The 115,343-nt window shown below is 38.1% G+C and carries 96 protein-coding genes and 2 pseudogenes (1 of these 98 running past the window's edge); 8 read left to right on the forward strand and 90 right to left on the reverse strand.

Annotated elements, in window-relative coordinates:
- Nucleotides 1-229 precede the first annotated feature (229 nt).
- The 9 genes from ACVBAX_RS15730 to ACVBAX_RS15770 all read right to left on the reverse strand — a co-directional run bounded on the left by ACVBAX_RS15730 (nt 230) and on the right by ACVBAX_RS15770 (nt 11,618).
- A complete protein-coding gene (locus tag ACVBAX_RS15730; RefSeq protein WP_447117849.1) occupies nt 230-2,425 on the reverse strand; it encodes an alpha-galactosidase in 2,196 nt (731 codons plus the stop codon).
- 27 nt (nt 2,426-2,452) lie between these two features.
- Nucleotides 2,453-3,271: a carbohydrate ABC transporter permease gene (locus ACVBAX_RS15735; RefSeq protein WP_447117850.1), complete on the reverse strand. Its 819-nt coding sequence runs from the start codon at nt 3,269-3,271 to the stop codon at nt 2,453-2,455.
- A complete protein-coding gene (locus tag ACVBAX_RS15740) occupies nt 3,271-4,107 on the reverse strand; it encodes a carbohydrate ABC transporter permease (RefSeq protein ID WP_447117978.1) in 837 nt (278 codons plus the stop codon). Before ACVBAX_RS15740 ends, ACVBAX_RS15735 begins: the two co-directional genes overlap by 1 nt.
- Before the next feature lie 165 nt (nt 4,108-4,272).
- Nucleotides 4,273-5,505, reverse strand: coding sequence for an ABC transporter substrate-binding protein (locus ACVBAX_RS15745; protein ID WP_447117851.1), 1,233 nt, complete (start codon nt 5,503-5,505; stop codon nt 4,273-4,275).
- A gap of 47 nt (nt 5,506-5,552) precedes the next feature.
- Nucleotides 5,553-6,587 (reverse strand): LacI family DNA-binding transcriptional regulator, encoded by a 1,035-nt coding sequence (locus ACVBAX_RS15750; RefSeq protein ID WP_447117852.1) that lies wholly within the window; start codon nt 6,585-6,587, stop codon nt 5,553-5,555.
- A 213-nt stretch (nt 6,588-6,800) separates the two neighbouring features.
- Nucleotides 6,801-8,111, reverse strand: coding sequence for an MFS transporter (locus tag ACVBAX_RS15755; RefSeq protein WP_447117853.1), 1,311 nt, complete (start codon nt 8,109-8,111; stop codon nt 6,801-6,803).
- A gap of 217 nt (nt 8,112-8,328) precedes the next feature.
- A complete protein-coding gene (locus ACVBAX_RS15760; protein WP_447117979.1) occupies nt 8,329-8,574 on the reverse strand; it encodes a spore coat protein in 246 nt (81 codons plus the stop codon).
- A gap of 396 nt (nt 8,575-8,970) precedes the next feature.
- The gene (locus tag ACVBAX_RS15765; protein ID WP_447117854.1) at nt 8,971-9,633 is read right to left on the reverse strand and encodes a DNA-binding response regulator; all 663 of its coding nucleotides are present in this window, start codon (nt 9,631-9,633) and stop codon (nt 8,971-8,973) included.
- A 722-nt stretch (nt 9,634-10,355) separates the two neighbouring features.
- A complete protein-coding gene (locus ACVBAX_RS15770) occupies nt 10,356-11,618 on the reverse strand; it encodes a dicarboxylate/amino acid:cation symporter (RefSeq protein ID WP_447117855.1) in 1,263 nt (420 codons plus the stop codon).
- A gap of 240 nt (nt 11,619-11,858) precedes the next feature.
- Between ACVBAX_RS15770 and dcuS the strand changes: the two genes are divergently transcribed.
- The 4 genes from dcuS to ACVBAX_RS15790 all read left to right on the forward strand — a co-directional run bounded on the left by dcuS (nt 11,859) and on the right by ACVBAX_RS15790 (nt 16,246).
- Nucleotides 11,859-13,466, forward strand: a complete 1,608-nt coding sequence (gene dcuS, locus ACVBAX_RS15775; RefSeq protein WP_447117856.1) for a DcuS/MalK family sensor histidine kinase — start codon at nt 11,859-11,861, stop codon at nt 13,464-13,466.
- A complete protein-coding gene (locus ACVBAX_RS15780) occupies nt 13,463-14,176 on the forward strand; it encodes a response regulator (protein WP_447117857.1) in 714 nt (237 codons plus the stop codon). Before dcuS ends, ACVBAX_RS15780 begins: the two co-directional genes overlap by 4 nt.
- A 115-nt stretch (nt 14,177-14,291) precedes the next feature.
- The gene (locus ACVBAX_RS15785; protein WP_447117980.1) at nt 14,292-15,488 is read left to right on the forward strand and encodes an NAD(P)-dependent malic enzyme; all 1,197 of its coding nucleotides are present in this window, start codon (nt 14,292-14,294) and stop codon (nt 15,486-15,488) included.
- 545 nt (nt 15,489-16,033) lie between these two features.
- Nucleotides 16,034-16,246 carry a small, acid-soluble spore protein, alpha/beta type gene (locus tag ACVBAX_RS15790; protein WP_447117858.1) on the forward strand — a complete coding sequence of 71 codons (213 nt, stop codon included), beginning with the start codon at nt 16,034-16,036 and terminating at the stop codon, nt 16,244-16,246.
- Between the two features lie 145 nt (nt 16,247-16,391).
- On the opposite strand, the gene ACVBAX_RS15795 is transcribed toward ACVBAX_RS15790, so the two are convergent.
- The 28 genes and pseudogenes from ACVBAX_RS15795 to ACVBAX_RS15930 all read right to left on the reverse strand — a co-directional run bounded on the left by ACVBAX_RS15795 (nt 16,392) and on the right by ACVBAX_RS15930 (nt 48,593).
- On the reverse strand, nt 16,392-16,562 hold the full coding sequence (locus ACVBAX_RS15795; protein ID WP_447117859.1) for a hypothetical protein: 171 nt from the start codon (nt 16,560-16,562) through the stop codon (nt 16,392-16,394).
- A 130-nt stretch (nt 16,563-16,692) separates the two neighbouring features.
- Nucleotides 16,693-18,408, reverse strand: coding sequence for a methyl-accepting chemotaxis protein (locus ACVBAX_RS15800; RefSeq protein WP_447117860.1), 1,716 nt, complete (start codon nt 18,406-18,408; stop codon nt 16,693-16,695).
- A gap of 198 nt (nt 18,409-18,606) precedes the next feature.
- Nucleotides 18,607-19,248, reverse strand: a complete 642-nt coding sequence (locus tag ACVBAX_RS15805) for a hypothetical protein (RefSeq protein WP_447117861.1) — start codon at nt 19,246-19,248, stop codon at nt 18,607-18,609.
- Between the two features lie 350 nt (nt 19,249-19,598).
- On the reverse strand, nt 19,599-21,620 hold the full coding sequence (gene tkt, locus ACVBAX_RS15810; protein ID WP_447117862.1) for a transketolase: 2,022 nt from the start codon (nt 21,618-21,620) through the stop codon (nt 19,599-19,601).
- A gap of 38 nt (nt 21,621-21,658) precedes the next feature.
- Nucleotides 21,659-22,117: a ribose 5-phosphate isomerase B gene (gene rpiB, locus ACVBAX_RS15815; RefSeq protein ID WP_447117863.1), complete on the reverse strand. Its 459-nt coding sequence runs from the start codon at nt 22,115-22,117 to the stop codon at nt 21,659-21,661.
- Nucleotides 22,114-22,773: a ribulose-phosphate 3-epimerase gene (rpe, locus tag ACVBAX_RS15820; RefSeq protein ID WP_447117864.1), complete on the reverse strand. Its 660-nt coding sequence runs from the start codon at nt 22,771-22,773 to the stop codon at nt 22,114-22,116. Before rpe ends, rpiB begins: the two co-directional genes overlap by 4 nt.
- Nucleotides 22,774-22,801: 28 nt before the next feature.
- Nucleotides 22,802-23,893: a galactitol-1-phosphate 5-dehydrogenase gene (locus ACVBAX_RS15825; RefSeq protein WP_447117865.1), complete on the reverse strand. Its 1,092-nt coding sequence runs from the start codon at nt 23,891-23,893 to the stop codon at nt 22,802-22,804.
- 28 nt (nt 23,894-23,921) lie between these two features.
- Complete coding sequence (locus tag ACVBAX_RS15830) at nt 23,922-24,119, reverse strand: hypothetical protein (protein ID WP_447117866.1); 198 nt, start codon at nt 24,117-24,119, stop codon at nt 23,922-23,924.
- A gap of 102 nt (nt 24,120-24,221) precedes the next feature.
- Complete coding sequence (locus ACVBAX_RS15835; protein ID WP_447117867.1) at nt 24,222-25,253, reverse strand: zinc-binding dehydrogenase; 1,032 nt, start codon at nt 25,251-25,253, stop codon at nt 24,222-24,224.
- Between the two features lie 288 nt (nt 25,254-25,541).
- Nucleotides 25,542-26,804: a PTS galactitol transporter subunit IIC gene (locus ACVBAX_RS15840; protein ID WP_447117869.1), complete on the reverse strand. Its 1,263-nt coding sequence runs from the start codon at nt 26,802-26,804 to the stop codon at nt 25,542-25,544.
- A 170-nt stretch (nt 26,805-26,974) separates the two neighbouring features.
- Nucleotides 26,975-27,259, reverse strand: coding sequence for a PTS sugar transporter subunit IIB (locus ACVBAX_RS15845; RefSeq protein WP_430775553.1), 285 nt, complete (start codon nt 27,257-27,259; stop codon nt 26,975-26,977).
- A 17-nt stretch (nt 27,260-27,276) separates the two neighbouring features.
- Nucleotides 27,277-27,741 (reverse strand): PTS sugar transporter subunit IIA, encoded by a 465-nt coding sequence (locus tag ACVBAX_RS15850; protein ID WP_447117870.1) that lies wholly within the window; start codon nt 27,739-27,741, stop codon nt 27,277-27,279.
- A gap of 80 nt (nt 27,742-27,821) precedes the next feature.
- A complete protein-coding gene (locus ACVBAX_RS15855; RefSeq protein ID WP_447117871.1) occupies nt 27,822-29,876 on the reverse strand; it encodes a BglG family transcription antiterminator in 2,055 nt (684 codons plus the stop codon).
- A gap of 303 nt (nt 29,877-30,179) precedes the next feature.
- Nucleotides 30,180-31,370: a PDZ domain-containing protein gene (locus ACVBAX_RS15860; RefSeq protein ID WP_447117872.1), complete on the reverse strand. Its 1,191-nt coding sequence runs from the start codon at nt 31,368-31,370 to the stop codon at nt 30,180-30,182.
- Nucleotides 31,371-31,553: 183 nt separating this feature from the next.
- Entirely contained in the window at nt 31,554-33,008 is a 1,455-nt protein-coding gene (locus tag ACVBAX_RS15865) for a S41 family peptidase (protein ID WP_447117873.1), read from the reverse strand.
- A 216-nt stretch (nt 33,009-33,224) separates the two neighbouring features.
- Nucleotides 33,225-34,700, reverse strand: coding sequence for a methyl-accepting chemotaxis protein (locus tag ACVBAX_RS15870; RefSeq protein ID WP_447117874.1), 1,476 nt, complete (start codon nt 34,698-34,700; stop codon nt 33,225-33,227).
- Between the two features lie 206 nt (nt 34,701-34,906).
- A complete protein-coding gene (locus ACVBAX_RS15875; protein ID WP_430775547.1) occupies nt 34,907-35,971 on the reverse strand; it encodes an HD-GYP domain-containing protein in 1,065 nt (354 codons plus the stop codon).
- A gap of 399 nt (nt 35,972-36,370) precedes the next feature.
- Complete coding sequence (locus ACVBAX_RS15880; protein ID WP_447117875.1) at nt 36,371-37,135, reverse strand: alpha/beta hydrolase; 765 nt, start codon at nt 37,133-37,135, stop codon at nt 36,371-36,373.
- 248 nt (nt 37,136-37,383) lie between these two features.
- Nucleotides 37,384-37,752: a DUF2294 domain-containing protein gene (locus ACVBAX_RS15885; protein ID WP_447117876.1), complete on the reverse strand. Its 369-nt coding sequence runs from the start codon at nt 37,750-37,752 to the stop codon at nt 37,384-37,386.
- A gap of 154 nt (nt 37,753-37,906) precedes the next feature.
- A pseudogene (locus ACVBAX_RS15890) lies at nt 37,907-38,435 on the reverse strand (carbonic anhydrase).
- Nucleotides 38,436-38,494: 59 nt separating this feature from the next.
- Nucleotides 38,495-41,113: a DUF2309 domain-containing protein gene (locus ACVBAX_RS15895; RefSeq protein WP_447117877.1), complete on the reverse strand. Its 2,619-nt coding sequence runs from the start codon at nt 41,111-41,113 to the stop codon at nt 38,495-38,497.
- A 14-nt stretch (nt 41,114-41,127) separates the two neighbouring features.
- Nucleotides 41,128-42,633, reverse strand: coding sequence for an NADH dehydrogenase subunit 5 (locus ACVBAX_RS15900; RefSeq protein ID WP_447117878.1), 1,506 nt, complete (start codon nt 42,631-42,633; stop codon nt 41,128-41,130).
- A gap of 784 nt (nt 42,634-43,417) precedes the next feature.
- On the reverse strand, nt 43,418-44,710 hold the full coding sequence (locus ACVBAX_RS15905; RefSeq protein ID WP_447117879.1) for a murein hydrolase activator EnvC family protein: 1,293 nt from the start codon (nt 44,708-44,710) through the stop codon (nt 43,418-43,420).
- Between the two features lie 111 nt (nt 44,711-44,821).
- On the reverse strand, nt 44,822-45,715 hold the full coding sequence (gene ftsX / locus ACVBAX_RS15910; protein ID WP_447117880.1) for a permease-like cell division protein FtsX: 894 nt from the start codon (nt 45,713-45,715) through the stop codon (nt 44,822-44,824).
- Nucleotides 45,705-46,391, reverse strand: a complete 687-nt coding sequence (gene ftsE, locus ACVBAX_RS15915; RefSeq protein ID WP_447117881.1) for a cell division ATP-binding protein FtsE — start codon at nt 46,389-46,391, stop codon at nt 45,705-45,707. Before ftsE ends, ftsX begins: the two co-directional genes overlap by 11 nt.
- A gap of 500 nt (nt 46,392-46,891) precedes the next feature.
- Nucleotides 46,892-47,209, reverse strand: coding sequence for a cytochrome c551 (gene cccB / locus ACVBAX_RS15920; RefSeq protein WP_430775539.1), 318 nt, complete (start codon nt 47,207-47,209; stop codon nt 46,892-46,894).
- Nucleotides 47,210-47,261: 52 nt separating this feature from the next.
- A complete protein-coding gene (locus ACVBAX_RS15925; protein ID WP_430775538.1) occupies nt 47,262-48,125 on the reverse strand; it encodes a YitT family protein in 864 nt (287 codons plus the stop codon).
- Nucleotides 48,126-48,287: 162 nt separating this feature from the next.
- Entirely contained in the window at nt 48,288-48,593 is a 306-nt protein-coding gene (locus ACVBAX_RS15930; protein WP_430775536.1) for a hypothetical protein, read from the reverse strand.
- 252 nt (nt 48,594-48,845) lie between these two features.
- Between ACVBAX_RS15930 and ACVBAX_RS15935 the strand changes: the two genes are divergently transcribed.
- Complete coding sequence (locus ACVBAX_RS15935; protein ID WP_447117882.1) at nt 48,846-50,399, forward strand: glycine betaine uptake BCCT transporter; 1,554 nt, start codon at nt 48,846-48,848, stop codon at nt 50,397-50,399.
- A gap of 44 nt (nt 50,400-50,443) precedes the next feature.
- Here the strand turns inward: ACVBAX_RS15935 and prfB are convergent.
- The 6 genes from prfB to ACVBAX_RS15965 form a co-directional block, all read right to left on the reverse strand.
- A protein-coding gene (gene prfB, locus ACVBAX_RS15940; RefSeq protein WP_447117883.1) for a peptide chain release factor 2 occupies nt 50,444-51,548 on the reverse strand; the annotation gives its coding sequence in 2 pieces (ribosomal slippage) (nt 50,444-51,475 and nt 51,477-51,548; 1,104 coding nt in all).
- Between the two features lie 450 nt (nt 51,549-51,998).
- Nucleotides 51,999-54,515 carry a preprotein translocase subunit SecA gene (gene secA / locus ACVBAX_RS15945; RefSeq protein ID WP_430775532.1) on the reverse strand — a complete coding sequence of 839 codons (2,517 nt, stop codon included), beginning with the start codon at nt 54,513-54,515 and terminating at the stop codon, nt 51,999-52,001.
- Between the two features lie 136 nt (nt 54,516-54,651).
- Entirely contained in the window at nt 54,652-55,740 is a 1,089-nt protein-coding gene (locus ACVBAX_RS15950) for an SEC-C metal-binding domain-containing protein (protein ID WP_447117884.1), read from the reverse strand.
- A gap of 333 nt (nt 55,741-56,073) precedes the next feature.
- Nucleotides 56,074-56,913, reverse strand: coding sequence for a DUF1028 domain-containing protein (locus ACVBAX_RS15955; RefSeq protein WP_447117885.1), 840 nt, complete (start codon nt 56,911-56,913; stop codon nt 56,074-56,076).
- A 100-nt stretch (nt 56,914-57,013) separates the two neighbouring features.
- On the reverse strand, nt 57,014-57,544 hold the full coding sequence (locus ACVBAX_RS15960) for a chromate transporter (protein ID WP_447117886.1): 531 nt from the start codon (nt 57,542-57,544) through the stop codon (nt 57,014-57,016).
- Entirely contained in the window at nt 57,541-58,110 is a 570-nt protein-coding gene (locus ACVBAX_RS15965) for a chromate transporter (RefSeq protein ID WP_447117887.1), read from the reverse strand. Before ACVBAX_RS15965 ends, ACVBAX_RS15960 begins: the two co-directional genes overlap by 4 nt.
- A 175-nt stretch (nt 58,111-58,285) precedes the next feature.
- Here ACVBAX_RS15965 and ACVBAX_RS15970 point away from each other — a divergent pair, with 175 nt between their 5' ends.
- Nucleotides 58,286-59,260 carry a BMP family lipoprotein gene (locus ACVBAX_RS15970; protein WP_447117888.1) on the forward strand — a complete coding sequence of 325 codons (975 nt, stop codon included), beginning with the start codon at nt 58,286-58,288 and terminating at the stop codon, nt 59,258-59,260.
- Between the two features lie 12 nt (nt 59,261-59,272).
- Nucleotides 59,273-60,928 carry a methyl-accepting chemotaxis protein gene (locus ACVBAX_RS15975; RefSeq protein ID WP_447117889.1) on the forward strand — a complete coding sequence of 552 codons (1,656 nt, stop codon included), beginning with the start codon at nt 59,273-59,275 and terminating at the stop codon, nt 60,926-60,928.
- A 149-nt stretch (nt 60,929-61,077) separates the two neighbouring features.
- On the opposite strand, the gene hpf is transcribed toward ACVBAX_RS15975, so the two are convergent.
- The 39 genes and pseudogenes from hpf to ACVBAX_RS16170 all read right to left on the reverse strand — a co-directional run bounded on the left by hpf (nt 61,078) and on the right by ACVBAX_RS16170 (nt 106,338).
- The gene (gene hpf / locus ACVBAX_RS15980) at nt 61,078-61,638 is read right to left on the reverse strand and encodes a ribosome hibernation-promoting factor, HPF/YfiA family (RefSeq protein WP_391557880.1); all 561 of its coding nucleotides are present in this window, start codon (nt 61,636-61,638) and stop codon (nt 61,078-61,080) included.
- A 270-nt stretch (nt 61,639-61,908) separates the two neighbouring features.
- The gene (locus tag ACVBAX_RS15985) at nt 61,909-62,133 is read right to left on the reverse strand and encodes a hypothetical protein (protein WP_447117890.1); all 225 of its coding nucleotides are present in this window, start codon (nt 62,131-62,133) and stop codon (nt 61,909-61,911) included.
- 99 nt (nt 62,134-62,232) lie between these two features.
- Entirely contained in the window at nt 62,233-70,869 is an 8,637-nt protein-coding gene (locus ACVBAX_RS15990) for a leucine-rich repeat domain-containing protein (RefSeq protein WP_447117891.1), read from the reverse strand.
- 275 nt (nt 70,870-71,144) lie between these two features.
- Nucleotides 71,145-71,486 carry a flagellar protein FliT gene (locus ACVBAX_RS15995; protein WP_447117892.1) on the reverse strand — a complete coding sequence of 114 codons (342 nt, stop codon included), beginning with the start codon at nt 71,484-71,486 and terminating at the stop codon, nt 71,145-71,147.
- The gene (gene fliS / locus ACVBAX_RS16000; protein ID WP_447117893.1) at nt 71,486-71,887 is read right to left on the reverse strand and encodes a flagellar export chaperone FliS; all 402 of its coding nucleotides are present in this window, start codon (nt 71,885-71,887) and stop codon (nt 71,486-71,488) included. The genes ACVBAX_RS15995 and fliS overlap by 1 nt, the downstream gene beginning before the upstream one ends.
- 67 nt (nt 71,888-71,954) lie before the next feature.
- On the reverse strand, nt 71,955-73,994 hold the full coding sequence (gene fliD, locus ACVBAX_RS16005) for a flagellar filament capping protein FliD (protein WP_447117894.1): 2,040 nt from the start codon (nt 73,992-73,994) through the stop codon (nt 71,955-71,957).
- 12 nt (nt 73,995-74,006) lie between these two features.
- A complete protein-coding gene (gene flaG, locus ACVBAX_RS16010) occupies nt 74,007-74,375 on the reverse strand; it encodes a flagellar protein FlaG (protein WP_447117895.1) in 369 nt (122 codons plus the stop codon).
- Between the two features lie 292 nt (nt 74,376-74,667).
- Nucleotides 74,668-75,822 carry a UDP-4-amino-4,6-dideoxy-N-acetyl-beta-L-altrosamine transaminase gene (gene pseC, locus ACVBAX_RS16015; protein WP_447117896.1) on the reverse strand — a complete coding sequence of 385 codons (1,155 nt, stop codon included), beginning with the start codon at nt 75,820-75,822 and terminating at the stop codon, nt 74,668-74,670.
- A 38-nt stretch (nt 75,823-75,860) separates the two neighbouring features.
- Entirely contained in the window at nt 75,861-76,910 is a 1,050-nt protein-coding gene (gene pseI, locus ACVBAX_RS16020) for a pseudaminic acid synthase (protein ID WP_447117981.1), read from the reverse strand.
- Nucleotides 76,888-77,931, reverse strand: coding sequence for a UDP-2,4-diacetamido-2,4,6-trideoxy-beta-L-altropyranose hydrolase (pseG, locus tag ACVBAX_RS16025; protein WP_447117897.1), 1,044 nt, complete (start codon nt 77,929-77,931; stop codon nt 76,888-76,890). The genes pseI and pseG overlap by 23 nt, the downstream gene beginning before the upstream one ends.
- Nucleotides 77,931-78,653 (reverse strand): cytidylyltransferase domain-containing protein, encoded by a 723-nt coding sequence (locus ACVBAX_RS16030; RefSeq protein WP_447117898.1) that lies wholly within the window; start codon nt 78,651-78,653, stop codon nt 77,931-77,933. Before ACVBAX_RS16030 ends, pseG begins: the two co-directional genes overlap by 1 nt.
- 18 nt (nt 78,654-78,671) lie before the next feature.
- A complete protein-coding gene (gene pseH / locus ACVBAX_RS16035; protein WP_447117899.1) occupies nt 78,672-79,208 on the reverse strand; it encodes a UDP-4-amino-4,6-dideoxy-N-acetyl-beta-L-altrosamine N-acetyltransferase in 537 nt (178 codons plus the stop codon).
- A gap of 1 nt (nt 79,209) precedes the next feature.
- Nucleotides 79,210-80,415: an acyl-CoA reductase gene (locus ACVBAX_RS16040; RefSeq protein WP_447117900.1), complete on the reverse strand. Its 1,206-nt coding sequence runs from the start codon at nt 80,413-80,415 to the stop codon at nt 79,210-79,212.
- The gene (locus ACVBAX_RS16045; RefSeq protein WP_447117901.1) at nt 80,416-81,465 is read right to left on the reverse strand and encodes a LuxE/PaaK family acyltransferase; all 1,050 of its coding nucleotides are present in this window, start codon (nt 81,463-81,465) and stop codon (nt 80,416-80,418) included. It abuts the gene before it with no gap.
- The gene (locus ACVBAX_RS16050) at nt 81,462-82,823 is read right to left on the reverse strand and encodes an AMP-binding protein (protein WP_447117902.1); all 1,362 of its coding nucleotides are present in this window, start codon (nt 82,821-82,823) and stop codon (nt 81,462-81,464) included. Before ACVBAX_RS16050 ends, ACVBAX_RS16045 begins: the two co-directional genes overlap by 4 nt.
- A gap of 160 nt (nt 82,824-82,983) precedes the next feature.
- On the reverse strand, nt 82,984-83,223 hold the full coding sequence (locus tag ACVBAX_RS16055) for an acyl carrier protein (RefSeq protein ID WP_447117903.1): 240 nt from the start codon (nt 83,221-83,223) through the stop codon (nt 82,984-82,986).
- Between the two features lie 62 nt (nt 83,224-83,285).
- Entirely contained in the window at nt 83,286-84,452 is a 1,167-nt protein-coding gene (locus tag ACVBAX_RS16060; RefSeq protein WP_447117904.1) for a glycosyltransferase, read from the reverse strand.
- Nucleotides 84,453-84,480: 28 nt separating this feature from the next.
- Nucleotides 84,481-85,650 (reverse strand): glycosyltransferase, encoded by a 1,170-nt coding sequence (locus tag ACVBAX_RS16065; protein WP_447117905.1) that lies wholly within the window; start codon nt 85,648-85,650, stop codon nt 84,481-84,483.
- A gap of 88 nt (nt 85,651-85,738) precedes the next feature.
- Nucleotides 85,739-87,067: a glycosyltransferase gene (locus ACVBAX_RS16070; RefSeq protein ID WP_447117906.1), complete on the reverse strand. Its 1,329-nt coding sequence runs from the start codon at nt 87,065-87,067 to the stop codon at nt 85,739-85,741.
- Nucleotides 87,068-87,086: 19 nt separating this feature from the next.
- A complete protein-coding gene (locus tag ACVBAX_RS16075; protein ID WP_447117907.1) occupies nt 87,087-88,610 on the reverse strand; it encodes a glycosyltransferase in 1,524 nt (507 codons plus the stop codon).
- A gap of 60 nt (nt 88,611-88,670) precedes the next feature.
- Nucleotides 88,671-89,789 carry a sulfotransferase domain-containing protein gene (locus tag ACVBAX_RS16080; protein ID WP_447117908.1) on the reverse strand — a complete coding sequence of 373 codons (1,119 nt, stop codon included), beginning with the start codon at nt 89,787-89,789 and terminating at the stop codon, nt 88,671-88,673.
- A gap of 228 nt (nt 89,790-90,017) precedes the next feature.
- The gene (locus ACVBAX_RS16085; protein ID WP_447117909.1) at nt 90,018-92,960 is read right to left on the reverse strand and encodes a 6-hydroxymethylpterin diphosphokinase MptE-like protein; all 2,943 of its coding nucleotides are present in this window, start codon (nt 92,958-92,960) and stop codon (nt 90,018-90,020) included.
- 29 nt (nt 92,961-92,989) lie between these two features.
- Nucleotides 92,990-93,964: a UDP-N-acetylglucosamine 4,6-dehydratase (inverting) gene (gene pseB / locus ACVBAX_RS16090; RefSeq protein WP_447117910.1), complete on the reverse strand. Its 975-nt coding sequence runs from the start codon at nt 93,962-93,964 to the stop codon at nt 92,990-92,992.
- Nucleotides 93,965-93,982: 18 nt separating this feature from the next.
- Complete coding sequence (locus tag ACVBAX_RS16095; protein ID WP_447117911.1) at nt 93,983-94,552, reverse strand: hypothetical protein; 570 nt, start codon at nt 94,550-94,552, stop codon at nt 93,983-93,985.
- Between the two features lie 141 nt (nt 94,553-94,693).
- A pseudogene (locus ACVBAX_RS16100) lies at nt 94,694-95,529 on the reverse strand (flagellin N-terminal helical domain-containing protein).
- Nucleotides 95,530-95,816: 287 nt separating this feature from the next.
- Nucleotides 95,817-96,041 carry a carbon storage regulator CsrA gene (gene csrA, locus ACVBAX_RS16105; RefSeq protein WP_447117912.1) on the reverse strand — a complete coding sequence of 75 codons (225 nt, stop codon included), beginning with the start codon at nt 96,039-96,041 and terminating at the stop codon, nt 95,817-95,819.
- A 5-nt stretch (nt 96,042-96,046) separates the two neighbouring features.
- Complete coding sequence (gene fliW / locus ACVBAX_RS16110; protein ID WP_447117913.1) at nt 96,047-96,475, reverse strand: flagellar assembly protein FliW; 429 nt, start codon at nt 96,473-96,475, stop codon at nt 96,047-96,049.
- 4 nt (nt 96,476-96,479) lie between these two features.
- Entirely contained in the window at nt 96,480-97,034 is a 555-nt protein-coding gene (locus ACVBAX_RS16115) for a DUF6470 family protein (RefSeq protein ID WP_447117914.1), read from the reverse strand.
- Between the two features lie 80 nt (nt 97,035-97,114).
- Nucleotides 97,115-97,996 carry a flagellar hook-associated protein FlgL gene (gene flgL, locus ACVBAX_RS16120; protein WP_447117915.1) on the reverse strand — a complete coding sequence of 294 codons (882 nt, stop codon included), beginning with the start codon at nt 97,994-97,996 and terminating at the stop codon, nt 97,115-97,117.
- 10 nt (nt 97,997-98,006) lie between these two features.
- Nucleotides 98,007-99,557: a flagellar hook-associated protein FlgK gene (flgK, locus tag ACVBAX_RS16125; RefSeq protein ID WP_447117916.1), complete on the reverse strand. Its 1,551-nt coding sequence runs from the start codon at nt 99,555-99,557 to the stop codon at nt 98,007-98,009.
- 17 nt (nt 99,558-99,574) lie between these two features.
- Complete coding sequence (locus tag ACVBAX_RS16130) at nt 99,575-100,063, reverse strand: flagellar protein FlgN (RefSeq protein WP_447117917.1); 489 nt, start codon at nt 100,061-100,063, stop codon at nt 99,575-99,577.
- 15 nt (nt 100,064-100,078) lie between these two features.
- On the reverse strand, nt 100,079-100,342 hold the full coding sequence (gene flgM / locus ACVBAX_RS16135; protein ID WP_447117918.1) for a flagellar biosynthesis anti-sigma factor FlgM: 264 nt from the start codon (nt 100,340-100,342) through the stop codon (nt 100,079-100,081).
- A gap of 124 nt (nt 100,343-100,466) precedes the next feature.
- Nucleotides 100,467-100,889: a TIGR03826 family flagellar region protein gene (locus tag ACVBAX_RS16140; RefSeq protein WP_447117919.1), complete on the reverse strand. Its 423-nt coding sequence runs from the start codon at nt 100,887-100,889 to the stop codon at nt 100,467-100,469.
- Between the two features lie 205 nt (nt 100,890-101,094).
- Nucleotides 101,095-101,757 carry a ComF family protein gene (locus ACVBAX_RS16145; RefSeq protein ID WP_447117920.1) on the reverse strand — a complete coding sequence of 221 codons (663 nt, stop codon included), beginning with the start codon at nt 101,755-101,757 and terminating at the stop codon, nt 101,095-101,097.
- A gap of 29 nt (nt 101,758-101,786) precedes the next feature.
- Entirely contained in the window at nt 101,787-103,145 is a 1,359-nt protein-coding gene (locus tag ACVBAX_RS16150; protein WP_447117921.1) for a DEAD/DEAH box helicase, read from the reverse strand.
- Between the two features lie 114 nt (nt 103,146-103,259).
- A complete protein-coding gene (locus ACVBAX_RS16155) occupies nt 103,260-104,096 on the reverse strand; it encodes a DegV family protein (protein WP_447117922.1) in 837 nt (278 codons plus the stop codon).
- Between the two features lie 100 nt (nt 104,097-104,196).
- Complete coding sequence (gene sda, locus ACVBAX_RS16160) at nt 104,197-104,352, reverse strand: sporulation histidine kinase inhibitor Sda (RefSeq protein WP_447117982.1); 156 nt, start codon at nt 104,350-104,352, stop codon at nt 104,197-104,199.
- 133 nt (nt 104,353-104,485) lie between these two features.
- Nucleotides 104,486-105,163, reverse strand: a complete 678-nt coding sequence (locus ACVBAX_RS16165) for a response regulator transcription factor (protein WP_340905586.1) — start codon at nt 105,161-105,163, stop codon at nt 104,486-104,488.
- Between the two features lie 32 nt (nt 105,164-105,195).
- On the reverse strand, nt 105,196-106,338 hold the full coding sequence (locus ACVBAX_RS16170) for a sensor histidine kinase (RefSeq protein WP_447117923.1): 1,143 nt from the start codon (nt 106,336-106,338) through the stop codon (nt 105,196-105,198).
- 392 nt (nt 106,339-106,730) lie between these two features.
- Between ACVBAX_RS16170 and ACVBAX_RS16175 the strand changes: the two genes are divergently transcribed.
- On the forward strand, nt 106,731-107,363 hold the full coding sequence (locus tag ACVBAX_RS16175) for a YigZ family protein (RefSeq protein WP_447117924.1): 633 nt from the start codon (nt 106,731-106,733) through the stop codon (nt 107,361-107,363).
- 43 nt (nt 107,364-107,406) lie between these two features.
- On the opposite strand, the gene ACVBAX_RS16180 is transcribed toward ACVBAX_RS16175, so the two are convergent.
- The 8 genes from ACVBAX_RS16180 to ACVBAX_RS16215 form a co-directional block, all read right to left on the reverse strand.
- Entirely contained in the window at nt 107,407-108,504 is a 1,098-nt protein-coding gene (locus tag ACVBAX_RS16180; RefSeq protein ID WP_340906360.1) for a glycosyltransferase family 4 protein, read from the reverse strand.
- A 299-nt stretch (nt 108,505-108,803) separates the two neighbouring features.
- Nucleotides 108,804-109,646 carry a dTDP-4-dehydrorhamnose reductase gene (gene rfbD / locus ACVBAX_RS16185; protein WP_447117925.1) on the reverse strand — a complete coding sequence of 281 codons (843 nt, stop codon included), beginning with the start codon at nt 109,644-109,646 and terminating at the stop codon, nt 108,804-108,806.
- The gene (gene rfbB, locus ACVBAX_RS16190; RefSeq protein ID WP_447117926.1) at nt 109,646-110,668 is read right to left on the reverse strand and encodes a dTDP-glucose 4,6-dehydratase; all 1,023 of its coding nucleotides are present in this window, start codon (nt 110,666-110,668) and stop codon (nt 109,646-109,648) included. Before rfbB ends, rfbD begins: the two co-directional genes overlap by 1 nt.
- 15 nt (nt 110,669-110,683) lie before the next feature.
- Nucleotides 110,684-111,244, reverse strand: a complete 561-nt coding sequence (gene rfbC / locus ACVBAX_RS16195; RefSeq protein WP_066055817.1) for a dTDP-4-dehydrorhamnose 3,5-epimerase — start codon at nt 111,242-111,244, stop codon at nt 110,684-110,686.
- 22 nt (nt 111,245-111,266) lie between these two features.
- Nucleotides 111,267-112,139: a glucose-1-phosphate thymidylyltransferase RfbA gene (gene rfbA, locus ACVBAX_RS16200; RefSeq protein ID WP_447117927.1), complete on the reverse strand. Its 873-nt coding sequence runs from the start codon at nt 112,137-112,139 to the stop codon at nt 111,267-111,269.
- A 246-nt stretch (nt 112,140-112,385) separates the two neighbouring features.
- A complete protein-coding gene (locus ACVBAX_RS16205; RefSeq protein ID WP_447117928.1) occupies nt 112,386-113,219 on the reverse strand; it encodes a glycosyltransferase in 834 nt (277 codons plus the stop codon).
- On the reverse strand, nt 113,216-114,559 hold the full coding sequence (locus tag ACVBAX_RS16210) for an O-antigen ligase family protein (protein ID WP_447117929.1): 1,344 nt from the start codon (nt 114,557-114,559) through the stop codon (nt 113,216-113,218). Before ACVBAX_RS16210 ends, ACVBAX_RS16205 begins: the two co-directional genes overlap by 4 nt.
- Before the next feature lie 54 nt (nt 114,560-114,613).
- On the reverse strand, nt 114,614-115,343 hold the 3' portion of the coding sequence (locus tag ACVBAX_RS16215; RefSeq protein ID WP_447117930.1) for an acyltransferase family protein. Its footprint extends 332 nt past the window's final position; 730 of the gene's 1,062 nt are visible here — the last part of the coding sequence; the start codon falls outside the window, past its right edge; its stop codon occupies nt 114,614-114,616.

Raw genomic sequence — 115,343 nt, forward strand, 5'->3', positions numbered from 1 at the left:
AGTGTGTGCTAAACTATTATTGTCTTTAGACATGGGACTTCCTCCGTGCTGGTATTTTGGTTGGCGAACCAAAAATATTTTAGCACCACGGGGAAGTTTTTTTAATACCACGCTGAAAGCTTTTTGGAACCCCGGGCCTAGCCCGGGGTTTTCGTTTCCATAAAAAAAGCAGTAGATTCTTCCCGAATCTACTGCTACCTATTAGCAAAAAATGTTTTTCTCTATATAATTATTTTTCCCTCAAATACCAACTATAACTTTGAAAATCTCCTCTAAGCTCCACTGGAATACTCAAACCCACATACATAAGCTCGTCTCCACCAAATACTTGGTCCGTCCCAACCAACTGATATTGCTTGTTTGGATCAATACCAGTTACCTTTAAAAATTTCAATGGTGCCGCAGGTTCTGCTAAAACCGAGAAATAGAAAACGAGAGCTTCCGATTGATCATCATTCGTAAATAACCACGCCGTTTCGTTTCCTTCGAATGGACTTAATAGACGGTAAAAATGTCCGAATTGGACCAGTCCTCTGATTTCCTTGTATGATTCCACCTGCTTTTTAACCACATCTTTTTCACTTGCCGGCAGCTTGGTTAAGTCGAGTTCGTATCCTAAGTTTCCTGACATCGCCACATCCCCTCGAATATCTAGTGAGGTGATTCGGTCTACTTGATGGTTCGGAACAGCCGATACATGAGATCCCATCGATACGATTGGATACACAAGGCTCGTTCCATACTGAATTTTCAAGCGAGAAATGGCATCTGTGTTATCACTCGTCCACGTTTGAGGCATATAGTATAGAATGCCAGGGTCAAATCTCCCTCCACCACCTGAACAGCTTTCGAATAGCACATCTGGGAAAGATGAAGTAATCTTCTCCATCACCTGATACAACCCAAGCATGTATCGATGCGCCGTCTCTCTTTGACGGTCCGGTGGAAGAAGAGCGGAGCCGATTTCTGTCATATGACGGTTCATATCCCATTTCACATAAGAGATTGGGGCGCTTGCCAGAATATCACATACCCTTTTGGTAATCTCCTCGCATACATCCTCCCTTGAAAAATCAAGAATTAATTGATTTCTGCTTTCTGAATTTGGACGATGCGGCACATGTAGACACCAATCTGGATGCTCGCGATACAGGTCGCTATCCACAGAGATCATTTCAGGTTCAAACCATAAACCGAACTGCATTCCTAACGAATTTACTTCGTTGGCAAGATGATTTAATCCTTTAGGGAGCTTGTTTTGATCAACGAACCAATCGCCTAATGATGTCTTGTCATTGTCTCTTTTTCCAAACCAACCATCATCCAATACAAAAAGCTCAATACCTAACTCATTTCCTGCTTTGGCAATATCCATAATTTTATCTGCATCAAAGTCAAAATACGTCGCTTCCCAGTTGTTTACTAAAATCGGACGCTCTTTATCTCTAAACGTTCCTCTTACTAGTCGTGAACGATAAAGGTCATGGAAGGTTCTAGACATATCACCTACACCTGATGAGGAATACACCATGACGACCTCAGGAGCTTGAAACTCTTCCCCACCTTCCAGTTTCCAACTGAAATCGAATGGATTAATTCCCATCGTCACTCGGGTGGTACTAAATTGATCCACTTCTGCCTGAGCCAGGAAATTCCCACTATACACGAAATTAAATGCGTACACTTCGCCTACATCTTCCGTTGTCCCTTTTCGTAACAAAGCGATAAACGGATTATGCTGATGAGAGCTTGCTCCTCTTGCACTTTCAATGGACTGAATGCCGTGACGAAGAGGCTGTCTGGCAATATGTCTTTCCTTCACATGCGCACCGTGAAGATGTAAGAAATCAAAGTCTGCATCCATAAAATCAACGCTCATACTTAGCGCACTCAAGAGATTCATATTTTCTGAGCTATCATTTTTAAATCTGACCGACCTCGTAATCACATTCAACTGTTCAAACACTGTATAGCTCAGGATAACAGTTAGCCCCGCTACCGGATCCTTCAGGGTGATCTCTAGAGTCTCCGCTTCGTTTTCGTCCTCCACATAGGTAGCTGGCAGACCCTCAAGCATCTTTTTCCCTTTAAAAATCACATGCGAATCATAACGTAAGTCAGAGACCGTCGACCCGTTTGGCAATTGAATTTGGTAAGCAGGCTTTCTAAAATCCGTATTTCCGTATTGAGGGTATTCCTGTGGCAAGGTATCTAATGAAAACGTACGATCCTCCTTTTGTTCATAAGGATTTCCAGAGAACCCACGGTCTACCTGTTGGATATAATTCGAATGACGGTATGCCTTAATTCTCTTACCCCAGTACAAATGAAGCAAATAGCCACCTTTCGCGATTTGTATCACATAACTTGTATCTTTTGCCTGCAAATGAAAGAGGCTATCTTCCGAACGATATTGAATTCCCATGTTGAGTACAACTCCTAACTGAATAATTTACTTGATCGCACCTTTTACCACTCCACCAATGATCCATCTTTGTGCAAATAAATACACGAGAACCATTGGAGCTAGCGCTAATAAATAAGAAGCAAATGCCAAATTATAATCCGTTCCAAATTCCGTTTGGAACACATATTGCACGAGTGGAAGTGTTGCGTCAGCCGAATCACTTAAAATAATTAACGGAAGCAAGAAATCATTCCAAGCCCATAGGCAGGTTAAGATTCCTACTGTCGCATTGATCGGTGTCAGCAATGGGAAAATCACCTTCCAGAACACTCCCCAGGTGCTGCATCCATCAACAATGGCCGCTTCTTCAAGCTCTTGTGGAATGGAACGAATATAGCCTACATAAATAAAGATATTCATTGCCATTCCGTACACTACATAAAGAAGAATCAAGCCAGCCGGATTATTCAAACCTAGTGCAGACGTTTGTTTCACAACCGGTAACATGATAATGGGAAACGGAATAAACAAAGCACTGACGAAATAGAAATACAGCGTTTTAAACAGCTTACGATGCATATTTCTAGCAATTGCATACGCAACCATGGAGTTTGATAGAATCGTGAATACTAATGTAAAAATCGTAATAATCGTACTATTTTTCAAGGCACTAAAGAAGTTAGTCGCTTCGATCGCTCTCGTGAAATTGTCCCAGTGCCAGTTCATCGGGAAAGACAAGGCTGACTGAGCCAGCTCTTGAGGATTTTTCATCGCAATGGAGATAGCCATATACAACGGAAAAATGATGAGTAAGGAGCCTAAAGTGATGAGTATCGTTACCGGCCAATTTGTTCTTTTTTCCATCACATATCCATCTCCCTTTTTTGTAAAATTTTTAACTGAAACACTGAGATTAGCATAATCACAATAAAGTAAATCACTGCATTCGCAGACTGGAAGGCAAACTCTCCACCACTAAACCCGCCAGTATAAATGAGTAATGAGATTGATGTAGTCGAGTTCCCAGGCCCTCCTCCGGTCATCGCCACAATCTGATCAAATACCATCAAAGAATTCTTCATCGATAACACCATGTTAATCGTGAAAAATGGAGCAATCATCGGGAAGGTCACCTTCCAAAATTGTTGCCACTTATTTGCTCCATCCAGGCTAGAGGCTTCATAAAGCTCAGAAGGAACCGTTTGTAAGCCTGATAGATATAAAATGATATTAAATGCACAAGCCTGCCATACAAACACAAGTAAAATTCCAATCCAGGCAAAGTCTGCGCTACCAAGAATATTGGTTGTTAAAAACTCAATTTTGTATTTTTCACCCAGATCAGGAAGGATATTGGTGAAAAAGAAGTTAAAGATAAATCCGACGATCAATACACTTAACACATTCGGCAAGAAATAAACGGCTCTAAAAAAGTTTCGCCCTTTAATTTTCGAGTTTAATCCGATGGCGACTGCCAAACTAATGATATTTACAAGAATCGCAGCAAAAATAGCGAACTTAAAGGTGAAAAGGTATGAATCAAGTACGGTTACATCTTTAAATAGATTGATATAGTTCTTCAATCCAACAAAATCATAATCTAAGCTGATTCCATTCCAATTCGTAAAAGAATAATAAATTCCCTGTAGAGCCGGGAATGTGTGAAACGCCGCAAAAAGAATTACGGCTGGTAACACCATGAAGTAGTAGGTCAATTCTCTAGACTTAATTTTTCTCTTTGTTTTATTAGCAACCTTAGGAGAAATATTCTGTGCTTGAATAGCAGGGTTGTCTTCTTTCATCAGTTTTTCACTCCCAATGTAAGGAAAAAGAAATTGGGAATCCCAATTTCTCCTCCTAAATATTTATTTACGATCCTGTACTTTTTCCCAATCTTTTTGCAGTTTTTCAAGGAACGCATCCACATCTTTCTCAAGTACTAATGTTTGTAGCGTTTTCTCTGGTGCCACTCCCGTAGGAATATAGTGGTCAGGGAAATCCGTTAAAGCACCCTTCTCAAAGCTAGCTTTTAGATCTGCAACAGATGGGTCATCCTGCGTGATCCCGTTTAAAGCAGAAAACGAGTTTTGTTCCTGAATATACTGCTTCGCATTTTCTTCTTCTAATAGGAATTCAATGAACTTTTTCGCTTCTTCAGGATGTTTAGAAGATGCAGCTAAGCCTAAGATCAGATCCACACCAGATATCACTTTCACTTCGTCCGCATTGTTGGTAGCAGGGAAAGGAAATACTCCTAGCTCAAGATCCGGGTTTGCCTTTTTAATTTCGGGAATCGCCCACACACCTTGTAAGTACATGGCTGCTTCTCCGTTAGCAAAGGCTGTGTTTCCATCATTGTAGCCAACACCTTGCTGATTTTTATGACCATATTCTGTTAATTGGATCATCTTTTCCGCAGCTTCCTCGTATCTTTCACCAGCAAGAATATTGCCCTTGTTTAATTCTGAGTAGAAATCATCACCTTGTGTGTTCGCAACTAGGGCATTAAATGAAGGCAATGTTGTCCATGCATCTTTATATGTATGGAAGAAAGGAGTTTTCCCTGCTGCTTTAATTTTTTCAGAGACATCAATAAATTCATCCCATGTGTTCGGAATTTCTAGACCAAGCTCTGTAAAAATAGCCTTATTGTAAATGACTCCTACCGCATTCGTAGCAAATGGAATTGCATATACTTCATCAAGGCCAGACACATCCTTTAGCATCTGTACGTATGCTGGTTGAATCTTTTCCAAACTTTTATCATCAGAGATATCGGTAAAAACTCCAGCTTCGGAAAGATCCTTATAGGTCATATCCCCACCGACTCCGATAATATCAGGAATATCACTCTTAGAAACTCTTGTTCTTAAAACAGTGGATGGCTCAGGCGGACTCGCTTGCTCCACATCGATATTTGGATTTTCTTTTTCAAATTTAGCGATCAGCTTATCAATGGTTTCCATTCCTTCACGCTTATGATGGAAAAACTCAATCTTTACTTTGCCATCAGATGAAGCTGCATCCCCTCCACCACAACCAACTAGAAGAGACATTGATAATACACCAGCAGAAAGAATTGCAATTGTCTTTTTCATGAAAAAATCCCCCTATAATCAATTTTTATTAGGAACCAACATCATGTTCATGCCTTTTTTATTTCTGTGCTTTCCCTTAGGATGAGTTCAGTTGGAAGAATTACTTTCATTGGAAGCTCTCTTCCTTTTATTCGGTCTTGCAGAAGTTTCACTGCTGTTTTCCCCATTTCAAAAGAATGGATTTTCACAGTTGAAAGGGCTGGTTGGAGATAAGCAGCTGCATCAATATCGTCAAAGCTAATGATGGATATATCTTCAGGAACCTTGATCCCCGCTTCATGCAAGGCTCGAAAGGCCCCGAGAGCCATTGGGTCTGAAGCACAAACCACTGCGCTTGGTAACTGTCCCGACTCGATGAGTTGATTCATTAGAACATAGCCCCCATTGGGACTCCAATCTCCCACTAGCACACGTTCTTCTTGATAGAAACCTTTTTCCTTCATGATTTTTTCATACGCTAGCTTACGAGCATCCTCATCCCCTACAAACTCTTGGTTGTATAAGCCCTTAAAGAAGACTCCTCCACCCATATAGGCAATATCCTTATGTCCTAACTCAAATAGATGTTTGAGCACTTCATCGGTAGCATTTTCTAAATCTGAGATCACCACGTCATATCCCTTTTGCTCTGGAACTGAGTCGATAAAAACTATTTTCTTGTTATCGAAGTAAACATCTTGCAGTTCTTCAACGTTCACTCTACCGATAACGATTAATCCGCTTAATCCAGACAAGACCACAGAGTTAATATCACTTAACCCAACATTAAAAACAGAGGTAATATTTAACCCGTATTCTTCACTAGCCATTTCAACTCCATTACGGATGCTCATAAAATATGGATCTCGTGCCTCCTCTTCCTTTGTTGTAGTTAGTAAAAGCCCAATATTGTGTGTTTCCGTACCCTTTTCCGCTTTCACACTCTTTTTTCTAGCAGGCTTATAATTTAATTCATGAACAACTTCCTGAACTCTTTTACGTGTGATATCAGAAACAGAAAGCGTAGGGTCATTATTTAAAATTCGTGAAACCGTTGCGGTTGAGACATTTGCATGCACCGCAATGTCTTTGATTGTTGTCATATGATCACAGCCTTTTATTAAGTAAAATTTACTAAACTTATTGTTATGAATATATCAATAAAAACGGTTACATTCAATAGATTTTTATAAAATAATTGAATTTTTATCATAAATCTTAGTAAACACTTAGTAAAATAACTTATAATTTCAGTTACGTTAACTAGTTATGCGGACGGAAAAAGGATCTCCCTATGGAAGATCCCTTTTTGTTTTCTAAATTCCTACCTTTTGATTAAGCTGCTCCTCCACTAAAGGCTGCTTTAACGACCACATCACCACCGGAATAAGCAGTAACGAAAGAATTCCTCCTGCAATAGAAAGTGTTGCATAGCTAGAATACGCAACCACTACCCCAGAAAGCACCCCACCTGATGCACCTGATAACGCAACAAGAACATCAATAGTCCCTTGTGTCTTCGCACGCGTGGAAAGACTTGTCGCATCCACTAAAATCGTCGTTCCACTAATCAAACCGATATTCCAACCGAGTCCCAAAAGAATAAGAGCGACCGTTAGAACAAACATGCTATCCGTCGGAGCAAATGCAGCCATAACCCCTGCGGCAAGTAAAATGCTACCTGCTGCAATCGCCATGGAGATCCGTCCTACCTTGTCAACAAGCATCCCCGTTAAAAGAGATGGCAGGTACATGGCACCGATATGAAAGCCAATAACCATCCCTACCTCTTGTAAACCATGGCCATGATGCCCCATATGAATGGGGGTCATCGTCATAATCGCTACCATGACTATTTGAGTTAGCACCATGATGGTTGCAGCCGCAATGATTCCTTTTTTATTAATAGCCGTTACGGCAGTCTCCTTGTTAAGGTGATTGTTTTGACTCTCTCTCTTAGCAATCGCCTTCGCTACAATAAGTGGATCGTGTCGTAGAAAAATAAGAATCATAAGTCCCGCTAAGATGAAGGCAGCCGCACCTAATAGGAAGGGACCAGCTAATGTCGGTACCCCGATTGAGGCAGCAAACTCTCCCATGGGACCAACCAAGTTCGGGCCCGCAACCGCTCCAAACGTTGTGGACACTAGCGCAATACTAATGGCTGTTGCTCGTTGTTTTGCATTGGCTAAATCAGTCCCTGCATAGCGCGCCTGTAAATTCGTTGCCGTTCCTGCTCCATAGATTAACAGAGAAGCAAAAAGGAGGATGATATTGCTAGCTACCGCAGCAAGGACTACACCTATTGCTCCAAGTCCTCCCGCTAAAAAGCCAGCAGCTAAACCAAAGCGGCGTCCATATCGGTCAGAAAGATGACCAACTAGCAATGCCGAACCCGCAGACCCTAATGTCAGCAATGCAACCGGAAGACCTGAAAAGCTATCCGTCCCAAGCATATCCTTGGCAAGAAGCGCCCCCACAGTGATGCCCGATGCAAGCCCCGCCCCTCCAAAAATTTGAGATAACACGACAATCAGAAGCGTTCGTTTGTATAATGCTTGTTGCTTTTCTTTGGAGTCAATGTATGGGTACACCCAGGATGGATGGTTTTCAGTTTTAGTTGACATAATTCTAATCCCCTTTCTTCCATTGTACTGATTCCTTTATTATACTACTAGGGGTATGAATTGGTAAGATAATAAATCTTGTTTCCAACATCATCTCACTATTATATAAGACTACCATATCATACAAAATATGTATTTTTAGAGAAAGGAATTTCATTTTACATAGAAAAACGGCTGTTTACGAAACAGCCGTTACTGCGAAAACGTTTTTACATTATTAATAATAATAAGGATACGGATAAGGCGGATAATAAAGGTAAGGATAAGGGTACGCATATCCAAAACCAGGACCTGGAGTTAATAATGCACCTGCAGCAAGACCTCCTAAGAAGCCTAGACCAAAACCTCCAAAGCCAGGACGACCGAAACCTGGTCTACCAAATCCAAATCCTGGTCTGCCGAATCCAAAACCAGGTCGACCGAATCCAAAGCCAGGACGAATTCTTACATCATGTGTTAACATTTGATGTTCATTATTCAAGGTAATTCCTCCTCTATTGTATTTAAATACAATAAAAGGATATGCGGCGCCAGCCTATTCGGTATGGGTGAACGCCTTTACGAAGGAGATTTTGTTAAGCCTGAATCTATATGCTGACTCAACTTAATTAAGGGGAGCGTTAATTTATAAAATACAGTTGTATTGGCATCGTTATTGGTATCCAGTAAATAAGCGGAGAATTTCCGGTTAGATGCAAAATGGAGCCTCGTTTGGGGATAATAAGGGGAGGTTTTCCGGTTAAGCAAAGCAAAACCATCTATTTTTACGTTTTTCGGGGTAATAGGCGGAATTTCTTCGTCTATTAGGACTATTTTTTTATATTATTTACTACTTAAGCGAAATTTCTCCGTCTATTGATCAGATAGGCTGCTTAACCTGATCGCCCAACCTATAAGTGCGAACCCTCCTAGTCCCAGATGCGGGAATCAGCATTTTTTTAGCGACCAGTTGAGAAAGTATTTTTTTTACCGTCTTGTCACTTAGCTTCAAATACTTCTCAACTTCTTTAGGGGATATAACTTCTCCTTTTCGAATCGCTAGCCGAAGCACTTCCTTTTCTAGAAAGGACAGAGATGTCTGGTCTAGTTCATCACCCAGCCATCGGCCAATCACTTGCTGAACAATCTGCTGGCATCGACGGGGCTGCTCTTTCACTTGGTCATAGGAAAAGCGGATCACAGTCCATCCATCAATCACCAGCTGGTTTTGACGTTCCAGGCTGTCAGAAAATTGCCATCTGCTTATGCTCTTTAGGTGCGGGCCATACCCGTCGACTTCCAGGCAATTCCGGACGGCTGGACGAATATAAGCAAAATCCAAATACCTTTTGCCATCCTTGAAATCATCAACTTCATATTCTGGATGAAGATACTTGAAATGGTGATATAAAGGCCACCACACTTGCTTCAAAAACACCATTTCAGCCTGATTGTGACCTTCTTGTAAACGTCGCAACCGTTCACCGGTTCTTGCCTGCAAGTGAGCATTCAAAAAGGCCTGGTATTCTTCTTCAAATCCCATAACATCTTTCCTCCTATCTAAATACTGATGTAGAACATCCACAACATGGGCATTTAATAATCGGTGCTACGAATGAATCGTTCAATTATTTATTCAGTTGAACTTCGGATAAATAAACTTTATAAGTGTAAATGCGAGTGAAAAAGAAGTTTAATGTGGTTGGAGAATTGTAAACGACAAATAAAGACATGCGGAGTAGTTAAGGAAAAAGACTCTTTTGAGAATAACTTGGGGATAGAACTATTTTTAGATTAATAGAATTCTTACATTTGTCAATCCATTTTTTTCTTTCTACAACATTTTAACCTCTCCATCCTGTCAGCATTCATCAAAATGAGGTACTCTTGGACTTTTGGAGATAAAAGTCACTTTCTTCTAAAATTTGTCTTGTCCCTCATCGAGTGACCAGCAAAAATAAGCGTAGAATTTCCGGTTAGATGCAGAATGGAGCCTCGTTTGGGGGTAAATAAGGGGAGGTTTTCCGGTTATGCAATGCAAAATCTCCTATTTTCGAAGTTTTCGAGCCAATAGTCGGAATCTCTCCGCCTATTTAACCCTTTTTTAATAATAATTTCTAATTAAGCGGAATTTATCCGTCTATTTATCAGCTCGGGTGCTTTTAACCTGTTCCGCCAACTGACCATCTTAGAAACATTAACAAATAAAGAAAAGACGTATGACAAAATCCATACATCTTTTCTGAAGAAAGCACCCGAAAATATCTATGCAGTGATTTCCTTTTTATTCACCTTAGACTCAACCTCTTGAACGGGTTTAAACTCCCCTTCTGTCTTTGAAATAACAACCGTTGCAACACCGTTACCGATAAGGTTCGTGATAGCTCGTGCTTCTGACATGAAGCGGTCAACCCCAAGGATAAGTGCCATACCTTCTACTGGAATCGAAGGGAATACGGCTAGTGTCGCAGCTAGCGTGACAAAGCCTGAACCGGTAACACCTGCAGCTCCTTTCGATGTAAGCATCAATACCCCTAGAAGTGTCAGCTGTTGCCAAATACTTAGATCTACTCCATAGGCTTGAGCAATAAACAATGCAGCCATTGACAGGTAAATGGAGGTTCCATCTAGATTAAAGGAATACCCCGTTGGAAGAACAAGTCCTACCACTGGCTTGGAGCAACCGTACTTCTCAAGCTTTTCCATCATTTTAGGAAGAGCCGCTTCAGACGAGGAAGTCCCTATCACAAGAAGAATTTCTTCTTTAATGTATGCAATAAACTTAAAGATACTGAATCCGAACATTTTAGCAATTCCACCAAGAATAAGAACAATAAATAGGGCCATGGTGATATAAACCGATCCCATCAGCTTTCCAAGATAAACAAGTGAGCCAATTCCGAATTCACCAATCGTATACGCCATTGCTCCAAATGCAGCGAACGGAGAAACCTTCATGATGATATTTACAATGCCGAAGAACACCTCTGTGATCTTTTCAAAAAACTCAATAACTGGTTTCCCTTTCTTTCCTAAATGAGCAAGAGAAATTCCAAACATACAAGCCAATAAAAGGACAGGTAGCAGTTCACCATTCGCAAACGCACCAATAAAGCTATCAGGAATGATGGAAACAACAAAGTCCATAAATCCGTGACTCGTTTCTTCAGCAGCCTTTGTGTATTGAGAGATATCTCCCTTCCCTGCCTCCGCATCAATCCCCTTACCCGCTTTAATCACATTCGCAACGATAATTCCAATTGCTAACGCAATCGTTGAGACGATTTCAAAATATAGCAGGGCTTTCCCACCAATTTTTCCAACCTTCTTTAAATCCCCCATGCCTGCAATCCCGATGACAATCGTTAGGAAAATAATTGGTGCGATGACCATTTTTACTAGCTTAATAAATATATCAGCGATCACTTTTAACTGTGATCCAATCTCCGGAAACACAAACCCGACGGTGATCCCCAATATAATACCTAGAATTACTTGAGTGGTAAGACTCTTAAAATTAATTCTCATGTGGTCTCCTCCTAAAATAAAATTATTTTGAAAACGATTTCATTCACTCTGTTAAACACATGTTACAATTTTGCGAAAACTAAGAATAGTTAATAAAACTTATAAAATCTTTTTGTAATTAATGTAAGCAACATAGTAATGAGGTTATTGAGGCTCTTCCGAAAACAAATCCTTTATTTTAAAGCGATTTCATTTTATAGTGTAAAAATAACAACAGTCCTTGGTTTGGAGGTTACGAAAGTGCGTATACGGCATGTACGTTTTAAACTTAGTACGGTAATCATCTTCCTTGTCTGTCTGGTTGTCCTCATTTCATTGATGATCACTGACCTATTAATCAGCCATTCAGTTAGTAAAAGCATACAAGCCAATTCAGAGGAAAAAGCGAGGATCGTCGCAAGAACCGTTTCAAAGTCTCATATAGTCATAGACGCGTTAGAAAACAGAACGTACTCCAACTCCGTTCAAGACTATACAAATGATATTCAAACAGCCACAGAAATGATGTTCGTTGTGGTGATGGATATGAAGGGCATACGGAGAACACATCCAAACCCGGACGAAATCGGAAAGCATTTTGTGGGAGGAGATGAAAAGCAGGCGCTAAAAGGAAAAGAGTATGTGTCCATCTCAAAGGGTACGTTAGGTGAATCAGTACGTGCATTTACGCCCATTTACAATAAAAATAACGAACAAATCGGAGTAGTGGCAGTCGGAATATCGCTAAAAAGTGTAGAGACTGCACTCGGACGAAGCCATCGGAACATATTGATCGTTACGTTTTTTGGACTATTGGTCGGTGTAATCGGCGCTATTTTACTAGCGAGATATATTAAAAGGACACTACTTGGGCTAGAGCCTTTTGCCATAGCAAAGATCACAGAGGAAAGAAGCACGATGCTACAATCCGTTCATGAAGGAATTATTGCGGTGGATCATCAATCGACGATCACACTCGTCAACAAGTCCGCCCTTCAAATTTTTCAAAAAGCTGGCCTAGATTCTAATCCAGTGGGGATGAACATTCACGACTATATGCCTTCCACCGGATTGGATCGAGTGTTACAAACAGGTGAGCCTGAACTAGATGAGGAACAGAACATTAATGGAGTCTCGATTCTCGTCAATCGTGTCCCACTGTTGGTTAATGGACAAGTAGTAGGAGCTATTTCCACCTTCCGTGATAAAACAGAGATCAATCAGCTCGCTGAGCAATTAACAGGAGTTAGAACCTATACCGATGCGCTTCGTGCCCAATCACATGAATTTATGAATCGTCTACATGTGATTCGAGGAATGATCGAGTTAAAGTCTTACAGTGAACTCACCGATTTTATTCGTACTTTGGTCAGTTACAGAAACCAAGAATTTGGAAACATCACCGAACATTTCAAGGACCCTGCTCTCGGAGGGTTTATTCTTGGAAAATTGAGTTATGCCAGGGAACAAAACGTCGATCTCACGATTGAAACTGGGACCGTCATTCCTGAACCTGCCGAGCAAACAACCACACATGAGCTGATCACTATTCTCGGGAATGTGATCGATAATGCGATTGAGGCAATGGTCGATTGCGAAGAAAAAACGCTTGAAGTGAGTTTTAGCTATGATGGTGAGTGGCTAGACATGGAAGTGATGGACTCCGGACCGGGAATATCTGTTGAAACGCAGGAACGAATCTTTGAAAAAGGTTACTCCACTAAAGGAGACAACCGAGGCTATGGACTACACTTAGTGGAAAAGAGCGTCCAAACGCTCGGTGGCGAACTCCAAATCGACTCGAAATGGATGTTAGGAACCAATATTTATATAAAAATACCTTATAAAAGCAAAGAGGTGGAATCATGATAAAGGTTCTAATCGTTGAAGATGATCCGATGGTTGCTGAAATTAATAAACGTTTTCTCCAAGATATGAAAGGATTTCGTCTCTCAGGCATGGTACATAATGTAAAGGATGCGATCATCTTTCTTCAAAAGGAATCCGTTGAACTTATTTTACTAGATGTGTATATGCCAGGTGATAGCGGACTAGTTTTGCTAAAATATATAAGAGAACACCTTATAGAAACAGATGTGATCCTCATTACCGCTGCCGGGGAGAAGGATAAAGTTCAAACGGCGCTTAGGCTCGGTGCCGTTGACTACTTAATCAAACCATTTGAGTTTGATCGATTTCAACAAGCACTGCTGAAGTTTCAAGATAAATATATGTTTTTTGCTAGTCATGCCGTGCTTAAACAAGAAGATCTTGATGATCGAATTCTCAGTACAGAGCAAACTCAGGTTGAAGAACCGATCATTGATTTACCCAAAGGATTAACGAGCAGCACTCTACAAGTTGTAGTAGAGATGATGAAAACAAAAGGAACACACCCTTTCTCTACTGATGATATTTCAGAAAGTACGTATATCTCCCGTGTATCAGTAAGGAAATATTTAAAGTTCTTAACCCAGCTAGGTGTATTAAAGGAATCATTAACCTACGGAATTGGTAGACCGGTATATTTATATACACTACAAGTAGAAAAACTAAACCAAGTGGACATGTATCTTTAAAAAGTGCATTTCCACTTTTTTTAATTTAAAAAAGTTGTATAGTTACAAAATCTATCAAACCTTGGTCATTTTCATTACGATGTAGAAAGATTGAAAGCGATTACCAAAGGGGTAGATATCATTGATAAATCTAAAAGAGGAAGCCATTAAGCTTCATAAAAAACATTTGGGAAAAATTGAGATTGTCAGCAAAATTGATGTAACTACTGAGGAACAACTGAGTCTCGTATATACACCTGGAGTAGCGGACGTTTGTAAAGCAATAGTGGAGAATCCAGAGCAAGTCGATGTGTTAACATCTAGAGGACATATGGTTGCTATTGTGTCAGATGGGACAGCCGTTTTAGGCTTGGGCGATATCGGACCAAAGGCAGCCCTCCCTGTTATGGAAGGAAAAGCTCTTCTTTTTAAAAAGTTTGCCAATGTAGATGCTTTTCCACTTTGTTTAGATACGAAAAATGTGGATGAGATTGTCGGAATCATTAAGGCACTATCTCCTAGTTTTGGAGGAGTAAATCTTGAGGATATTTCCGCTCCTCGTTGCTTTGAAATTGAAGAACGATTAAAGCAAGAACTTGATATCCCCGTTTTTCACGATGATCAACACGGTACAGCCATTGTCGTTCTTGCTGCGTTAATCAATGCAGTAAAAGTAGTCAATAAACAGCACCGGTCCCTTAAAATTGTGATTAACGGGGCAGGAGCAGCTGGAATTGCGATTGCCAAGCTTTTGATGCAGGCAGGATTTCAAGACATCACCCTTGTAAGCCTTGAAGGTGTGGTCAGCAAAGGCGAAAGATGGATGAATTCAGCCCAACAAGAGATGGCAGAAGTGACCAATTTAAAAAGAGTTCGCGGAACATTAGCTAATGCGATCCATGGATCAGATGTGTTTATTGGAGTATCTGGACCCGGTGCTATGAAGCCAGAACATATCCAATCTATGACGAAGGATCCGATTGTGTTTGCTATGGCAAACCCGATCCCAGAGATTTACCCAGAAGAAGCCCTTGCTGCAGGTGCCGCTATCGTAGGAACGGGTCGATCCGATTACCCGAACCAGGTAAATAACTTACTTGCCTTCCCTGGCATTTTCCGAGGCGCCATGGATGTGGGAGCAAAGGATATTACAACAGAAATGAAATTGGCTGCCGCTTATGCGATTGCAGAAGCTGTTTCAGAAAAAGATTTAAAAGCCGACCATGTCATTCCTAGCGCACTGGATGAAAGAGTGGCAAAAATGGTGGCCAAAGCCGTTTCGGTTGCTGCTATTCAGCAGAACAAAAGCAAAAGTTCGGTATCAGTATCGTAAAACGCCCTTTTCTGGTCACAGATTAGTAAAATCAAAAAAGTAGCCCCATTTGACCTGAATGGCTCAGTTTACAATACTGAGCCATTTTTAATATCCATCTTTGATTTCTTGTTGAACTAATCTCCCATCCCAAAAGAGCGGACATTAAGGCGGGCTTCAGCAGGGTTGATAATTAAGCGGAGAAATTCCTCTTAACTTATCTAATAGCAATGAAAATAGCAGAAATAGACGGAGAGATTCCGGCTATTGGCTCAAAAAACGGAAGAATGGGCAATTTCACTTTGCATAATCGGAAAATCTCCCCTTATATACCCTAAAAAGAGCTCTACTCTGCAGTATAACCGGAAAACCTCCGCTTATTTTTTTGTAAGATAAATTGTATATGTTATCTCCACCCAAATAAACAAATTGGCACTCATTTCAACTTACATTTTTATTGTTTTTGAAAAAAAACGGAACCGTATTTTTTCTTTTTTTTATATGAATGTATATTTTTTCAAAAGGTGCAAAATATATAGCTACACCAACGAAAAGGAGAGATTGAAATGGACAGAAACAACCGTGGAAATAACTCTAATCAATTAGTAGTACCTGGGGCTGAGCAAGCACTTGAACAAATGAAGTACGAAATTGCTAGTGAATTTGGTGTAAATTTAGGACCTGAAACATCTGCACGTGCAAACGGATCAGTAGGTGGAGAAATCACAAAACGCCTAGTGAGAATGGCCGAACAATCAATGGGCGGCAACTTCCGCTAATTTTGTAATAATTTATCCTTAGTTTTTTGTCTTGGGAGAGGTAATCTAACTTACCTCTCCCATTTATTTTGTTGCGTTTCCCAGTTTCGTGTAAATAATTGAGGAAATAAGTCGTAATTTCCTTGGAAATATTCGACACGTTTCTTTACTTTCTCTTATATCTTTTCTTGATAGTTACTACCACTAGGACAACAAAGAGCGAGACGATACTTAACACTTCTTTTAAAAGTTGAGAGATGGGAAGAACATTTTTAACGATCATTACCACAATTACGGAAAACAATATGGCAGTGGAATGTTTAGCGATGAAGTTCATATATCTCTCCTTTTTGATTATCTATGATTCTTCCTTATTACAAATAAGTCCTTTAAGAACATTATCTTAAAGGACTTGGAAGTAGACAATATTTTACGACAAGGTTTTTGGACAATTTTATGTTCGTCTCTTATAATTTAAATTTCCCTGTTAATTCCTTCATGTTTGATGCCATTTTAACAAGCTCTTCAATAGACTCCGTCATATGTAACACTAAACGTTCTTGTTCTAATGTAATATCCACGGTTTTCCTTACTTCAGTTGATGCTTGCTCGGCTATATTTGCTGTCTCTTTAGCTGATGCTGTGATTTCTTCCGTTGCTGCAGACATTTCTTCAGACGTTGCTGTCACTTCTTGGATCTTTCCATTCACTTCCTGTATGGCCCCTAGAATGTTTTTAAAAACCATTCCCGTTTCTCCTACCGAATGGATTCCTTCTTTTACATCGTCTAAAACAATCTTCATTTTCTCTGCTGTTACATTCGTATCACTATTTATTTTTTCAATAATGTTTCGTATATTAACCGTTGAACTTTCGGATTGCTCAGCTAGCTTACGCACTTCATCAGCAACCACCGCAAAGCCTTTACCTGCTTCTCCCGCGCGCGCTGCTTCAATCGCTGCATTTAACGCAAGTAAATTCGTTTGAGAAGCGATCCCTTGGATAATTTCTACAATGGACTCAATATCTTTGGAATGTGCTAGTAATGCCATGATGGAGTTTGATGATTCATTAACTGAATGACTAATGGTGTTCATTTGCTCCACTAGATCATTCACCTTTTGATTGCCTACCTCAATTTCGCCTTGTGTCTTGGAAGAAAGTTCCGTAACAACGGATGAGTTAACGGCAATATCATTGATATTCTCTGACACTTCTTCAATGATTTTTGCACTATCATCTAGGCTCTTATATTGAGTGTCTACCTGAGAGGCCATTTGCTCCATGATTACCGATATTTCATTACTTGCCCCTTTTGTTTCGTTCGCACTTACTAACAATTGAGACGTTGTTCCACTCATTGTTACCGAGCTTTGATTGATTACCGCAATCATCCTCTTTAATTCTTGAAGCATGTGATTAAATGAATCTGTTAAACTTCCAATTTCATCTTTCCTATTGGATTCAATCGTAACCGTTAAATCACCTTTTCCAACTAATTCGACCTTCTTGGCTAAATGTTTTAGCGGATTGACTAGTGACATTGTGGCTATGAAAATTAATAATATACTCAATAAAACAATTCCAACTGTCATCCAAATTAACTTTATTTTGCTCGCCTGTAGTGACGAATACACCAAACTAGCATCTAAATCAGCACCTAAAATCCCGATTAATTCTCCAGAATCCGATTTGATAGGGATATAGGCTGAAACTAAGGCACCATACTCTTCTGAATAAGTCAATTCCCCAACCTGTGACTTGCCCGTTTCAAAAGCCTTCACCATCAAGGGGTAATCATCTACGCCCTCTTCGACATCGCCTAATGCTGAGGCATCTTGTAGCATACCATCAACCATATAGTAATATTCAAATTCTCCTTCTTTTTCTTGTCGACCCATTGTATATAAATAGACCAAACCATTGGTTTCTCTTATTTCGTTTAGATTATCTCTTAGTTCATAATAGTAATCCGTTTCCCCTGAATCTAGTGAGATTTCCTCATATTGATCCAAATCAATCACTTTAACAGCATTTTCAGAAATGGAAAGTGCTTGATCCCCTAATGAACTTGTAATAACATTTTTGGACGTTTGAAAGGATACAAAGCTAGTTACGATTCCAGATAGCAATATTAAACTGGAGAAAATAACAATCATTTTTAATTTTATACTCTTACTCATAGACGTCTCCCTCTTAATCAACAATAATAGGACTATTATACTAAAAAAGGAAACTAATCTAATACTTTGTTGTTCGACAAATAACGACTTTAAACAACATGAACCAAAAAAGCATTAACCCAATTTGGATTAATGCCTTAGTTGCTCTCTTTCATTGTACCTAATATATATCTTAACTTGACGTTGAACTATATGTTATTAACGCAACTGAATTTCAAAAGGTTCGTCACCCAATGTTACTGTTAAAACTAAAGGTTTGTCTGATTCAGAGACCGTCTTTGGTACTTGAAAGTAAACATGGATATTCCCTTCCGTTAATGCATCGATACTTGAAGCGCCTAATTTTGTCCCGTTTTCTTCTTCTGCTGAACTTGTGTTCTCAAATGTATGTTTCCCATCGTATAACAAAGAAAAATTAATTTCCCCAAGCTTATTCCCAAAAGAAAATAAGTCAGTTGTATCGTTTTTAATGGTTCCAGTTAAGTGAAGATAAATTTCCGAATCAATGGTAATCTCATGGTTTGCCCAAGTATCTTCTGGATCAGCGTTTGATGCTCCAAATTTCTTTGTAAATTCGGCTTTTGTAAGTGTCATGACAACCGAACCATCTTCATATTTAAACTCTTTGTTTTTATCCAACAAATTTTGAGAAGGTTGAACCTCCTCTTCTTTGCTTGATGAAGATTCAAACACATCTTTGTCTTCTTCACTATTTTCACCTGATGATTTACTATTGTTTTCTTCAACTATTTTTGTTGAAGACTCTTCTGATTTTCCACAAGCAACTAAAGACAATACCGTAATCATTGCAATAAATAACCAAATTCTTTTCTTTTTCATATTATTTTCTCCCCTAGTATGTAAGTCAATACACCATTATACAAATATACCATATTTAGTAAATTATGTTTTACAAACATATTAATTTGATAGGAAAGTCCTGTTCAACTATAGCTAAAATGGACCATTGAGGTTTTTTCTCATTCGACCTTTTACCTTTGATTCGTATGTCAAAAATTCAAAGCCTATTTAATGTGCGTTCTTAAAAGTGTTTTACTAAGAAACCTGACAGGGAGAAATATCAACATTTATATTTAACAGAGCCATAAAGTAAAAAGACTGCAATCAAACTCAAAATACTTTGAGAGTTTGTCTACAGTCCGTTAAAAATAGAGTTTTAAAAAATTAATTTAGTTAATCTTTGCTGAAAGAGCTTTAAATCTTTCTGCAACATTCTTGGCAGTAAATCCATATTCTTCAAGCAACTGATTCGCTGGTGCTGATTCGCCAAAGTGGTCAATAGATAAGACCTCACCATATTCTCCGATATATTCTCTCCAACCTAAGGAAGATGCTGTTTCGATTGCAAATTTTGCTAGAAGCCCTTTAGGAAGGACGCTTTCGCGATATTCCTTCGTTTGCTTCTCAAAACGATCCCAACTTGGCATGCTCACAACGGAAACATAGATCTTATCTTCTTCGAGAAGCTTTTGTGCATCAATTGCGAGGGCCACTTCTGAACCACTAGCTAATAGTAAACCCTCTGCTTCTTTGGCTGCCTTAGATACCACATAGGCACCTTTTTGAACACCTTCAAATACTTCATCTTCAGACATTTCAAGTGTTGGTAGATCCTGACGAGTTAGTACTAGAGCGGTTGGGTTGCTCTCACTTTCCACGGCTAATCTCCAAGCTGCTGCAGTTTCCTTTGCATCAGCAGGGCGAATTAATGACAATCCTGGCATAGCACGTAATGATGCTAGATGCTCGATTGGTTGATGTGTGGGCCCATCTTCACCAACTGCAATACTATCATGAGTAAATACATAAGTAACAGGTAGCTTCATTAATGCAGACAGACGCATTGCTGGTCTTAAGTAGTCGGAGAATACAAAGAATGTTGCCCCAAATACTTTAACTCCTCCATGTAAAGCCATTCCGTTTAACGCCGCACCCATTCCAAATTCTCGAACTCCAAACCAAATGTTTCGTGCTTGATATCCATCCACCCCAAAGTTTCCTTCAAAAGTTAATGTTGTTTTATTCGAGCACGCGAGATCAGCAGAACCACCAATTAATTGCGGGACTTTTTTTGCGATTGCATTTAGCATTTTCCCTGAAGATGCACGAGTTGCCATTTTTTCACCTTTTGAAAACTGTGGTAGATTTTGTTCCCATCCTTCAGGCAATTCACCTTTGATTGCACGTTCCAGCTGCTGTGAAAGCTCAGGGTATTGTTGTTTGTAGCTCTCGAAAAGGGAGTTCCATTGATCTTCAAATTGCTTACCAATGCTTGCAAATTGTTGGAAGTGCTCTCTCACTTCATTTGGTACATGGAATGGCTCTTTTTCTTCCCATTCATAGGCTGCTTTCGTCAGTTCCGTCTCCTTCGGGCCAAGCGGAGAACCGTGAGAATCAGATTTCCCACCTTTATTAGGAGAACCAAAGCCAATGGTTGTTTTCACTTCAATAAGTGTTGGTCTTTGATCATCAAGCTTTGCACGTTCCACAGCATTTTGGACAGCAGTTACATCATTTCCATCTTCTACTCTGAGCACTTGCCAGCCATATGCTTCAAAACGTTGTTGGACATTCTCGGAGAATGTAAGGCTCAAGTCACCGTCTAAAGAAATATCATTGGAGTCATAAAGTACTACTAAGCGTCCAAGCTTTAAATGACCTGCTAATGAAGCAGCTTCTGCTGATACTCCTTCCATCAGATCTCCATCACCACAGATGCAATAAGTAAAATGATCGACAATAGGATAGCCTTCGCGATTGTAGGTTTCTGCCAAATGACGCTCGGCCATCGCCATCCCTGCTGCCATCGCTATCCCTTGACCAAGTGGACCTGTTGTTGCATCTACACCAGGTGTATGCCCGAATTCAGGATGACCCGGTGTTTTACTCTTATATTGGCGGAAATTTTTCAAGTCATCTAGCATGACATTATAACCAAACAAGTGCAATAAGCTGTATAGGAGCATGGATCCGTGACCCGCTGATAAAACGAAGCGATCTCGGTTGAACCAATTAGGATTTTTGGGGTTATGAATCATTTCCTTTGCCCAAAGTGCGTAAGCCATTGGTGCAGCACCCATTGGCATTCCCGGATGTCCTGAATTTGCCTTTTCAATGGCGTCGATGGATAATGTGCGAATGGTGTTAATTGCTAATTCATCTACTGTTTTTTTCATTTCTATTGAACTCATACTGACACTCCTTTTGTTAGCAGTTCGTCGTAATAGATCTATATAGTTTTAGATTTTAAAGATATTTCTAGCTGTTCCACTAAAGCGAGTCGCTCTTGGTGTCGACCACCCTGAAATTCTGCTTCGAGCCAGATGTCAACAATGTTTAGTGCAAGTGACTCTCCTAATACCCGCTCACCTAGGCATAGCACATTGCTGTTATTGTGCTCTCTGGTTGCTCTCGCGGAAAATGTATCACTTACAACTGCCGCACGAACACCCTGAATTTTATTAGCAGCAATGGACATTCCAATACCTGTTCCACAGCAAAGAATACCTAATTCACATTCTAGATTGGCAACCGAATCTCCCACTTTTTTTGCATATAAGGGATAATTAACACTTTCTGTAAAGTGAGTTCCGTAATCTAGGCATTCGAATCCTTTTTTCTCTAAGTGATGCTTAATAGACTCCTTCAACAAATATCCACCATGGTCACAGCCTAATGCGATTTTCATACGGTTGCCCCCTGTTTGTTTATTACTCTAGTTAGCTTCTCTACATTCTCCTTAACATCACCATGAAATGTGTATGAACCTGCAACGATTACATTGGCACCTGCTTCTACACATAGCTTGGCTGTTTCGAGGTTAATTCCCCCATCAACCTCGATGTCTATATTTCTACCTTCTACAAGCTTTTTTGCTTCCTGAATTTTCGGTAACACACTTGAAATGAAGCTCTGACCACCATAACCTGGATTAACGGTCATAAGTAGAATCATGTCAATTTCATCTAGAACATGCTTAATTGTTTCAATAGGGGTAGCAGGATTTAGGACTACACCGGCTCGCCGATTGTATTTCTTTATTAGCTGCAGACTTCGATGGAGATGCGTTGTTGCTTCCTGATGAATGGTAATGATATCCGCCCCTGCCTCAGCGACAATCGGAATAATCCAATCTGGATTTTGTACCATTAAATGAACATCAAAAATGAGCTTTGAACGTTGCCGAAGCATTTTGATTTGATCTGGACCAAAGGTAATATTGGGAACAAAGTTTCCGTCCATCACATCAATATGAAGCATGCTAATATTGCTTTGTTCTAAAAGCTGCATTTGGTCCTCTAAATGGCAAAAATCTGCTGCTAATATTGAAGGCGCTATTTTCATATGGATCTCCTCTTTTTCTCATTGTTCATTACTTCACAAAACAATGTTTAGTCATCTCTTCTTGATCAATGGCTTCTTGCCCATTGGGTAAAATCAACACCTTATTAAATGGTTCTTCTCGATTTATGATCATATTGAATGCTTTTTGAGTTTCCTCTAAATGAAAGCGGTGAGATATAAGATCATGTATTTGAATTCTTTTCTGTAAAAGAAACTCTATACTTTTTGTCCATTCCTCACCAGGGAATGGTGCAGAATAAGAATTCCAAAAGCCCTTTAAGGTAAGTTCTCTTCGAAAAATATTTTCAAATGCTTGTTCCGAAAGTAAAACATCTGAATAAGCAATTCCTAGATAACCAACTTTCCCCTGTTTCCTTATAACAAGCAAGCATTGTTCCTGCGTAATTTTTGATCCGGCACATTCTAAGGCGATATCCACACCAAGACCGTTTGTGTATTCTTTTATTTTTCTTGCTAAATCTTCTTTTAATGGATTGATGGTACGTTTACAACCGATTGACTTAGCGTAATCTAGTTTCTCTTCCGAAATATCAATAGCAATGATTTCTTGTACACCAGATACTTTTAGCCATTCAATGACGAGTATTCCAATCGTCCCAACACCAAATACCGCAACCACATCACCTATACGCGGAGAAATATTTAAAACACCATGCAGGGCTACAGCTAAAGGTTCAATCATGGCCGCCTCTTCAAATCTCATATTTCCTACCGGAAGAACATTGGTTGCTTTTATATTGACATATTCGGCAAACGCACCTGGAGACTTAGAACCAATCATTCCGTAATTTTCACATAATGAAAATTGCCCTCTTTTGCAATATTCACATGAATGGCATGGTAGAAAAGGGATACCAACTACTCTCTCCCCAAGATTTAAATGGCTAACATCACTACCTTTTTCTACAATAACACCTGAGAATTCATGACCCATGATAGCTGGAAGATCATACTTCCATTTGCTTGTCATTTTATGTGTGTCTGACCCACAAATGCCCGCAGCCATTACTTTTATTTTCACTTCATCTTTTTGACAAGGCGAAATATCAACTTCTTCGTACACAAAATAATTTTCAGAATAAAGAACTGCTGCTTTCATCTTTGGCCTCCTCTTTTCCGAAACGCAATCAGTCAACTTTTATGTCTTCGAGGCCCGTAGCACGTGTGGAATTCTGGAGCTTTCTTTTCTTCAATCTGGATACAGTTAACCGATAGACAGCAATAGCAAAAACCGCACTGTTGATGGGAAATTGATATTGCATATAATACTCACTTAAAAATCTGCCATGTGGTCCTAATGCGTAATCGATCATACTTTCTACCATAATATTCACCTTACTCCTTCAATTTTTCACACGTAAACTACGGGCTAGTCCACGGACTCGAAGACTAGCCTGTATTCCTTAATAGTTTCCCTGTGCGTTTATTCATTCAACAGGTGTTAACACTACTTTAATTGCTTCGCCACTTTTGATCGTTTCATAAGCTTTTTGCCATTCAGAAATCGTAAATTGATGGGTCACTAGTGCATCCGCTCTTACGCGTGATTCGTTCATTAATTGGAGTGAAGGCTCCCAGTCAAATGGGTTTTGGCTTCTACAACCAATGACTTCTATTTCTTTCTGAATGATTTTTTCAAAATCAACTACTATTTCAGGGGTTGCAAAAATACCTACTTGGACGTAACGCCCTTTCTTTCGTAGCAAATCTAATCCCATGGAAAGGGCAGGTGGTGCACCGGTACACTCTAGCACCACATCCGCACCATAACCCTCTGTTATTTCATTTACAATTTGCTTTACATCTTTTTCTTGAATATTAACAATATGGTCAATACCAAGCTCAACGGCTTTTTCTAAGCGGTGTTCATCTTTTTCTAGACCTGTAATTACCACTGTTGCTCCTTTGTGCTTTGCAATTTGAGCTGTAAGAAGTCCGATTGGTCCAGGACCTAATACAACAACAACTTGACCTGGTTGGATACGACCTTTTTCAATCGCATGATGTGAACAAGCTAAGGGCTCAGTTAATGAGGCTGATAAATAACTAACGTTTTCAGGAAGTTTATGAACACTTTCCTTCCTAGCAATAACGTATTTGGCAAATCCACCATCTTGCTGTGTACCTAAACCCTTTCGATCACTGCATAAATTATAATTTTTCGATTGACAATACTTACATTTACCACAAATAGTAAAGGTCGTCTCTGAAGTCACACGATCTCCAACTTGAATGTCTTTAACATTCAAACCAACCTCTACTACTTCTCCAGAAAACTCATGTCCTAGAGTGACTGGTGCATTTACTTTGTATTTACCCTCGTAGGTATGGAGGTCAGTACCACAAACTCCAGCATATTTTACAAGTATTTTTACCTGATCTTCGCCTACCGTTGGCTCCTCAACGTCTATTAATTCTAGGTGTCCGAAGCCTGGTTCTAATTTTACAAGTGATTTCATTTCGTTTCCTCCTAAAAGGATTTCTTTTAAAAGGCTGTTTTCTAATGACTACTCTTTGTCAATAGCCAATCCTTGTCTATACGGCATACTACTGTCGGTATCACGTATAAATCTTAGGTAGAAAATAGCCATTTTTGACAAAAGGTATTAATTATAGTATTGTTAAATCAAATTATATTTTTTAGAGATTCCCGTCTCTAAGCCTCTCGAATTAAACGCCAATTTAAGTCGAGATTTCAAGAGCTAATGCTGCATTTTTGCATGTATTAGCTCTTGCTATTTATAGCCCTAATTAAAAAGTGCAAAGAGCTTATAAACAACATAGTTTACTAGGTTACCGCCTTGGTCGATACTAGAGATCATGTTGGTTCCTTCAGGCATATCAAAGTGTGCATCAATGGCCATTTGGGTGTGAAGCGGAGCAAGATCTGTTGCCATGTAAAGTGATAATGCGATAACTACAGTACCTGCGATAACAGAGTGGATAATATTCCCTCTTGCTGCACCGACAATAAACGCAACGATAAATGGAATAGTTGCCAAGTCGCCGAATGGCAATAGATTGTTACCAGGTAAAATAACTGCTAATGCAACGGTAATAGGTACAAGAATAAGAGCTGTTGCTATGACTGATGGATGTCCGATGGCTACAGCCGCGTCTAATCCGATGTAAATATTGTCTGCACCGAACTTTTTACTTAAGAAATTACGAGCAGCTTCTGATACTGGCAGTAATCCTTCCATTAGAATTTTAACCATTCTAGGCATAAGGAACATTACCCCACCCATTGCCATACCGACTTTTATGATGTCCCCAGCGCCATAACCAGCCAGCGCACCAAGCCCAATACCTAAGATAAGACCCATAAAAATTGGTTCACCGAAAACACCAAATCTTTTTTGAATGGTATCTGGATCAGCGTGAAGATTTTTTATTCCCGGAATTTTCTGAATTAACCAAACAAGTGGAATACCAATTGGTGCATAAGATGCTGTACTTCCTGTTGGAATCGAAATTCCTGGTAGCTGAAAGTAGTTTTCTAGCATAGGTGCTGTCCAGTCAGCAATTTTAAGAATGATAATTTGGAAAATAACTGCAGCAATTAAAGCTTGAACGATACTACCTGATAATGCGTAAACTACTGCACCAGCAAATGTGAAGTGCCAGAAGTTCCAAATATCTACCATCATCGTTTTCGTCGTTTTTGTTACAAGCATGATGATATTAATCACTAGCCCTAGAGGAATAATAAATGCTGCGATTGGCGATGCCCATGATATAGTTGCTGCACCTGGCCAACCAACGTCAATCACATTTAATTCTATTCCAAACCTCTCAACCATCCCATTAGCGGCAGGTCCAAGATTATTAACTAGCAAATCTACGACCATGAAAATACCGATAAATCCAACGCCGATCGTTAAACCTGAACGAAATGCCTTGCCTGGCTTTTGACCAAAAAGCATACCTAGAAGAAAGATGGCTACTGGTAAAATAACCGTTGGTCCTAGTCCTAAAAATGCCTGTAAAGCTTCAACCATGTCCTTCATATTTCTTCCTCCTCAAACTAAGTACAATACTTTTCTACTACTCTGTTTTCGGATACGTCGTTTCACATGAACCTATCTTCACCCATAGCTAAGAAAGACGGGTTTTACAAAATCATGATTTTCGTTAAGGAAACAACTGCTTTCGAAAACAGTTATAAAAAACGATTAAATCATTTTTTAATTTCCTCAAGAATCTGCTGCTTCACATCATCTAATCCAATTCCTGTTAAGAAAGCTCTTGCGTTGATGACTGGGAATGGGTAATCCTTACCAGTTATAGTTGTTGTCACAAGTAAGTCAGCAGAATCTAAATATCCTGATACCTCAGTTATTTTGCACTGAACTAAGTTAGCCTGGATGTTGTTTGCACTACACATTTCTAGAATTGCCTCATTTACCACTGTAGAAGTTGCAATACCTGCACCACATGCTACCAAAATCGTCTTTTTCTTCATAGAAAACCCCTGCCCCTCTAATGATTTAATTTACTTTCAAGTAAATCAATGATTTTTTCTTTATTATGTTCCCTTGATATTTCATTCAAAGTTTCTTCATTTTGAAAGATTTGCATTAAGCTTTGAAGTAATTTTAATTGAGCATGCTGTTGATCCATTGCAAGCATAAAGACAAGCTTCACTGGAGTAACGGTTCCCATTTCCCCCATAATTCCAAAATCCACTTCGTTTTTTAAAACAGCCACACTAATGGCTTTTCTATTCACATGCTCAATGTCCGTATGTGGAATTGCGACAGAACATCCTAGTGTTGGCAGGCCTGTTGGAAAAGTCTTCTCTCTTTCGATCACTGCATCAATATAGCTTTCTTTGACGACACCTTGTTCGTATAAATTTCTAGCCATGTTTTGAAGAACTTCTTCGTTTGTTGTTCCATCCAAGTCTACCATTATGAGTGATTCTTCTAGACAAACGGTGTCCATTTTCATTCTTCTCCTTACTTTCGTTTATAGTTTTACTAAGTTTGTATTTTTAAGCATCCCCCCTTTCACAAGATAGATTATTAGACAGCTGAGTATTTCGAAATCACCTGGAGAAGTTCAGCTGATGACTTTGATTCGATCAACCTTTTAGTATCCTCCTGATTACTAGCTAACTTCATGAGCTGCATCAATGCTCTTAAATGCTGGTGTTTATCTAAAGCAGCAATTGTAATAATGATTCGAACTGAATATTCATTGTATTGAACAGGTTCTTCTAGCCTAAGAAGACTCATACTAACCTCGTTTACACCACTTTCAGGATCTGCGTGTGGTATGGCTATATTGTTCCCGATAATAATATAAGGGTCTTCGTTGTCGTACAACCGAAGCATTTCCTCTACATATGAGGGTGTAACACTACCACTCTTAACTAAAGGTCTTGAACAAATTTGAAGTGCTTCCTGCCACGAATTCATCCTTTTTTCTAAGGTGATCGTTTCAGGTACGATAAGCTCATTTAAATTTCTCTTCGGTAACTCCATAGGTTTCGCCAAATTTGGTGTATGATCTAGGCGAAAATGTGATTCAAGCTCCTTTTGTAGCTGCTCTCGACTCTCAATGGTCGCATGTTTTTCAATAATATCGATTACGTGATACACATTCATAACCGACGGTGTGTAGCCGTTTAGCTCCTGCATTACCTGTTTTCGCAACCGATATTTTTCTTCTCTTTCCAGAAACGTTTTAACAAGGATTTGTTTCCGATTCGTTTGTAGAAAAGTGGTAGTAAAGACAAGGTCATAATCAAGTGTATAAGCATGAAATTCTCTGACTGACAAAGCATCAATAAATACAAACTCTGGAAACAATTCTCGTAAGGTACTTTCAAGTAATCTTGATACACAAATCCCCTTCGGACAAACAACGAGAGCTTTAATTTTCTTTTGGAGGCTATCCCCTTGTCTAGAAAGCCAACCGCCGATAAGCATGGTAAAATAAGTGGATTCGCTCTCCGGAATATTTCCTCCAATAAGCTGTTCTAATGGTCTCATAGATTTTCTTACAAGATGATGTAGCTCCTTAAATTCATTGCTTACTGTGTTTTCTAATGGGTTTGTAATCGATAGCTTAAATTTAATTCTGTAATATGCTGGTTTAACATGTAGAAGGATTTTATTTAAAAGCTGATCTTTCTCTTGTAATCGTACACATGCATTTTTCTCAAATAGAGAGAGCATAAGACTAATAGAATGATATAATTCAGGAAATGTATTGTCTGCATTGCGTTCGGAAGAGGATACATTTGTTGTTAAAAGGTGTAATGTGATAAATAATCTTTCTTCCATTGGGATTTGATCTAAATCCTGTAAAAGCTCTTCTGCTGCTTGAAATTCCTTCGTATCAGACAGCTCATAATAATGAATGTGAAAAGGTTCAATTAATTTCCCTTGAGTAATGCGTCTTAGAAGTAATATGAGTATGTAGGGCATTGATTCGATTTTTTCATCAGTAAACTTTAAATTTAATTTTCTTTCAACCTCTTCCACACGTTCATGAAAGGTTTCAATCTCTGATAGTGGAATGGAAGTTATCTCCCCGATCCACCTTTTTCCATTCGTCATTTCAATCGTTTTAAAGATGATGTTAATCAATAGCTGTCGCTTATTAAACTCCTTACCTTCGATAAGGTAGCCATACTGCCTATAGTACTTAATTGTTAAATCAAAGATATCAAGCTGGAGTTGAGCATTTTTTAGATCGTTAATTATAGTATTACGACTTACACTAAGGCACGAAGTAAAATGGTAAAGTGAAAGTTCTTCACTTCTGCTTAATAGCATGAGTATCAATAGATTTACTCTTTCGTTTTCAGAAAGAATGTATGCATCTGTTTCATCTAAGGCATTTTCATTTAGGAGAGTTGTAAAATGCACTTTATTTAGAAGAAATAATCCAGACTTTGTTCTTTTGATCTCAGGTAAACCTGTCGCTATTAACCAATCGTTAATTTTGTTAATGCTATATCCGACCTGTCTTCTGCTAAGAGAAAACCGCTCTTCCAGATCCTTGTTTTTTATACTCGGATTAATAAGAATTTCATGAAGTATTTGACTGCTTCTCTCGTCTAAATCCATTGTCATGTCCTCCTTGGTTACATAGTATCATTCATAAAAATAAAAATGTACACGTTTTCATTCCAAATTATTACCATGGTGATGTACATCAATGGGATGTACAATGTGTATTGTCTCACATTGTACATTCTGCCAAAAGATATGGTTAATAGGGATTTGGCAATAAGTTGCTGACAATATAAAAAGAACGCAATGATTGATTGCGTTCTCTTGATTAGGTAGTATTCCTATGAATTTAAATTGCTAACTTATTTGTTCTAGGTGCCATTTCTATTTGGAATATTCCGCTTATGGAAACTTTAATCAAACCGCTTCCGTTCCCCACTTCTTTTCATCTTGAACAAACAGAATTCCCAACTCATGATGATCACCTTCATAAAGAGCTCGCTGAACAAAGCGAATCTGTCCATTGACGTCTAACACTTCAAGCTTACAGTGAGCGCGGTTCCGCTGGAGCGCTTCATAGACCTCTGCTTCGTTATGCACGATGGTTCCATTCACCTTAGAAACAATCTCCCCAACGGATAGCTGCATTTTTTGTGCAGGAGAATATGGAAGCACTCCTAAAATCATGACACCTTGATTGCGCTTGGAAAAATAGAAGGGACCGCTCTCTTCCTTCGTCTTTTGGCTAAAGTAGATCACCTCGCGACCTATGATTCCGATCGCAACAACCGCTAATGATAAAATCGGCAGCCAATAGGATGCAATGGCGATGGCTGTTAGAACGAAACCATGGGCCATGATTTGTTTTCCAACATGTGTGACTGCCTGGGTTGGCAGTGCTCCTTGAATATGCTGATAATGACCGAGTGCAAACGGAACTAGTAGTAGTCCGTAGCCTTCCCCACCTACATCAAACACTGGCCACCATTCAAACGGAAGCTGCTGGAGGGCATCTCCAGGGATTAACAGAAGAAGCGGCAACATCCACACTCGCTTGAGTTCATGAACGCCTACTCGTTGGCCGCGCTTGCTATTCATAAGCTTAGGCGAGGTCCCCTTCTTTCCATTTTTCAAAATAAGAATGCCTTCTGCAATGACTAGTAGAGCTAGAAGGACCGTGATGGACGGGTAGAGCTTGTCTTCTAGACTGCTGAAGAGCTCTGGGAAAATCGGGATACTCCAGTCTTTGCCCGCTGTGAAAAAGAGGGCGAAGAAGGTGAGACCCACGGTGTATACCGATGATAGCAGGCGTACACGAATGCTTAGGACTATGGTAATTGCTGCGATAAACAGGATGGCCGCTAGCGGAATGACCACTCCCGCGGCGATCATGATAATCGACAGGACAGATCCGAGCAATAGTCCGAGCGGTAGTAATTGACGGAGCTCATAGTAGGCATTTTCGGCGCGAACGTGAAAATGACTTCGCTCCCTTTTTACTCGAGAAACTCCTAAAAATGCCGCGAGTAGGAATGTGAAGTAAAACACTGGATGTATTAATAGTTTTGCGAATCCCCAAGCCATTTCTAATAGCCACTCTAGAACCAAACTAGCCACCAACCTTATCAATCTATTTCCGAACTTTCCTATTAATCTTTATTTTACCAAATGAAAGGAGAATTCGATATTAGAAATATTTTGGATAATAGTGGATAAGGGGATTTAGGGGAATATTCACGGACCTTCCATAACAAAAATCCCCCCTTACCCATGAGGATAAGAGGGTCAATCTTATTTCGCCAACAACCGAAGTCCCGTCTGAAGCTGGGTGTCGTTGCTATCCTTCTTCATTGCTTCAATCACTGCACTTTCTAGAGCACTGGCTGTTTTGCTGTCAATTTTCCCCGTCATCTCTAAATTGTGTTGACGTTGGAAGGCCATGACGCTCGTTTCGGTACGGTCGTTAAAGTAGCCGTCCTCTCGACCTGGGTCAAGTCCAAGTGCCTTCAGCATTTGCTGGGCGTTTTTGATTTGCTCATTGTTCATATCCTTTTCTAATGCCTCGGTGAGCTGGAGCGGATGCGTGTGATAGAGCTCCGATTGAACCACCTTCACATCAGGTTCAATTCCCTTTTTGTGAATCCAATTGCCATCAGGAGTTAACCACTTAAACAATGTCAGCTTAATATTGCTGCCATCTCCCATCGGCACAGCCTGCTGAACGGTTCCTTTTCCGAAAGTGGTTTCCCCGATCAATTGGAACCCTTCCGCTTCCTTTAATGCACCAGCAAGAATTTCCGAGGCAGAGGCACTACCTTTATCGATCAACACGGCAACAGGATAGTCCTTATCCTTGGTTAGGTTTGAAAAATAACGCATCTTTTCACCATCTCGTTTCTCAATTTGAACGAATGGTTTTTCCTTTGACACGAATTCTTTTAAAATTTCCTCCACGCTCGATAATAGTCCACCTGGATTGCCACGCACATCAATCAGTAATCCATCGATCCCTTGATCTTCAAGCGCCTTTAACTCCTTTTTAAACTCTTTAGCCGTTTCCTCTGAGAATGTAGTGATCTCAAGATAACCGATTTCTTTCCCATTCTGCTTTTTCACATCACTATGCACCGTGATTTGTGGAATTTCATCGCGCTTCACGTTGACAACAAGAGGCTCATTCAAGCCACTACGTGCGATTTCCAACTTTACCTTAGTTCCTTTTTCGCCTCGGATTTTTAGGGTTGCTTCATAGAGGTCCACCCCGTCCAAGCTTTCTCCATCCACCGATAGGATTTGGTCATTTGGACGCAAGCCTGCTTTTTCAGCTGGCGAGTCTTTAAATGGTGATACGATGACAATTTTGCCATCGACTAGCCCTACCTCTGCCCCAATCCCCTCAAACGAAGATTCGAGTGTGCTGCTAAATTGTTTGGCCGTTTCTTTATCCATGTACACGGAATACGGATCATCGAGTGTGGTGAGCATGCCTTGAATCGCACCTTCGATGAGCTTTGATTGATCCACACTTTCTACATAACTATTTAAAATTAACTCGTAGGCTTTTTCGACTTTATCCAATTCTTCTAGATTAATAGTCTGAGGAGTTCCCTCGTCATTACTTCCGGTATGTAATTCCACCTTGGACTCTGCCGCTAACGCACCAGTATAATGCAAAAACCCATATGTTCCTCCAGCACCTGTTAGCAATGATCCTGTCATTAGCAAGGCGACCCATTTTCGATTCATGAAAAATCCTCCCTAAAAGAAAAGCACTATTTTTTCGGCGTTAACTTTGTGTCGGTTTAAGGGTCTATTTCTCCTTCCGTGAGCTGTTGTTACTACGCAACAAAGGCTCCCTCCAGGAGAAATAACCCCATTTTATTAACTATACAAAAAACATCCCACAAAGTTGTGAGATGTCTTTGTATAACCACTATATGTGTGTAAGGGACGAGTTATGAATTAATTCCGGACGACGAGTGTGGCGAGTTGTTGTGTTAAGGTTTCTAGTTCTTTGAAACTCTCGACTACTTGGGTGATTTGGTTGGATTGCTCTTCGACGCTTGCTAGTACTTCTTCTACTGCCGCACTGGACTGCTCGGAAACACTGGATAGCGAGGAGATTTCGTCGATAACCACTTCTGAGTTTTTAGAGAAGTTAACGAGACTTTTTTCTACTTCTTCTGCTTGCTGTAGTCCTTGCTTTGAAGAGGCGAGCATCGACTGGAAGGTTTGACTTGTTTGCTGGGTCATTTCTAGTCCTTTTTCAACCGCCAGCTGGCCGCCTTGTACTTGGCCGGTTACTTGAATCGTCTGTCTTTGAATTCCATCTAGAATGGCTTCGATTTCATGTGTCGATGCTTGAGAGGTTTCTGCGAGCTTACGAACTTCCCCAGCTACCACCGCAAAGCCCTTACCTGCTTCTCCTGCACGAGCTGCTTCAATCGCTGCATTTAAGGCAAGTAGGTTCGTTTGATTGGTGACTTCTCTAATTTTTAAAACAATCGCCCCGATTTGCTGGGTTTGATCATTGAGCTCTTTCATCAATTGACTTGTATTTTCGACTGAGTCATATACATCTTTCATTTCTGTTTCAAGCGTGTGAATTTTTTCTGTGCCTACCTGCGACGTGTGCTCTGTTTCTAAAGAGATTTGGTGCAGCGTTTGAGCGGATGTTACGACCCTACGAATCATCTCTCCTGACAATTGCATCGTCTCATTCATGCCGGTTACGGAGCTTGCTTGAGTCTCCATTCCTTTTGATATTTCGGAGAAAGCTGAGGTCAGTTCAACAGAAATTTGATTGGTTTTCTCAATATTTCTTTTAAAAGCGAGACTAAAGTTTTGAAGCACACCTACCGACTCTTTTACTTTCTCTAGCAATTCATCCACTTGTTCTTTACCTTGCTTCAACTCAATTCCGTCGGCTTCCATCTTTTGGGTAAGTCTTGAAGTGAGTCGAGCCTGTGTGAGGAACATCATTAACGTCACTATATTGATGACATTCAATGAAATTAAGATCGAAACGTCAGCACCGTAAAACATTTGCTCATTAAATTTGAAAAAGAAATAATTGCTCAGAGCTAAGCCGATCACTCCCGTAATGGCCATGGATCCCACTTGGTTATAAATCATAACAACCGCTAAAGCAAAATAGATCATTAAGTAGCTTGATAGCTTTGGAGAACTAGAGACCATAAAGAAAATAAGAATCGCGATCCCAACAGCCACGATGTAATGAATATGTAGTGTAAACTTTTTGGTTACGGTTAATGTCGTAATGCTCGAAACAAGTGTGAAACCAACAATGGCAAACGTAACCATTCCCTGTGTGCTAACGTTTGCAGCAAAGTTACTAGCAAGACCTAAGGCAAAGCAAATCCACAGTAAGATCGTGACGAGCTTGTTTCTCTCCTGCATATACTGAATTCTGTCCATATCATTTCCCCCCATTGTTAAGAAAAGCGCAAGCGCCCTGGTCAGCGCCGTATGGCCTGGAGCGCTCCAACTGAGATAAAGGAAACACGAAGAGCCAGAGGCGATTCGATGTTGACTTATCGTAGGGCGGAGAGCGAAGGACACTAGGCGCTAGGGCACTGGAGCTAGACAATTTTCAAAGTCGAAAATCTATACTTTCTTATCTTTTAAAATGAAACAACATCCTTTAATGAGCGTGTAAAGTCATAACGTAAATCTACATAATGATTATCACCTAAATACACAAGTGGACAATGTGGCATATCCTCGTACACCGTAATGATGGTCCCTTGCTCCCCTGTATTTAACACGACTTTTTTTCCGATAAATTGGTCCATTAAGTATTTGGTAAATGGTACTGTAATCGCTGAGTTGAACTTTCCCTTTGCGGTTTCCTCCATTAAAATCATGACAGCAACGATCGGTGACTGCTCCCCCTTATATGGACGGACCGCCGTAATGGCGTCATACGTATCAGCAACCGAGATGATTTGGGCATGAAAAGGAATAACATCTTCTCGAACACCATACGGATACCCAGAACCGTCTAATCGTTCATGATGCATAAGTGTTCCCATAATCACCTTCGAGCGAGTCTCACCCATACTTTTCAGAATTTGTACCCCTTCAACGGTATGGTTTCGGATCAGCTCCCATTCTTCAGGATCTAGTTTTCCGTTCTTTTTTAACACCGAAAGTGGGATCGCAAGCTTGCCGATATCATGTAATATTCCTGTTTCCCCAAGCAGCAATATTTCTGATTTATCCATAGCTAATAGCTTTCCGATAATGGAAGAGACGACGGCTACATTTAACGAATGAACATATGTGAACTCATCATCCTTCCTAAGGAGTTTGAGTAACTCAAAATGCTCATCTTCCGCTACAATCGTATTCAGCATCGGTGTATACATATGCTCGAGCTTTTGTAATGGTTGGTTGGAAGCGCTACCATTTATAGTTGCTTCCAAATCTTCGAAAATCGTTTTTAACTGTCCAAGTGATTCCTTGTAGTTCTGTTCTAGTTTTTCAACACTAATAGACGGTTGGTTAATTGAACACGTATCCAAACGCAAATTGTTATGATTCAAGTGACTTTGTAAAACAAAGATATGTCTTTCGTTTAATACCGTGCCTCTTCTTAGTAGTGGAATCGATTTGTTCTTTGCATACACATCTTCCGCTAGCACCGATCCTACTAATTGTAAGGAAAGACTCCCCTCTGTTAACATTCCATACACCCCTATAGTCCGTTTTACCTGTGCAATTATTACTATTATAGTGCCAAATTCTAGTTTTGAGTATAGAAATGGGAGAGGTTTTATTTCGCAATGCTCAAAATATTTCTACAAATTTCGACTCTGAGATAAAAAAAGAAGAGGGAGTTTGCAAAACGTCAATTTGCACAGGTAAGATAATTCATAGGCGGAGAATTTCCTGCTAATGTATATAGGGGAAGCTTAAGAAGCGGATATAAGGGGAGATATTCCGATTAACTGCTCTAAATAAGCCAAAATCCAAAGATTTGGATAATATAAACGGAAAAACTCCCCTTAGTTCTAAGGAAATATGGGTATTTCCCAATTTAGCCGGAGTTTCTCCGTTTATTTTTCATACACGTTAAGATGAAATTAACTTAACACCAGTTCCTTTGCGACTAACTGTTGAATAAACTGATGTCCACTTTTCACAATTTCGTCTTTATCATAATCCATAGATGCCACATGGTAGGAATTTGGTAATATGAGCCTCTCATTATTAGTAGAGTGTACCGTTTGAAGGATATAGTCGGTATTTCCTGGTGGAACCACATGATCCACACTTGAGCGGACTCCTAAAACCGGGCTTTCAATCTCAGGTAGGATGCTTAACGTATCCTTCATGACCCTTTGTAATTCATGAACCGCTTTTAATGGTACCTTCGAGTAAGTAATTTCATGAACATTCTTTGCATGAATATCTGGTTCTGACTCATCTATAAACCTTGGTTCAACTTGATCTTTTAAATAGTCGTAGGCTGGAACTTCTAAAGCGGCGTTTATTAAGAGAAGCCCCTTTATTTCTTTGTGACGATGAGCTAAACGAAGAGATAGTGTTCCTCCCATTGACTGTCCGATAACAAAAATAGATGAACAATGTTGTTTTAATTGTAAATAGGCTTTTTCTAATGAAGAGAACCAGTCTTGATATGAGCAAGCTTCCATATCTTTATAGTGAGTTCCGTGTCCCTTTAATCTAGGAGCTAACACCGAGTACCCTAATCTTGCAAACTCTTCCCCAATATACCGTACACTTTGAGGTGTCCCAAGAAATCCATGAGATATTAGTACTCCTACTTCACTTCCCTCGAAGAAAAATTCTTCCGCTCCCTCGATAACCGGATATGTTTCTGCCATCTGTTTCGCCTCCATTAGTAAGCTTTTTATCTGTTACCTTACTATAATCCATATTATACCTATCTGTAAACTAGGAATTAAAAAAATAATAAAAAAACGCAACTTGCTTTTATTTGATACCTGGACCGATAAAAACGACGACCATGAAGAGCCCGGTCATGTAAAACCAAAAAGCACAAAATGTCTAAAATGGAGAGTAGACATCTTGCGCTTTTTTTACTTATATATATAGGCGACAAACTGTTTCTTTACATCAAAATTTTTTTCTCAAGATCATTAAATAATTTAAATAACATCACTCGTTCACCTGTACGAGAGCTTATATCAGTATGAAAACTCTTCACTTTTTCTCCAGTTATATTTAATATAATATCCTTAAGATCTTCTATACCTGATTCAACTAATTCCGAACGAGTTTTCTTAATAGTTAACAGTCCCTCTTTTGTTTCACAAACGGTATATTCAGCTGGTGTTAAAATACCTTGTAAATTTACAATTATCATATCCCGTAATATATCTGTTTTAACCGATACAGACCCACGCCCAAGAAAGTCCTTTTCCCATTGTGTAATTGCCTTACTTATCTCAGATTCGTAAGAACCTTTAGATACTTTCATATAATACGTCTCCCATCAAACAAAAAAATTGGTCTATTGCATAGTTCCTTACACATCGTATTAGTCTTAATGATTCCCGTGCATTTTAGATAGAACTAACTGTTCCACGTGTGCGCGTGGATAGAAGTTAACTCTCCCTTCCAATGCAAGATGACTAGTGATGATCAGGTAAGGTTTGAGACTTTTTTCTCAGTTGGAACCTCCAAAATTGAGAGTTTTCCATCATTTTTATTTATTATTAAACCACTAACTTTTACATGTGATGGAACTAATGGATGATGACGAATGCTATCAACACTTTTGACGATATTGTCACTACCAGTTTCTTTTCCATTTAACCAACCTTCCACTGTACACCCTGAAAATTCAGGCATACAATTTTGAAAAAGATAATCCAATGTTTGGATTTTATCTTTTATTGAATCAAGTTGAGTTTGTACATTAACTGTGGCAGTTCTCTTATCTTTTGTTCCTACAACGAAAATCTCCTTAACATTTTCCTGATAAATAGCAATGATAACGGACCTCATAATATCTCCATAAGGGTGTGAGATTACAGAATCATAGCTTTGTATAGTCAGCATGTTTTCTACTCGAATATTAGTCATTTCTTGTAAAATAGACTCTAACCCGTTTTCAACGTCCGTTAAAAATAATGCTTTCTGATTTTCATCTAAATTCATATACTACACTCCTTCTTTATGTTTAAATTTATTGATAAGTAGTAAATAACTAATAGCAGTTACCAATTTTTCCAGCGTCCTTCTTGATCAACACTAGCAAGTCTAGCCCATCCATTTTGAACTTTTACACGAAATACAGAATCATTATTTAATAATCGTTCTACATATTCGCTAGGTGCTTGGATAACAATCAGCAACCGAAGAGGAGAATGATATGCCTCGTGATCTGATTGCATGACGGATTGCCAAGGTAGTCCGGCTAACAAGTCACTTGCATTCCCCTGCATAACACCGAGACCTGCTGTGACGGTTTGAGTTGCTTTATTTCCACTACCATAATAATGAGGTGCTACCGTTGAAGCGTAATATTGAAGATTTATCCATTGGGCCACCGTTCCTGGTCCTGCAATGATGTTAGCTAGGAGAGCACCACTTTCATCCTGGTTCCAATCATAATTATGAAGGAAGGCTCTACCTTCCAAGTCACAATCCCTAGTTAATTCACGTTGGCCGATAATAAAAGCCGCATTACGAGCTAATCCCCATTCTGGACGTATCTCACTCCAATCTTCTGCAAATCGGTGTGCCTCTGACTTCGGATTTTTAAGTTTCTTTTGGATATTCGGTAATTGGGCTAGACGTTCTGCATTTGCATTATGGCTTACTTTCGGCATAATAGCTTCGATACGATCAAATGCTTCTTGTGCAGCTTCGGAAAGTTCAGGAACATAAATCCAGTGTAATTCATCAACTGTTGTATTATGCTCAGCAGCTACAAAAACTGTGTTCTCTGGGATTTCAATTCCTGAGGAAGAAAGCTCTTCTCTTACTTCTGGAAGGTTGCATAAAGCGGCTAAAACCCTTGCATTAAATCCACCTGCGGCCCCACCACAGGCACCACAGTCGAGAGCAGCAGTATACGGATTGTTGGTACTTTGGCTACCATGTCCGCATATTACAACCAATGGTGCAATATTCTTTGTTAACCCCATCAGTTTCAATGCTTGGCGTGTATAATCGATTTTTTCTTTTTTAGAAAAACCCACATGTATCTCCGCTTCTGTATTATAAAAATGATTAAGCGAGAGCGTTGTATTAGGTTTGCGTAACCAAGTCTCACGAAGGTTACGCATAAAACGTTCTACTCCTTTTGGCACAAAACTACGTGCTATCATTTGTAGACTAAGCCAAGGTCCACTTACTTCAGGTAAGAGTAAGCTCGATAGTACATTCTGTTTCATCTTTTTAAATGTATAGCTTAAGGAGTTCACTGCTTGTTTTCGTTGTTGATATGATTTGAGTTCATTCTCATCTGCAGACTCTTTTATTTTGTGCTTAGGCTTTAGTATAACTGGCAAGGAAGAGTGGCTGTGTTTACTTCCGAGTTCACTTGTTGCAATTGGTAAACCAAAGAATCCAGCAATTCCAATGGTTTCAAACGGACCTTCTTTTTCAAGATGACGACGAAAAGGTTCTGATCGTACATCTATGCAGAATGCTAATTGAGCTACGGCCATTTTATTCCCATTAGTCTCAGGGTGTTTAGAGGTGATTTTCTGACTTAATCTATCCGTGTGTGTTTTTTCCCAAGCTTCTAACCAAAGCTTCCTTCTTAGCTTCTCATCAAAATGGTAGGCAAATGATAAATATTCGTTTTGTTGTGCGACAGACATCTGTGACCATTCCTCGATTGTAAGCCCCCCCCAATGGAACCAAGATGCTAAAAGGGAAGGAATCGATACTTTTTTCTTAGATCGTTGGTTTTTCAAAGGTAGGTATGGTTTTATAAACGCCCACTCCATAGAAATTCGAACAGCTAAATATTCTGTAAGGAGTTGCTGTTCATGGCTCGATTGTCTAGAACGCCAAAGCATCATTCCTGCCCACCCAGGTAAGGATAGCAAATGACCTTCAAGATATGTCTGCGTTTCTGATTTTGGGATTTTCAGTTCGTATAAAGCTTTTTTTATCGCAATATGTGCTTCTAGTGGCCAATCTTTTAAACTATCACGCTGTTTCTTATTCAGCGCAGGATCATATTGAATGAGATGCTGCCACGCACGATAGAAACCTTCCTCACGATTTGGCATCGTCCAAGCTGACTGCGAATCATCGAGATATAATTTACACCACTTGATGAAATGATAATCGAGAATATTGACTACCCTTTCCCCATCTTGATTCTCTATATGCGAACTTAATGGCTGCGTATAGAAATTATTATCTGTATTGATTCCATTAAATTCATCTGCCAATTTCCCCAGCTTATTTGATGTAAAAAGATTCGAAGGTAATGGATCTAATCTTAATGCAGCCTGACAATATCTCTCTGCCACATCCCGTGGGATATTAAAGGAATGTGAATTAAGCCAATGCTGTAAACCCATCTTCACAAAAGCCTCATCAATCTCGCCTTTACTTTTTGCCGATAGAATCATAGAAGCACTAGGGTATATATCAATATCACGAGTATCCTTTAACCAACTTGCAACGTGGTCGAAAGATTGCTTTTCAAGTCCCATCCACGGGTTACGTGCAGCAAATGTAGAAATTGGCCAAAGTGGGGCAATCACTTGGCTGGCAGATTCAATTAAAATGGTAATATCTCTTTCTTGCGAATCTATATTTATATCTTTCTTTTTAACATTTTCTTTCTTTAATACCGATGCTACCCCCATCACTGATTACCTCCTTATGATAAATATCCTTTAAGGTAGTTTGGGTGACTCTCTACTAGCTTGGGTTTTGCTTCACCTAATCGGACTAACCAAAGGTAGATTAATGCGAAGGTAACAGAAGAATGATTACGAGTAACCCACGTACCAATAGCACTACCAAATAGTAAGAGACATATGACAATGATGACAACTGACATTGGAGGTTGAGCACTCTCATAAACGGTTGTATCCAACCACTCGTAGAAGAAGTTATGAATGATAAAATAGACGGTAACCGTTACTCCTAAAATTGATAAGCCAACAAGTCGACCCAAAATCCCCTTTCCAAGAGCTACGAGCTGTGTCCAAGAAACCGACAATGACCACCCCAAGATTAACGCACTAATTAATTGATACCCCTCTCCAGGAGCCATGAGCCAATAAACAATACCTACAACTAAACCTAAAATCCGACCAGCCAAAATCCATAAGAAGGATGATCTTTCATTAACGCGAGACGCTCCTTCGAAAGGACGCACTGCAGAACCAGCCTGTAAAAACAGAGCAGCTTTGAACAAACCATGTAAAATAAGATGACTAATCGCTGCTACATATGCACCTAACGCACACTGAATGAGCATAAATCCCATTTGCGCTATCGTGGATCCTACTAACTGGCGTTTATAGTCAACTTGGACTAAACTAATTCCAGATCCAATCAATACAGAAATACTTGCTAGAATAAGCAACATGATAGAAGCTATATCACCATTAAATAGAGGTGAAAATCGAGTTAATATAATCCCACCTGCATTTACTAAACCTGCGTGCATAATTGCAGAAACAGGAGTCGGAGCAACTACAGATTCAATTAACCACCTTTGAAAAGGCCACTGAGCAGCTGGAATGATCACCGCTAATACAATCAATAAATTAATCCCCGTTTGCTCCCAGGGTCCGAGTTGAGCTAAATTATCTTTTGTTAGAGCTAAGGATAACTGCCATTGACCTGTGATTTTATAGAGCCATATCACTGCGAATAATAGGGATAACCAACTTATTGAAAATAAGCGGCCAGAAACCCTAGATGCTTCACTAGCTACTTTCCATCCACGATTTAACCTAATAAGTAAGGTTAAACCAACGAGAGTTGCTCCCCAACACAGGACCATCAAGCGTAAATCAACACTTAACCATGCAATAGAAGCAGCACCTGTAGTGAACGTAAAAAGCATAAAATATTTCCGATAAGAACGATCTCCCATTAAATAACGTACAGAATACCGTTGAATGATTAAACCAATCCCAAGAACAAAGAAAGCCATTAACCAAGCTAAGGGATCCAAGGACCAAGGACCAACAACTCCACTAACACTAGTATTCAAAAGAACCAATAGTGAAACTAGAGACGGCAAAGCCAACAAACCAATATGAATACGAACAAAACTCAGGGGTACTCGCGGATGTAAAAACAATAGACCACTAATTGCAGAAATACCCAGCATCATAAAAAATAATGATAAACTCCAAGAATCTAACACAATTTATTCTCCCTTCTAAACGGCGTTAACAAAGGTCTTCTATCGATCTGAAAAGTATTAATAACGTTTTTTTGAAGAAAGTTGTATTTACTCAATAAAAAAAACCGACAACTTCAAATCTTCAATGATCATTTAAAATCATTGGAGATTTAAAAATTGTCGGTTTTACTTCAACTAACTACAACGAAGTTTTTTGAAGAACTACCTTTTTATAAGTATTTCTGTATGTTTAACTTACTACTATAGTAAACATCGATATAACTAAATTTAATAATCAATTTACGTTACTCTTCCTTTTTATATTAGGTTACTTTTTCATCCAGTCAATATTATTTATTAAAAGAATGCTAAAGGCCTAATTATTTTATAAGGCGAAAATAAGTATCTACCGATTATTAAGTTAAATATAAAATATGCCAAATTTTAAAAATTGTCAACCAGAAAGCTCCCATATTCGTCTTCGCTCTCAAATTCCTTCGATTGCAAGAGGTCTCTTACTGTTAACCATGGCTTATAATCTTCATATTCCCCGAGTCCTCTTCTGTCTGCTTTAACTTTTTTAACTTTTTTCAATAGTTAACTCATACTTGAATCTAGGTATATTAAATTTCACTAATAAAAAAAACGCAATATGTCTATGATTGAGAATAGACATGGTGCGCTTCTTTCAAAGATTAATTTGAATGGTTATTCAACTATTTAAATTTAATTTTAAAACCCATTTTTAAGGGTATTTTTGTTTTTAAGTCCTTTTTTAAAGAATTGTTTTATATATCAACAGTTCTTATAGTGGAACAATTCCAACCGGATTAACCGCATTGGACTTCGATGCGTTCCATCCTCCACGGTGAAGCTCGAAGTGTAAATGCTGGCCATAGGAATCACCTGTGTTACCCATGTTTCCAATAAACTGACCTTTGGATACGACTTGTCCTTCACCCACGGCACGGCTGCTTAAATGAGCATAGACCGTTGTATAGGTTTGACCGTTAATGCTGTGTGCAATAAAGATCGCGTTCCCGTAACTTGAAGAGTAGTACGAACGAATAACTACCCCATCCGCTGCAGATACAACAGGTACTGTTCCTTTTGCTGCAAGATCGACCCCTGCATGCAGTTTACCCCAGCGGTGACCAAATCCTGAAGATAGGTAACCGGCTGATGGTCTTGTGAAAGATCCACCAGATACAGCTGGAGCTGAAACGGTGCTTCCTCCACCGCTACTTTCTGTACTTCCGCCACCTGACGAATTGTTTGCGGCTGCTGCTGCGGCCGCCGCTGCAGCTTCAGCAGCGGCTTTGGCCTGACGTTCTTGCTCCATTTGAATGGCTTTTTGCATTGCAGCAGCTTGATTAGCTAAAATCGACTGCTCTTCTGCTAGGGCCATTTGATGGTTATGAAGTTCGGTCTCTTCTTGTTGAAGAGTGGCCATTAACTTATCCTTTTCAGCCTTTTGTGATTCAAGGCTCTGCTTCATTCCTTCAAGGTCAGCAAGCATGGTTTCTAATCCAGCAAGCTTGTCCTCTACTTCTTTTTTCTTCGCTTCAAGTTCTTCTTTATCTGCTTGATGCTCTCTTAAAATATCTTGGTCGGCTTCCACAATGGTAGCCACCGCACTCATGCGATCGATAAAGTCAGAAAAGCTCTTTGCCCCCATCAATACATCGATATAACTCACCATACTTCCGTTTTCCTGGAAGTTACGAGCACGGTCCTTTAGCAATTCATTTCGCTTGGCAATACGCTCTTCTAGAACAACGATTTCTGCTTTTAATGTTTCAATTTCAGCCTTAGTGTTCTCGATTTCAACATTCTTTTCAGCAATCTTATTTTCCGTATCTGTTACCTTCATATCAATCTCTTTAATTTGAGCTTGAATACTATCCTGTTGGGCTTGATTTTCAGAAAGCTTTTGTTCCGCTTCATCAAGCTTCGTTTCTACTTCTGATTTTTCTTCTTGAATTTGACTTTTTTCTTCCTTAAGGTCATCGAGTGTGTTCGCCTTTACTGGAGAGACAAGAACACTTCCGAAACCTATTGCAGCAGCAAGTGTGACATATGTTATCTGTTTTTTCACTCCGATTTCTCCTTCCAAATGCTAAGTTAGTCGTTCGATAGACAGATAGATTCTAGTCTATTAATCTAGTCATTTTTTATGTAGAAAAGGAACGTCGTACATTCCTTTTCCTTATATTTTTAAGAATTTACGTACGGACATTAAGCTTCCCCAAATTCCAATAAAGGCACCCATGATCACAAGGATTCCAGCCACTTGGAAAATAAATGGATTCACATCTAATATTTGAATAAAATTGCCCTCTAATCTTGGTGCAATATAAGCATGGGCTTCTGTATATAACACTGAAATCAATGCGATAGGAATAATGGAACCTAGTACTCCGAGCATAAGCCCTTCAAGGAAAAACGGCCAACGAATAAACGAGTTCGTTGCTCCCACTAAGCGCATAATTTCAATTTCACGTTTACGAGCAATAATCGTAATTTTAATCGTGTTAGAAATTAGGAACATCGCTGTAAAAAGCAACCCAACGATGAGCACAAGTCCAACGTTGCGGCTGACAGATAAAAAGCTAAATAGCTTTTCAACAGAGCCTTGTCCATATTTCACCTTTGTCGTGTATTCAAATTCATCAATTTGTTTCGCGACATTCATCGTATCAGTAGGATTTTTCGCTTTGACGATAAATACATCATTTAAAGGATTGTCTTGCTCAAAAAGGTTAAATACTTCTCCTTCTTCGCCAAGACTAGAGATCAAATTATCAAGCTCTTCCTCTTTTGCAGAGAAGGTGACACTTTCCACTTTCGAGAGACTTTTAATCTGTTCCTCAAGCGCTGCCTGGTCTTCTTTCGTAGCTGCTATATCTATATGAACGCGGATTTCCACGTCTTCTTCAATCGAATCGGCTACCTTATTCAAGTTCATCATTAACACTAAAAACACGCCAACAAGAATCAATGTCACCGTAACGGCACTAACAGACGCAAATGTCATCCAACCGTTACGACCAAGGTTTTTGACGCTTTCTTTCATGTGACGACGGATCGTTCTAGCTTTCATAACCGTAGTCACCTCGCATTTGGTCTCGAACTATTTTTCCACTTTCAATCGCAATCACGCGATGCTTAATCGTGTTAACAATATCCTTATTATGGGTCGCCATCACGATGGTTGTTCCTCTTGTGTTAATCTCTTCAAAGATGTTCATAATTTCCCATGAAGTCTCAGGATCAAGATTCCCTGTCGGCTCATCGGCAATCACAAGCTTGGGTGCATTGACAATCGAACGGGCAATCGAAATACGCTGCTGCTCTCCACCAGAAAGCTCAGTAGGCAGCATTCTGGCTTTATGCTTTAAGCCCACGAGATCCAACGTCTCCATGACTCGCTTCTTTATATATTTCGGCTGCTCTTCGATAACTTCAAGTGCAAACGCAACATTTTCATATACATTTAACGTCGAAAGTAACTTAAAGTCTTGGAAAACCACGCCAATATTTCTTCGTAATAGTGGAACCTTTGAGGGTCTGAGTGTGGCAAGATTGATTCCATTAATCATAATCGAACCTTTTGTGGGCTTTTCCTCGCGGTACATCATTTTAATAAAAGTGGACTTCCCCGCACCACTCGGCCCTACCACGTACACAAACTCACCTTGCTGTATATTTACATCTATACCATTAGCGGCTGTAACGCCGTTTGGATACTTTTTATACACTTCTTTCATTTCTATCATTAACTATCACCTAAATTGTTTTTGTCATATCTATCAATTGGCCTTTGGATGTTGGTTACATTACATGAATGATGCTCAAATGAATTATCGTCGAAATTCGACAAAAGTTGACCGCTGCTTTAGACAGTATTCTTCATAAATCACATACAAGAAACATTATAGCACTATCCTAATACAAAAAGCGGTATAAAAATATTACATTTTCTTTTCAAGTATTGTCATATTATGGTGAGAGTTGGAAATTGTCATGTAAATGATTCGACATGATTGGTGGAATTCCTCTATTATATGAGGGGGATATGTTGTGGAATTTTGTATTTCTGTGGTGGATTTTAGAAAAATAACATGATATTCAAGCATATATCAGCGACATTTCTATGATATCGGCGACTTTCTCTACTTTATCAGCGACTTTTTAAATATATCAGCGACTCTCTCTATTTTATCAGCGACCTCCTTATACAAACAAAAAACGCCCTCAGGACGTTTTTCATCTACCATTATTTCTTTCCAGCTAACCATTCTGCAACAGTGGAAGCATCTTCGCCTTGTAAAAGTCCCTTCGGCATTGCGCCTTGGCCATTGGCAATTACATTTTCAATATCTTCTTTTGATAAACTAGCACCGATTGCATCAAGCTTCGGTCCTACTCCACCTTCGAGGTTTCCACCGTGACAGCTTGAGCATTTTTGCCCGTAAAGCTTTTCAGCGTCTCCGCCACTAGCTGTTGCGCTGTCATCGCTTGCTTCCTCACCGCCGCCACATGCAGCTAATACAAATAATGATCCCATCAATAGTGCAAGAAGCTTCTTTTTCATCCAAACTCCCCCCTAAGGAAAAAAATACATAGTCGGTAATATTATACCAAGACTAGGCTCGTTTGAAACCCTCACCAAGCACCTCGGAAGCATCCATAACGATGACAAATGCAGATGGGTCAATGGTTTTCACTAGTTGTTTCAATTTCGTGAACTCTGTTTGATCAACAACACACATCAGGATTGGTCGCTCGTGATCGGTATAACCACCGTATGCTGATAGTTTTGTCACACCACGGTCGATTTTATTCAGAATGCATTCACGTACTTCCGCCTGCTTGTTGGTGATAATCATCGCCATCTTAGAACGACCGAGACCAACTTGAACCAAGTCAATCGTTTTCGTTGTAACATACAAAGCAATCAATGCATACAAGCCTCGTTCAATATCAAACACAATCGCAGCAGACAAAACAATTAATCCATCGATAATGGCCACACATGTTCCCAATGTAAGACCCGTGTATTTGTTAATAATCTGAGCCGCCAAATCTGTTCCACCGGTTGACGCCTTGCCGCGGAACACGATTCCTAATCCTAGACCCACTCCAATTCCCCCGAACAATGCACCGAGTAGTGGATCATTCGTCCAAGGTTCATAATCATTCGTAAAAAACACGACTAATGGCAGAAAAATCGTTCCCACCAGCGTTTTCACACCAAAATTCTTACCTAATAAAAGAACACCAGCAATAAATAAAGGAATATTAAAAGTCCACTGTACAATAGCCGGTTCAAATCCGAATAGAGAATAGAGAATGGTGGATATCCCACTTACCCCACCAGACGCAATTTGATTGGGTAATAAAAATAAGTTAAAGGCAATCGCCACAATAGCTGATCCAATTAGTACATATATGTATTCTAAAAATACTTCTACCTTCGGAGGGACTCCCGATGTCTTTTTTCGATTCATTAACCATGTCTCCTTTACCAACCTCTTATTAAAATAACTAGGCGAGTATAGCATGGAGGAAAAAGGTTGTAAATGCCACTGTACCACCGTGTTAAAGGGCTAAAAAACCTTCTTATTAATATGATACAAAATAAGACCGGGCATTCACCATGCTCGGTCTTATTACTGTTTATTCACGATTCCAACCGCGATTGTTTCGAGAAACGGACGAACGCTCGTAGATCGATTTTTCGCATATCGAATCATCATAATCACATCGTGCAGTTCTTGTGGCGTTAAAAGCTCAATTGCCCAATCCACGAATTCCTCATTGGAGATGGCATAATTTTCGGTAGGTACTTTAATTTGCTTATATGTACGGAGTTCATCACGTAAAAGTCGCTTATAATATTCATATTTTAGCTCCACCAGTTCATCCTCTTTGCGGAGTTTTTCGGTTAAATAGAGCATTGATTGCTCGTTAATCATAACTATTTTTTCACCTCTGTCCAGCACGTTCGCATTCCTTTCATTATGATAACAAAAAACTAGCGTTGTGCCTATTTCTTCACAAAATTCTTGATACTTTCTCTATTATTTTTGAAAACCCCTTATCCTTCAAGGGCATTTCGTATTAATTTCACCGTTTTTTTTCCAGCCATTCCTAATTCCTTGACAAACGTATGAATTAGTAGAAAGATTGTATACTATGTGAGAAAGAACTGTAGAAAGGATGATTCTGTGCAAGAGAAGAAACTAGGCTCGGTATTTTACATATCTGTCATTATAATTAGTTTATTTGTTTTATGGGGATTACTCGCACCAGATCACTTGGCTAATTCTGCAAATGCGGCACTCGCCTTTACAACGGGGACTTTTGGCTGGTTTTATCTATTAGCTGCCTTTATCTTTTTAGTATTTGCGGCGTACTTAGCATTTGGTCCATATGGAAAAATTAAGCTCGGGAAAGATGATGATGACCCCGAATACTCATACTTTTCATGGTTCGCCATGTTATTTTCCGCAGGGATGGGGATTGGATTGGTCTTTTGGGGAGTAGCTGAACCCATCACTCATTATATTGATCCCCCGCTTGATTTGGCTGAAGGTCAAACAGCAGAAGCAGCTCGTTATTCGTTACGATACTCCTTTTTCCACTGGGGGCTCCACCCTTGGGCGATTTATTGCATCATTGCCCTTGGACTTGCTTATTCACAATTTAGAAAAGGGGAATCTGGACTGATTAGTTCCACCTTTCGCCCTCTGCTTGGAAACAGGGTCGAGGGACCGATCGGAAAGGGAATTGATACATTTGCTACAATCGCAACGACGTTTGGTGTGGCGACTTCACTTGGATTAGGGACCCTTCAAATTAACAGTGGCCTTTCCCATGTATTTGGAATTCCAAACAATACGACGATTCAAATGTTCATTATCGCTATTGTTACCATCCTTTATATGGTTTCTGCTACCACAGGACTAGATAGAGGAATTCGTTACTTGAGTAATTTGAATTTAGGACTGGCGGTCGCGCTCTTATTATTTGTGATAGTCGTTGGACCGACCTCCTTTATATTTGATGCCTTAACCACTACAATTGGTGGCTACATAGGAAACATCATTCCGATGAGCTTCCGTTTATCACCTTTTACACAAGGAACATGGGTTGGCGCATGGACCCTGTTTTACTGGGCATGGTGGATATCCTGGGCACCATTTGTTGGAACATTTATCGCTCGCGTGTCTAAAGGAAGAACCATTAAGGAGTTTGTCCTAGGGGTCTTACTTGTCCCAACTTTGTTCGGTACGATTTGGTTTTCAGCTTTTGGAGGCTCCGCTCTTTTCTTTGAGCTTTTTGAAAACAAAGGAATTGTTGATGCGGTGAGCAATGATGTGACAACAGCCCTTTTCATCACCTTAGAGCAGTTCCCACTTGGAACCATTTTAGCAGGCTTAGGGACATTGTTAATTATTACGTTCTTCATTACCTCTGCTGACTCCGCTACATTAGTGCTTGGAATGCTCACGTCCAAAGGGGTGTTAAATCCCGCGAATTCAACTAAGATCATTTGGGGTTTTCTGCAATCAAGCATCGCTGCGGTGTTATTGTGGAGCGGTGGATTGAATGGGCTTCAAACGGCTTCAATTGTTGCTGCCTTGCCATTTGCGGTGATTATGGTACTGATGGTCGTATCTTTGAGTATGTCTTTAAATGAGGAAGTAAGAGAGCAGAAAAAGATAGAAAAGCGTCGGAATAAAAAGTTAGATCAGCTGTTAAGAGAAAGTGATTTGTAGAGAAAAAGCCTTCTAAGTTTTGATACTTAGAAGGCTTTACTATTTTATAAACTCAATTTGGAACGCAAGTACGCATTAATAAAGATATCTAAATCTCCATCCATAACCGCTTGCACATTTCCTGTCTCCGTGCTCGTACGGTGGTCTTTTACCATCGAGTACGGGTGGAACACGTACGATCGAATTTGTGATCCCCAGCCAATTTCCTTCTGCTCGCCACGAATTTCCAATAGCTCAGCTTCTTGCTCTTCAATCTTTTTCTGATAAAGCTTGGCTTGAAGCATCTTCATCGCACGCTCACGGTTTTTAATTTGGGAACGCTCGGTTTGACATGTCACCACGACATTCGTTGGCAAGTGAGTTATACGAACGGCAGAGTCTGTCGTGTTAATATGCTGTCCACCGGCACCACTCGCACGGTACGTATCGATCTTCAAATCTTCTGTACGGATGTCGATTTCAATTTCATCGTTAAATTCTGGCATCACTTCACAAGAAACGAAGGACGTATGACGACGGCCCGATGAATCGAACGGCGAAATACGCACTAGACGATGGACGCCTTTTTCTGCTTTTAGGTAGCCGTACGCATTATGGCCTTTGATCGCTAAAGTGACACTTTTAATCCCCGCTTCGTCACCTGGTAGGTAATCAAGCGTCTCCACCTTAAAGCCCTTCTTCTCTGCCCAACGCGTGTACATACGAAGAAGCATCGAACCCCAGTCTTGTGACTCGGTTCCACCTGCACCTGGGTGAAGCTCAAGAATCGCGTTGTTTTTGTCATATTCTTCACTTAGTAGGAGTTGTAATTCGAATTGAGCCAGGCGCTCCGAGAATTCTTTTAGCTCGGTTGCCAGGTCGTTTTGCATTTCTTCATCTGTTTCTTCACGAACAAGTTCATACGTGAGATCTAAGTTTTCGTATACTTCGTACAGGTCATGAAATTCATGTACCTGATCTTTTAATGCGTTGGATTCCGAGATAACCGCCTGCGCTGCTTGCTGGTCATTCCAAAATTCAGGTTGAAGCATGACATCGTCAAGCTCCGCAATTCGCGCCTCTTTGTTTTCTAAGTCAAAGAGACCCCCTAAAGTCCGCTAATTTCTTAGCTGTTTTTTCAAGTTCATTACGAATATCTGCTAATTCCATGATTGTGCCACCTCTATAAGAATTTTAATAAAATCGTTTTCCATAAAAAGAGGACGGTAGAATCTGTTGCTACCGACCCTCTATTTTATTATGTTTGTTTGGGATTGGAACGGGAGTTGGGTTTTGCTTCGCAAGTATTTTGTGCGAATCGCAAATATATGGTTGGGATCGCAAGTAATTTTCGAGAATCGCAAATATATTTTTGTAATCGCAAGTAATTCTTGAGAATCGCAAATATATTTTTGTAATCGCAAGTAATTCTTGAGAATCGCAAATATATTTCTAAAATCGCAAGTAAATCCTGAGAATCGCAAATATATTTCTAAAATCCCAAGTAAATCTTGAGAATCACAACTTTCTTCCCCGAAAACTACTGCAAACTCACTAAAAACCGCCTATTCTTGTTCTAAAATTACCTTAATGCCAAAATTCCAGCCACTTTTATTGCCTCTAGTCTAAGCTTCCGCAGCAGTTTTTATACTTTTTGCCGCTTCCGCAAATACATGGGTCGTTTCGGCCGACATCCATTGCCTTGGTTACTGGCTTTTTCTTAACAGCCTTTTCACCGTCTTCTTTTGGGTTCACTGCTTGGCCCTTTGCTACCTCTTGGCGCTCTAGGTTGTTGCGGATTTCCGCCTTCATGACGTACTTCGCTACATCCTCTTCGATGGCTGCGATCATGCTTTCGAACATCGCAAAGCCTTCGTGGTTATATTCCCGAAGTGGGTCGATTTGACCGTACGCACGTAAGTGAATTCCTTGACGAAGCTGATCCATGGCATCGATGTGATCAATCCACTTCGAGTCAACGGCACGAAGTACGACAACTTTTTCGAATTCACGCATTTGCTCGAATGAAAGCTGCTCTTCTTTTTCGTCGTAGCGCTCCTTCACTTTCGCAAGAATCAATTCTGCCATTGCTTCTGGCTCTTTATTTTTCAGGTCATCAACTGTTACAACACCTTCGTGAAGAAGATTTCCGTTCACATAGTCAATGATTCCTTGCAGGTTCCATTTGTCACGATCCTCAAAGCTCGGTGTGTGAACTTCCACGCTGCGGCTAACAACCGTTTCAATCATTTTCTCTACGATTTCACGTAGGTTCTCAGACTCAAGCACTTCATTTCTTTGCGTGTATAAAATTTCACGTTGCTGACGAAGCACATCGTCGTAAGAAAGAAGCTGCTTACGCGCATCGAAGTTGTTTCCTTCTACACGTTTTTGTGCGGATTCTACGGCTCTTGATACCATTTTACTTTGGATTGGCTGAGAATCGTCCATGCCAAGACGTGTCATCATTGCCTTCATATTGTCAGAACCGAAGCGGCGCATTAGCTCATCTTCCATCGAAAGATAGAACTGTGTTACCCCTGGATCTCCTTGACGACCTGAACGTCCACGAAGCTGGTTATCAATACGACGGCTCTCATGGCGCTCCGTACCAATAACGGCTAACCCGCCAACCTCTTTTACACCTTCGCCAAGTTTAATATCTGTACCACGACCAGCCATGTTGGTTGCGATCGTTACCGCACCTTTATAGCCTGCTTCAGCAATGATTTCTGCCTCGCGCTCGTGGTTCTTCGCGTTTAATACATTATGACGAATACCCTTTTTCGTTAGGTATTTTGAAATTAATTCAGATGTTTCAATCGCAACCGTACCAACAAGAACGGGTTGTCCCTTGCTGTTTCGCTCAGCGATATCCTCCACAACGGCACGGAATTTTCCGTCCATTGATGCGTAGATTAAATCGGCACGGTCATCACGGGCAATCGGACGATTCGTAGGAATGACAACAACATTCATATTATAAATATTGCGGAATTCCTCTTCCTCTGTTTTCGCCGTACCCGTCATCCCTGACAATTTTTCATACATACGGAAGTAGTTCTGGAACGTAATCGTCGCAAGCGTCATGCTCTCGTTTTGAACCTCCAGACCTTCCTTCGCTTCAATCGCTTGGTGAAGACCATCGCTATAACGACGTCCCTTCATGAGACGACCTGTAAATTGGTCAACGATCACGATTTCCCCGTCTTGCACCACATAGTCCACGTCTAAATGCATGCTCGCATGAGCCTTCAGTGCTTGTCCGATATGGTGGTTCAACGCGACGTGACGGATATCGAATAAGTTCTCGATGCCAAACGCGCGCTCTGCTCTGTTGATTCCGTCTTCCGTCAGCTGAACACCCTTTGTCTTTTCATCGTACGTGTAGTCCTCTTCTTTTTTCAACGTACGAACAAACGCATTCGCTTGAATATAAAGAGCTGTCGACTTTTGAGCCGAACCAGAAATGATCAATGGGGTACGCGCTTCGTCGATGAGGATGGAGTCGACTTCGTCAATGACCGCATAGAAAAGCGGACGCTGTACCTTTTGCTCTTTGTACAGAACCATGTTGTCACGAAGATAATCGAATCCAAGTTCATTATTCGTTGAATACGTAATATCACAAGCATACGCAGCTTGCTTTTCTTCTTTTGAAAGGCCGTTTGTGTTTAGACCAACCGTTAAGCCTAAGAACGTATAAAGCTGACCCATTTCTGTCGCGTCACGGCTTGCCAAGTATTCGTTCACCGTTACGACGTGAACGCCTCTTCCAGACAAGGCGTTTAAATATACAGGCATGGTAGACGTTAACGTTTTCCCTTCCCCTGTCTTCATCTCGGAAATGTTCCCTTCATGAAGAGACGCTCCCCCCATGAGCTGAACAGGATACGGGTAAAGCCCAAGAACACGCTTGGCTCCTTCGCGCACAACGGCAAACGCTTCAACAAGCAAGTCATCAAGCGACTCGCCACCTTGATAGCGAGACTTGAACTCGTCCGTTTTAGCACGAAGCTCGTCATCGCTCAACGCTTCCATTCGTGGTGCCAATTTTTCAATCTCTTCACTCAGTTTGGTTAGGCGTTTTAATTCTCTTTTATTTGGATCAAACACTTTATTTAACATTCCAAGCATTTAGAACGCTCCTTTTTGGTTATGGCTAATTATGTATAAATTCGCCAGATTGCTTGGCGAACCCTTCGTCATTCAAATGTTTACCTATTATTTTATCACTTTTGGGTAATCAGTGCCAATAAGAGCCAGAAACAACCTACTTTAAATACTCGTCCTCTTCTAGTTCAATCTGCAGGTCTTCTAAAATCATCGCTCGGAGTTCTCGTAACTCAGGAGTGAGCGTGGTCTTTAAGTCCCTGACAATTCTTCCAAGACTAGCCGCAGAGACGTTCGTCTCCAAGGCAAACTCATTAATCGTCAAATCAACTAATGGATGAACCTCCATCGCCACATACTGAACAGCCGCCACGTACACAGACTTGCTTTTCACCTGCTTTGGCTTGATTTGACAATAACGATTCCAAAGCGCGATTCCCGTTCCGGTTAGTTCTGGTGGTGAACCATAGCTCTTAAACTCTTGGACCAACAACTCGGCAATCACCTTGTGAACAGGGAGTGGCCAATTGAAGTTGTCGATGTTCACTTCGGCTGATAAAAATTGAATTTCGTTCATCACATAAAGGAGCTGATTTTTCAAAAACTCGATGGGGTCATCGTACTTGCTTTCGGCAAACTCCTGCTTAATAAATTCTTCATCCCTTTGATCTGATTCCCCTTCAAGGTCGAAGAAGGTCGGGAAAAAGATCCACTCCTCACGATATGGAACGATAAATCCGAAGATGAAAGAGTTCGGCTCAGCTGCTGATGGCTGGAGAAGCTTAATTTGAAGATGCTCATCTGTCAGCGTGTCCTTCATCGTTACACTGGTTGGCGTAAGCTCAAGCATTCTCCCTGCAACCGGGCGAGGATTGTGCCAGGAAGCGACGATGTCTCGCAAACTCGCTCTTGTGACCGTTTTATCACGATGATGGATGAAGTCTTGTAAATACGTCATGTTTTGGTCCACTTGTTTGAAAAGGGCGAACCATACGGTATGAATAAAGCCAAAAAACTCGATTTCCTTTTCATCATCAACGAGCGCAGGAAGAACATACCGATCAAAATCCTCATCAATTTCATCACCGTACATATAATCCACATCACTGATGACCTTTGCCTGGATTTGCTCAATCTCCCGTTCTATTAATGAGTTAATCGAAATGGCTTCTTTTAAGCCACAACATTTTTTATATTTTTTCCCGCTCCCACATGTACATGGTGCATTTCTGTTATATGATGCTGCCATTCGGTTCTCCTTCTTTATCAAGGCTCTTTTCTTAAACTTTGTTGTTTTGGAGATAAAAAACGCCTAACCTAAGCTACCATACATAGCAAAATAGACTCCAATTGTAAGAAATGAGCTTGCATTCTTAATTTAAGCACAAAATAGCTTGTTTCCACGTTAAAATCGGCTTTTAGATTTTAACAACAATCAATGTGAACATTGCCTTTATCCAAATCTCTTACCCTTTAGTGTAAACGATTATGGTGGAATACAAAAGGGATTGAGGAGAAAATGGGGCGTGTTTCTCAAAATAAAAAGCACTTCTTGGCTAGGAAGAAGTGCCCACTATTAAAACTACTGCTTTTTCATATAATCAAGAACGTCCAAGTCAATCTTCCCACGCTCTAACTCGCGCGCTTCAAAGTTCTCGGTATGTATATAACGAGTCAGCGCCTTGTGAACACTTTCCTCATCCACATACAGTTCCAAATATCCGTGACGTCTTAAATGTGCGACCAATTCTTTTTTCACATGTCCTTCAATCGTAGCAATCCGCTCTTGCTTAGGAGGAGCAAAGTATAGCTGTTGCAAACCAAATACGCGAATGAGCTCTTTAATGGGCTCCGGATGATCGTCGACACGAAGATCGATGAAGCGGTCATTGTACCCACCATAACCTCCCGCTTCCTTTACCACTAATAGGGCCGCTGATTGCTGACCACGACTATCTCCGCCAGCCTCTTGCCCCGCATTTAACGCGGCAAGCAAACGTTCTGCCAGTGTACCACTTGTCTCTTGAAACGTGTTTGCCATCGCTTGTACGGTCTTTTCGTCAACTAAAATATTTCCCTGTGCGGCAAAATGCTCTCCAGTGATTCCACCTGCCCAGTCATAACATTTTTCACCGGTAAAAGTAGCGGCATTTCCGTTCGCATCGATCACTCCAACTTGACGCAGATCTCTATCCTCATCACGTGAAGTAATGATTCCGATCACCTCTTCCGCTGACTTCCCTTCTGAAAACAGCCCCAACGCCTCCGGACCATAAGCCGTATTCGCATAAGACTGCGTCGCAACAGCACCTACCCCAGCCATAGCGAACGGCACCACGGCTCCGACTCCAAGAAACTTTGATTGTACCGCAATTCCCCATTCTTTTTCCTTTGGATCATAGCCTACGATTGAAAACGTCATGTTTCTGCCTCCTCACGCTTCTAATAAGGTCAGTAGCACATGAAGCAAGCCTTTGTTGCGCTAGCAACACCAGCTTGTGGAATGTGCTACTGATCCTGACTTATCCCAAAAATACCCCACCATAAACAAGCGCACCCGCTATCACATAGGCAGGATGAACCTTCAGCCTTTCCATCAACACAAAGGCAATGACACCAATCCCAATCGTCTGCCAAATCCCCGCTCCTTCAAATGAGGAGAAAAAGAAATCATACGTCATCACCCCTAACAGGACAGCAATAACTGGTCGCACCAATACAGTGAGTCGCTTTACCTTTGGTGATTCTTTATATTTCATCAATAAACCGAGTAAGGTGACCATCAAAATCAACGACGGTGCCACCGTGGCAAATACAGCAACCACGGCTCCGAACACACCACCCACTTCATAGCCAATATACCCGGCCATTTTCGTCGCAATCGGTCCTGGTAGTGCATTCCCTAACGCGAGCACCTCACTAAATTCATTAACAGACAACCATTCATACCGATCCACCACTTCATTTTCAACCAGTGGAATCGACGCCGGTCCCCCACCATACCCGAGAATTCCCGGAATAAAAAACGCCAAAAACAATTGCCAATAAATCATGCGGACGTCTTCTCCTTTTCCTTAGACTTCTCAGGATCTTTTTTCAATAATGCACTGAGTAATAAAGCAAAAATAATGATTGCAGGATGCACGTTTAAAAATTGAAGCAACACAAGGCTCGCAACGATAAAAAGAAAAGTCCAACCCCAACCGAGACTAGAGCTCGATGATTTTTTTACAAAATCCCAAGTTAATGTTGCAAGCATAACCGCAACAACCGGCACAACCGCCATCGACATCCCTCGCACCCATGGTTCGTCTTTGTAAGTATTTAGTACATTTAACAAGATAATCATGAAAAAAATACTCGGTAAAATCGAGGCAAAAAGTGCGTTTAAAAGTCCTAACACACCACCCACACGATACCCAATATAACCGGCCATCTTCGTATTAATCGGCCCTGGCAAGGCATTGGCCAGTGCCAAAATATCGCCAAACTCATCCGAATCCATCCATTTGAATGTATCGACAACTTCCTTTTTGACAAGAGGAATTGATGATGGCCCACCACCATAGCCCAGAATTCCTGAGCGGAAGAAGGCGATAAATAACTGTCTGTGCTTCATAACATTCCTCCTATATTATAAAAATTCAGATAGTTTCATCATACCAAATTTATGTGTTTTCGTTAACCATTATTTCGGAATTCGAGATATTCACAAAATCGAAACAATTTACTTAAACTTGTCGAATTTTGTCCGATACATAAGAGGTATGTACAACCAAGAGGAGGACAGCAACATGCTAAAAAGAATATTCTTATTGTTCCTAGTCGTGAACGTTTTAAGCGCATGTTCACTCGGAGCACAGCAAACAAAGACAGAAAAAGAATACAAAATTGGGATTCTTTTATCAGATAGTGGACTTGGGGACGAATCCTTTAACGATTCCGCGTTCCGTGGCCTAGAACGAGCTCGCGACGAGTTTGGAATTTTGTTTGACTATAAAGAAGCTCCAGACGGTGACTTCGAAGAAAAACTAACGGAACTTGTCGAGGAAGAATATGACCTGATTATCGGTCTTGGTTTCTCTGTTAAGGAAGCGTTAGAAAAAGTAGCAAAGGAACATCCAAATCAGCCATTTATGATTATAGATGAGGTTTCTGAACTTGAAAACGTCGTATCCCTTACCTTTAAAGAATACGAAGGAAGCTTTCTAGTAGGAATGGTCGCTGCGATGAAGAGTACCACGGGTAAGATTGGATTTATCGGTGGCTTTGATGTGCCTGTCGTGAATCATTTTAAAGCAGGCTACATTCAAGGAGCCAAGTACGTCAATCCGAATGTAGAAGTAATGGTTGAGTACGCGAATTCCTTTGGAGACGCGACACTTGGTGGAACAATTGCCGAAAAACAAATCGCTGCTGGTGCTGACTTCATCTACCCGGCCGCTGGATTTACGGGCTTCGGCGCACTTCAGACGGCTCAAAAACTTGGGAAGTTAGCAGCTGGTGTGGATTCTGACCAATTTTTCGTAGCAGAAAAGGCTGTTACCACTTCTATGTTAAAAAATATTGACGTGGCCGTGTACGATATCGCTAAAGAATTGAAGGAAACAGGAAAAATTGGTTCTTCCGAGTATGTGCTCGGTCTTTCTGAAAATGGTGTTGGCTTAGCGGACATTCGTGTCGTACAACTAACAGATGCTGAGAACAGCCAGCTTGAAGAAGCAAAAGAGAAAATCATTTCGGGCGACATTACCGTCGAAATGGAATAAGGAGGGAATGACATGAAACTTAGATCTCGCTTACTCATCATCGCCATCATTCCACTTTTATTATCAACATTGATTATTGGATTTATGATATCTCAGCTAGTGAGCATGCAAAGCTCAGCTAAGGATGATGTACAGGTTTTATTATTGGTGGAAGGTATTCAAGGAGAGCTGGTTGTTGCCAAACAAGCACTCTCGAATTATACATTCAACCAAAGTGAAGCAAACAAATCAGAAGCTGTGACACAATTACAGAACATTGATGAGCAAATAGCATCACTTACAAAAGTAATTAGAGTGGATGAGCAGAAAGAAACGCTAGGGAAAGTTCAAGAAAAGTTTGACGCCCTATCATCTGAGGTTGATGCGGGGTTTGGAAGTAACGACCCCTCGGCGATTAAAAGACAATCGATTCGTATTTCTGGTGTCTTGAATGATGTATACCTGTTGGATAAACAGACTGGAGAATGGTACGACGAAATGCTCCAACAAACCGAGAAAAAGATTCAGTTTGTTGTTTTATTCTCGATTATTGCGATTGTTTTATTGATTGTGTTATCTAGCCTTTCAACTTGGTTCTTGGCTAGACGTATTGCGAAACCGTTAAGCGAAGTGGTGGCTCACGCGATTAAAGTGGCGGACGGAGACCTCACGGTTGAAGTCGACGAAGTGAAGGAAAATAGTTCGTATGAGTTGGATCAGCTTAAATCTGCTTTTGCGTTAATGATTTCGAATGTAAAACAAACCGTTCAATCAATTGAACAAGTCGGAGAACGAGTGACGGGCTTTACCGCTGAAGTGTCTGGACATATGGTGAATTTGCGTGAAATTAGCAACCAGGTGGCTGTTTCAACAGAAGAGCTCGCTCGCGGAAGTCAATCGGTTTCAGAAGATATTCAATCAACTGCCGGCTCAATGGGTGCGATGAACGAAGAATTCTCTCGTGTTCAGGATAAAACCGACCAATCATCACAGGCTGGATCTGCTGCGTTGGATTCGGTTCAAACCGGTCGAGTGTCGTTAGAAAAACAAGTTGAACTGGCTTCCCAATTGTCTAAGTCAACCGATCATATAAAAACATCCGTCGAGGGCTTCACACAGTTTGCTGGACAAATTGAGGAAGCGGCGCGTTCCGTACGTGATATTGCCAATCAGACAAATTTATTAGCCTTAAATGCGGCCATTGAAGCGGCGCGTGCAGGAGAAGCTGGTAAAGGTTTTGCTGTTGTCGCAGACGAAGTTCGTAAGCTAGCAGACGACTCCACTAAGGCAACGGAACATATCACAACGATGGTTAGCCATATGAAAAAAGGCATTGCGACCATTGTGGAAGCAACGGAGCTTGGGTATGAGTTATCGCATCAACAACAATCTTCTATGAAGGAAACAGAATCTTCATTTGAAGTGATTTCTATGAATGTGATGGCAATCAATGAGCAGTTGGATGCGTTGGTTGAGGGGATGAAAACTTCTAGCAGCATGAGTGCTTCGGTTATTTCTGCAATTGAGAATATTTCGGCCGTTACCGAAGAAACTGCAGCTGGAACTGAGGAGATCAGTGCCTCTACGGATGCGCAGCTTCAGGCATTTGAGCAGGTGAATGAGAAGATGGAGCAGCTGCAGGAGTTGACCGTAGAGATGAAGAAGGAATTGGCGAAGTTTCGGTTGTAGGTGATTTTTGTCGGGTTAGTACGAAATGTATGTCATATCGGAAATCTTGCAACAAACCAATCCAAGATGCAAGAAACTCGATGAAAGTTACAATTATATTAAGATGATAAAAATGCCTACTCGATCTAAACGAGTAGGCATTTTCCTTATTATTGAGCTTCAATCAAGCCATAACGGCCATCTTTACGCTTGTAAACGACATTGGTACGGTTTGTCTCAGCATTTGTAAACACGTAGAAGCTGTGGCCAAGTAGGTTCATTTGAAGGATCGCTTCTTCGCTGTCCATTGGCTTTAGGTCAAAGCTCTTTTGACGAACAAGCTCTAAATCGCTCTCATCCTCTTCTACTGCTACACCGCCGCCTTGATTTTCGACTGGAGAAGCAAACAATTCATTTAGGTTCCCTTTTTCACGGAATTTGCGGTTCACTTTTGTTTTATGCTTACGGATTTGACGCTCTAACTTGTCTGTAATTAGATCAATCGCCGCATACATATCATCATGAACTTCCTCTGCACGAAGTACCAAATTCGCCATCGGAATTGTTACCTCTACTTTGGATCGCTTGTCATTGTACAACTTCAAATTCACATGAACATTTGCATTAGGAGTCTCAGTAAAATATCTTTCCAACTTGGCAATCTTCTTTTCCACGTACTCTCTAATTGCTGGAGTTACCTCAATGTTTTCACCACGAACGTTGTAATTCATAAGTGAACTCCTCCTTCACATTATACAAATTTGGTTACCTTACTGTTATGCTTAGAGCAGCTTGTCCTACGCCACTTTTTCCAAGCATATCTTAAAAATAACCACCGTCTTAATATGGTAATTAAGACTATGTATTTATACTTCTATTTTACCCTCGTAAACTCCTGCTAAAACTTGAAAAAGGTTTGAAAATTGTGTCGAATTGGTGACTTGTAACCATTTCTCCATATTTAAATAAAAGAAAAGAGACTAGCTCTAACTAGTCCCTAATTATTTGCTTTCTTGATTCATACTTGCTTCTAAAGTAGAAACTTTCTTTTCAAGCTTGGCATTCTCTATTTTTAGTCTTCCATTCTCTACTTTTAATTCCTTGATTTCTTCTTGGTATTGCTCCACTGTCTTATCTTCTTCGGTTGTCGTTGTCGTTTCTTCTTTAGAATTACAACCGGTAATCAATAATAAACTAGCGAGTAAGATAAAAAATAATTTCTTCACTGTAATAACTCCTTATAACTTGATTTAAATACTTATTATAACAACTGTTACATTAATTAAGAACACCCTCCTGCCTAAGCAAGAGGGCTATTCTCAATGTTAGTTAACCATTTTTCTTCTTTGTAAGATAAAAAGTGCTGCACAGCTTACAAGTAGAATAGTTAGTCCAATCAATAACCAATTGAACGAATTGGTTGCTGTATTCGGAAGCTCTTGTCCATTTTGTTGAACTGGAACTAAGCTCTTTCCAGGACTTGAAACTTCTTCACTAGTTGTTTCAAATACTGTATAAACACTAAAGTGGGTTGTCGTAGCTGTAACAACTCCATTACTGTAGCTACCACCTATTAGCTCCCACCTACTTGTAGTCGGATTCCAGTAGAATACTTTTACATTATCAGGATTACTTACTCTTGTGTCGTCCACGTTAAATGTTAGAGTAACACCTTCACTGAACTGACTAATCACTTGGCCACCTTGAGTAATAGTAAAATCATACACTGGACTTAGTGCGTTTTGAATATCCTTTAGCTTTAATATATGGATGCTTGTTTTTTCATTTCCGTTTGTTAAAACACTACTTGGAATTGATAAAGTTACATCACCATTAGCTATTTGGATTTCTACCTTTTTATCCTTTAGTAATTCGATCTGATCAGCTGTAAATTCAACAGAGATATCAGAGGTGTTACTGTTTTGCAAATCAACAAAGAGTGTTCCTTTGTTTGTAATATTTTCAAGTTGTTTATCTGTAACGGTAGCTTTATTTCCGTTAACTGCTGGTTTAACTGTTACATTAGATTTGTTTGAGTTATTGTTCGGGTTACCTGGATTTGTGGTATTTCCATCTGGAGTTTGAGTTCCATTGTTGCCCTTATCCGGAACCTGTCCACCATTATCTTGACCTGGTGTTTGTCCTCCATTATTTTGGTTACCCTGACCTGGCGTTTGTCCTCCATTGTCTTGATTACCTTGACCTGGTGTTTGTCCTCCATTGTCTTGATTACCTTGACCTGGTGTTTGTCCTCCATTGTCTTGATTACCTTGACCTGGTGTTTGTCCTCCATTGTCTTGGTTACCTTGACCTGGTGTTTCTCCACCATTATCTTCGTCTTCAACCTCAACAGTTGTAAACGTTGATTCTACGCTAGCTTCAAGTGTTTTACCAGCATAATCTTTTACATCTTGCTCCACGACTACACGGTACTCTTGATTTGACTCAAGGTTTGTAGCTGGTTTCCAAACAATTTTTTGAGCGAGCTGCTTAGTTGCATCCTCTTCAAAGTAGCCTGGTTTTCCTGGTGTTTCTTTATAACCATTTAGCATTTCGTAATCTAATGATCCTTCAACTAATTGGTCACCTTTATATACCTTAATTTTCGAATCTAAACCTTCTACATTCATCAGGCGGTCAAAACCGATTTCTACTGCACTATCTAAAGCAACATCTGTCGCATTTATTGCAGGTAAAATGGAGTTAACTACCGGTTTTGATGTTCTAACTAATGGAACGTTTAGCTCTGTCTCAGCAGGAGGAACAACAACCGTACGACTAGTATAAGTGTCAAAACCATCCTTGCTGAAAATTACTCGCCAGTCACCCTGAATAACGTCCCATCCATAGCGACCTTCTTCATCGGTTACTTGTGGATTAATTTGACCATAGAATGCAGCATTCCATTGTTGCCATCTTCCGTTTACAGATTGTTCAACGACTGCTGTTGCTCCCTGTAATCGATTTTCCATACTTCCTTCAAATACATATCCCGATGGGTCAATTAGAACGATGACTTCCATAAGAGGTAATTTAATCACTTGATCACCAATTGTGAAGATCAATTCTAACATTTGCTCCCCATATGAACTCCATGTGCTAGGAATTCCACCAATATAATGGTCTCCGTCCTTAGTAAGGTCGTATTCTTGACCAAGGAAGCTAATTTTCGCTGAATCTACCTCACCACTAAATTGAACTTTCACATCGATAGGCGTGTACTCAACGATTGCTGAGGTTACGACACCAGTGTTCGGGTTAATGGTAATGTTTTGATTCCATCCAGCTGAAATTTTTACATCAGTTACTTCTGGGATGTTTGGCTCGTATGAAACAGTTACTGGTTGAGAGTATGTTGCACGCTCACCTTCAATCACCTTTGCAACTAGTTGATGTGAGATATTTTCTCCTGTTTTTACTGGTAATGTTACATCCGCATACCACCAACGACTATCAACAGTTGTTTGAGCTAATAATACATCTCCATCATAAATTTCTACCTTTGCACCTGATTTTGCATTACCATACACCTTAATTTTAGATGTAGCAGTAATTTCTGGTGCGTTTAGAGTGACAAACAATACATTCGTTGTTGCCGTGAACGTATTCTGGTTTTCATCTAAAGAAATTGTTGCATTTGAAACAATTGTTTGAGTCGCCGCTTCATTCACATTCGTTTTAAATGTGATAGTTCCAGACTCTCCCGCCGCTACACTCGGAATAACCACTTTTCCACGATCCAATGTAACAGCTTGTCCATTTAGAAGGATAGAATCCTCTATTAATTCCACATCAGTAGAAAGGTTTAATGAAACTTCCACATTTTCAGCAGGAGCTGTTCCATTATTTTTGTAGTTGAAACGGTAATCTAATGATTTACCTGGAACAACGGTTTGCTTAGAAGCAGTAAATCCGTTTCCTTCTCCTACAAAGCTTCCTTCACCCTCTTCAACTAGTGTAATAACATATTCCTCTGGCAGAGGCTGTATGTCTTCTAATTCTACATTAGGCAGATTGTACGCATCCGTCTTTAACACATAGCTACCGTCAGCTACATTACGAATCTTAAAGTATCCATCCGCGTCTGTTCTAGCCCAGTTTGTACTCCATGTACTACCTTCTGCATATAGGTACACATAGACATTCTTTGCTGGCTCACCATTTTCTTTTAGGATTTTTCCGTGTACATATTTTTCAGACTGTAACACGATTTTTCCTAGATCAAAAGTACCATTTACAAATTGATCAGCAGTAACAGTTACTTTATGAGATTGATAGCCTTGCATTAAAATCTCAACTTCTAACTCTTCTTTGTGTAGTCCATCTAACTGAATTCCTTCTGAGTCAGATTGACCATATGCATAGGTTTGATCTCCGTATGCGTAAATATAAGCCCCAGAAAGCGGACTATCGTTTGAGTCAACAATAGAGCCTGTTATAGATACACCTTTATCTACAACTACTTCGATTACATCTGTTGAAGAATCAACTGTAACCTCAGCATTGTTGTAAGTAATATATCCAGGTACCTGTACAGTTAATTGATACTTGAATTGATCAGACACAACAACATTTTCAAGTGTGTATTCTCCAGTATCACTTTGCTCTTGCCATAAATAGTATTGGCCCTCTTGGTAACCAAATGCTTCCATCACTGGATAGCTATAAAGTGATAGATACTCAATAGAGTCTACTGGATTACCTTCTTTGTCAGTTACTTTTACTTCGACATTCATTGTTTCTTTTTCGAACTTCGTTAATACGATTTCATACGGATTAGTCTCGTAATCCTGTCCAGCTACAATTTCAATCGTTTCTATTGTAGATGGGTATGTTCCATTTCCGTAAACAATTAGTTCATATTGACCGGCTGGAAGAGACAATGTTTTGCTTGGTGTATACCAAGAACGTAAGAACCCTTCTCCATCAGTGTAACCATATAAGTATACATCCTGGTTGTTTTCACCCAATCCTTGTATTGAATATTCAAGGTTTTGAGGAACTGATTCGTCTTTGGAGTCCACAACCTTAAATGTCACATTTTCCATGTCGGCTTGTGCACGTTCTGTTACAGCATACGTAAATGCTGAAGCCAATCCCTCGTTATCTGAGTTAACTGCTTCAATCATAAATTCGTATTCTGTGTTAGGTGCTAATGATTTAAATGTATAAGTGTAAGCATTAGAATCAACAGAATCAACCTTTTCCCCATTTTGGTATAGGTTATAGTGATCAATGCTTGAAGTCATTTCCTCTGACCACCACTGTACTTCAATTGCTGTCTCTGAAATAGAGCCTACATAAGCATAGATAGATGGTACATAGATTTGACTGTCATAACTTACATATACCCCTGCATTTTGAAGGGTTTCAATAGTATTCATTGTTGCTGAATCATTTACATCCAACGGCATGCCATACAGGTATAAGTTAGTTAAATTTGTTAAGTCTATTAACCTACTAATGTCACTCGCAGGGTTATTCGCAAGCCATAATGTATCTAGGTTTGTTAAACCAGCAAGTGGACTTACATCAGTAATGTTGTTCGTATCAAGGTCTAAGTAAGTCAGGTTCGTTAGTGAGCTTAATGAGCGGATTTCTGTAATCTCATTACTCCATAGAATTAGGTTAGTTAAGTTAGTTAAATTCTGTAAAGGAGTTATATCACTAATTTGATTAAAACTTACGTCAAGGTACGTTAAGTTGACCGCTTTATCTAAGCCTGTTAGATCTGTAATTCCCAAACGACTAGCATACAAGCTTGTTAATTGATCTAGGTCACTTGTATAAAGATCTCTGTCATACACATTTAATGTGTTACGAATGGCTTCATTTAGAGCTCCGTCAGGAATATTTACGACTTCCCCAAGGTCCTCATCAGGGTCTTGTCCTGGATTTTCACCCTCAGAACTGCCTGTTGTTTGTACAAGAATTCCTTCACCAAACCCTGAATCAGTATAAGAAGCGTTAACCGATACGATATAGTTTGTATTTGGTAATAGATCTGTAAATGTATATGAGGTCACAGATGAATCTAATGATTCCTCAGTAATACAAGAACTAGAATAATCTTGTTCATTCTGCTCTTCAATGCATACAGAATAACCAATAACGTCAGGAACTTGATTCCAGCTAATTTCTATTGATGTATCAGTAGTATTTACAACTTGAATACCAAGTGAAGGTCCTGGTTCAAACTCTCCATCAAACCCGTCAAATACTAGTTCCACAGGTGAAACAATATAATCTGTACCTTCTAGTACCTCAAATTGATACGTACTGTATTGGTTAAATACTCCTGGAGGACCATATAAAAAGACTTCATATTGACCAGCAGGTAATGAAAATGGTTCATCATCATAAAAGCTCTTAAACTCTCCACTTTCACTTACATATCCGTATTCAAATACTCGTTGGTTAGCATCATCCATACCATTAATAGAAAATTCATAGTTCTCAGTTGACAAATCAGTCTGATTATTAAGGTTAATATTAACATCCCTTAATTGATCAGCCGGATAGTCTGTCCAAACCGCATTGTATCCACTAATAATACGGCCATCAACGTAGTGTGCGTCTACTTGAATCTCATAAAACGTATTTGGAGAAAGATCATTAAATACATGGGAAAGTGTATCTGGTTCCACAGTAACAACTGTATCTCCAATTGTTACATCAAAGTAATCTACTTCCTCGGATTGATTCCATATAGACCAATCAATCGAAATGGAATTTTCCGTTACATTCAGTAAATTAACATAAAGATACTCGTAGTATTCACCTGGATAGTTATTATAATAAACATTTACTCCAGCTGCTCTAAGTTCTTCTAGAGTTGTAAAATCTTCTATTGGATTGTTATATAACCATAGGTCTCTTAAATTGGTTAATGAACCTAAAGGTGTGACATCAACGATTTTATTGCTATCCAAGTCCAAGTAAGTTAGTTGCGTTAAGTTACTTAAAGGTGTTATATCAACGATGTTGTTATTCCAAAGGGTTAAGTCCGTTAAAGAAGTTAATCCAGCAAGTGGGCTAATATCTTCAATTTCATTTCTTCCCAAACCTAGTCCTTGTAAATTCACCGCATGTTCTAAACCTACCAGACTAGTAATCTGTTGATCGTATGCATAAAGGTAAGTTAATTCCTCTAGATCCACTGAAGTGATATCTCGCGAATAAACACCAATCTCTTCACGTACGATCTGCTCTAGTGTTGCGTCAGCGAATGTAACTAATTCCCCTTCTTGCAATCCACCATTTGTTTTAATAAACATGTAAGTTCCATATGAGAGACCGTTTGAAAATTCAGCATTTAAACTAAATCCATAACGGGTATCAGATGAAAGATTTGTAAAGGTATAAGAAGTAGTACCTTTCTCTAAAGTTACATCTTGCCCCTCATAATAACTAGAATCTTGGTTATATAAGTATAGGCTGTAGTTTGTTACCTTTGATTGATTTGTCCATTCTACGGTGATCGAATTCTCGGTTACATTCGTTACCTTTACTTTAAAAGGTTCGGATGAGTTCTCACCTTCATTAAAGGTTAGTTTAAATGGATTTTCTAGGTAATTAACTCCCTCTTCAACCTCAATGCTATAAATAGTTGAATTATCATAGTTTTCCGGATCATAGATAATTACATCATATTTACCTTGAGGTAGTTTTAAACTATTGTACTCCCAAAAAGTTAAATACCCTTCATAGTTCACGTATCCATACTGGAAGAAGTCTTGATTTGATTCATTTGTACCACTAATAGAGTACTGATAACCATTTGTTAAGGGTTGATCGTTTTCATTTACAGCTTGGATTTTTACCTCTTGTAAATCCTCAGGAGCCCAAGAAGTAGTGATCTCAGTACTAGAAGAAACGACTGTTCCATCAACAAGATTTCCTTTAACTTCAACATTGTATGTTGTTCGTGGCTGAAGACCCGATAACACATAATTGGTTGAAGCGGAAGAAAGAGATTTTACTAGATCTCCATCTAAGTAGATATCGTATGATTCAAAATCCCCGTAATTATCCCACTCAAATTCAAATGAATTATGAGTTACTCCCTGACCTGAGTGATATAGATAGAGATATTCGTCATAAACTGGATACTCTGGCATCCAATCAAAATAGACGGACACACCTCGAGACTGTAAATCGTTGATTGTCGAACTAGTTGCAGAACCCTCTGATAAATCTAAAGATAAACCATATAGATGAAGTTCTCTTAAGTTACTTAGCGAGCTTACATCCGTAATATCGGTTACCGCACTAAAACTTAATCGAAGTGTTTCAAGTTTAACTAAACTTTCAATTGGAGAGATATTCACGAGTTGATGATTATCTTCCAAATCTAAATAGCTTAAATTAGTTAAAGAACTTAAACCACTAATATCCGAAATTTGCGTACCCCATAATGTTAATGAGGTTAAATTAGTTAAACTCGCAATTGGACTTACATCAGTAATGTCATTCGCACTTACATCTAACCCTTCAAGATTGGTTGCATACTCTAGTCCAGTTAAGTCTGTAATGCCTTCACCTTGAGCATATAGGTAAACGAGCTCTTTTAAGTTAGCTACTGTAAGAGCACCTTCGGAAATCCCCAATTGATTTTGAATAGCATTTTCTAATTGAGGATCTGGAATTTCAACTGTTTTAAAATTCTCTGATCCAACGATTGATAAAGTCACTTCTTTTGTAGTACCTGATTGCTCAGTTACTGTAATAGAAATATCTCCATCTCCGTTATCAGCGAAAAACCGTTTTAACTCTCCTAGTGTTAAATTGTCGTTCTCAGTAATACCCAGGAGCTCTTTAAAAGATAGGCTTCCAACTCCATCTGTAAATGTAACAGAGTGTGTTGATCCATTATAAGAAATCAATGCTTCTGAAGGATTTTCAGAAGAGAACAATGTAAAATCGTTAACCAACGAGTCGTCATTTTCCAATGCAGAACCGATCGTAAATGCAGGATCCAGGAAGTGCTTCATATTCAGCGTAAACTGATTATCTCCCGTATCCATTGGTTGAACGCCTATCCCATTGATATTAATAACCATATAATCAATAACTTGACCTGAAGTGTCCCCTACTTCTTCTTGGTTATCTTGCTCACTAGGAGCTGGTTGCTCAGTTGTTGGTTCTTCGACTACTACCTCAGTAACTTCTTCTTCTGTAACACGAAGAACAATTTCTCGTTCGTTGCCTGAGTAGTCAACAAGTGTTCCAGAGATCTTTCCGCCGTATAAACCCATTTGTTCTTTTAATTTACCAACGGATACTCCGTCCTGTTGAGAATCTAGCTCTCCAAGAATCTCACTAATATTTGCAGTAGCAAGACCGTTAGTAAAATCAAAAGTTTTAGAGTTAACTAGGAAAGAAAATGTCGCATGTGCTGCATCTGCAGAAGCGTTGATGCTAATATCAGTAAACATGTCCGTATCCTGCATCCCTTTAATAGAAGCAGAATATTCATTCTCTGCTGTTTGGACAGCAGGAATGGCTTGTCCACCAATCATAAATTCAACCGAACTAACTTTCGGTGCATCAACATCCTCAAAATCGCTAGTCATTAACGATAATTCAGCACTTGAATATTCCTCACCTGAACTCGTGATTCCTACAATTTGATATGTATATTGCGTGCTTTTGTTGATATCTGCATCAATATAAGAATAATCCGTTATAAAGACACTGTCTTCTGGTGAACCCTGTTCTTGAACAACAACAGGTTCAATTTTAAACGATTCACCATTCTTAATTAGCTTAAAATCCACAAAATCCTCACCGATAAAATCGTCGGTGTGCCAAGAAATTCGGATGGTGTTATTCACCTGAACAGCCTCAGCATCCGAAAGCATCATACTTGCTTTCGCGGTTTGTGAAGAAAACGGGCTCACAACAATTGAAAAAACCATTGTGAAAATCATTAATAGATTTAATACTTTCCTCCCGTTCAATTCGAACCCCCCTCGCTTACGAAAAATAGTAAAATAGTAGCCAAACTAGGGATTATTACCCAAATGACCAATGACTATTATAACTTTAATTTAGTAAAATGTTAACAATTTATTGTTAAATTATGAACAAATTGTTACAAAGAGGGGGTGTTTAGAAAAACTACTGGAGACTTCCAAAATATACACTAATAATGCAAGTGAACAAAAAATGACTCCTATATAATTCCGGAGTCATTTAGTCTTTTGCTATTTATTTGTTTGGAGGAAGCCATTAATTACTTTTTTCGATCGTAAAACATGCCATCTGGATTATAATTCTCATATGGATTCGCATATTTATTTGTCGACTCTTTTTTTGTTTTCAGGTCTTTCATATCCTTTTGAATACTCAGCTTTTCTTGGTTCATTAACCCGTTTAAATGATCGTTAAGTTGCTTGCACTTTTGTAACAGTTCTCTTTCAGCATCTGTCGAAGGCGGAGTTGCTGATTTCATTGCCTCATCACGAAGAGTGAGCAACCTTTCTGTTTCCTCAATTCGTTCATCACGATCCCCCTCTGCCTGGTATAGCTTTATCAACTGGGCAGTGAGGTCAAAGAACTGCTGTAATCCTTTCACTAGGCTTGGCCACCTTGAGCAAATTGCTTTTGACGGTTTAGTTGGATTACTTGCTTCCAAGTATCACGGTATTCCGTAATATAACCCGCTACTTCATCAAGAATCTTTGTGTCATTTTTAATATTCGCTTCTACTAAACGACGATACATGTAATCGTACATAACCATCAAGTCTTTTGATACAGGTACATCCAAATTCAATGTAACCATAAATTCTTGGATTATATTTTGAGCTTTAATCAAATTTGTATTCTTATCTTGTATATTCTTTGCTTCTATCGCCACTTTAGCTTGGTTTATAAACTTCAAGCAACCGTTATATAGCATTAGTGTAAGCTCGCCTGGCGAAGCTGTATTTAAAGAGTTCTGTTGGTAAGCTTGATAAGGATTATTTAAAGCCACTTTCTTTAACACTCCTTTTAATTTTTTAGTAAAGTTCGTAAAAATTAGCTTTTTATGCTTTGCTTTATTAACCGCTAAAATTTATTAGTTGGGCCATTTGCTCATTAGAGCGTTGAATTGCTTTTTCCATGGCCGTGAATTGTTTCCAATAACGATCTTCTATGCGAGTAAGACGGTTATTAAATATATCAATCTTCTTGTCGACGTCATCCAAGAGTTTTCCAATCTCGAATTGCCTATTCGTTGAAAAAGAATTACCAGCCTTAGAACGTAATTTATCTAATCCCTGATTAATAGTTTCAGTTAAGCGATGAGCAATTCCCATATTGCTTGATGTTGTACCAGTAGCTGAAAAGAGCTTTTCAATCGATGCAGGATCTGCTTCAATAGCTTTTTTTAATTCCGCTTCATCTATGATTAATTTTCCACCCTCTTGATAGTTCGAGGAGGTTTTTATTCCGATACTTGCAAGTTGTTTAAAAATCGGACTGATTTCTTCATTGGAAACCGGATTTCCAAAGTCAGTACGCATCTTTGATAAGATGGAGCTTAAAACTGGATCCCGGCGCAGCATCCCGCTTTTTGCCTTTTCTTCCCACTGCTCTTGCTGCTTTTCTGATAAACCTTCTCTTTCTTCGTCAGTTAAAGGATTATATGATTTATAACGTTCTTCTTGTAGCTCACCTTGTATTTTGCTAATTAACTCATTATATTTCGTAACAAAGCCTTTAATATTGTCAAAAATTTGCGTAGAGTTATTAGAGATGTTTACAGTTGCAGGCGCATCCGAGAATGTTTTTTTAATTGTAAATGTTACTCCACTTATTTCAAAAGTATTTGATGTTCTTTCTGTTTCTAAACCATTAATTGTAAACTTAGAATTCGAACCACCAATTTCAGTAGCTCCACTAAAGTTTAAAACATTATCAAGAAAATCCCCTGATGTAATAATCTCTTGTCCTGATTTATTAAAATCTCCTGTTTCTTTGCGTGTGAGAGTCATTTTATCTGTGACAGAATCATAAAACATTGTTACACCAACTGTTGATTCATTTACTTTTGACATGGTAGAGTTTAACGAATCTGTACCTGAAATATTAAAGTTTTCGTTCTTTTCAGTTCCGTCTGTATTAAAAGTTTTTAAGTTGAAATTGATATAGTCTTGCTTATAAAAAACCTCTACCTTTGCATCTTTTGCAAGTTGTTGGCTGTTTGTGAAAGTGAATTTACCATTTGCATCAATTAATCCAACCTCAGTCATTCCGTTAAAAACCTTGTTGTTTGAATCAACTGTGTAGTTTTCGACACCCCCAGCTGTCGTTACCTTAATATCTGTTACTGTACTACTTCTATGGTTCGCATCAGTCGATAGTGTAAATGTGTTAGACTCAGCTGTAATAGTAAGTTCCTGAACACGTCTAGAAGCCACATAATCTACTTTTATTGAACTATCTTTTTTTATTGTCTGATTAAAAGTTAAGTTTCCTTGGGAATCAATCATAACTTTATTACTAGACGTACCGGAAGAAAAATCATTAACAACTTGATAGGATACTCCGTCAACTTTTACATTCATGGTCCCAAGATTGCCCGTTTGTACATTAACTCCATCTTTCAGAGTTAACTTGAAAGAAGTTCCCTCTACAGTAGCAGCTACAGTTTGTGTTTCCGCAACCCCATCTGATTGCCATGTGATACCTGTTGCGAAACTTGTACCAATTTCAGCCAACGATTTAGTAGCATCAATTTTATTTCCTAATTTCGAAACAGCCTCTGTATTTACCTTAGAGGCAGCGGATGCTAGTTGATCCACCTTTGAAATTGAATATGATGCAAGTGACGCCGCACTTGATGCAGTAGCGGTCACCTTCGATTCATCTGTTGACGTAGTCCCTCTTGCACGATAAGTTGAGGAAAGCTTCATTGTTGTTAATTCTGAACGAAAATTCAAAAGAAGTGTGTTCATTGCACGGTAATCATCACGCTGCCATTCTAATATTTGCTTCTTTTGTTTTAACTTATCAAAAGGAATACGCTCTGCCTTCATCAAGTCTTTGATTATTGTATCAGTATCCATCCCACTAGCTAATCCACCAATTCGAACCATATTAACACCTCACTAAATCTTTTTATCTATCATAATTCCTATATAATCCTTCATAGCTGCATAGATATCTAGCAACTTCTTTGACGGTATTTCTCTTACAACTTCGTTTGTTTTGTCATCAACTAGAGTCACATAGTATTCATTTAAATCTTCATGATACTCGAACTTCAAAGAAGTCTGAGCCGGAGTTAGAAAGTCATTTAATCCTTCTACTACTTTAGACACTTTGTTTTTATCTTCATCATTTAGAAATTTTTCTTCGCTAACTTCGAACTTCGGAACTACGGTTACTTCTCTATTAACTTCATTACTGCCTTCTACAGTATTATTCGATCTTGTTGGTGAAGCAGAGCTACTTGTTGAAATTATGCGTTCCAACATACATATCCCCCCCGAAATTGTTCTCCTTTTTCTTATATCGGATAAAATAGGGACATTTTTAATATTTTCTTGGTTTTCATCCTTATCAATTTTTTCAATACTAATTTTATGAGTAATTGACCTTAAATCAGCGTATTTTTATTAAAAAAGCGGCCAACCGAAATCAAGTTGACCGCCAATTAATTATTAAATTTAATTAAATTAAATTTACTTAAATCCTCTTGACTATTAGTTGCTAGCTAAGACGTATATTGGCATCGGAAAGTGTTGTTTGGTTCACATAACTCTGATACTAGACACTACACCTTAATACTTCTTGAACCGCACATATAACATCCTGAACATCTGAATCCGTCATTCCCGGAAAAATGGGCAACGTTAATGCTTGTTCATACCAATTTTCAGCCTTTGGGCAAAGTCCTTTTTTATATCCTAGATTCTGATAAAAAGGGTGCCAATAAACAGGGATATAATGGACATGAACACCTATATTAAGAGCACGTAATTCCTCAAAGATTTTTTTCTTTGATTTTTTTATAATACTTTTATCTAGTTGTAAAATATATAAATGCCAACCCGATTCAGTATCTTTTAGTTGTCTTGGTAGATATACTCCCTCAATGTCTGATAGAACATTATTGTACATAGTAACAATTTCTCTTCGTCTACTTAAAAATAAATCTATCTTCTTTAATTGTGATAAACCTAGTGCTGCATGGATGTCACTTAGTCGATAATTATAACCGAGCTCTAACATCTCATAATACCAATCACCTTGTTCCGCTGAAGATGCTGTTTTAGTAATTCCATGGTTCCTGAAAATAATTAGTTGATCGTAATACTCTTTAGAATTTGTTGTAATGATACCACCTTCTGCAGTAGTGATGGGTTTAACGGGATGAAAACTGAACATTGTCATGTGAGCCTGAGTACCCACTTTTTTTCTCTTATATTGTGCACCTAGTGAATGTGCACCATCTTCAATTACAACTAAATTCTTTTCCCGGGCTAATTTAATAATAGGATCCATATCCGCAGGTTGACCGGTAAAATCTACAGGTATAATCGCTTTTGTGTTTTCATTAATTTTTTTCTTAACGTCTTCCGGATTAATATTATAAGTATGCTCGTCTATATCAGCGAAGACTGGCGTACCTCCACAATATAGTATCGCATTCGACGTTGCCGCAAAGGTAATGGGAGTGGTAATCACTTCATCTCCATTAGAAATACCAGCTACATGGCAAGCACCATGTAACGCTGCTGTTCCGTTAGCGAAAGCAACTGCATAGTTTACACCAACATAACTAGCAACTGCATCCTCAAATTCCTTTACCTTCGGACCTTGGGTTATAAAGGGAGATCTTAATGTTTGAATAACAGCTTCAATATCATCTTCATCTATAAATTGCTGACCATAAGACAATAAAGTCTTTCTTTTTTCCAATTCCTATCAGCCCTCTCAGAAATCAAACCATATATTAACTAAAGTAGAAGGTCCCAGCTTAATGGTGTACCCTTTGTAACACCTTTTCTTATTTTCTTCCCTAGTACCAATTCCAAGTATTTTGGAGCGAGTCCAAGTCCTGGTCTTATAACACGAACATTGTCTTTCGTCAAAATATCTCCACGAACTAGGTCATTTGAAATATAAATCGATCTTCTATGATCTAAAGATGGTTTTTCCGCTTCAGTTGGCCCATAACGTATGTCCCCCAAGCTTTGCCAAGCACGCTCTGATTCTACGACTAAAGATTTTAATTCATATGGCTCTAGTGAAAAAGCAGAATCTACTCCCTCTTCTTTACGGGAAGTCGTAAAATGCTTTTCTATTACAACAGCTCCAAGAGTAACAGCAGCTATCGATGTCCCGATTCCCATTGTATGATCGGATATTCCAACTTCCACACTAAACAGATCTTTCATATGAGGGATTGTTAGTAAATTTGAGTTTTTCGGAGTGGCTGGGTAGGTACTCGTACATTTTAACAATATAATTTGATTATTTCCTTGCGCCCGGACAGTACTTACTGCTTCATCAAGTTCACTGATAGAGGCCATCCCAGTTGAAATAATAACAGGTTTACCTGTACTGGCAACTTTCTTTATTAAGGGTAGATCAATATTCTCAAAAGAAGCTATTTTATATGCAGGTACTTGAAGTGTTTCCAAAAAGTCTACTGCCGTCTCATCAAATGGAGAACTAAAGGCTATCATTCCATGTTCTTTACATCTTTGAAAGATAACCTCATGCCATTCCCAAGGCGTAAACGCTTCTTTATATAAATTAAATAGAGATTGTCCTTTCCATAGATTAGTTTCACCTTTAATAAAGAATTCATTTGTGTGTATATCAAGAGTCATTGTGTCAGGCTTATACGTCTGCAATTTAATAGCGTCAGCCCCTGCTTCTGCAGCCAGATCAACAATCTTAAGAGCTCGTTCTAAAGATTGATTATGATTACCAGACATTTCTGCAATTATAAATGGTTTTTCATCTTTCCCAATAAGCCTATTCCCAATCTGAATTTTCATCATAACCATTTACCACCTCCAACAATGGTATTAACCATGTAGGTTCATTTATTTCATTCCCTGTTAGTTTTAACCCCAGCATACTCATATTAGATAAAACCTCATTGTGTTCATTAAGAGTTAATAATAATTGTTTATAAGTTTCAGTATTTACAGATTCATGCCAGCCGAGATTCCAGACTACACCAGAATAGGCTGCCATTTCTGTTGTTTCTAATTGATTTTGTGCAACAATGGTACTAGATGATGGCAGTCCTAAATAACATCTTTCCCAAGTTGAGCTTCCACCTGCACCTATCGAAAAATCAGCTTGTACCATTAAAGAAGCTAAATAATTAATCTGACAATGATAATGGAACCCCAACTCGCTACTCTTTAGTTTTATGTAATTACGATCAGGATTTCCCATTCCCACTACCACATCGATACGATCAAATAAGCTTTGATCTTTTACAAGTCCTTTCGAACCAACTTTGCATAAGTCACTTAGAGCATGAATAACCTTCTTAGTTTCTCCTGTTGGATCACTTCCACCCATAAAGACAAGGATATTTTTAACAATGCCTGATCTAAATTTAATTGTCTTTCTCGCATTTATAAACTCATCACGGAGGATCAAATATCTTGGACCAAGTAACTTAACACAATGATTCGGGACAAGAGTATCGTACCGATGTTCATAGTTAGCAACTAGGTTTTGATCAATAAGTAAATCACAGTCATGCACTCTATTAGCTAGATCATCTATTACAATAATCTTGTTAACATACGTACGAACAAGTTGCTCCCATTTCACATCAATAAGATAATGATCAATAATACATACATCTGCATGAATTAAATGGTTAATTATAGTGTAACCTAATGAATTTACATAATTAATTAAATTACCCGGCAGATCTCCCATGATAAAAGTAATATTATGCCCTTTACTTCTTAATTTATTTGCAACCGTTAAACATCTCATCACATGACCACTTCCTATTTCAATAGAAGCATCTGCTCGAATAAGAATATCCATCAAATCACCGGCTTTTGCATTATATGCTTATTAAGTTTCACGACTTCTGGATGATCTAATAAAAAGTTAATAACTGCATCACTAGAAACCAATGGATTATTAAAATGGTTGGCAATTGCTAAGCATAATGAATAGTCCTCTTCAGTATCAAGTGTGATTCTCAATTCAGGGTAATGTCGATTTATTGGTACTTCGTAGGTTGCCCAAAGGAACTCTTCAGGATGTTCATATGCATAATACGTAACATGCTCTCGATGTCTCTGTTCCTTTCCATGTTTATGTATATACAAAAGTGCCTGGTAGGATATCAATTCAACCGCTAACCCATTTGGCATTTTATTTCTTAAATCAATAATATCCACTTTCTTTTTCTCCATTAGGGATAGAATCTCAGTTGCAACTTCGTAGTCTACAAAAGGGCAATCTGCAGTTACTCTCATGACATAGCTGGGCTCGTATTGTTTTGCACACTGTACATATCGATCAAGCACGTCTTGTTCAGACCCACGAAAGCAATCAACTCCATTTAATTGACACCATTCTTCAACTACATCATCTTGAGATAATCTAGAGGTGGCAACAATAATATCACGAATATGGTTGATTTCCTTGCAACGTCTAACCACGTAAGAAAGAACATCGAATTCTCCTAGTTTCTTTAGAACTTTTCCTGGCAGTCGAGTTGAACCTATTCTAGCTTGTATTATAACAATAGCATTCATTTTAGATATCCCCTATCTTCATTTTTCAATTATAGGAACATACTTATGATATTTCTTTCCTTTCTCCGTCCATGTCTCTTTTAACATTTCGTAGACATATATGTCATGCCAGTCTCCGTTTTTATATATGTGCTTTTCGAAGACTCCCACTTCCCGTGCTCCCTGAAGTTGGTGTAACTTACGAACAGCTGTATTCTCCCCCATTACTTCGCCCATTAGTTTTTCCAACCCGAGAGTATGGAAGGCATAGTTATACATATAGGCACCAACAAAACCAGCTATCATTGAATAACTTAGATCTCCTATGTAAAAATTCCAGTAGGCACGCTTATGCTTTTCATCAATAGAGGTGATCGAAATATATCCAATTAATATGTCTTTATACGACATGATCCAGTAGAGTCCTTTGGGATCATGGTTAATCGAATCTAGCCACTGTTTTTGCTTCATTAGATCATAATCAATGTCGGTGTACATATATTGCGTTACACACTTGCTTGTACGCCAATCTAACACCTGTTGTAAATGTTCTTCTTTAATTCTTATCCATTTCATATTATAGAATCACAACTTCTCTCGTAAAGGTTTCTAAAAAGCTCTGTCCATCCCACACACCATTAAAATTCAGCGCTTGTCCAATCGGTACGATTCGATCAATTCCCCTTGTGGATATAGTTGAGGCAAACTCAAATAATTCCTCCTTTTCGTACCCAAAGTATGTTAATGTCTGGTCTTTATCCGTAATCATTGAACTCACTTCAGATAAATGTTGAACTTCACACTCAAAAAACAATCCCCGGCCACAGTGTTTTTCTCGAACATCTATTGGTACATTTTCAATTGAGACACGGGTATACAATTGCTCTCCCTTCACCCTTGTAGTTATATCTTCCGTCGCAAGCCATAAACTAGTTGTGAACTTCAACATTTGTGTTGCAGGGGTTAATTCATACTTTTTTTCCCTAGTTACAAGATTAAAGTTCTTCCAAAAGTCATCTTGTACACGCTTAACTAGCTGATTATCACCAATCCAAACGATAAGTTTTGGGGAAGAGCAGGCCATTTGATCAAACCAAAATACATCATTATAAAAATCGTTTATTAAACGTCCATATTCTTCTTTATCCAACCGGTCAAGAAGGCTGGCATTTATAGCTGCAAGTGAAAAGCGATTAGGAAAAACTACTTCATTTGCAAGTGGTGGTAGGGAGATTTGCCTGATAGCTTCTACTGTTTCATCTCCCCCCCAAATTACCCTCGTATTACATAAATTAGAGAAATAGGTAGTCTGTTGCTCATTATGTTCGTAAGTAAGCAAAATCGTTCGATTCGCTATTCCTCTATGATTTGGATCTTTAAAGACCTCCAAAACAGCTGAAAGTAAAGCCATTTTCTGGGGTTGATCTTTACTAGAAAGTCTAATAATATTTCTGTTCCCAGCTAACAAAGATAAGATCCAAGAATAAACAAATATAGTATCTACGTTAGAAGGGGCAATATGAAATACTGTGCCTCTTGCTTTAAGGAAATGCTTCCTTTTTCGCTTATCCCAGTCCCCTTTCATACAAATTATATTCGCTTTTCTTAGCCAATAACCAAGTGCCACAAATTCTGGGTACTCACGGAAGCGTATGAACCGCTTTGATAAGTCCTGTACAAATCCAAGAACAGCAGGATCAAATGGAGCGTAAGGCTGTTGCTCTTGAAATTTCTTCACAATAGTATCTAATTCATTTGTTTCTGGCCAGTAAACATGTGTCATTTATCTTTCTCTCTTTTCTATTGAAAATGTATCACTACATCCTCTAATTTCTGCCTTTGGTATTCTTCCTGAAACAGAAAAATATTTCCCTTTCCAACCACAAGAGCAATCGTCTTCACCATGAATTACTCCTATATCCTCTGTAAGGAGACTATGCCCAGGGTAACTTTTAGGAAGTATACTTAGTACCTGAATAAGGCCTTGCTTCTTAAATGAAAGTGGATGAAAAGAAATTGGATCTCTAATAATAATGTCTGCAAAAGGCGGAGAATGGAGATATCCCTCTGAACATTCCACAAAAATAGATCCTACTTGTTCAACCATCCCATAATAATTTCTTACCTCATCAATCCCAAATTGATTCTTTAATAATGCATTAAAAATAGAACGGTCAACTTCTTCATCTTTAAGTTTTTTCCAACCACCACCATGAATAAGAAGACTGTCAATTAAATTTAGTGTAATTCCTTGCTTAACAGCTTCTTTATAAAAAAACTGCCAAACCATATATGTAAATCCAAAAAGTAAAATGGGCTCTCCCTTATATTTTTCTAAGAAACAATATAACCCTTCCCAATCCACACTCATATCATCATGAAGTAAGTAAAAATGATGGTGACCAAAGTTAGAAAATCCTAATATCCCTGCCCCTCTTGCAGTAAAGGATTTTCGATCTTTGATTACATTCTTTGAATCAATAATAATCATAGGTAACCTTTTTGTACCTAGAATAGGGTTCATTACTGTGACAAGTGCTTTTGTTTGCGCAACGGATGTTTGTTTGTCCAAATAAATCTTAGAAACTTGTTGACCTGTTGTCCCACTTGAAGTAAGTACTTTAAATATTTCATCCTTTTTAATGGAGAATAAATCCATAATTTTAAACAACTGAACAGGTAAAAAGGGTACTTCTTCCAATGCCTCGGCGTACTTTTTTTGTCCAATTTTATTTATCATATTTTTATATGGTTGGCAATTTTCATAATGATATTTTGTTAAAATGTTCAGTTCATTTAAAAAGTTAATTTTACCCTTAGTTTGATTTATCATGTAACCCATTCCTTTAGTTGCTCGTAGTTTACTTTTCCATTTGGAAGTCTTGGAATACATTCAATTATTTTTATACTAATGGCACTTCGGTGTAATCTATATAGCTTCTCCATCAAAGTATAAATACGATCTTGTTGTTCGTCTGTTCGAATCAAAATGACTAATTTATCATCAGATCCTATACAGATGACCTCAATCTCTAATGATACCTCTAATTGTTTTTCAATATCATCTAAATTTAATCTTAGACCATATAGTTTTATAAATCTCTTCATTCGACCCTTTAAATAAAAAAAACCTTCATTATCCACTTCAGCAATATCACCCGTTCGCAATTTACCATTATGTTCATCACCCTTTGACAAATCAGACCAATTTTTGGCATATCCAAGCATGACATTCGGACCTTCATAAATTAACTCGCTTGTCTCCTGATCGAGAGACAGGTTTCCTTGAGGTATAGCACGCCCTATACTCAATGGTTTATCTATGACACGTTCAGGTGGAAGATAACTAATTCGGGCTGTTGCTTCAGTTTGACCATACATCAAAAAGAATTGTTTACCATTCTCTAGAGCATACTCTCCAAAGTAACGAACATGCTTTTCCTGCAGTCTTCCTCCAGCTTGAGTAAAATAGCGAAGATAAGGCAAACTCATATTCTTAAACCCAATTCGGTGTAACATTTGATATGTATAGGGTACCCCTGAAAATGACGTCGCTCTTTCCCTTTTAAACAACTCCCAAAACTCTTTAGAAAGAACACTATTATCGGTTAATATAATCGATGCGTTGGCATAAAGATGACTATGTATGATAGATAGTCCATAAGAATAATGCATAGGTAAATTAGCCATTCCTCGATCCTCTATACTTATTTGCAAGTATTCCGAGATAGATTTAGCATTTGCAAGAATATTATCAAATGATAATTTGACGAATTTTAAACTTCCTGTTGTTCCTGAGGTACTTAACAAAAGAGAGACTTCTGGATGTATTACATAACTTGGTTGATGCTCTCTTTTATAGATTCCATCCTCAATTTCATCATAATCCTTATGCGATAAAGCTCCGAGGATATATGCAGGCTGGTATGAATCAATAATTGTATACAAGAGCTCTTTATCAAGATCGGCAGAGACCAACATGGCAGTATCCTGATTTTCTAGAACAGCTAAGTAATTCATTAATGATGAAAAATCATTCTTGGTTAAAATTAATACCAACTGCTTACGAGCAGCTTTTATCTTAAGAGAAAAAGTCAAAATTTGCTTATTTAATTCCTCATATGTATACCTTTGACTATTAGAAAAAATAATAGCCACTCTTTTATAATTTTGGTGAGAAAGATTCCACATACTTTTATACTTACCCTCCTAAAAAGTTGAAGAATAATATTATTCTCTCCAATTAGGTTATACGAAAATTACACTTACTCTATTTTATTCGGCTAAATCGGAAATTTTTTAATAAAAAAAGCATGGTTTTTTACCATGCTTTTCTCCTAATTGGATATTACTAAAATCGAATACCATACTTACTTAAGATTTCTTTAGCTTTGGCAAAAGAATCAAGATTAATAACATCTACTGTATCTAACATAATGTCAAAACGATCATCAATTTCTGCTACTAGTGCCATATGCGCAACAGAGTCCCATTTTGCGACTGAGTTGTAAGTCAATTCGTCAGAAATAGCGCCTTCATCCATTCCTAGTATATCTGAAAATATTAATGTTAATTTTCGAGTGTTATTCACATGATCATTTCCTTTTATATTGTTATTTTTTATAATTAATATTTATAGAAATTCCCCTTGTATTAAACAATGATGGATTTATGGGTTAGATTTTCCCTTAGAAGTCTTTTTGTAAATCGATAAAAATTGGTATCGCTATTGGCCTCATTACATTGATTTAGGTTAAGTTTTGCATCAAGATAATCCCGATGCCTTTTAAGTGATCGAACAAAATATTCACTTGCTTCCTCTATATTTCCTTTTCTAATTAGGAAGTATCCATAATTATTCAAGATAGAAGGATTTTCAGACTTTTTAACTAACATTTTAAATATATTGAAAGCACTTGAAATATCATTCAAACTAAACTTTAAAACGCCTAAATAAAAATAATACTCTTCATAATTATTCCAATCATTTAGGTCAAGAGTAAGTGATGCATTAGATAGAAACTGTTCCGCTATGGCTAACTTCTCTTGAAACAAGTACAGTATTCCTAGAGATAAGGCAATGTCACCTTCCTTAAAACCTATATTATTTAATAGTTGAGTTAATTGAACAGGTTTATATTGGCTAATGACATTAGATACATCCCTTTTTTGATTACTATAATTGGCAGAAGTGTTATTCTGATGCACCCTATACTTAATAAGAATTTCAGGTATGTATTCAAAACGATAAGAATTCAGGAGCATCTTAAGTGTAATATCGTAATCCGTTGCCCCTCCGCTTGACTCAAGAAAGGAAAAGTCATGTTTATTCTTAAACGCCATTGCTGAACCCAATATGTATGATCGTTTCATTTGCTCCAAGAGGAATTTATCACCAAGAATTGAGTTGGGAATTTTAATAATGGTCCCTGTACTACATAACGTTTCATCAACAATTTCATAATCACCCATAATTAACTCAGCCCCTCGCTTGAAAGCCTGAGCAGTTAATTCAAGTCGATTGGGCATTGCAATATCATCTTGATCAAGAAGAACGATGTAATTGCTTGAAGCTTTTTCCAACCCAAATTTAATGGTACTCGATATCCCACCATTTGGCTTGGAAAACCACTTAAATCGTTGATCATAGGTGCATTCCCTAATTAGTAATTGAACAGATGAATCTGTACTCCCATCATCGACATAAATAGCCTCGAATTCGGAATAAGTTTGAGTTAATAAACTATTTATATTGTCTTGTATAAACTTCTGGCCATTGAATACAGGTATGATAATACTTATCTTTTCTTGACAGTACATCTATATTTCCTCTCTTACAAATAATTGACTAAGTTCTTAATTTACAGTAGGTCATTAAAATGTTATCTTCATCCGTTAAGACTGGAATAATTTTTAACTCAGTAAAATTATCCTTTTCCACATAATTAATGTTCTTATCTATTAGTAAGTAGTAGGGTTGCATTTTCCTTGCTTTAGACAATAACTTTAACGCCATGGCTTTCTCTTTATATTTAGTTGCATAAATAACACCTATGTTATGTATAGCTTGAAAACAGTTCTGATCTATACTACATACTTTCTTAAATTCATAAAGTGCAAAATCATATTTACTATTATTAAAGTATAAACAACCCAAATAAAAATATGTATATACATCCTTTGTATCATATTTCTGAGCCTCTAGAAAATATTTATAGGAGTTATGATAATCTTTCTTATAATAATACTCCATAATCCCAAGGTTAGAGTAGATATCTCCTTTCAAATGGCCCTCTTGATTCCAACGTTTTTTTAAATACTCATATGAATATAAAGAGTGGACCATCGAAAAACTAGCAAACATTCTTTCTGAATTTCTCGATGAATTATTTTGATGAATTCTATATTTAATGAGATCTGCATCTATATATAAGAATTTATAACCTTTCTGGACAATTTGTAAACAAAAATAATAATCACAACAAATAATGTCTAAATCACTTTTAAGCCATTCAAAATTTCTAATAGCTAACGCAGAGCCGGTAAAGTAATTTCGTCTAAACAAATAATAAAATAAATTATCGTTATTAATGTATTGTGGTAACTTAAGAGAGAGGTTAAATGATTTACCTCTATAATCTATAAGTTCTAATCCGTGATAAACAAAACCAATATTACAATCTTTTCGAAAGGTATTTGCGATTGACAGTAATCTATCGGGATGTGCTATGTCATCTGCATCTAAAAAAACTAATACTTCTCCTGATGCAATATTAAATGCGTCACGATATGCTGCTGCTATTCCTTGATTTATATCTTTATTTATTATTCGAATGTTCACATATGAATTGTCTTTAACAAAATTCTTTAATATCACTAGCGAGTTATCAACGCTTCCATCATTCACAAAAATATGTTCTACTTCAAGTCCATCCCGATTACAATTAATAAGGCTTTTTAAACACTGTTCTAAATGCTTTTCATTATTATATATCGGGGTAATTGTACTTAGTCTCATTGCAATCATCTTTCTTTATTATATATGTGGGAGAACAAAGGGCAGAGATTAAAATTTCAAAAGGTACAAATACGATTAATAAAACACCTTAGAAATAAAAAATTGGACTTACTATAAAATGAGAATTTTGCTCCATTCCTTGTTCAATTAACTCAGGCAAAATCTCTTTATAATACGATGTACCTAAAATTATTAAATCTTCTTTCTTATTAAATATAGAAAAAAATTCTTTAGGATTATAAACAGTCATATTCTTTATAACTTGTCCACTTAGTGCTTTATTGCTATCAATCCAACCAAAAACCTCTATACCCTTACCCTTAAAGTAATCTAAAGTATTAATACCGGCAGATCCAGTTCCCCATATGTATAACTTCTTTTTATTTAAACTTTTGGGAATATAATTACTTATTGATTCATTATTTTCTTGAAACGGGTTGTTTAATAGTTCATTAAACAGTTGTTGATTGTCCCTAAATACTCTTCTAGCCTCTTTATTAATTTTTTCTCCATTTGAAAAATATCCGTAGCTCCACTTCTTATTATTAATACCATTTATATTAGCTTCCTTTTCTTCAAGTACGTATTCCCTTCTAATCTTATGGATTACATCCATAGAATCAGGAACATATTTACTTAACATCTTCTCATTTGCACCCGAGTCAGAACCAGAAAAATGGAAAAAGGTTAAAGGATATTTTTCGTTCACGATTAGATTAGATGACAATACCCGTTTAGAGACATTCCACGGTGCCACATTATAACCTAAGTCCTTTAGTATATATACATCAAACAAACATGGAGCTAAGTTAATCCACTTTTGGTCCGTGAAAATTCCTTTTTCAAACATATCATCGTAACAAAATAAATTTAATCTACTAGACCACCATTCAATAAATTTCTCACTTTCACTGTTTCTACTTATAGCAAGAAAACCTAAATTAAAAACACCATACTTTAAAGAACTAAGCTCATTATCCAATATGGAAGAGATATCATCATTTAATTCTTGTGTACATAGGTGGGGAGTCAGAATAATTGGATGATTATCTAGTAATTTTTCTATCGTAATAAATGAATTAAAAACTTTTATATCTGGATCCAAATACATAAACTTATTTTCAAGAGGAAATTTTTCTAAAAGGTACTTAAATAATTCTCCCTTAACTGCAGTAGAAGCTTCAACAATATCATATCTAAAAATAAACCTATTGAAATTACCGATATTAAGATTCTTTGCTAATATAATCTCATCAAAAAAGCCAGTATACTCTTGTATCATTTCGTCCATTTCTTTTTCAACTAAACACACAACCATTTTATAGGAAGGATTGTTCGCCTTTAATGATTTTGCTAACACAGCTGCTTTTGGTAAGTAGTTTGCACAAATAGAAGTACAGACAATAATAATGATCACCCCTATACAATTTCATTTTTTATAAACACTTGCTCTTTTGTAAAATACTATCTCTATCTTTTGATAAATCACGTAACAATCTGTAGATAGATTCAGCATCTCTTTGTTTTATAACCCATCCTCCACCAGTTCGCAATACACGCTCTGCCGGAGCACCAATACTGAATGTAATTACAGGATAGCCCGATTCCATAGCCTCACTAGTAGTATAATTATAAGTTTCAGGGCTAAGCGTTGGGATAATAACAATACTTACCTTTTTTTTCTCTAATAATTCACTTATTATCTCTCTATCATACGGACCATGTACTTCTAATATCTCATCTTCTGAAAGAAAATATCTGTTATGAACTTCGGTGGTTCCAATAACTTTCAATTTTATAGGTGTATTATCTCTTTTTATTAAATCCTTCAACTCATATATAATCTTTGATCCTTTTATATTATTTATATTCCCCAAAAACGCAACATTCAGATATTCCTCATAGATGAATGCCGGGTTAAATGTCTTCTTCACATCTAAATCTAACTGATGCTCAATAACATTAATATTTATGTCTGGGTAATAACTTAATAAAATTTTTTTTGTACTCTCACTAGGGGCAAAAATCCCACTTGCCTTTTTTAGGAATTCGTGAAAATTTGTCCTCCAGTTACCAATATGAATAGCATTTCTATCTAATCGAATAGCTTCCTCGGTAATTAAGTTTGATCTAATACATTTTTGACACAAGTCTTCATTATTTTCGGCCTCACAATAGACCCCACTGGAATTTATTAAATTGTAGCTAGGACAAACACAAAAGTAATCGTGTAAAAAGAAGATATATGGAACGCCAGAGTCTTTAATTAGGCGAATAATTATTTCAACCGGAAAGGAGACAAACTGGTTTATATAAATTAAACTAATCCCAATTCTATGTAAATAATCATTAAACTCTTTTTGATTTAATTCACACAATTTTATATATATGCATTGAACCTCTTTATGTTCATAATCTTTATAAACTAATACCAGATGGTTGAATATCACATGGGCTAAGATAACATTCGTTGATTTTAAGATAGATTTTATATATTTATCTTGATATACTTGGGTACCCCCACCGTACAAGTGATTAAATATTAGCTGATTAGGATTTTGATTATTAATAACGAAACTTCTCTTAACGAAATGCGAAATATTAGGGAAATAAATTTTAATAATACTCTTAATATCAAATAGCCCCTCATCTAGATACTGATTGAACTTCTGATAAGAATTGCTATTATAAATATCGAAAAAGGCTATAATCTTATTTTCATTAATGTCAAGAGATAAGAGTTGACCTTTTATTTCCTTAACGTATTGACTAGCAATGATTATATAATCATATGGGTACTTGTTAACTTCTTCCGGTATATCAATATTATACCCATGTATTTGTGTTCCCTGTTTTTTCTTATTATTGTCTAGGAAACACACAATAGATACTTTCTTTTTATCTATACTTTTGTATACAATTTCTGCGCCTTGTCCAGTTCCGAAAAGGATTACCCTCATTAAACTCACCTCCTGTAAATTAATTAAGTATCTTAATTAACTTATTTTGAGTTAAACTTGTTATAGTAAATTCGTAAAAACCTTAATTTCCGAATAGTTATTTTTCTTTAATTCGGTTATGATTTGTTCTTTATAGCTAGAACCAATTACCACAATTGGCATAGTCCATATATTTAGATTCTCTTTTAGTATATTGGGACTATAAATGGGTAAACCTAATAAATTTTCATCCCATTTTAAAGAATTAGAGTCCAAGAAACCATTAACCATAATTCCTCTTTCCTTTAGCTTTTTATGAACCATAACCCCACCTTTGCTGGCTCCCCATATTAAAATTGGCGATTTTACGAACTGATAATATTGATCTTCAATAAATCTAATCGTTCCTATTTTTTCTAAGCTTGAAATATCATTTTCGGCATTTAAAAGTATTGAATAGAGCTTTTTTGTCACATCGCTTATGCATTGAATCTGGTTTAATGTCTCCAAATTAGACTTGCTATGTCGGAGGTTAGGCTTTAAAAAAGAGTAAACTTCTGAGTATTTCTGTAATTTTTTTTGACTAATATTTAAGAAACCTGATATTTTGTCTATTGTATCACTTGTTTTTTCTAATAAGTTATCATAGGAAATGAATATTCTCCTCTTACCTTTTGTCCAATACAAGATATGTAAATTATATAATGTCCATAAGTACAAAGCCTTTTCTAATGAAATTTTGTCTCTTTTTTGTAATGAATAAAATACATCAATAGGATTTCTAATACTTATTAAATAGTGATCATTCAACTCCTTCTCTTCGAATATCCTTAACCATAAAGGTAATGTAACAGAGGTTCTCGGATCTTTTATTAACAAAGACTCGTTATTACCTAGTAGATTGCTTAAAATATCAGTTGCTTTGTTTTTATATTTTTCTATACCAGCTATTCCCCACATCCCCTCAGTCAAAGGTAATAACTGATCCCAACTCGAATAAAAACTCTGTAATATCTCATCATTTATACTTGTTATTTGAGTATTTTCCCAAAATCCAAGAGGATTATCTTCCCTAGGTATCAAAAGTTCTTTCGATTTTCCAATATTCACTCCCAATAAATTAATGCATCTAGTAAGTGCAGAGGTGCCACTCCTATGCATCCCTAAAACGCACACAATATTCTTTCTTAAATCATTCATTTCAAAATCATTCCTCTACTAACTAGTAAGGGTTCACTGAATACCTACTATCTAAATATGTAATCCAGTTTCTAAGGACACCTTGGTATAATGCTTATTAATTTAGTTAATTGTCTACTTGATTTTTATACATTACTTCAGTAGCATCTTCACTTTCATGACTTAAAGGAAAATTCATACAATTCGGTTTAATAGTTGATGGTTGCATTCATAAACTTACACACCTTCTCATAGTTCTAAAACTGGCCTAAACCCTCTATATATAACACTCTGTGAGCTGATATTATAACTTAAACCAGCACCATTATTCATTTTTGTTCTAAACACTCGTTTTATTTCATGTGTTCCCGATAGCACTTCTCCGCTATATGGGTGAATAAGTCCTATCACTGGTATTTCTTGACACCATGATTGTGGACAAGCCTCCGTTATATTCCAATTAGATAAAGTAACAACAGTACCTAAGTAAATATATTTATCCCATTCATTATCTATTGGGAATGCACCTAATCCTTGATCCTCCATACTAAGTTCTTGATTATTATCAATGAATCCAATACCGCCCATTAATGATCTAATTTTGGAAATATGGTTACCTAAAGAAACATTTTTTCCAAAAATATACCCCTGTTTATGTAATTGATCCCATGAAATACTATGTTGTATATTACGATCTGCAACTAGTATCTTTTTCCCGTCTATTTCATCAACCATAATAAAATAAAAGTCCCCATTTGGTTTGGCTTCAGAATCAACTGGAATAAAGCTTGAACTTTCCTTTCCAATATTGCTAAATGTACCTGCTTCATTTTGACCAGCTATATAGTGACATCTAATACGCTTTCCGACTTGTAATTCACTAACAGTTGTCACTTCATCAGGATGCAGGATTCGTCCAACTTTATTTATTTCTATTCCTTCGATAGCAAAAGGACTATCATCCATTAATCTAATTTCAACATCGTGAACTTTTTCTTCAAGGTTTCCGGAAACAAACACCGTTTGCTGTATATTTGCAGAATACTCATGATATATGTCTGTTACTTTTGTTGAAAATATCTGCTCTTCGTTATCTATTTTTATTTGAATATAATTGTTACTAAAGGGGTGAACTGATGCAATAATTCGTATTCCTGTTCCTTTAAATTTGAATTTAATGTTGCTTCCTGCACCTTTTCCTAAAAAACCAATATCATAAATGATTTTCTTTTCATAACCGTCTGTAAAATTAAAATCGTCGAATTCATTTTTCTTCTTTTCCCAATCACCTTCTAGGAAGCAATAATCTAACTGTTCATATTTCCAGTTACTATATTTATTTTTCAAGCTACGATGTAAGCCCAATTGAAGATGAACACTCATCTCCTCACTTATCAGCCGAACCTGTTCTAAATACACACCGAAAATATTAATTACTCTTTTTAGCTTACTTTTCACATTTACTTCCTTATTAACAACCTCAATTTTTCTATTGAGCTGATCATATTCATTTTTCATTATGAATTGTATACAGCTTTTATAAAAAGTGTTGGCTAGTATATCCCTAAAAATGTTATTCAACTTAACGATTATTGAATGAGATTGTTCGGTAATTTTTTCGTCTGTTAGATGGTTAATTATCTTATACATGTCAGTTAATACCGCTCTTAAACTTGTATATGACTTAAACAATTTACGTATTGATTGTTCCATTTCATCCACTTTTATTAATACTAATCGGGGATCAATTGTAACAACTGATTCCCACCAATTTTCCACTGTTACTTTTCCAATCAATTTATCCTTAATTATTTTCTCGAGAGGAACAAATCGTGCCCCATTTATGGCAGCACCATTTTTTGTTGTGTTTATTACTTCTGTAGAAATACTCTTTATGTACTGCTCAATAGTTTGGCGCATTTGATTCAGTTGGTAGTTTGTAATTATAATATTTCCATTTACATCTATAGTTTCGAGTAAAGTTCTTTTTTCTCGCTCTTCACGGGCTTCACCAGTCCACTCTCCATACTTAACCCCTTCTGAATAATATCTATTTTCTCTAAATGCAAGGTTTTGTCCGGCAAGAATAATTGGTTCTCCCCCAAGTTGATGGGCAATTTGTAATGCAAAATGGGCAACAGTCATTGAATCGTTTATAATAATTTCAGGTTCACTTTCCTGATAATTTGAACTTACAGTGTCAACAGATGTTTGTATGTGTAATTTGGGTCCCTTGAACTGAAGCAATGTCTCAAATCCAACTGAAGTCCCGTAAATCATTGGAATATCCGTTCTACCTGATTCGATAAGTTCTTGAAAAACATTTACATTATGAGCTTGTGGATCATAAGTAATTACTGCATCTGGAGTTATCCCAAAATGTAAAAGGGACTTATTAGCTGATCCAGCAGCGAATATATAAGCAAGACCTAATTCTTTTATTTTTTTCAATTTCTCAAGATCATCATAAAGTGATGGACCTGCAGAGACAATAACAACTGGCTTTCCGTTAAATAAATGACTTTTTTCAAATACATTCGGACTATTTAACGTTTCTGGTACATTTTTTAAACAATTTATTATCCAGCGTTTTGAGTAAACCATATGTGTATAATAGTTAGTTGTTATTAAATCAAATGACTCTTTGAAGGCTTCAAGAAAATTCTTTGTCTTCTCTGGAAAATGTCTTTCGTAAGATGGGAACACAATAAGTAATAAGTCCCCTTTTGTAGTATTATTTACAGAGTTTAAAAATTGAATGGAAGATCCTGTACCTGTTTCTATATAAATATCTTCAATACTACCTTTTAGATTTTCGGTTAAAGACTGAGCCTCAATAAAGCAATTAAAAATGAACGGGTCTGGTTCATATAGATAGACCTTTTTGTTAGGAAAATTTTTCAGAAAAATTTCTATATGATAACCTAATCCGATACCGTAAAATAAAATATTATCTTTTATTAGAATTTGATCCTTGTATTGATTAATAATCATTTCTGCTTCTTTTAAAGGATCATATTTACTATGTATCAGTGTTCTTTTAGTATCCTTGTTAATTTGAATACTAGGTTTATCTATTTTGGTAGAAATAAGTACATAACTATCTTGTTCATGGCTTCCCTTAAATTCTCTCATTAAGTCTGTATCAATAGAAAATTTTCTTGAAAGCCATATTAGATTCCTTTCAAACATAAATAACTTCACCACATTTCAAGATTAGGTTAATTGAGTTTTTCAATTAATTGTTTCAATTCCTCTACTGTAACCCATTCTTCATTTGTCTCACTCGAATAAACAAAATCTTCTGGAATTCTTTCTCCACCAGTCAGTTTATTTCCCCACCATGGAAATTGAGGTGTTATCACATAGTAATCCGAAAACTCTAGTGTACGTCTTGCATCGTCCTTTGTAATCATCACTTCATGGAGCTTCTCTCCAGGTCTTATTCCGATCACTTCCTGTTCAACATCAGGAGCAATTGCTTTTGCTAAGTCTGTAATTTTCATACTCGGGATTTTTGGAACAAATATTTCACCACCACACATTCTTTCTAACGAATCTAGCACAAAGTCAACACCCTTATCTAAGGTAATCCAAAAACGTGTCATCCTTTCATCTGTGATGGGTATTTTGGTTGAAGTCTTAATAACTTGCTTAAAATATGGAATTACACTTCCTCTACTACCAACCACGTTCCCATATCTTACTACAGAGAATCTTGTTTGCTTTCCTCCTACATAAGAATTTGCGGCAATAAATAATTTATCTGAAGCTAGTTTAGTCGCTCCATAAAGATTAATGGGGGCAGCAGCCTTATCCGTACTTAAAGCGATAATTCGCTCTACTCCACAGTCAATTGCAGCTTCAATAATGTTTTGAGCACCATAAATATTTGTTTTTACAGCCTCAAATGGATTATATTCACAAGCTTCTACATGCTTCATTGCCGCTGCATGAACTATAATATTTACACCATCAAATGCTCTATAAAGTCTATCCTTGTCACGTACATCACCTATGAAAAACCTTAATCTTGAATCTCTATACTCTCGAGCCATCTCAAATTGTTTTAACTCATCTCTGCTAAATACAATTATTTTTTTTACATTCGTTTTAAGTACATTATCTATAAACTTCCTACCAAAGGAACCTGTTCCACCTGTAACTAGGACTACTTTATTATCTATATATCCCATACATAATTAGCCCCATTTCTACTCATTATTTTTATAATTGATGATTCTTAAATAAAGAGAAAGTTCTTGCTCTATATTTTTCAATTCAGGAATGACTTCATAGCTTAGCAAATCACCAATAGCAAATTGATCTCTTTGTACAAATGTGTCTTCAAAGTCTGGTAACAACTTATTAATTTTTAGCATAGACTGTAATGAGTTTGGTAATTCAAAGTTTGAAATAACACTACATATCCAATTAAGGCTATCAAACAATTCTAACACTAATAAAGGGTCCCCATCGTTACTATAAAAAGCCTGAGCAAGAGCATCTACTTTCGGAATGGCATTTGCGATATATTCATGGATACCAATAATAACCTCATTTTTAACCTCTTCCTTAGTTTTAATAATTGCTTTAAGCACCTTTATTTTGTCAATATCAACGCTCTCTATTAGCGTTTCTAAATCGAAGTATTCCACTCCATCAACAATATATGAACTAACTACATTTTCCCCATTCCCTAATTCTTCATTCAATATTATTTCCAGTTTATCTACCTTAAAATGTTCGATTAAGAAAACTTTATCATTAATATATATTTGCATTATTCTTCACTCCATTTCTAGTTATATATTATATCGGTAAGTCATCAAATTATTTTAGGAGCACTTAAACGTAATTAGCTAAGAAACCCTTTTAAAAAAGAAAAAAATCCTGCAAAACGCAGGACTTTCCTTTTAAATATATTAACGTAGTAGTTGAAGAACACCTTGAGGTTGTTGGTTTGCTTGAGCCAACATCGCTTGAGCTGCTTGAGAAAGAATAGAATTCTTTGTTTGTGACATCATTTCTTTAGCCATATCAACGTCACGAACACGAGATTCTGCAGCTGTTAAGTTTTCTGAAGATGTGTTTAAGTTGTTGATAGTGTGCTCTAGACGGTTTTGGTTAGCACCTAGCTTAGAACGCTCATCTGAAACTAACTTAATTGCATCGTCAATTACCTTGATTGCAGCAGTAGCCTTAGCCGCATTTGTTGATACGTCGATNCTTTAAGTGAAGCAGCATCCATAGCAGCAATACTTAAAGTCATTGTTTGACCATTGTTTGCACCGATTTGGAATGTTAGATCTGCTGCATTTGTTACTCCAGATCCTGTCTTACGAGATCCATCTAATAACTTCATTGTATTGAATTCGGTTTGACTAGAGATACGTGTGATTTCTTTTGCTAATTCATCTACTTCTTTTTGGATTTGTCCACGATCGTCAGTTGTATTAGTATCGTTACTTGATTGTACTGCTAATTCACGCATACGTTGTAAAATTTCGTGTGTTTCGTTTAATGCACCTTCAGCAGTTTGAATTAGTGAAATACCGTCTTGTGAGTTACGTGAAGCTTGATCTAAACCACGAACCTGACCACGCATTTTTTCAGAGATTGCTAGTCCAGCAGCATCGTCCCCAGCTTTGTTAATACGAAGACCAGAAGATAACTTTTCCATTGATTTAGATTGTGAATTGGAAGCAGCATTCAACTTATTGTAAGTGTTAAGAGCTGCGATATTGTGATTGATTCTCATTTTATTATTCCTCCCTGAATGTGTTTGGATTCACGTCCTTGTGAACCACTCTCATTTACTAAGGAGGGAGATCTCTAGGTCGGCCGCCCTATTATTTCCCTCCCTTACATTATTATTATCGGAAGATTATCTAAAAGTTTAATAGTTATTATACAAAATTTTTAATAGAAAAATTTGTATGAAATTGTACTAAATGAGTTAACCATAAAAAACCACCTCTTTTGCATATAGAATTTATCTTTACAAAAGAGGTGGTTTTATATGCTCTTTATTACTCCTTTTAGCTGTTAGGGCTTCTTATTTTTTAGAAAGCTGATCAAATCACCTTTAACTGTAGCTGCTTGTACATTTTCAACAAGTATTTGCTCGAGTAATTCTTTTCTGTATATCTCTAGTTTCTTCGGTGCATTGATGCCGATTCTGATCTGATCGTTTTTAGTGGAGAGAATAGTAATTTCGATATCTTCACCTATCTTTATAGATTCTCCTGCTTTTCTTGTCAGTACGAGCATCTATGTCACCTCTTTTCAAAAATTCTATGTCGAGTAGTGTAATTTCCATAATCGAGGATTACTTGTTTAGCATGATGATTTTTGGTATTTATAATTACGGGTGCTTGTAAATTAGCTGTTGTCTTATCAAATGGCTCTTGGACAGTTAGGATACTAAACACTAATACATCTTCCGCATGCTCGATTGACAGTATATCTACATGTTGATTTTCTAATATAAAGTCATATTCAGAAAAAAAGTGGAAAGGGTTAATTACAACAAATCCCAAGCTAGGTGTTTTTAGCGACTGCAAAATTTGAAAAGAATCATTGTCTTCTAATGGTAAAATGACAAACTCAGTCTCATTCGGAAAACCTGGAATCCCAGTTTGGAAATAAATCATCTTTTCCTTTAATACTTCAATTTCCCCATGGTATTTCGTTAGCACTTTCATTCCATCATTCCTTTACAAAGTCTATTTCAAGAGAAGCATGTTGCTTGAGGTTCACTTTGACCTCACTTGGCACGAAGCTAATACTAGGCTTGTTTACTTGATAATTCACTCGTGGTGAGTTAGATAAAACTTCGATTTGAACCTTACCGGGATCATAAGAAATCTGTACAGATCCAGTTTTAGGAATATAACCCAATCCGAACTCCTTGATCGATTGACTATTCCGTTTTACAATTGAGGCAATCGCCCCAAAACCATTTTCAATTCGCATGAGCTCCTCTCCCTCTCTAATCCGTCTCGCAATTCCTGCTAGTACATCCTGTTTTCCTAGTTCTGCCCCTTCTTCAATACGTCGCCTTGCTGATTTTAAATCCACATCGGCTCTTGCTTGTGTCTGGTCTATCGTTAGTTTCCCCGGAATTCTGGTAATATTCAAGTCTGCTTGGGGTTGTTCCAAATACAGTTGACCTCGGTGCTGCTCTATTGAAAGTTCACTTCGTGTACTAGATATCTCAATTTGAGAAGGCTTAGAATGGATACGTATTTGTGGAATGTTCACACTACCTTCCTCCTATCAAAAAAAGACCAACCTATACATAGCAGGTCAGCCAAAAACTTAAGGTCTCGTTACCTTACCATTTATCTTAGAAAATCCATTAATGTTGGTTGAATAATTTTTGCACCCACACTTAGTGCAGCACGATGAACACTTTCTTGTGTGGTAAGATCCATAATGACTCGCTCAATATCTGCATCCTCATTATCCGATAAAATCCTTGTGGCAATGACCTCCTGTTGATCAATACGTGCTTCTACCATCTCAAGTCGGTTGTATCGTGCCCCAAGTTCTGAGCGCTCAGCTGATAAAGTATCCATTTGCTTATCTAAATCACTTAAAAGAGAATCTAGATTTCCGGCACCTGATCCTTCAAGTGTTTTTTGTATTTCGTGTAATGTGTTAAACATTTCTTGACTAAAAACGTTACTAGGATTCGTATTGGCTTTCAACGAAACTCCTCTAGACACCTCTATCATATAGTCATTGGTATTTAGCGTAACTTGTGGAGCATTATCACCACCTTCAGCTACTGGTGGATTAGTGGTATTCGTTCCGTTAAATATATAACGACCGGCTACCTGAGTATTGGCTACATTCATAATATCTTGCTTAATCTGATCAACTTCTCTAGCAATTGCTTGCTTATCAGTTTCAGAAAGAGTACCATTTGACCCTTGAATAGTAAGTTCTCGAACACGTTGCAAAGCTTCATTAACATGTTCTACGCCAGCTTCTGAATTCTCCATCCAGAGATAGGACTCTGAGAGATTTCTTTTATATTGTTCTACCTCAGTTAGATTTGAGCGATAGTACATCCCCTTCATGGCAACAACCGGGTCATCCGAAGGCTTTGTAATCTTCTTCCCCGTAGAGAGTTGATCCTGGAACTTCCCCATTTGTGTATAACTATTACTCAAATTCCTTAGAGAATTAGAAGCTAGCATTCCTTGTGTTACTCGCATACTTATCCACCTACCTTCCGACTGTTCCCATACCGTTAATAATTTTATCTAGCAACTCATCCTGTAATGAGATCATTCTTGCTGAAGCATTATAAGCATGCTGAAACTGAATCATATTTGTCATTTCTTCATCGAGCGAAACAGAGCTTACAGACATTCTTCTTTCCTCAACAGCTTGACGAAGTGTACCACTATTTGTAGAAAGTCTCGTTGCTTCTTGAGAATCAACTGCCATTCCACCAACTAAAACTTCATAATAGTTACGGAAACTTGATTCGGTATTGTTACCATATTTAAAAGGTTTATTAATGATCTCAGCAAGTGCTGAAATATTTGTAGCGTCACCCATTGTTGGATTATCTTTACTAGCTGTTGCAATATTGTCTAGACTTTCCATGATCTCATCTGATACTTGCAAACGAGAAGCCATGCCTTTTTTATTAGCAATATCTACCTCTCCATTTAGTGTATCTGAAAAGAAAGCAGGGGTATCATCAGTAATAGATCCGTTAATCTGGTTTGGCGTAGCGCCAGCCTCATGCTGAAGATTGAACTGATAAGCAAACATGTAAGCCATATTGTCTAATTCTGCTAGCATATCCGGATAAACTCCTGTTACTTCACCTGAGGAGGTTTGATAACCATAGGACTCAACAATCGCTTTTAGTTTTCCAGTTGAACTGAATGCCTGAAAATCCACCTGTGTGGATCCGAGTTGTACCGTTTTCACCGATTCATCGGTACCGTTAAAATTAACTGTGAGCCTATTAAAGCCTGTCCCATTTACTAGCTGACCCAAACTAGCACCATTTGCATCTAGTATAGTAATATTCACTTTACCTTCAGCCAGAGTAGATGCATTTCCACCACTTGACGTGTAATCCACTTTAATATTCACAAGTGACGATAACTGATCAACCAAACGATCACGCTCATCGTATAAATCATTGGGTAACAAACCATGTGGCTCTACACTAGCAATCTGATTATTAATATTATTAATTTGCTCAGATAGAGAGTTAATCTCTTTCTCAGTAACTGTAATTTCATTTTTCAAGTCTATACGAATGCTATTTAATGAGCTCGCTAGATAGTTAAATGTTTCAGTTACTGCCACTGCACGTTGTCTCACCACTGAACGTGCTCCAGGGTTACTCGGATTAACTGCTAAGTCCTGTAGTGATTGCCAAAACTGGTCCATTGTTGTAGAAAGTCCACTATCAGAAGGTTCGTTCATGATTTCTTCCATCTTCGTATAAGACTCTGCACGAGCTTCCCAGTATCCTAACTTATTATTCTCCGCTCGGTATTGCACATCAAGGAAGCTTTCTCTCACTCGTTGAACCGAACCAGCCTCTACACCCGTTCCCATTTGACCTGGAAGCTGAGGCTTATTTAGGCCCACATTCGGATAAGGTTCTGTTTGTGTGAAGTTTACACGTTGCCTTGTATATCCTGGTGTGCTTGCATTCGCGATATTATGACCTGTCGTGTTTAGAGCACTCTGTTGTGTAAACATACCTCTACGGGCTGTTTCTAATCCCATAAATGTTGATCTCATGTTCGCGCCTCCGTTTTTTAGACTTTTCGATTGAAAAGGGAATTCGATGTGGACGGTCCGGACTGTTTAGGTGGTCCATAATTGAATTCAGGTGTTTTTGGGTAAAACATGTCTAATGACATTTGGACAAATTGTAGTGATTGTTTGACGAGCTCTGAATTTAACTCATTTTGCTTTTGAAGTTTCTGCGCAACTTCTAAGAGCTCCTCACGCAAATCAGCAAGTTTGTCCTTTTTTGAAACATCTATATATGTTAAACAAGTAGAAATCGTAAAGCTCTCTTCCTCTACATGAAAAGGAGTGAGAAAATTTCTCACAACCTGCTGTCTTACTTGTTCAAATTTATTTATGGTTGGTAAAAGCTTTTGCTCTTCTTTAATGAGAGTGTTCAGGGCATCAATGTCCCCTTTTTCAATAACTGTCGTCTTCTGGTAGGCTTTTTCAAGCAAGCTGCTATGCAGGTCAACTAGCCTTTCCATGACGGTTACTAATTGATCAGCGGACATCAGAGCCCCTCCTCTCTATATTTTAAAGTAGTTAATGATACTAGATGCAGTTGCAGTTGCGTTTGGCTTGTATGTTCCGTTTTGAACACTGTGCTTCAGCTCTTCAACCTTCTTTTGACGAGCAACATCCACTTGAGAAATCTGCTGCATTTCTTTTGCTGCTGAAGAAATCTCAACCTTATCCGCTTTAGCAGTTGTTGTGTTATTGACTTTATCAAGTTTGTTAATTGCTTTTTTATATGGATTAATTCCTGTTGTACCAATGTTGTTGATTTTCATGTATATCCATCTCCTTCAAAGTCCGTTCCAACTTCTACTAGTATTATCGGACATTTTGAAGGTTATTTTAGCATTAATTTAAAAAATGTATCAAAATAACTAATATATAGGTAGTTTATCCTATTTACCTCATAGTCTTATTTGTTGTAAAGTATGTGGCTTGTTTTTCTCGTTTGCGTAGTTCTTCTCTAAAAGTCTCTTCTTGTTCGTGTTGCTCTAGGTCTTTTTTTATCTCTAGTGCACAAGGCTCACAAAGTTTCCCACCACGTATAATAGTCCCGCATTTATCACAAGGATAGCCTAGATTAGGAAATTGAGTAACCTTCAGACGTCCGGTACGGATGAATTTTAACAGAAGTTCTTCTTCAATTCCTACAGCTTCTACGACCTGCAACATCGTTGCGGCTCTATTTTCACGTCTTCTCATAAATTTGGACACTTCATCGTAAGCCTTCTCTTCTTCCTTCCAGCAATTTTGACATACATCACGAAATTGATTTTTTACATAAATATCCCCACAGCTAGGGCAAGTTTCTATTTGAGACATTTCTTTTTCCCCTTTTTGAAATAAGTCGATAGACTCATTATAGCTTGTCGATTTGTGTAAGGATATGAAAATTATTTGGAAGTAAATGTATTCAATCGGTCGTATGATTGAAGTGGGTTTATTCCTTGGGGCTCTAAGAGTGAGGTAAATTCAATCAAACGTTTGATTGAATTTTACAACTGCTGCGTTTTGTTGAATCGTGTCACTAACCTCTCGCTACCGTAAAGGATGAAACCGATAATGCTCCTTGCCTTTTCAAAAGTCTCCCTGCGTGCAATAGCGTAGAACCTGTAGTATATATATCGTCAACTAACAACACTTTCTTACCAACAATTTCTTCCTCACTAGCAATTTTGAAGACATTTGAGAGGTGGATCCTTTCTTCACGAGACTTTTTCGATTGTTTTTCTGAATGAGTACGTTTTAAAACAAATGTTGGTGAAAATCCAGCCTCCAAAATTAATGCTTCCGCTTGATTAAATCCTCGTTCATATAAACGCTCATTACTCAATGGTATTGGGACTAACAAATCGTACTCATTACTCACTTTTTTTAGACCTTTACAAAGAAGTTTCGAAAGCACATAGTCTCCACGAAATTTATATCGACTTATAACTCCTTTTAGAAAGTCATTGTAAACATAAAGAGATATGTTATGTTCTAGGATACCTTTCCACTCTTTATCTTCCTCCCAGCGAACACAGTCGTAACAAAACTCACCTTTACGAAATTCCTCAGCCAAACCTTCAAAAGGTCTATTACAACGAGCACAACATTCTCCTGTAATAGGGACAAGCTGTATTGTACATTGGTCACATAACAAAACCTCTTCTTCCCTAGAAAGCAAATTTCCCCAACCGATGGCCAAAAGGATTCCTTCTCCACAATAAAGGCATCTCACTCGTCAATCAGCCCCTTCACTTGAGCTTCTCTATTCATTGAAACGACCTGGTCTTTTGCCTTTTCCATTGCCTGAGTCCTTCCATTATGAAAAAAGTTCACACTTCCATACGGTTTATCTGCACTTCTTCCGACCCTTCCCGCAATTTGAACAAGTGCCGACTCTGTAAAAATCCGATCCTCAGCACCAAGAACCGCTACATCTAGACCAGGAAAGGTCACTCCCCTTTCAAGAATGGTTGTCGTTACAAGTAACGGAATCTCTTTCTTTCTCATCTTTAGTACCTTTTCTTTTCTGTCAGGATCCTCAGCATGCACCGACTCAATACTGTCATTAAATATTTGTAACAATGGCAATATCTTAGCCATCCACGCAACAGTTGGGACAAATACTAGCATTGGCGTATCATCTAACAACCGCTGTTCAATCCACTTTTGCAACTTTGAAGGTAACCGACCTTTATTGACCACCTTCTCCCAGTTGCCACACCAAACAAACTCAGGAACAGGCAATTCATGCCGATGAAAACGAGCAGGAATGGTTACAAAGTTTCTCTTCCCGCCTCGACATTCCCTTTGCCACTTCTGGCTAGGAGTTGCCGTCAAATAAATCAAACTCGAATCAACCTTTCGAGCATTCCTACCTGCATGCTGAAGCATCGGATCCACAGAATAAGGAAATGCATCCACCTCATCAACAATAATCACATCAAACGCGTGATAAAATCGTAATAACTGATGGGTAGTAGTAATCGTTAAAGGGGAAAACTGATGGCGATCATCTGAACCACCGTATAGAGAGGCAATTTGTATAGAGGGAAACACGGTCTGTAATCTTGGAGTTAGTTCTAACACCACATCTGTACGCGGAGTAGCAATACACACTCGCTTACCACTAGCAATAGCCACTTCAATTCCTTTAAAAAGAAGCTCTGTCTTACCAGCACCACACACGGCCCAAACAAGCAACTCTTCATTATGAGAAATAGCCTCAACCACTCGATCCGAAGCTACCTGTTGACCATCAGACAGTGAACCACTCCACTTAAGAGGGGCAGCTTCTATCTCCGGCAACTCACCACTCCATCCATACAATGGCGTACACTCACTCACACGTCCCATCATGATACAAGCACGGCAATACATACATTTCTTTCCACACCGAGCACAAGGAAACTCAGCAAGTAACTCCTTATCACTATTGCCACACCGATTACAATATGCCCGACCTTTCTTATCAAACAAAATTCCAGGTCTTTTAGAAATTAAAGGAGAATCAACCATCTCAAAGGGGATTTCTTCACGAAGAAGCTGCTTACCAGCGAGGACATTTCGAAGGGAATCAACCAAATTCAAATTATCACCTCATTATAAAATTTTCAAAAAACGCCCGAAAACTAGAAACACCATTCCAGCAATCGCTGAAATGGTGCCAAATAATAATAGATATAAGTTCAGTAAACCAAAAAATTATTTCTTTACCCAGCCAAGGCCCATAGAGCCTTCACCTAAATGCGTACCGATAACCGGTCCGAAGTAACTAATCACAAATTCAACGTTTGGAAGCTCAGCTTCAAGCTCTTTCTTCCATTCATTCGCTTCTTGCTCACGATTGGCGTGAATAATCACTGCACGATATTGCTCACCAGCTGAAGCTTCTACCAACAAATCAACCATTCGACGCATCGCCTTTTTACGTGTGCGAATTTTTTCAAAAGGAACAATTTTCTTGTTCTGAAAATGAAGAAGTGGCTTCACCTGCAGCAAGCTTCCGATCAAGGCTTGAGCACTTGATAATCTTCCTCCACGTTGCAAATGGGATAAATCATCCACCATAAAATAAGCGTATAACGTTTTCTTCATTTCTTCGAGTCTTGCCATGATTTCGTCTGGCCCCTTACCTTCTTGAGCCATTTGCGCTGCCTCTAATACGTAAAATCCTTGAACCATGCAGCTAATTTCCGAGTCAAATGCAAACACATCAATATTCTCTACCATTTCTCCAGCTGATATTGCCCCTTGGAAGGTGCCACTGATCCCGCTTGATAGGTGGATGCTGACCACTGAATCATAGTCTTTCGATAGTTGTTCGAATAGCTGAACAAACTCACCAACGGGTGGCTGTGAAGTGGTTGGAAGCTCACGATTCTTTACCTTTCCAAAAAACTCTGAGGCGGTAATCTCTACTTCTTCTCGATACGTCTCAGTACCAAATATCACACTTAAAGGAATCATATGAATATCCAGCTTGTCACGCAGGTCTTTCGGGATGTACGCGGTACTATCCGTTACAACTGCCGTTTTCATATAAAAGTAACCACCTTTGTTTTTCTCTACTATATGTCTCAAGCCTATTTTATATGAAAACTATACAAATTGCATTACCTACACGCTTATGAGGGAAATCTTAACTCGCATCCTTTATGCCCCTACGAAGTATTTCTTCCAAAATGAGATCAACAAATCTCGTATCCAGGTTATAGTTTATTGCCTTGCTATAGACGTTAACTAAATCCTCATCTGATAATATACCCAAAGATGTATTAATGGAAAACACATCCATTATACTAGATTTAGTAGTATTATAAGCAAAAACACCTAGAAGTAAAATGTTTTTCACTACTTTGTCAAAATTGGAAATGCTTCCAAATGCAAAAAAAGACACCTGCCAAGACAGATGCCCCTCTACATATAGTTTATCGAACCTCAACCCAACCCTTTTTAATGGCTTCGACTACCGCTTGAGTACGATCATTTACATTCATTTTTTGAAGAATATTACTTACGTGGTTCTTAACCGTTTTTTCACTAATAAATAAAGCTTCCCCAATTCCACGGTTACTCTTTCCGTCTGTTAACAACTGAAGAACTTCACACTCACGGCGAGTAAGTAAGTGAAGTGGACGACGAATTTCTGCCGCTCCCACATAACCTCCACCGCCTTCACCAGCTAATCGACGATATTCTCTTACTAGATTATGTGTCACTTTCGGATGTAAATAAGAACCTCCATCAGCCACTACCTTTACCGCTTCTACCAATGCATCTGCATCCATTTCCTTTAACAGATAGCCACTAGCACCTGTTTGAAGTGCATGTGTTACGTAGTTTTCGTCATCATGAATGGAAAGAATGATGACTTTTGATTCAGGAAATTTCTCAATCAGTTGTCGAGTGGCTTCCACACCATTCACATCAGGCATATTAATATCCATAATAATAACGTCTGGCTGATACTCTTCTGCAATCGTAACGGCTTGGTTACCATCTTCCCCTTCAGCAACAACCTCGAACGTTTTTTCAAAATCTAATATTCTTTTGACACCTTCTCTAAATAATTGGTGGTCATCAATAATGGCAATCTTTGTAGTCATTTCTCTCAGCCTCCCTAAGCCTATTCAATAAATTAACTCTCTAATGGAACTTGTATAATGACAATCGTCCCTCGACCAACTTTTGAGTCGATGGAAAGCTGTCCTTGTAGAAGCTCCACTCTCTCTTTCATTCCTAATATTCCAAACGACTCTGGCTTGTCCAAATTCATATCAAAGCCTTTGCCGTCATCTTTTACTACTACTGAAATACTATTTCTTGTCAGCTCGAGTTTTACTTTTATTTCATGTGCTTCTGCGTGTTTGATGGCATTTTGGACAGATTCTTGAACCAATCGAAATAATGCCACTTCAAACTTGGCTGGTAACCTTTTTTCATTCCCCAAATTAACAAAACTGATTTTGGTATCACTATGATACTCTTCGATCGTTTGTAGGTATTTTTTGAGGGTAGGCACTAAGCCTAGGTCATCAAGTGCCATCGGACGAAGGTCATAGATAATTCTACGCACCTCATACAACGCATTTCGCACCATCTTTTTTAAATTTTTTATCTCACCCATGCCTGCTTGTTCCCCATGCTCACGGAAAACACGTTCAATTAGATCCGAGCGCATCATTACATTTGCCATCATTTGGGCAGGACCATCATGGATTTCACGAGACACACGTTTTCTCTCTTCTTCCTGAGCCTCTATAATACGCAAGCCAAACTCCTGCTTCTGCTTTGCGTCCTCTAATACTTCACCGACTTGCTTGAGATCACTCATCAGATAGTTCATCACGACGGAAATTTGCGAAACTAGATGCTCAGCTCGGTCAATCGTTTCCGTCAGACCATGTAAACGGCGTTCAATATCGTCACGGCGATCACGAAGTTGTTTCTCCATTTGCCGCTTCATTGTCAATTCCATTTGGAGCTGATGAGCTTTTTCATAAGCATCGCGAACCTCTGTCTCGGTATAGTCCTTGAAGTGCATGCTTACTTCAGACAATCTTTTCCGAGCAAAACGTGATTGAGTTTCAAGCTTATCACCATCATCAATCACTTCGATGACCATTCGCTTCACATCTTTTAGTTCATCTGCGAGCGATTCATAGTCCTTCCGACACTGCTCTCCAATACGGAAAATTTCGTCCTTACTCGTACCAACCGTCTCTATCATTTTTTCAAGAATAAAATCAAGCGACTTTATATCAAATTTTTTCTTCAACATAATAATTCCTCCAAGGGTCCCATTTTCCCTTTCGGCTTTGATATTATTTTAGCTTGATTTAGATAAATATACTATCTCTTGGTGGAGAAAAAACTGTCGAAACGTAAGAAAATCGTTAAAAAGAACGATAATATTTCGACCGCATATGCTATTTATCCTATATATTAAATTTAACAATCGTTACTTTTATAATACCTAAGAACTAAATATATTATGTTGATATAGTAGATATGGTGAATTTTATTCACTTTATCATTATAACATGATAAAAAATTACATAGATTAAAGTTTGTTTACAAACAGTTTGAAGTTTGATGAAATATGTCACAAAGTTTTATACTATTACTAAGAAATTATTCATAGAAAATCTTTACTAGAAAGGAGCTTATTCCATGCTCCCCTCATATCTAACTGTAAAAGGCTACGGCGAACATGAAATTGTTATTGAAAAATCTCGATTTATCGCTCATATATCTCGTGCAGAAACAGAAGAAGAAGCAATAGAATTCATTCAGAGTATAAAAAAGAAGCACTGGAATGCGACGCACAACTGCTCAGCTTATTTAATCGGAGAACATGACCTTATTCAGAAGGCAAATGATGATGGTGAACCGTCAGGAACAGCTGGTGTACCGATTCTCGAGGTATTAAAGAAAAGGAAGTTAAAAGACACAGTAGTGGTAATTACTCGCTACTTCGGAGGCATTAAGTTAGGAGCTGGCGGGCTCATCCGTGCATATGGTAAATCAACGTCAGAGGGCTTAAATGCCACTGGAATTGTTGAACGTAAGCTTATGAAGGTTGTTCATATAAAAGTCGATTACACTTGGCTTGGAAAGCTTGAAAATGAATTACGCGCTTCCGTATATGAAATAAAAGAAATACACTATCTTGACGCAGTAGAGTTTGAAGTATTTGTGGAAGAAGTAATGGTTGAAACATTCACGCATTGGATGGTAGAAATGACTAATGGACAAGGGAAACTTTCAACAGGGGAAACACTTTATCAAGAGACACTTATATAAATTTAGGAAGACCTCAGGAAACCATGCTCCTGAGGCCTTTATTTTATGCTTTATTCTTTTCATTAACTGGTCTAAAACCATTTAGGAAATTCAAGAGAGGTCGATATCCTTCTCCTACCAGACCAATTTTTTCAACGAATAATTCAATAGCTACAAGTATCGCTAAAAGAATAACAGTTGAACCCCAAAGCGTTGCCTGTGAGAAGATAAAGGCTGCTAAGCCAAATACTGCACTCATTGCATAAATGAGCAACACAGTTTGTCTATGTGTATATCCAAGCTTCAACAGGCAGTGGTGTAAATGAGATTTATCTGGTGCAGACAATGGCTGCTTGTTCACTAAACGTCTAACAATCGCAAAGAGCGTGTCCGAAATTGGCACCCCTAAGATAATGACAGGGATGATTAACGATACGAAGGTAACTCCTTTAAATCCTAGTAGAGATAGAACAGAGATCATAAATCCTAAAAATAATGCACCTGTATCTCCCATAAAGATTTTTGCTGGGTGAAAATTATATACAAGGAAACCTAAGCTAGAAACAGCTAATAGTAAAGCCATTATCATTACATAAGGATTTCCAAACGTATATGCCATTGCAGCGATAGAAAATAATGCAATGGTAGATACCCCTGCTGCTAACCCATCTAATCCATCAATTAAGTTGATTGCATTCGTAATTCCAATGATCCAAAACATTGTAATTGGGATACTAAGATAACCAAAGTCCAATTCCCCACCAAAAGGCAAGTTAATGAATTCGACTCTTATATCACCAACTACTACCACTACTAAAGCTGCTGCGACTTGCCCTAGTAACTTTACTCTAGGTGAAATCTCCTTCACATCATCAAAGGCACCCGTTAAAATAATGATCAAGCTACCAAGTAGGATGGGAAGATGAATTCCACCATCAAGATTCAGCACATGTATTAAATAATTATCATTTGGCTGAATAATTAATACCCCAATTAGAAAGCTTATATAGATAGCAAGACCACCAAGGCGAGGCATGATTTTTTGATGGACTTTTCGTTGGTTAGGTTTATCAGTAGCTCCAATTAAGAAAGCAAGTTTTTTTATGATCGGTGTCAGGAGTATTGCTGCTAAGAAACAAATGATTAACGTAAGATACACAATATGCCCCTCCATGTTTTTATCATTATCTATTTAGTGAAAAAAAATGTAGATTTTTTTTCTTTATTGTCTAATATTCAGAGTAATTCTTGGAAAGAATAATTCCTTGTGAATTATATCATAAAGCCCAATCTAATTGGAATGATATTTTATTACCCGATATAATTTTAATAAAACCGTAATAAATTTAATACAACATATTTGACGTTAGCCCGCGAAAAAAGTTTCTCTATAAATTAAAGTTCAACTTTTCAGAAAATAGAAAAAACCTGCAGAGACAAATATACTCTACAGGCTTGCTTTTATGCCAATTCTTTTAAATATTCTTTTAAAGCTTCCTTCCAATCACGCAAAGGAGTAAACCCTTCTTCTTCTATCTTCTTTTTGCTTAAGACTGAGTATTTCGGTCTAGCAGCTGGCCTTGGAAATTCCTCAGAAGTTAAAGGATTGACTTTTACATCCATTCCCGCTTGCTTAAAGATTTCAACTGCAAATTCATGCCATGAACATATGCCCTCATTAGAGGCATGATACACTCCGTATTTTTCGGAATCAATTAATTCTACCAAAAATTTGGCTAAATCGACTGTATAGGTAGGAGAACCAACTTGATCGTATACAACTCCCAATTCCTTACGATCTTGACCAAGCTTAAGCATCGTCTTTACAAAGTTGTTACCGTTGATTCCATATACCCAAGCCGTTCTAACGATAAAGTGCTTTTCTAACGTTTCCTGAAGAAACTTTTCTCCCACAAGCTTTGTCTCTCCATAAACCCCAAGAGGTTTTGTAGGGTGATTTACCTCGTAAGGCTCCGTTCCATCACCATCAAAAACATAATCTGTGCTGACATAGACCATTTTCGCACCGACAAACTTGGCTGCCTCAGCAAGGTATTTTGTTCCAAGCGCATTTACCTTATAGGCTCCCTCTTGATCTGTTTCTGCAGCGTCCACATTTGTATAAGCTGCACAATGTATAATAGCCTCTGGGCTTAGGTTCTGAACATAAGATGAAACAGCTGATTCATCTGTAATATCTAGCTCAGATCGACCAACTCCAACAGCCTCGTGCCCCTTAGCTGTAAGTTCTTTCACTACATCGTATCCAAGTTGTCCATTGACGCCAGTTACTAATACTAACATTATTCAACCTCTAAACGATCAGCATATTGAGCCTTGAAGTAGTCTTGGTAGTCACCAGAGATGATATTTTCCCACCACTCTTGGTTTTCAAGATACCACTTGATCGTTTGTTCAATACCTGTATCAAAATTATATTTTGGAGACCAACCTAATTCCGTACGAAGTTTAGTAGCATCGATAGCATAACGACGGTCATGACCTGGACGATCCTTAACAAACTTCATTAATGACTCTGGCTTACCTAAATGCTTAAGAATGGTTTTTACGATTTCAATGTTAGTGCGCTCATTGTTTCCACCCACATTGTAAACTTCTCCATCACGACCTTTGTGAAGAACAAGATCAATGGCTTGGCAATGATCTTCTACATGTAGCCAATCGCGAATGTTTAAACCATCTCCATAAATTGGAAGCTCTTTATCATTTAAAGCATTAATGATCATTAATGGGATCAACTTCTCAGGGAAGTGGAATGGTCCATAGTTATTTGAACAACGAGTAATGTTTACTGGTAGTCCGAATGTTTCATTGTACGCACGAACGAGTAAATCCGCTCCTGCTTTACTAGCACTGTACGGGCTATTAGCCGCAAGTGGTGTTTCCTCTGTGAAGTAACCTGTTTCTCCTAAAGTTCCGTACACTTCATCAGTTGAAACTTGAAGGTATTTTGTTACTTTATACGTCTTAGCAGCATCTAAAAGAGCTAAAGTTCCTTGAATATTCGTTTGTACGAAAATCCCTGGATCTGTAATACTGCGGTCCACGTGAGATTCAGCTGCAAAGTTTAATACATAATCGAACTTTTCCTCTTTAAAAAGACCATCAACAAAGTCACGATCAGCAATATCTCCACGAACAAATTTGTAATTTGGAGCATTTTCAATGTCCTTTAGATTTTCTAAATTACCTGCATACGTAAGCAAGTCCAGGTTTACAATTGTATACTCTGGGTATTTATTAACCATGTAGCGAACAAAATTGCTACCAATAAAGCCCGCACCGCCAGTTACTAATAATTTCATATTAAGATCTTCCTCCTATTCCTCAAAAACAAAGTTCAAAGTTGTTGCTTCAGCTAATCTTGGATGCTTCGTATCTTTTTCAGACAATATTGGATTAGTCGTTGGCCAATCAATCGCAAGTGCTGGGTCATCCCATGCAATTCCACCATCATGCTCTGGTGAATAATACTCATCAACCTTATACGCTACTGTAGAGTCTGGAACTAATGTACAGAATCCATGTGCAAAGCCCTTCGGTACAAGTAATTGACGCTTATTATGCTCAGAAAGAACCACTCCTACCCACTGTCCATAAGTAGGTGAACCTTTTCGAATATCTACAGCCACATCATAAATCGCCCCAGTAACACAACGAACTAATTTCGTTTGTGCCTTCGGATTTAACTGAAAGTGTAATCCACGTAGCGTATGAACAGGTGCAGATAACGATTGGTTGTCCTGAATAAAATCAAATTTTAGTCCCAACTCATCGTAAAGACTTTTATTATAGCTCTCCATAAAATATCCACGGTGATCACCGAATACTTTAGGTTCTAGTATTTTAACGCCTGATAGTTTTGTATCAATTACATTCATTTTTATTCCCTCACTTAATGGATTACTTTCCTTGGCTAGCGATCTTAACTAAATACTGTCCATACTGGTTCTTCTTTAATGGCTCAGCAAGCTCGAGAAGCTTCTCTTTTGTAATATAACCCATCTTATAAGCAATTTCTTCAAGACATGCTATTTTTAATGATTGTCTCTTTTCTACTGTTTCTATGAACTGAGAGGCTTCTAACAATGATGCATGAGTTCCTGTATCTAACCATGCATATCCACGACCTAGTAATTCCACGTTCAACTCACCGAGTTCTAAATAAGCTTTATTTACGTCCGTAATTTCTAGCTCTCCACGAGGTGAAGGCTTAATATTCTTAGCGATATCTACTACTCGGTTATCATAGAAATATAGTCCTGTCACAGCATAGTTTGATTTAGGAACCTCAGGTTTTTCTTCAATTGAAACAGCTTTTCCATCTTCATCAAACTCAACAACCCCAAATCTCTCTGGGTCATTCACATAATATCCGAACACGGTAGCCCCAGTTTCTCTTGCAGCTGCTCTTCGTAATTGTTCAGTTAAGCCGTGTCCATAGAATATATTATCTCCAAGCACAAGAGCGACACTATCGTCACCGATAAACTCATCTCCTAAAATAAATGCTTGTGCCAATCCACCTGGATGTGGCTGAATTTTGTATGTAAAGTTCATTCCTAAATCAGATCCGTCACCTAGAATTTGCTCAAATCTTGCCGTATCTTCTGGTGTAGAAATAATTAAAATATCTTTGATTCCAGCTAGCATTAATACTGATAGTGGATAATAAATCATCGGTTTATCATAAACAGGCAATAGCTGCTTTGAAACGACCTTTGTTAATGGATATAATCTTGTTCCACTTCCACCTGCAAGAATAATTCCTTTCATTCATACCAACTCCTCTTTTTAATATAGAAATATAAATACAAAAAACGAAAAGTACCTTCCCCATTATAAATAAGGATGTTATAAAAAGACAGAAACTATCGATTTTTTAACAAAAAAGTAATGTTTCAAACAATATCGTCAAATCGATACTTTGATATACTTAGCCGTCTTATCCAAAAGGAGATCTCCCCTTTAATAGGGAGAACTTCCTTATCATTTATCATGAAGGATGGAAATTAACAAGGATTACTTCAACGATAAGAACTTTTTCAACGTTTGCATAGCTATACGTTTATTCTTTACGATTAAAAATTGCTTAATCAATCGTTTAAACAGTTGTGATCGGTAAGCTGGAAGCAATTCCTTATGGTAGTGTTGATAGAAATAACTTTCAGAATCAATGATACTTTTATATCGATTTACGGACACTCTACTATAATCCATAACAGAAAGCTCATGTTCAAGACTAACATCGAGAACTTGTACCTTAAAACCTTTTGAATAGATCTCATAAAATATCCAATGATCTAAATAATCAAGCGCAAAGCTCTCATTAAATCCATTTATTTGATTCAAGAAAGATATCTTTATCAATGAAGCGGAATTTATTGCCATGACAGGTTTTTGCTGTATACCCGCTAGCGGACGGTCTTGTTGAAGCGGACGTAACGTATCACTAAACACTGGTGAAATAAGCGTTCCATCGCATGATATGATTGGTACTACGGCAGCAATATCTCTGTCCACATCTTTTACTTCTAGCATTTGTTGAACATATTGCCTAGTTACTTCAGTATCATGATCAAAAAGGACGAGCCATTCACTTCCGTTAGATTTTGCAACTGACCACGCATAGTTATATGCTGTAGCAATACCTAGATTTCTCGGATCATGTTTATACGAGATGTTTATATCCTCATACCTTTTCTGGTCAAACTCTTGAGGATTTGGGCTATTATCGTAAAGAATGATCGATATATCTTCTGACAGGAATTCCTGACTATTGTTCATCAGGGTTTGAAAGGTCTTACTTGCCTCAATACTTTGGTTATAAAAGACTATTATGATGGTTTTTTTCATCTCGTTGCCCCATGAAGCGAGGATTCTTTCCACCTTTGTGACAAGATTAATACCACAAGGAAGAAGCTAATTCCAATTGGGTTATTAATAAAAGGATTGATATTGGTTACAAGTAAAACTCCCATAAACGCAGCCATCAAAGAAATTTCTTGCGCGTTCAGTTTTCCACTTTTTTTATATCCTACATAATAATTATAATAAACAAGGAAGAATAAGAAAAACCACACTGCAAGCCCCACTAGTCCCTGCTCAACTAGAATATCTAAGAAACTCATTTCAATTCCTTCTAAACGTTCAGCAATTTCTGTACCGTATCCAGTCCCAATAATAAGATTAGCTGGGTTTTCAAAAAGGATCCTTTTAGAGTCCACGATGAATTCTAGACGTGTATTTACACTCAAGTCTTCAACTTCAATTTGCTCTTCTAACTCACTATTATTGGGATCTTCAACAACCACATCCTGTTGAAATCTTTCTAACGTCATGTATTTGTATAGGAAAGGAAGTAACATGACAAGGACCAATAAGATACCTGCCTTTTTAACAAACCATTTCGTTTGAAATAATCCTTTTACCTTTTCTGTTAGCTTATTAAATGAATCTGAAACAACCTTACCATCTAACAGGATAATCATCAGCAAACTGACCATTAAAGCTAGTAAAAAACCTCTTGTCTCTGACCATAAAACAGACACCGTTCCTAATGTAACAAGAGCAATATTTATTTTGGAAAATTGCTTATTTAATACATCATTTAAAGCAATGATTAGAGCAATAAGTACAAACAGGTGACTCTTATAAAACACACTATTACTTGGTCTAAAGAAGAGATCGTCATTCATAATCTCATTCATAAAAAGGTAGAAAGGGCCAAAATTTGCACTAAAGACTGTTTTTCCTAATAAGGAAACAACAATTGTAAAGATCGAAACAACCACAGCACTATTCTTAAGAATCTTAATAATATACTCCTTAGATATTCTTATCTCAGAGATATAATAGGCTAATGGAAAGTAGGCCATAAAGTAAGAAACTCGGAAGAAGTCCATTACTACAATAGAAAGTGGGTGGCCTTTCACAACTCCGATAACCGCACTAATAACAAACCAAACAAGGAGTGCATAAATCCCTATTGTAACAGGGTTAAATCGCAAAAACGTATTTACCTTTTTATCAAAAATAGCCTTCTGTTTAATCATTCGGTAAATAAACGTTAGTAGAAGGACTAAAAATAAGACTTGGCGAATGGAAAGAAAGCCAAAATCAATCAACCTTCCACCACCGCCAACGAATAACTCAACAAATAATATTGTTAGTAAGACTTTTTCAAACTTGTTCATTAAGATACCTCTCCATTCTTACAAAGCTCAAGGAGAACGGATCTCCTCTTTCCCTTAAGATGCGCTTCTAGTGATATTTTGAACGGTCTCTTTAAGGGTAAAGTTTTTATATTTCATCGCTCTCTTCTCAATTACATACCAAGACATAACAGCAAATACCAATGTAGGTGGAAAAGAGAGCAGGAAATTTTCCCATGGAGTTAACTGATTATGAAAAAGATGCGTCATAATCTGTTGGAAAGGAAACGCATAAATATAAATCCCATAAGAAAAATCTCCGAATTTCCCAAAGTTATGCAAGTGCAATCTTGTCTCAAACGCTAAAGAGAAGATTAAATAAGCACCAAATATCGTAAAGGTATATTCAAAATAACCTACTTTAGCAGTAACTAGTAAAACAACAAAAGATAAAAGGGTAACCCATCCATTCAACTTAATTTGGTTTCTGAACAGGTAAAAAATCATCCCTGCACTAAAATAGCGGAATAAATCAGTATAAAACCCGCCTCTACCTGAAAAGTAAAAAGTAGTACATGCAAGGAATAATCCTACAACCACTTTTTTGTTTAAAAGCTTTAAGAACCCTAATCCAGCAACAACAATATAAAAGAAAAACTCAAACCATAAAGTCCATAATGAGCCATTCACTGCTCCAGGCCACTTATTGGTTGCGAACACACCAGGCAAGTCAAATTGAAGCCAATATAACGTAACGGTTTTTAGATAATCATAAGTTTCTCGGTTTTTAAAATACTCAAGGAGACCAAGATCTGTAAATATTGGA

This window comes from Robertmurraya sp. GLU-23 (assembly GCF_052983275.1).

Coding starts and splice junctions, on each gene's coding strand:
- cccB (WP_430775539.1), bottom strand. CDS start 47,209: ATGAAAAAGAAGCTTCTTGCACTATTGATGGGATCATTATTTGTATTA.
- pseG (WP_447117897.1), bottom strand. CDS start 77,931: ATGGATATTCTTATTCGAGCAGATGCTTCTATTGAAATAGGAAGTGGT.
- ACVBAX_RS15850 (WP_447117870.1), bottom strand. CDS start 27,741: ATGGACACCGTTTGTCTAGAAGAATCACTCATAATGGTAGACTTGGAT.
- ACVBAX_RS15740 (WP_447117978.1), bottom strand. CDS start 4,107: ATGGTGTTACCAGCCGTAATTCTTTTTGCGGCGTTTCACACATTCCCG.
- ACVBAX_RS15825 (WP_447117865.1), bottom strand. CDS start 23,893: ATGAAAGCAGCAGTTCTTTATTCTGAAAATTATTTTGTGTACGAAGAA.
- ACVBAX_RS15795 (WP_447117859.1), bottom strand. CDS start 16,562: ATGAACTTCATCGCTAAACATTCCACTGCCATATTGTTTTCCGTAATT.
- ACVBAX_RS15845 (WP_430775553.1), bottom strand. CDS start 27,259: ATGAAGAAAAAGACGATTTTGGTAGCATGTGGTGCAGGTATTGCAACT.
- ACVBAX_RS15960 (WP_447117886.1), bottom strand. CDS start 57,544: ATGATTTATTGGCAATTGTTTTTGGCGTTTTTTATTCCGGGAATTCTC.
- ACVBAX_RS15840 (WP_447117869.1), bottom strand. CDS start 26,804: ATGAAGGACATGGTTGAAGCTTTACAGGCATTTTTAGGACTAGGACCA.
- ACVBAX_RS15895 (WP_447117877.1), bottom strand. CDS start 41,113: ATGGGGGTAGCATCGGTATTAAAGAAAGAAAATGTTAAAAAGAAAGAT.
- ACVBAX_RS16085 (WP_447117909.1), bottom strand. CDS start 92,960: ATGTTTGAAAGGAATCTAATATGGCTTTCAAGAAAATTTTCTATTGAT.
- ACVBAX_RS15970 (WP_447117888.1), top strand. CDS start 58,286: ATGCTAAAAAGAATATTCTTATTGTTCCTAGTCGTGAACGTTTTAAGC.
- ACVBAX_RS16130 (WP_447117917.1), bottom strand. CDS start 100,063: ATGTCCGCTGATCAATTAGTAACCGTCATGGAAAGGCTAGTTGACCTG.
- ACVBAX_RS15835 (WP_447117867.1), bottom strand. CDS start 25,253: ATGAAATCACTTGTAAAATTAGAACCAGGCTTCGGACACCTAGAATTA.
- rpe (WP_447117864.1), bottom strand. CDS start 22,773: ATGAAAATAGCGCCTTCAATATTAGCAGCAGATTTTTGCCATTTAGAG.
- ACVBAX_RS15875 (WP_430775547.1), bottom strand. CDS start 35,971: ATGTTAACAGAGGGGAGTCTTTCCTTACAATTAGTAGGATCGGTGCTA.
- rfbD (WP_447117925.1), bottom strand. CDS start 109,646: ATGTTAGTATTAGTAACTGGCGTCAATGGACAACTTGGATACGATGTA.
- ACVBAX_RS16075 (WP_447117907.1), bottom strand. CDS start 88,610: ATGAGGGTAATCCTTTTCGGAACTGGACAAGGCGCAGAAATTGTATAC.
- fliD (WP_447117894.1), bottom strand. CDS start 73,994: ATGGTTCGAATTGGTGGATTAGCTAGTGGGATGGATACTGATACAATA.
- ACVBAX_RS15780 (WP_447117857.1), top strand. CDS start 13,463: ATGATAAAGGTTCTAATCGTTGAAGATGATCCGATGGTTGCTGAAATT.
- ACVBAX_RS16040 (WP_447117900.1), bottom strand. CDS start 80,415: ATGACACATGTTTACTGGCCAGAAACAAATGAATTAGATACTATTGTG.
- rfbB (WP_447117926.1), bottom strand. CDS start 110,668: ATGAAATTATTAGTAACTGGCGGTGCGGGCTTTATTGGTAGCAATTTT.
- sda (WP_447117982.1), bottom strand. CDS start 104,352: ATGGATGTGTTTTCCATTAATACATCTTTGGGTATATTATCAGATGAG.
- rfbC (WP_066055817.1), bottom strand. CDS start 111,244: ATGAATGTAATTGATACAAAACTATCAGGCGTTAAAATACTAGAACCT.
- ACVBAX_RS16095 (WP_447117911.1), bottom strand. CDS start 94,552: ATGCAAATATATATTAATGATAAAGTTTTCTTAATCGAACATTTTAAG.
- ACVBAX_RS15735 (WP_447117850.1), bottom strand. CDS start 3,271: ATGGAAAAAAGAACAAATTGGCCGGTAACGATACTCATCACTTTAGGC.
- ACVBAX_RS16060 (WP_447117904.1), bottom strand. CDS start 84,452: ATGTACTGTCAAGAAAAGATAAGTATTATCATACCTGTATTCAATGGC.
- ACVBAX_RS16210 (WP_447117929.1), bottom strand. CDS start 114,559: ATGAACAAGTTTGAAAAAGTCTTACTAACAATATTATTTGTTGAGTTA.
- ACVBAX_RS15955 (WP_447117885.1), bottom strand. CDS start 56,913: ATGACGTTTTCAATCGTAGGCTATGATCCAAAGGAAAAAGAATGGGGA.
- rfbA (WP_447117927.1), bottom strand. CDS start 112,139: ATGAAAGGAATTATTCTTGCAGGTGGAAGTGGAACAAGATTATATCCA.
- ACVBAX_RS15730 (WP_447117849.1), bottom strand. CDS start 2,425: ATGGGAATTCAATATCGTTCGGAAGATAGCCTCTTTCATTTGCAGGCA.
- pseI (WP_447117981.1), bottom strand. CDS start 76,910: ATGAAAATTCAGATTGGGAATAGGCTTATTGGGAAAGATGAAAAACCA.
- ACVBAX_RS15755 (WP_447117853.1), bottom strand. CDS start 8,111: ATGTCAACTAAAACTGAAAACCATCCATCCTGGGTGTACCCATACATT.
- flgL (WP_447117915.1), bottom strand. CDS start 97,996: ATGCGAGTAACACAAGGAATGCTAGCTTCTAATTCTCTAAGGAATTTG.
- pseH (WP_447117899.1), bottom strand. CDS start 79,208: ATGAAATGGATAAGAATTAAAGAAGAACATTTACAACAGGTGTTAGAT.
- rpiB (WP_447117863.1), bottom strand. CDS start 22,117: ATGAAAATCGCATTAGGCTGTGACCATGGTGGATATTTGTTGAAGGAG.
- ACVBAX_RS16065 (WP_447117905.1), bottom strand. CDS start 85,650: ATGAGACTAAGTACAATTACCCCGATATATAATAATGAAAAGCATTTA.
- ACVBAX_RS16205 (WP_447117928.1), bottom strand. CDS start 113,219: ATGAAAAAAACCATCATAATAGTCTTTTATAACCAAAGTATTGAGGCA.
- secA (WP_430775532.1), bottom strand. CDS start 54,515: ATGCTTGGAATGTTAAATAAAGTGTTTGATCCAAATAAAAGAGAATTA.
- flgK (WP_447117916.1), bottom strand. CDS start 99,557: ATGAGATCAACATTTATGGGATTAGAAACAGCCCGTAGAGGTATGTTT.
- csrA (WP_447117912.1), bottom strand. CDS start 96,041: ATGCTCGTACTGACAAGAAAAGCAGGAGAATCTATAAAGATAGGTGAA.
- ACVBAX_RS15805 (WP_447117861.1), bottom strand. CDS start 19,248: ATGAAAAAGAAAAGAATTTGGTTATTTATTGCAATGATTACGGTATTG.
- ACVBAX_RS16140 (WP_447117919.1), bottom strand. CDS start 100,889: ATGTCTCAAATAGAAACTTGCCCTAGCTGTGGGGATATTTATGTAAAA.
- ACVBAX_RS15855 (WP_447117871.1), bottom strand. CDS start 29,876: ATGGATTTAGACGAGAGAAGCAGTCAAATACTTCATGAAATTCTTATT.
- ACVBAX_RS15965 (WP_447117887.1), bottom strand. CDS start 58,110: ATGAAGCACAGACAGTTATTTATCGCCTTCTTCCGCTCAGGAATTCTG.
- ACVBAX_RS15950 (WP_447117884.1), bottom strand. CDS start 55,740: ATGGCAGCATCATATAACAGAAATGCACCATGTACATGTGGGAGCGGG.
- ACVBAX_RS16050 (WP_447117902.1), bottom strand. CDS start 82,823: ATGTGGAATCTTTCTCACCAAAATTATAAAAGAGTGGCTATTATTTTT.
- ACVBAX_RS15800 (WP_447117860.1), bottom strand. CDS start 18,408: ATGAGTAAGAGTATAAAATTAAAAATGATTGTTATTTTCTCCAGTTTA.
- ACVBAX_RS15770 (WP_447117855.1), bottom strand. CDS start 11,618: ATGAGAATTAATTTTAAGAGTCTTACCACTCAAGTAATTCTAGGTATT.
- ACVBAX_RS16165 (WP_340905586.1), bottom strand. CDS start 105,163: ATGACTACAAAGATTGCCATTATTGATGACCACCAATTATTTAGAGAA.
- ACVBAX_RS15885 (WP_447117876.1), bottom strand. CDS start 37,752: ATGAAAGTATCTAAAGGTTCTTACGAATCTGAGATAAGTAAGGCAATT.
- fliW (WP_447117913.1), bottom strand. CDS start 96,475: ATGAAAGTGCTAACGAAATACCATGGGGAAATTGAAGTATTAAAGGAA.
- ACVBAX_RS15930 (WP_430775536.1), bottom strand. CDS start 48,593: ATGATTAACGAGCAATCAATGCTCTATTTAACCGAAAAACTCCGCAAA.
- ACVBAX_RS15925 (WP_430775538.1), bottom strand. CDS start 48,125: ATGAATCGAAAAAAGACATCGGGAGTCCCTCCGAAGGTAGAAGTATTT.
- ACVBAX_RS15790 (WP_447117858.1), top strand. CDS start 16,034: ATGGACAGAAACAACCGTGGAAATAACTCTAATCAATTAGTAGTACCT.
- ACVBAX_RS15830 (WP_447117866.1), bottom strand. CDS start 24,119: ATGGTAGAAAGTATGATCGATTACGCATTAGGACCACATGGCAGATTT.
- pseB (WP_447117910.1), bottom strand. CDS start 93,964: ATGGGATATATAGATAATAAAGTAGTCCTAGTTACAGGTGGAACAGGT.
- ACVBAX_RS16170 (WP_447117923.1), bottom strand. CDS start 106,338: ATGTTGAAGAAAAAATTTGATATAAAGTCGCTTGATTTTATTCTTGAA.
- ACVBAX_RS16045 (WP_447117901.1), bottom strand. CDS start 81,465: ATGATAAATCAAACTAAGGGTAAAATTAACTTTTTAAATGAACTGAAC.
- ACVBAX_RS16030 (WP_447117898.1), bottom strand. CDS start 78,653: ATGAATGCTATTGTTATAATACAAGCTAGAATAGGTTCAACTCGACTG.
- ACVBAX_RS15765 (WP_447117854.1), bottom strand. CDS start 9,633: ATGGGATTTGAAGAAGAATACCAGGCCTTTTTGAATGCTCACTTGCAG.
- ACVBAX_RS16155 (WP_447117922.1), bottom strand. CDS start 104,096: ATGAAAACGGCAGTTGTAACGGATAGTACCGCGTACATCCCGAAAGAC.
- ACVBAX_RS15880 (WP_447117875.1), bottom strand. CDS start 37,135: ATGGCAGAAACATATCCGGTTATCGAGGGAGCGGAAGAATTTTTCTTC.
- tkt (WP_447117862.1), bottom strand. CDS start 21,620: ATGAGTTCAATAGAAATGAAAAAAACAGTAGATGAATTAGCAATTAAC.
- ACVBAX_RS15760 (WP_447117979.1), bottom strand. CDS start 8,574: ATGTTAACACATGATGTAAGAATTCGTCCTGGCTTTGGATTCGGTCGA.
- flaG (WP_447117895.1), bottom strand. CDS start 74,375: ATGTTGGAACGCATAATTTCAACAAGTAGCTCTGCTTCACCAACAAGA.
- ACVBAX_RS15745 (WP_447117851.1), bottom strand. CDS start 5,505: ATGAAAAAGACAATTGCAATTCTTTCTGCTGGTGTATTATCAATGTCT.
- ACVBAX_RS16080 (WP_447117908.1), bottom strand. CDS start 89,789: ATGAATGATTTAAGAAAGAATATTGTGTGCGTTTTAGGGATGCATAGG.
- ACVBAX_RS15975 (WP_447117889.1), top strand. CDS start 59,273: ATGAAACTTAGATCTCGCTTACTCATCATCGCCATCATTCCACTTTTA.
- ACVBAX_RS16175 (WP_447117924.1), top strand. CDS start 106,731: ATGCTCCCCTCATATCTAACTGTAAAAGGCTACGGCGAACATGAAATT.
- ACVBAX_RS15865 (WP_447117873.1), bottom strand. CDS start 33,008: ATGAATCGAAAATGGGTCGCCTTGCTAATGACAGGATCATTGCTAACA.
- ACVBAX_RS15750 (WP_447117852.1), bottom strand. CDS start 6,587: ATGACAACAATCAAAGACATTGCGGTGCATGCAAATGTCTCAACCGCA.
- flgM (WP_447117918.1), bottom strand. CDS start 100,342: ATGAAAATCAACAACATTGGTACAACAGGAATTAATCCATATAAAAAA.
- ftsE (WP_447117881.1), bottom strand. CDS start 46,391: ATGATAGAAATGAAAGAAGTGTATAAAAAGTATCCAAACGGCGTTACA.
- hpf (WP_391557880.1), bottom strand. CDS start 61,638: ATGAATTACAACGTTCGTGGTGAAAACATTGAGGTAACTCCAGCAATT.
- ftsX (WP_447117880.1), bottom strand. CDS start 45,715: ATGAAAGCTAGAACGATCCGTCGTCACATGAAAGAAAGCGTCAAAAAC.
- ACVBAX_RS15870 (WP_447117874.1), bottom strand. CDS start 34,700: ATGGACAGAATTCAGTATATGCAGGAGAGAAACAAGCTCGTCACGATC.